This window comes from Citrobacter freundii complex sp. 2025EL-00176 (genome assembly GCF_053309355.1).
In genome coordinates this window covers 57,672-173,014 of the sequence record NZ_JBRYHT010000004.1, presented here as the reverse complement: position 1 = coordinate 173,014, position 115,343 = coordinate 57,672, and the positions used below count along the sequence as shown (strand labels likewise).

The window sequence follows — 115,343 nt, the reverse complement described above, 5'->3', positions numbered from 1 at the left end:
GACGAGAACAACCGGCTGTTTGTCACCTCCAATTTTCATCTCGATCCGTCTGAAATGCAGCTGGCGACCGGTTCACCGTTTCCCCGTAAGCTGAGCGTCACCCGACTCGGGGATATCATGATCCTGCGAACGCCAATTATATCGGAAAGCTATTCGCCGGATGAATCTGCCATAAGCGACGCCAAAAATACGCAAAACATGCTGGGGTATGTGGCGCTTGAGCTGGACCTCAAATCGGTTCGATTGCAGCAATATAAAGAGATCTTTATCTCCAGCGTAATGATGCTGTTTTGTATCGGTATTGCGTTAATTTTTGGCTGGCGTCTGATGCGCGACGTCACCGGCCCGATTCGCAACATGGTGAATACCGTTGACCGTATACGTAGAGGGCAGCTCGACAGCCGCGTGGAAGGTTTCATGCTGGGTGAGCTGGATATGCTCAAGAACGGTATCAACTCGATGGCAATGTCTCTTGCGGCCTACCATGAAGAGATGCAGCACAACATCGATCAGGCGACTTCCGACCTGCGCGAAACGCTGGAGCAGATGGAAATCCAGAACGTCGAACTGGATCTGGCGAAAAAACGCGCCCAGGAGGCGGCCCGTATTAAGTCTGAGTTTCTGGCTAACATGTCGCACGAGCTACGCACACCGCTGAACGGCGTGATTGGCTTTACGCGCCTGACGCTGAAAACCGAACTCAACACCACGCAACGCGATCACCTGAATACGATTGAGCGATCGGCCAACAATCTGCTGGCTATCATCAATGATGTGCTCGACTTCTCGAAGCTGGAAGCGGGCAAGTTAATTCTGGAAAGCATCCCGTTCCCGCTACGCAGCACGCTGGATGACGTCGTCACGCTGTTAGCGCACTCATCCCATGATAAAGGGCTTGAGCTGACGCTGAATATTAAGAATGATGTGCCGGATAACGTCATCGGCGACCCGCTGCGCTTACAGCAGGTCATTACCAATCTGGTCGGCAATGCCATCAAATTTACCGAGGGCGGTAATATCGACATTCTGGTCGAGAAACGCGCCCTCAGTAATACGAAAGTACAAATTGAAGTGCAAATCCGCGATACCGGCATCGGTATCCCTGAGCGCGATCAGTCTCGCCTGTTCCAGGCCTTCCGTCAGGCGGACGCCAGTATTTCCCGCCGCCACGGCGGTACCGGGCTGGGCCTGGTCATTACGCAAAAACTGGTCAACGAAATGGGCGGGGATATCTCCTTCCATAGCCAGCCGAACCGAGGATCCACCTTCTGGTTCCATATCAGTCTCGATCTCAACCCTAATGTTCTCGTCGATCGCTCGACAACCCGGTGCCTTGCGGGTAAACGACTGGCCTATGTCGAACCTAACGCCACTGCCGCGCAATGCACGTTAGATATATTAAGTGAAACGCCGCTGGAGGTGATTTACAGCCCTTCATTCTCCGGGCTGCCGAAGGATCACTACGATATTCTGTTGATTGGCATTCCGGTCACTTTGCGCGAACCGCTCACCATGCAGCATGAGCGGCTGGCAAGTGCAGCGGCGATGACCGATTTCCTGTTATTAGCCCTGCCCTGTCACGCACAGATTAACGCCGAGAAATTGAAGCAAGGCGGCGCGGCGGCGTGTCTATTGAAACCTCTCACCTCAACCCGCCTGTTGCCTGCGCTGACGGAGTATTGCCAGTTGAATTACAGCGGGGATCAGCCGTTGCCAGATGAGAGCAAAATCGCCATGACCGTTATGGCGGTGGACGACAATCCGGCGAATCTCAAGCTGATTGGCGCACTGCTGGAAGATAAGGTACAGCACGTCGTGCTCTGCGACAGTGGACACCAGGCGGTGGATCGCGCCAAACAGATGCAGTTTGATCTGATCCTGATGGATATTCAGATGCCCGACATGGACGGTATTCGCGCCTGTGAGCTGATCCACCAGTTGCCTCATCAACAACAGACGCCGGTTATTGCGGTTACCGCGCATGCCATGGCGGGGCAAAAAGAGAAGCTGCTCAGCGCCGGAATGAACGATTACCTGGCGAAGCCTATCGAAGAAGATAAGCTGCACAATCTGCTGTTACGCTACAAACCCGGCGCGACTACATCGCTTCGGGCGCTCGCGGTTGAACCTGTTGAGCCGGTCGTCAATCTGAATACCACGCTCGACTGGCAACTGGCATTAAGACAAGCCGCAGGGAAAAACGATCTGGCGCGGGATATGCTGCAAATGCTGCTCGATTTTCTACCCGAGGTGCGCAACAAAATTGAAGAACAGCTGGTAGGCGAAAACCCCGAAGGGCTGGTGGATATGATCCATAAGCTGCACGGTAGTTGCGGTTATAGCGGCGTTCCCCGCATGAAAAACCTGTGCCAGCTCATTGAGCAACAATTACGTAGCGGGACCAAAGAAGAAGAGCTGGAGCCTGAGTTTTTAGAGCTTCTGGATGAAATGGATAACGTCGCGCGCGAAGCGAAGAAATTATTGGGCTGATACTCGCCGGATGGCGGCGTGACCGCCTTATCCGGCTTACAACTCAGCGTAACTGTTGCCCCGCTTTCAGCGTCGCAGCCACGTTGCGCGCGGTCATCCGTACGTTTTCACTGGCATTCTTCAGCGCCTCATCCAGCGTGCAAATGGTATAGATGACGCTGAAAACCGCATCCAGCCCATGCTCGTGTACAACACCGACATCCGCCGTCAGGCTACCGGCAATGCCGATCACCGGTTTGTTGTAACGCTTTGCGATCTTCGCCACGCCAACCGGAACCTTTCCGTGAATAGTCTGGCTGTCGATACGCCCTTCACCTGTCACCACTAAGTCTGCATCCGCAACACAGGCATCCAGGCGTAACGCATCCGTCACGATCTCAATACCGCGGCGTAGCTGTGCGCCACAAAACGCATACAGCGCCGCCCCCATACCGCCAGCAGCGCCACCGCCGGCCAGCTCCAGCACATTGACGTCCAGATCGCGCGCGATCAATTGCGCATAGTGGGTAAGCGCCCGATCAAGACGCGGAATCATCTCCGTCGTCGCCCCCTTTTGTGGGCCAAAGACCACTGAGGCCCCCTCTTTACCGGTCAACGGGTTAGTTACATCACAGGCCACTTCGATACGGCATCCGGCAAGACGCGGGTCTAACTGCGAGATATCAATCCGGGTGAGCGATTCCAGGCCCATCGCGCCATGGGCAATATCTTCATCTTGCGCATCCAGCAACCTTGCGCCCAGCGCCTGCACCATACCCGCACCGCCATCATTGGTAGCGCTACCGCCAATCCCGATGATGATATGCTCCACGCCCGCATCCAGCGCATGACGAATTAGCTCCCCGGTTCCCCAGGAGGTGGTTTTCAGCGGATCGCGTAAATTCGCAGGAACCTGCTCCAGCCCGCTGGCGGCTGCCATTTCAATAAACGCCGAACGCTCATCGCCGGATAAACCATAAAACGCCTGAATTGTATTGCCCAACGGGCCGGTAACATCAACATGCACAAGGTGACCTTGCATTGCGGCAACCATCGCTTCGACCGTTCCCTCACCGCCATCTGCAACCGGGATCTTCACGTATTCCGCCTCAGGCCAGATCTCACGGAATCCCAGTTCAATAGCCGTTGCCACTTCAAGCGCACTCAAACTTTCCTTATAGGAATCCGGTGCGATCACTATTTTCATAAAGCATCCTTACGCATGTTGACTGTGTTAAGCATACACCAGGAGGAAAACCGCTCCACTTCATGGGAGCGGTCCCAGTTCGCTTAGCGTACCATGCACGGGCGCTTATTATCAAACGTCCAGTTCGGGATCAGATACTGCATTCCCATCGCATCATCACGTGCACCTAATCCATGTTGCTGATACAGCTCATGCGCTTTCATCACCTGATCCATATCCAGCTCCACGCCCAGGCCCGGTTTCGCCGGAACTTGCACCATACCGCCCTTGATCTCAAAAGGTTCTTTGGTCAGGCGTTGGTTACCTTCCTGCCAGATCCAGTGAGTGTCGATAGCAGTAATTTTGCCTGGAGCCGCCGCCGCGACATGAGTAAACATCGCCAGCGAAATATCAAAGTGGTTGTTAGAGTGCGAGCCCCAGGTCAGCCCGAATTCATGGCACATCTGCGCCACGCGAACAGAACCCTGCATCGTCCAGAAGTGCGGATCCGCCAGCGGAATATCCACGGACTGCAACGACAGCGTATGCCCCATCTGACGCCAGTCGGTGGCGATCATATTGGTGGCGGTCGGCAGACCGGTAGCACGACGGAACTCCGCCATCACTTCACGACCGGAGAAGCCCTGCTCGGCGCCGCACGGATCTTCCGCATAGGCCAGCGATCCTTTCAGGTACTTACCAATTTTAATCGCTTCATTCAGCGACCATGCGCCGTTGGGATCGAGCGTGACGCGCGCCTGTGGAAAGCGTTTCGCCAGCGCGACAATAGACTCCGCTTCTTCTTCCCCGGCCAACACGCCGCCTTTCAGTTTGAAGTCGTTGAAACCATATTTCTCATACGCAGCTTCCGCCAGACGCACTACCGCATCCGGAGTCATCGCCTCTTCATGACGCAGGCGATACCAGTCGCATTTTTCATCCGGTTGGCTTTGATACGGCAGCGGCGTCGCTTTACGGTTGCCAACGAAGAACAGATAACCCAGCATTTCGACTTCGCTACGCTGCTGACCATCACCCAGCAGAGACGCGACGTTGACGCCCAGATGCTGACCTAACAGATCCAACATCGCCGCTTCGATCCCGGTAACTACATGAATAGTGGTACGTAAATCGAAGGTCTGCAAACCACGGCCACCGGCATCACGATCGGCAAATGTATTGCGTACCGCGTTCAGTACGTTTTTGTACTCACCCAGCGTTTTCCCCACCACCAGCGGAATGGCATCTTCCAGGGTCTGACGAATTTTTTCGCCGCCGGGAATTTCCCCAACCCCGGTATGACCAGAGTTATCTTTAATAATCACAATATTACGAGTGAAGAACGGGGCATGTGCGCCGCTCAGGTTCATCAGCATGCTGTCATGGCCCGCAACCGGGATCACCTGCATAGAGGTCACGACAGGGGTAGTAAATTGTGCGCTCATAATTAAATCCTTATTCAAAAATTAGTGGCGGCCGAAAACGGGGCGTTTACGGTCAAAAGTCCATCCGGGAATCAGGTACTGCATTGGGCCTGCGTCATTACGCGCGCCGCCGGGTAGCGCCTTATAAGCCTCATGCGCTTTCTGTATCTGATCCCAGTCCAGCTCCACGCCCAGACCGGGCGCATCGGGTACCGCAATTTTTCCGTTTTTAATCTCCAGCGGATTTTTGGTCAGGCGGCAATCGCCCTCCTGCCAGATCCAGTGGGTGTCGATAGCCGTCGGATTGCCCGGTGCCGCGGCGCCAACGTGGGTAAACATCGCCAACGAAATATCAAAATGGTTGTTGGAATGGCAGCCCCAGGTCAGGCCCCAGTCATCGCATAACTGTGCCACGCGCACCGCGCCGGAAAGGGTCCAGAAGTGCGGATCGGCCAGCGGAATATCTACTGAGTTCAGCATCACCGCATGGCCCATTTCGCGCCAGTTGGTGGCGATCATATTGGTCGCCACCGGCAGACCGGTCGCACGACGGAACTCGGCCATCACTTCGCGACCGGAAAAACCCTGTTCGGCACCGCACGGATCTTCGGCATAAGTCAGAACATCGTTCAGCCCTTTACACAGAGAGATGGCTTCATCCAGCAGCCAGGCGCCGTTGGGATCAACCGTAATACGCGCCTCCGGGAAGCGTTTTTTCAGCGCGCGAGCGGTGTCGATTTCTTGCTCACCGGGCAGTACGCCCCCCTTGAGTTTGAAATCTTTAAAGCCGTAACGATCCTGTGAGGCCTCTGCCAGGCGCACTACCGCTTCACTGTTCATCGCTTGCTGGTGACGAAGGCGATACCACTCATGGTGGCCCGGCGTGCTCTCCAGATACGGCAGATCGGTTTTGCTGCGATCGCCGATATAGAACAAATAGCCGAGCACAGTGACCGCATCGCGCTGCTTGCCAGGCCCTAACAGTTCACAAACCGGAACGTTCAGCGCCTTGCCCAGCAGGTCGAGCAATGCGGCTTCCAGCGCGGCCACCGCATTAACCCGCAGTTCAAAGGTCCAGGCACCTTTGCCGAAAGTGTCAAAATCAGCGGCCTGGTTGCCTTTATGCACCTGCTGAACCACTTTATTCAGACGCGCGATTTCCTGGCCCAACACCTGTGGGATTGCGTCCACCAGCGTCTGATAAATCACTTCGCCGCCCGGCGCTTCACCAACCCCGGTATTGCCGGCGTTATCGGTGAGCACCACGATATTGCGGGTAAAGTATGCGTTATGCGCACCGCCAATATTGAGCAACATGCTGTCATGACCGGCCACCGGGATGACCTTCATATCGGTAATAACGGGACTCGATTGTGTTGTCATCGTCATTGTCCTGCGACAGGTTTCAGTTCGATACGTTTAATATCACCCACCAGCACCAGATAGCTCACGACCGCAATCAGCGCATGTACCCCTACGTAAATCAACGCGCCGTTAAACGAGCCGGTAGTACCCACAATGTAGCCAATGGCAATTGGCGTGACGATGCCGGAAATGTTGCCAAACATATTGAACAGGCCGCCGCTCAGACCGCTGATCTCTTTTGGCGCGGTATCGGCCATCACCGCCCATCCCAACGCGCCGATGCCTTTGCCGAAGAAGGCCAGCGCCATAAAGCCGATGATCATCCACTCGACGTTGACGTAGTTACAGAACACCATCACCATCGATAGCAGCATCCCCATGACGATTGGCGTTTTACGCGCGATATTCAGCGAACCTGTACGGCGCATCAGCCAGTCGGAAATAATGCCGCCGAGCACGCCGCCCGCAAATCCGCAAATGGCCGGGACCGAGGCAACAAAGCCGGCTTTTAGAATCGACATCCCGCGGGCCTGCACCAGATAAACCGGGAACCAGGTGATAAAGAAGTAGGTCAGCGCGTTAATGCAGTATTGGCCGATATAAATACCAATCATCATCCGTGAACCCAGCAGCTGTTTGATCTGCCCCCACTTCACGCTGAACGGTACTTTAGCTTTGGCTGCCGCCTGATCCATATTGATCAGCGCTCCGCCTTCGGCAATGTACTCCAGCTCTTTTTGGTTCACGCCCGGATGCTGGTTCGGTTCATGAATCACCTTCAACCAGATAAAGCTGATAACAATCCCGAGACCGCCCATAAAGAAGAACACGTGTGACCAACCCACTTCATGGGTCAGCCAACCCATGATTGGCGCGAAGATAACGGTGGCAAAGTATTGCGCCGAGTTAAAGATAGCGACCGCCGTGCCCCTTTCCTGCGCCGGAAACCACGCCGCCACAATTCGACTGTTGCCGGGGAAAGAGGGGGCTTCGGCTAACCCTACGAGGAAGCGCAGGGTAAACAGCGCGATGATAATACCGAAGCCGCTAAAGATATCGACGAAGCCCTGCAGCAGGGTAAACATGGACCAGATAAAAATGGACCAGAAATAAACACGTTTGGAGCCGAAGCGATCGAGCAACCAGCCGCCGGGGATCTGGCCGATGACATACGCCCATGAGAAAGCGGAGAATACATACCCCATGCCTACCGCATCCAGGCCAATGTCTTTGGCCATCTCCGAACCGGCAATGGATAAGGTGGCGCGATCGCCGTAGTTGAAGGATGTGACGATAAACAGCATCACCACTATCCAGTAGCGAGCGTTAGTGCGTTTTTCCGCGCTGCTCGCCGCCTGACTTAATGAACTCATTGTTGCACTCCTGAATCCTGGCTTACGCCAGTTCATTCTGTACAGCACCTGTAGGGTGATCAGAATGAGAGGTTAGTGTGTGGCAGTTTTGGTACAGCTCAGGGCCGTTTTATTCTGACTCGCTGCCATTCCGGGAACTGACGGGAAAAGTATATGAAGGAGTGCCACTTTCCCTCACCGTGCATGAACACAACATTAGGGAGGCAGTGAGAAGTTGTTTGGGGCATAAGCCCAAAGCAGTGGAAGTTAGTTCACGTAATTGGGGTTTTATTGCCGGGTGGCGGCTTCGCCTGACCCGGCCTACGGTTCAAAGGGGGATTACATGCCCGTACGGGCGAGGGGTTATTTAAGCAAGGTTCCCCAGTTTTCTACCCAGGGATTAGATTCGCTTTCCGGTTCAGGATTCTCGCTGGCATCAATCAGCAGCATTTCACCTACGCGCTGCGCGCTTTGTTCCTGTAACAGCGCATCGAACTGCTTGCCGCCATTGCAAAAATTAACGTAGCTGCTGTCGCCAAGCGCAATGACGCCGTAACGCAGATTAGGCTGGAAACCGAGATTATCTTTGATTCCCTGAAACAGCGGCACGATGCTATCCGGCAGATCGCCCTGCCCGGTCGTTGAGGTCACCACCAATGCATATTTATCCTGATAAGCCTGCCAGTCGGTAAGCTCCGGGTCTTCAAATACCGTGGCTTTATGGCCCTGCGCAGTTAAAATCGCCTCGGCCTCTTCGGCAACCAGCAGCGCGTTTCCATACATCGTGCCGACAAAAATTCCAATTTCCGCCATAACCTTTATCTCCAGGGACTTAAGAATCTATCTGTTCATCCTGACCTGACAGCCCGCTGAACTCAACCCTTTCATTCTCAGGGAGAAGTCCGCGCCAGCCAAACTGTGATAGCGCCTGCATCCAGACGTCATCCAGCCCGGCGCGAATCACCAGCGGTTCGCCAGTGAAGGGATGAGTCAGCTCAAGCTGACTGGCATGCAGCATCAAGCGCTGACAGCCGAAATGCTCTGCGGCGCTGCGGTTTTGCCGTAAATCACCATGCTTGCTGTCGCCAATAATCGGATGGCGTAAGTGAGCCAAATGGCGTCTGAGCTGGTGCTTACGACCGGTCTGAGGCTCCAGCTCCACCAGCCCGTAACGGGTGGTGGGGTAGCGCCCCGTCGCCACCGGCATTTCTACCGTAGCGAGACCGCGATAATGGGTGACCGCAGGCTGCGGCTCTTTATCCTCACGGGCAAATTTATCGGCTATCTTATCCAGTTCTTCCACCAGCGGGTAATCCAGCACGGCGTCGTCCATCAGCCAGCCACGCACAATCGCATGATAGCGTTTCTGCATTTGATGATGTTCAAACTGCTGAGACAGCAACCGCCCGGCTTCGCTGGACAGCCCCATCAGCAGCACGCCGGAGGTCGGTCTGTCGAGTCGGTGGGCGGTAAACACGTGCTGACCAATCTGGTCGCGAACCGTTTGCATCACCACCACTTTCTCATCGCGGTCGAGCCAACTACGGTGAACCAGCCAACCAGAAGGTTTATTGACCGCAACCAGCCATTCGTCCTGATACAGAATCTCCAGCATCAGGCGTTATCACTTGTAAATAGCGCATCCAGTTCCTGCAATGCCGTCAGGAGAATGTCGCGTTGCGGGTGATCGGCTGTCAGCACCATTTCGTAATACGGTGCGATAGCAAAAGCCTGCGGCAGCGGCTGCGCATTATCAAGCAGCGTATGCATGCGGGGAATCAACACCCACTGCAGCCATTCAACCGGCTCCATGGTATCCATACAAAAAGGCTGCGTGCTGGTAAACAGATGCTCTGCTGGCGCGTCCATCCGCCAGTGATGATGTTCACGCAGTAGCGCTTCAAGCGCGTGTAACTGCTGGCGCACACGGTCATGAGTCGTCATGAAATTAACCTCAATGATGAAAAATCTGGCGCGAAGAATAGCACTAGTGAAGGGGAAATAAAAAAAGGGAGCACTGTAAAAACAGTGCTCCCGGTTCGTTTCGCAGCAATCCAGCTACTTTTGGTGCTCCCTGCTCATCCGTGACAACTTTTCCTGTGGTCTTGCGACCTTGTTCATCCTGAACTTTTGCATCCTGCTCACATCACCCCGATGTGAAAACTTCATCCTGAAGTGTCCTGGCCATCCTGACCCGCCGAACATCCTGACCGGCTCTCATTCTCCATCCTGGAGGTGTCCTTTAACGCATCCCGCGCTTTCCGCTTTGCTCCATCCTGAAGCCTGTCCTTGTAACACCATCCTGGTGTGTCCTGCCGAAGAGCCATCATCCTGATGTTCACTTCGTTGTGCGACTCCTTGTCGACGGATATAGAATCGCCTGTTTCGCTTTGTCTTACAAGATACTTACAGACTTACCCTTAAGATAATTTTCATATGAAAGTTGACAATAAAACATTAACAAATTGAATTATAAATAATTATTAGCTTTTCAATTCATTAAGTCTTCACTTATTACCTGGCAATGTCCTACAGGGTTTGTAAGAGATCTCTCACACGATTGAGGGCAAACTGGATTACAGAACTGGCTTAAGTTGAGTGAGGAATTCCGCAAGCGAGGCCGCCAGCACCGTACGTTGACGGGTGCCCAGCGTTTCTTTGCACACTTCACCGGACAGATTACACACCGAGATGACATCAAGTTCGTTGTCCTGCGTGGCAATAAAAAGCGTCGGCGAGAGCTTGAGTCGCTTTTGCGTAACCAGGTGACCAATCAGGTTTTCCTGGACGCGCCTGAAGTCATCCTCACTCCAGGTTTGCAGCAACGTCAGCTTTTCATTGGCAAACTGCGCGTGCATATCCCCGGCAAACTGGGTGGTGTAAAAAGCGTGAACGGCAGGTTGTATCACAATGTCAAAGGCACGTTCAACCGCATTGACGTTTTTTTCGCCGGCAAAAGGCTGAGGTTGCCAGTACACCGCATCGTTCGTGGAAGAAATGATGCACGGTGAAGGTACGCCATACAGCTCTTCGCTGAGCGGCCAGCTGTTGTTTTTGTCATGCCACGCGTCGCAATAACGCGTCGTAAAGGCTGTCAACGCCTGCGCTGTCAATTCGTCCACTGATTTCTCTCTTCACAAAAGCCAGGATACACTTGTCGCATAGTGTATCTGGTTTATGACGGTGAAACATGTCTTCTTATGAAAATCATCGGGCGCTTGACGGCCTGACGCTCGGTAAATCAACGGATTACCGGGACAATTACGATGCCAGCCTGTTGCAGGGCGTTCCGCGCAGTCTCAACCGCGACCCGCTGGATCTAAAGGCCGATAATCTGCCTTTTCACGGTGCCGATATCTGGACGCTGTATGAACTGTCGTGGCTGAATGCCAACGGCTTACCGCAGGTGGCGGTCGGTCATGTGGAGCTGGATTACACCAGCGTAAATCTGATTGAATCGAAAAGCTTTAAGCTGTACCTGAACAGTTTTAACCAGACGCGTTTTGACTCCTGGGACGCGGTACGCCAGACGCTGGAAAACGATCTGCGTGCCTGCGCTCAGGGCGATGTCAGCGTGGCGCTATACCGCCTTGACGAACTGGAAGGACAGCCGATTGCCCACTTTAACGGTACCTGTATCGACAATCAGGATATCGTCATTGATAACTACCAGTTCAGCACTGAGTATCTGGAAAACGCCGCCAGCGGCGAAAAAGCGGTGGAAGAGACGCTGGTCAGCCATCTGCTGAAATCCAACTGTCTGATCACCCACCAGCCCGACTGGGGCTCCATACAAATTCAGTATCGTGGACGCAAAATCGACAGGGAGAAGCTGCTGCGTTATCTGGTCTCCTTCCGCCACCATAATGAATTTCACGAGCAGTGCGTGGAGCGTATTTTCAATGACATTCTGCGCTTCTGCCAGCCGGAGAAACTGAGCGTCTACGCGCGCTACACGCGACGTGGCGGTCTGGACATTAACCCATGGCGCACCAACACCGATTTCACGCCAGCGACAGGCCGACTGGTACGTCAGTAATCTTTTTTCTCAATTTTGCGTGTCGGATTCCGCGCGCAAGGTTGTGAAAGGCCATCAGCCAGGGCTATTGTAACCACCAGGGAATGACGTTTTGCGTCCCATAAGGAGTCTACTTGATTACACATATTAGCCCACTTGGCTCAATGGACATGTTGTCGCAGTTGGAAGTCGAATTGCTTAAACGCACGGCCAGCAGCGACCTGTATCAACTGTTTCGTAACTGTTCACTTGCCGTTCTGAACTCCGGCAGTCTGACCGACAACAGCAAAGAACTGCTGTCCCGCTTTGAAAGTTTCGACATTAACGTGCTGCGCCGCGAACGAGGCGTGAAGCTGGAACTGATTAATCCGCCTGAAGATGCGTTTGTTGATGGGCGCATCATTCGTGCGCTGCAGGCCAACCTGTTTGCCGTGCTGCGCGACATTCTGTTCGTCAATGGTCAGATCCACAACGCCGGTCGTTTTCAGCATCTGGATCTCGAAAGCTCGGTGCATATTACCAACCTGGTGTTCTCTATCCTGCGTAACGCCCGGGCGCTTCATGTCGGTGAAGCGCCGAACATGGTGGTCTGCTGGGGCGGTCACTCAATCAACGAAAATGAATACCTGTATGCGCGTCGCGTCGGTACCCAGTTGGGCCTGCGTGAGTTGAATATCTGTACCGGCTGCGGTCCGGGAGCGATGGAAGCGCCAATGAAAGGCGCAGCGGTCGGTCACGCCCAGCAACGTTACAAAGACAGCCGCTTTATTGGTATGACCGAACCGTCAATCATCGCCGCTGAGCCGCCTAACCCGCTGGTCAACGAACTGATCATCATGCCGGACATTGAAAAGCGTCTGGAAGCGTTCGTGCGTATCGCCCACGGTATTATCATCTTCCCGGGTGGTGTTGGGACAGCGGAAGAGCTGTTGTATCTGCTGGGGATCCTGATGAACCCGGCTAACAAAGATCAGGTGCTACCGCTGATTTTGACCGGACCAAAAGAGAGCGCCGATTACTTCCGCGTGCTGGACGAATTTATCGTGCACACGCTGGGGGAAGATGCCCGCAGACACTATCGCATTATCATTGACGATGCGGCGGAAGTTGCGCGCTTGATGAAAAAAGCGATGCCGCTGGTAAAAGAGAACCGCCGCGACACCGGAGATGCCTACAGCTTTAACTGGTCGATTCGTATCGCACCTGATTTGCAGATGCCGTTCGAGCCGTCTCATGAAAACATGGCTAACCTGAAACTGTATCCGGATCAACCCGTTGAAGTTCTGGCGGCCGACCTGCGTCGCGCATTCTCGGGTATTGTGGCCGGTAACGTGAAAGAGGTCGGTATTCGCGCCATCGAAGAGTTTGGCCCGTACAAAATCCACGGTGACCGCGAAATGATGCGCCGCATGGACGATCTCCTGCAGGGCTTCGTTGCGCAGCATCGTATGAAGTTACCAGGCTCCGCCTACATCCCTTGCTACGAGATCTGCGCCTGACCTTCAACACCCGTTAGCAGACGCTATCGCGGTGACAGTTTTGTCCATACGAAAGCCGGGTTTGGCGCAGTCGCCTCCCGGCTTTTTTTAGTGATACCAGTCACATAGCTCAGACGATTATATAAATACCAATGATGTATCGTTAAAAATAACGCGCCACGCAAACGATTACCTTTAAAAACCAACCGTGATTTATCTTAGGAAATTATTATTAGTTGCCAAAATCCTCTAAAAACAACAGTTTTTACAGCGCAACGCTCGTATCTTCGCGCCTTCGCTTTCATGAGATATGTCGTTAATGTTAGCCTCTGCGCCCGTAAATTCGCTTTGACTATTTTTTAACAGATTAATGGTCCAAATTTATCCACATAAAAGGTGGATTATTGCATTTGGGATCGCGATCACTGATACATTCATTACTAAAATGTATCTTTCCGCCCGCAAATTATTACGGCGAAAAATTATATAAAAAATCGCTCAACGAATTTCGATTTACAGTCGGGTTCTTTCTCATTGGATTGACCCCAAACCCGACTTTTTAAGCTTCCTCCAGGAGAAATAGATGGAAAACACTCAAACCAGCACTATCGTTACGGGTCAGACCCGCAGCGCATGGCGCAAGACTGACACCATGTGGATGCTGGGCCTTTACGGCACGGCGATTGGCGCGGGTGTATTGTTCCTGCCGATTAACGCAGGCGTAGGCGGTATGATCCCGCTGATCATCATGGCGATCCTTGCCTTCCCGATGACCTTCTTTGCACACCGTGGCCTGACCCGCTTCGTGTTGTCCGGTAAAAATCCGGGTGAAGACATTACTGAAGTTGTAGAAGAACACTTTGGCGTTGGCGCGGGTAAACTGATTACCCTGCTCTACTTCTTCGCTATCTACCCGATTCTGTTGGTTTACAGCGTAGCAATCACCAACACCGTTGAAAGCTTCCTGACTCACCAGTTGGCGATTACACCACCGCCGCGTGCAATCCTGTCTCTGATCCTGATTGTCGGTATGATGACCATCGTGCGCTTCGGTGAGCAGATGATCGTTAAGGCGATGAGCATCCTGGTATTCCCGTTTGTTGCCGCGCTGATGCTGCTGGCGCTGTATCTGATCCCTCAGTGGAGCGGTGCGATTCTGGAAACCATGTCTTTTGACTCTGCGGCAACCACCGGCAACGGCCTGCTGTTGACCCTGTGGCTGGCAATTCCGGTAATGGTGTTCTCCTTCAACCACTCCCCGATCATCTCCTCCTTCGCCGTGGCGAAGCGTGAAGAGTATGGTGATGAAGCTGAGAAGAAATGCTCTAAGATTCTGGCATTCGCTCACATCATGATGGTACTGACCGTCATGTTCTTCGTCTTCAGCTGTGTGTTCAGCCTGACTCCGGCGGACCTGGCAGCAGCGAAAGAGCAGAACATCTCCATTCTGTCTTACCTGGCGAACCACTTTAACGCGCCGATTATTGCCTGGATGGCACCGATCATCGCGATTATCGCTATCACCAAATCCTTCCTCGGCCACTACCTGGGCGCACGTGAAGGCTTCAACGGGATGGTGATTAAGTCTCTGCGCGGCAAAGGCAAAACCATCGAAATCAACAAACTGAACAAGATCACTGCGCTGTTCATGCTGGTAACCACCTGGATTGTGGCAACGCTGAACCCGAGCATCCTCGGAATGATTGAGACCCTGGGTGGCCCGATCATCGCGATGATTCTGTTCCTGATGCCGATGTATGCGATTCAGAAAGTACCGGCAATGCGTAAATACAGCGGCCATATCAGCAACGTCTTCGTTGTGATTATGGGCCTGATCGCTATCTCCGCTATTTTCTACTCTCTGTTCAGTTAATTCCCCTGCGCCGCTCCTCGGGGCGGCGCACCTCGATACACAATGGACGCCTCATGATTAGCGTATTCGATATTTTCAAAATCGGCATTGGCCCTTCCAGCTCCCATACTGTTGGCCCGATGAAAGCAGGCAAACAATTCACGGATGACCTGATTGCACGCGGAATTCTCACTGACGTAACCCGCGTAGTGGTTGATGTTTATGGCTCTTTGTCCCTGACGGGGAAAGGTCACCATACCGACATCGCGATTATTATGGGTCTGGCGGGTAATCTGCCGGATACCGTAGACATTGATGCCATCCCGGCCTTTATCCAGGATGTGAACACTCATGGGCGTTTGCTGTTGGCAGACGGTCAACATGAGGTCGAATTCCCGGTCGACAAGTGCATGAATTTCCATACGGACAATCTGTCCCTGCACGAAAACGGGATGCGTATTACCGCTCTGGCGGGCGAAAAAGCCATTTACAGCCAGACTTACTATTCTATTGGCGGTGGGTTCATCGTTGATGAAGAACACTTTGGTTTACCGAACAACTCTCCAGTAAACGTACCGTATCCGTATAAATCTGCGGCGGATTTGCAACGTCATTGCCAGGAAACCGGCCTGTCGCTTTCCGGTCTGATGATGCAAAACGAACTGGCGCTGCACAGCAAAGAAGAGCTGGAACAGCACTTTGCCAACGTCTGGGAAGTGATGCGTAGCGGGATTGAGCGCGGGATCACCACCGAGGGCGTATTGCCGGGTAAACTGCGTGTTCCGCGTCGTGCGGCGGCGCTACGGCGTATGCTGGTCAGTAGTGACAAAACCACCACTGACCCGATGGCGGTTGTTGACTGGATCAACATGTTCGCGCTGGCCGTGAACGAAGAAAATGCTGCCGGTGGACGTGTGGTTACCGCGCCAACCAACGGCGCATGCGGGATTGTTCCTGCCGTGCTGGCGTACTACGACAAGTTTATCCGTGAAGTGAACGCTAACTCGCTGGCACGCTACATGCTGGTCGCGAGCGCCATCGGTTCACTGTACAAGATGAACGCCTCTATCTCTGGCGCCGAAGTCGGCTGTCAGGGTGAAGTCGGCGTAGCCTGCTCCATGGCAGCGGCTGGTCTGGCTGAACTGCTGGGCGGTAGCCCAACGCAGGTATGCATCGCGGCGGAAATCGGTATGGAACACAACCTGGGTCTGACCTGCGATCCGGTTGCCGGCCAGGTTCAGGTACCGTGCATTGAGCGTAATGCCATTGCTTCGGTTAAAGCGGTCAACGCCGCGCGTATGGCGCTGCGCCGTACCAGCGAACCGCGCGTGTGCCTCGATAAAGTCATTGAGACCATGTACGAAACCGGGAAAGACATGAATGCCAAATACCGCGAAACCTCTCGCGGCGGTCTGGCGATGAAGATTGTCACCTGCGATTAATTCTTAGCACATTTTAGGATCGGTAGGCCGGATAAGGCGCTCGCCGCCATCCGGCTTTTATTGCCTGATGGCGCTTCGCTTATCAGGCCTACGGATAGCCCTATTTCGCAATGCTCGCCTCCCCCCGCCGTGAATGTTACCCTACAGCCTGATTTGTTAGGGAGAACACCGTGGCCGTCCACCTGCTCATTGTCGATGCACTGAATCTTATCCGCCGTATTCACGCCGTACAGGGTTCCCCCTGCGTGGAGACGTGCCAGCACGCGCTCGATCAATTAATTGTGCACAGTCAGCCTACGCACGCCGTGGCGGTATTTGATGATGAAGCGCGCAATAGCGGCTGGCGTCACCAAAGACTGCCTGACTACAAAGCCGGTCGCCCACCGATGCCAGATGACTTGCATCAGGAAATGCCCGCCTTACGCGCCGCTTTTGAACAGCGCGGCGTCTGCTGCTGGGTCTCCAGCGGTAATGAAGCCGACGATTTAGCCGCTACTCTGGCGATTAAAGTCTGCCAGGCAGGACATCAGGCCACCATCGTCTCCACCGATAAAGGCTACTGTCAGTTGCTCTCCCCGACGCTGCGTATTCGCGACTATTTTCAGAAGCGCTGGCTGGACGCGCCGTTCATTGAGAAAGAGTTTGGCGTGCTGCCGCAACAACTGCCCGATTACTGGGGGCTGGCCGGGATAAGCAGTTCAAAGGTTCCTGGCGTGGCAGGTATTGGACCTAAAAGCGCCACACAATTGCTGACGCAGTTTCCAACGCTGGAAAGCATTTACGCGCATCTTGATGAGGTGCCGGAAAAGTGGCGCAAGAAACTTGAGATGCATAAAGAAATGGCGTTTCTGTGTCGGGACATCGCGCGACTGCAAACGGACTTACATATCGACGGAAACCTACAGCAGCTCCGGCTGACGCGGTAGTCTTACCGCAGGATGGCGGTGTAAACACCTTATCCGGCCTACTTATCGTACAACTCTGTAGGCCGGATAAACACCGGGTGATTACCAGGCGGTATGGTACAGCTCAATGATATCGCCCAGGCTCGCTTCACGCGGATTTCCCCCGGTACAGACATCATCAAATGCAGCCTGCGCCAGCGCAGGAATATCCTCTTTGCGCACGCCAACATCGCGCAGGTGAAGCGGGATCCCAACATCCCGGTTAAGGGCAAATACCGCGTCCACTGCCGCTTTCCGTGCTTCTGCCAGCGTCAGTCCTTCAACTTTCACGCCCATCACCCGGGCAATATCGCGGAATTTCTCCCCGGTATATTCGGCGTTATAGTGCATTACATGCGGCAGCAAAATGGCATTCGCGACGCCGTGCGGGGTGTTATAAAACGCGCCCAGCGGGTGCGCCATACCATGCACTAATCCCAGGCCAACGTTGGAAAAACCCATTCCGGCAACGTACTGGCCCAGCGCCATCGCTTCACCCGCCTGGCTGTCGCCCGCGACCGATCCGCGTAAAGCCCCGGCAATAATTTCAATCGCTTTAATGTGCAGCGCATCGGTAAGCGCCCACGCAGCTCGCGTGATATACCCTTCAATGGCATGAGTCAGGGCATCCACACCCGTGGCCGCTTTTAACGCCGCAGGCATGCCGTCCATCATGTCAGCATCGATAAACGCCACCTGCGGAATATCGTGTGGATCGACGCAAACAAACTTACGCCGGTTTTCTTCATCCGTGATCACGTAGTTAATGGTCACTTCCGCCGCCGTCCCTGCTGTGGTTGGGATAGCCATAACCGGCACGCTCGGACAGCGCGTCGGGGATAATCCTTCGAGACTGCGCACATCCGCAAACTCAGGGTTATTGTGGATAATGCCAATCGCTTTACAGGTATCCTGCGGGGAGCCTCCGCCAATGGCTACCAGATAGTCTGCGCCACTTTGCTGAAAGACCCCCAATCCTTCCTGTACCACCGCAATGGTTGGGTTAGGAATAACGCCCGAATAGATTTCCCACGCCAGACCTGCAGCGTCCATCCGGGACGTTACCTTCTCAACAACACCGCACCGTACCAGATTCTCATCGGTCACAATCAGCGCCTTGCGATAACCACGACGGATGACTTCATCGGTTAATGCACCAACAGCTCCCCGGCCAAACCATGCCGTTTCGTTCAGAATCATTCTGTTCGCCATCGTATTTCTCCTTTTCGCTATGCGAAATTACTCTTCAATTCGTAATCCGTAAGATTTGAATTTCTCCAGCACAATCGCGATCTCCTCATCGTCCAACACCGGAACCGGATCAACAATGGCCAGGGTGCTCAGATAAAGGCGCGCCAGAACTTCTACTTCATGCGCCAACCACAGTGCTTTTTCCAAATTTGCTTCACAAGCAATCAGCCCATGGTGCTGTAAAAGCGTTGCCTTACGGTTTTTCAGGGCGACGCTCACATGCTCTGACAGCTCCCGTGTACCAAACGTCGCATAAGGCGCACACGGAATAGAGTTTCCCCCCGCCGCCGCAATCATGTAATGGATTGCCGGGATTGGACGATTGAGAATCGAAACGGCCGTACAGTGCACAGCATGGTTATGGACGACCGCATTCGCGTCCGGACGCGCCTGGTAAGCCGCCAGGTGAAAACGCCATTCGCTGGAGGGTAACTGACCTTTATCATATTTTCCGTCGTTATCTACATACACGATCATGTTTTCAGTAAGTCTTTCATAAGGAATACCGCTGGGCGTGATCAACATCCCATTCTCATATCGCGCACTCACATTCCCCGCCGTCCCCTGATTTAATCCAAGGCTGGTCATTTCAAGACAGGTTTCAATGATTTCTCGTGACAAACGCATTCTTTCCATAATGATTCTCCGGGTACAGTTTCTCCTCGTCTTTAATTGCGAAAAATGTAGCCGCAGAGTAAGACGGGTCAGTTTTTAGATATGGGCAGCCACTGAATATGTTGATTCAGATTCAGTTGGCCGATTTATTTATCGCAACGTATTATTGTTGTCTTACGCGCTTAATAAGTTTCATCGGAACTTTTACAGTTTCTTTAATAGGTTGGTCGTCAATGGCACTCATCATCATATCGAATGCTTTTTCCGCCCAAACATTTTCATCCTGCTGCATTGACCAGACATTATTGGCGAGAAATCCCAGCATCGGATGTTCATCGAATGTGCCAATATTAATATCAGGTGAAATTATGCCGAAACGATGGCGAATCGCGTTAATAGCACCTTCCAGTACGGGTAATGATGAGGCAATAAACGCCTGTGGCCGCCCCTGTTCACCAATCAATCTGTCCATCAGTTGAAAGCCACCTTCAGGGGTGTTGTCAGGACCTTCACGTACCCAGTCACGGTGACAAATACCATTATTCTTCAAAGAATTAAGATAACCTTGCAAACGGTCGCCAATACTGGGTAATCCGGTATCTCCAACTAAAAACCAGATTGGAGCCTTTCCAGCATCAAACAAACTTTGCGTCAACTTTTCGCCGCCTAAAATATTATGACTTTCAACCAGTGCGTTATCGGTATACTTAAAATCACGGTCCAGTAGCACCATCGGTTTTCTGACCTGGCGTAAATGGTGCTGCTGATTTTCTAATGTTGAGGGAACAATAAAAAGGCCATCAACATTGCGAGCGATTAACGCTTTGGTCAATTTGTTTTCGTAATCAACATCATCATAGGTACAGCTAATCATTAACTGATAACCGGAGCGACGACAGCGTTGCTCAAGTTTCTCGGCGAGAGTGGCAAAGAAGACGTTGGAAATATTGGGAACAATCAGTCCCAACGTGTCCGTTTTATTCAATTTCAGGCTGCGGGCTGAATGGTTTATGACGTAACCATAGCGCTCAACATATTCATTAATACGCGTTTGGGTTTTGACACTGATTCGATATTGCTCTGCTTTCCCGTTCAGCACCAGTCGTACGGTCGTAACCGATAAATTCAGATCGCTGGCTATCTGTTCTACTGTTTTAGCCATTTATATGCCCCAGTCCACATCCCAAAACGTCAATCTCCAATCATAAAAGTATTTTAAACTTTTGTCTTACTGCATAAGTTGATTAATCGCCTGCTGCTGATCCCACATCATCAGATAAGCCTGATATTTGCGGTCATAGAAGTCCCGCCGCGCCGGATTAGCCTTAATAACCTCGCCGGAGCGAACCATCGCCTGGCATGCCGATGGAATATTTGCCCACGCGCCGCTTGCTACCGCGCCGGTGATAGCGGCCCCTAACGTCACCGCATCTTCCTCCTGCATAAGATGAATATCGCATCCGGTAGCATCGGCATACTCCCGCATCCACAACGGGTTATGCGTTGCGCCGCCGCACAGCGCCAGCCGAGAAATGGTATGACCGTTTTCGCGCATCACTTCCATAATGTGCCGCGTACCGCAGGCGATCGCCTGTAATGTCGCCAGGTACAGGCGAGCAACCTGCATCTCGCCTCGCTCAAGGGTCAAACCGCAGACGCTGCCCCGGGCATCGGGTCGCGCGCGGGGGGAGCGATTGCCATGGTGATCGGCAAGCACATGCAAATAACGACCAGGCTCAAACTCCTTCCTCTCAAGTTCCGCAACCCATTCGTTGACTAAAACGATCGGATGGCAACCCCGCGCCTCGGCCTTATGAAACAGCTCCGCACTCGCGCCTGATTCCTGGAGCGTCCAGTCGACCAATGCCCCAGCGGCGCTTTGCCCTCCCTCTGTCAACCAGTAGCCAGGCAGCATGGCAGACCAATACGGTCCCCATACGCCCGGTGTATAAATTTCCTGTTCGCTGCACAGCATATGGCAGTTTGACGTTCCGCTAATCAACGCTAGCGTTCCCGCAGGCTCAATGCCAGCAAGCGCCAAACCACCTGCATGGGCATCAATCATCCCACTGGCGACGACTACCGCAGTCGTCAGCCCCAGCGCCTGGGCCGCATCGGCGCTAAGCGTTCCCACGGCAGCACCAGGCGGAAGAATATGCGACGGGATTTTGCCCAACAAATCCGTTAATTCAACGGCGTCGAGCAGGGAGTGGCTGAAGCGTTGTTCATGGGCCAGATAGTTCCATTTGCAGGTTAGCGTGCACAAACCTGCAACATCCGTGGCGGTAGCCTTAGAGACCAGAAAGTCCGCTAAATCGTAAAAACGATGCGCACTGTGCCAGGTCGCAGGAAAGTGTTTTTTTAGCCACAGCACTTTGGGAAGCTCCATTTCGACGCTGACTTCGCCGCCAACGTAACGCAGAGCCGGATCCTGCGTAGCGTTAATATGCTGAGCTTCTTGCACCGCGCGATGATCCATCCACATGATGATGTTATGGTCTGATGGTTCGCCTGGTGAAACCGCCAGGCCCTGCCCCTGCTCGTCGAGAGCCACCAATGAACAAGTGGCATCGAATCCCAGGGAACGGATATCCTCAGTGCGGATCCCGGATGACGATACCGCCCCCTTAACCGCATGGCAAACCTGCTGCCAGATTTCAGCAGATGACTGCTCAACCCGATCGGGTCCGGGTCGAAACTGCGAGACAGGGCGTGTCGCAAAGGCCAGACGTTTGCCGCTGGCATCGAAAACACCCGCCCTGACACTGGCAGAGCCGACATCCACACCGAGGAAATATCCACTGCTCATAGTAACTCCCTGACATTAGCGAATAGTGGGGCGAGTACCTCGCCCCAACGGTCTTATTTTTTACCGAATGGGTGTAACAGCTTGTCAATTTCTGGGGTATCAATGTTCTTCGCACTAACGAATTTCACAGGAATATCAATCTCTTTTGGTACAGACTGACCGGATACCGCCGCATTCAGCGTCTTGATACCCTGATAGCCAATCTGGTAGGCGTCCTGCACAACAAAGCCCTGAATCACCCCGGACTTCAGGAAGGCAATAATGGCCTCGGTGCTATCAAAACCAATCACCTTCACTTTGCCTTTTAGGTTTTGACTATCAATCGCGTTTGCTACGCCGAGTGTTGAGCCCTCATTAGTGCCATAAATCCCTGCAATATCAGGGTTGGCCTGGATCATATCGATGGTTTTATCCATCGCTTTTTGCGGATCGCCATCGCTGTACTGGACCGGTAGCACCTTGATATCCGGATATTTCTCCTTCATGCGGGCAATAAACCCTTCTGAACGCTCAATCGCGGAGGAGGTCCCTGCTACGTGCGCAATAATGCCCACTTTTCCTTTGCTGCCCACTTCCGCTGCCAGCGCGTCTGCCGCTTCAGCCCCGGCTTTACGGTTATTCGTGGCGACAAAACTGACCGGAATATCAGAGTTCACACCGGAGTCAAAGGTCACAACTTTAATGCCGCGTGAATTTGCGGTCTCTACTAATGGCGCAAGCGCATTGGCATCTAACGCCGCCAGCAAGAGTCCATTGGGTTTTTGCGCCATCGCGTTTTCAACTAACTGAATCTGCTCAGCAATCTGAGTTTCATCCGCCGGGCCCACATAGCTGGTTTTATCACCCAACTCTTTTGCTGCCGCTTCCGTCCCCATTTTTACGGTTTGCCAGAATTCATGCTGGAAACCTTTACTGACCACGGGAAGGTTCATATCTTTAGCCAAAACGCTGGATGTCATACAGGCCAGCAGGGATAACGCATAGACAAAATTCCTGGTTCTCATTGTTTTACTCCGTTCTGAGTGAGTCACCCTAAACGTCAGGGTTATGATGTCCCGTGACTTCCGGGAGCGTAAATCAACGAATTTTTTTGCGTAATGTGTCGAGATAAACCGCAGCAATGACCACGACACCCATGGCCACCATTTGCCAGAACTGGGAAACCCCCATCAGGTTCAGACCATTTTTCAACACGCTCATAATGAATGCGCCAATGATAGTGCCGCCGATGGTGCCAATCCCGCCCATCAGGCTGGTACCGCCAATAACGACCGCCGCGATGGCCTCCAGTTCATAGCCCACGCCGACCGTCGGCTGCCCGGAGTTTAAACGAGAGGCGAGAATAACCCCGGCAATCCCGGTCAGCAGACCACAAAAGGCGTAGACGAAAATTTTCACGCGCTGAACTTTAATCCCGGAAAGATGTGCCGCCACCTCATTACTGCCCACCGCGTAAACATAGCGGCCTATCACCGTTTTCTTCAGGATGTACGCGGCGATGAGCGCCACCACCACCAGGTAAAAGACGGGATAGGGCAGCACATCAAACAACCGTCCCTGGGCCAGCATTTTGAAGGTGGGGTAATCAGCGAAGTAAATCGCGCGACCATCGGTCATCACCATATTGATACCTCTGACGGACATCATCAGACCCAGCGTGGCGATAAAAGGTGGAATGGTCATTTTGGTGACCAGCAGGCCATTGATATAGCCGCATAATCCGCCAGCCAGTACACCCGCAAGAATACAGACGGGCAGAGGCAGACCTAGCGTGGCGCAAATACCTACCGCGACACCAGAAAATGCCACGACTGAACCGAGAGAAAGGTCGATCCCTGAAGTGATAATGACGAAGGTAACGCCAATCGCCATAATGCCAATCACCGAGGTTTGCAGGGCAATTGTCATAATGTTTTCAGTGTTAAAGAAAAATGGCGAACCAAAACTAAAAAATATCACCAAAATAATCAGACTTAAAAGCGGCGCCAGGCGCATTAAAAGTTCTTTGTTAATTTTTATTTTCTTATTATTGCTGTCTGAAGAGGTTACAGAGATAGTCATAAGTTAGTCCTCTAACGTCGCATATTGCATGATTTTTTCTTGTGTGGCGTCATCAGAAGCTAGCTCCCCGGTAATACGCCCATTACGCATCACTAAAATGCGATCGCACATACCCAGCACTTCCGGTAATTCAGAGGAGATCATGATAATTGATTTCCCTTTTGCCACCAGCCGATTCATTAATTCATAAATTTCAAGTTTGGCCCCCACATCAATCCCGCGAGTGGGTTCATCAAAGATGAGAATATCGGTGTCTTTACACACCCATCGGGCAATAATAATTTTCTGCTGATTACCACCACTTAAATTCAATGCAGCTTGCTCTAAATGTGGTGTTTTAATGCGTAGGGCTTTAACCTGTTCCGCGCTGGTTTTCTGGCAACGTGTGCTGTCCACATTGCCAAAACGATCGGAATACTCAGGATAATTGCCCAACATAATATTGCGCTCAACGGACAGTCCTAATGCCAGCCCCTCTTTTTTCCTGTCCTCGGTTAAATAGCTGATACCCTGTTGGATAGCATCAGGAATATCTTTAATCACCGTCACTTTACCGTTCAGCTTAAGGGTTCCACCATCAATGGGATCCGCGCCAAAAATCGCCCGCGCCAATTCAGTACGCCCTGCGCCCATCAGGCCGGCGAAGCCCAGGATTTCTCCTTGATACAGCGTGAAATCGATATTGTGCAATACACCATTGCGCGTCAGCCCGCTCACTTCCAACACAGGTTTACGTTGAGCCAAAGGTTCACGGCGAGGATAAATATTACCGAGATCACGCCCAACCATCATGGCAATCAGGTCGCTAATCTTGACCGCATCATAATCCACGGTGGCAATAAACTGCCCATCACGCATTACCGTAGCGCGATCGGCTATCAGCGCCAGTTCCTCCAGTCGGTGCGAAATGTAAACAATGCCAGTCCCCTGTTCTTTCAACAAACGGGTTACCTGAAACAAGCTGTCGATTTCCGTTTCCGTCAGTGCCGCCGTAGGTTCATCCATAATAAGAATCTTGGCATTGACCGATATCGCTTTAGCTATCTCAACCATTTGTTGTTGAGCAACGGTCAAATCGGCAACCAGCGTGTCTGGGGCGATATTCAGGTTTAACTTTTGCAAAATATCGATAGCAGCCTGTCGCTGTTGTTTTTCATCCAGACGCCAGCGATTATTTTTGCAAAACTCCCTGCCAATAAATATATTTTCTTCAACGGTGAGTTCAGGGAAGAGGTTAAATTCCTGATGAATAATCGTGATACCTGCACTTTGTGCACTTAACGGGTTAGCGAAAGTAACCGGCTGCCCCTCAAAAATAATATCCCCTTCATCAGGCTGATAAACTCCGGATAAGATCTTCATCAACGTTGATTTTCCTGCGCCATTCTCACCCAGCAGCGCATGAACCTCACCTTTGTGTAAAGCAAAACCCACATTACTCAACGCTAATACGCCGGGAAAACGTTTCGTAATATGACTCATCTGTAAAAATGTTTCAGACATTGCTGCTTTCCTCAATATACAGAAACTGCAGTCAGTGAATCAGGCGAAAACAAGATTGCCAGAGAGCCATCGTCACCGTTAATGCGAATACTACTTACAAGTTCATATGCGTTTCATCAATCATGCTAACTCGAGTTAGCGAAGTGCCTTTTAAAGCTATTTTAGCTACTCAAATTAGCCAAATCATTTGGTTTAAAACTGTGATGCTGAACAGACAATTTATTACAATCATATGATTTAAAAGATTTTTATTAAAAATCTGCGTATTTGTTTATTTGACGCAGATCGAATTTTAACCACTTCTCGTGAAGCCTCTCACAGTTCCACAACAAAAAAGTTGTGTAAAAAACTCTCCAATACCTAAGCTAACTCGAGTTAGCAAAAATGAGTAATTCAGCCAACTGCGACGGTGGTGTCCAACATCCGCTTTTGCAGCACGGCACAAAGTGAGATGAGGAACCTCGAATGAGAAATAATAGCTTACCGAAGATTGGTATCCGTCCGGTTATTGATGGTCGTCGTATGGGGGTACGTGAGTCGCTTGAAGAGCAAACCATGAATATGGCGAAAGCCACCGCCGCGCTTATTATGGAAAAACTTCGCCATGCCTGTGGCGCACAAATTGAATGTGTCATTGCCGACACCTGTATCGCCGGTCTGGCGGAATCCGCAGCCTGTGAAGAAAAGTTCAGCAGCCAAAATGTTGGCGTAACGATTACCGTTACCCCGTGCTGGTGCTACGGCAGCGAAACCATCGACATGGATCCGATGCGTCCGAAAGCTATCTGGGGCTTTAACGGTACAGAACGCCCTGGCGCCGTCTATCTTGCTGCCGCGCTGGCTGCGCATAATCAAAAAGGTCTTCCCGCGTTCTCCATTTACGGTCACGACGTACAGGATGCCGGCGACACCACCATCCCCGCCGATGTCGAGGAAAAACTGCTGCGTTTCACCCGGGCGGGCTTAGCCGTTGCCAGTATGAAAGGTAAAAGCTATTTATCCGTCGGCGGCGTTTCTATGGGCATCGCCGGTTCTATTGTCGATCATAACTTCTTTGAATCCTGGCTGGGCATGAAGGTTCAACCTGTTGATATGACTGAACTTCGCCGTCGCATTGATCAAAAAATTTATGACGAAGCTGAACTGGATATCGCACTGGCGTGGGCAGACAAGCATTTCCGCTACGGTGAAGATCAGAACGCCCAACAGTATAAGCGTAACGAAGAACAGAGCCGCGCGGTACTGAAAGAAAGCCTGCTGATGGCGATGTGCATCCGCGACATGATGCAAGGCAACCAGAAGTTGGCAGACAAAGGTCGTGTTGAAGAATCACTGGGTTACAACGCGATTGCCGCGGGCTTCCAGGGCCAGCGTCACTGGACGGATCAATATCCAAACGGCGACACTGCCGAAGCACTGCTGAATAGCTCCTTCGACTGGAATGGCGTGCGTGAGCCGTTCGTTGTCGCGACTGAAAACGACAGTCTCAACGGCGTAGCAATGCTGTTTGGTCATCAGCTCACCGGTACAGCACAGGTTTTTGCTGATGTGCGCACCTACTGGTCGCCAGAGGCGGTGGAGCGTGTCACGGGTAAACCGCTGACCGGGCTTGCTGAGCACGGCATTATTCACCTGATCAACTCTGGATCGGCTGCCCTGGATGGTTCCTGCAAACAGCGCGATGGCGCAGGTAAACCAACCATGAAGCCGCACTGGGAAATTTCGCAGAAAGAGGCCGATGATTGTCTGGCGGCGACCGAATGGTGTCCGGCTATCCATGAATACTTCCGCGGCGGCGGTTACTCCTCTCGCTTCCTGACCGAGGGTGGCGTGCCATTCACTATGACTCGTATCAATATTATCAAAGGGTTAGGACCAGTACTACAAATCGCTGAAGGCTGGAGCGTGGAGTTACCAAAAGAGGTGCATGCTCAGCTTGATGCGCGTACCAACTCTACCTGGCCGACCACCTGGTTTGCGCCGCGCTTAACCGGTAAAGGTCCATTCAGCGATGTCTATTCCGTCATGGCTAACTGGGGCGCAAACCACGGTGTGCTGACGATTGGTCACGTCGGCGCAGATTTTATTACGCTTGCCGCTATGCTGCGTATTCCGGTTTGTATGCACAACGTGGAAGACGAAAAAATCTATCGTCCTTCAGCCTGGGCAGCCCACGGTATGGATAGTGAAGGCCAGGATTATCGTGCCTGCCAAAACTATGGCCCACTGTATAAGCGTTAATGCGACTCCGCCCGGTGGCGCAAGCTTACCGGGCCTACAGGAGCACAACGTGTAGGCCGGATAAGGCGCTTACGCCGCCATCCGGCAACGTTTGGGGAGCGATTATGAAACAAGACGTTATTCTGGTCCTCGACTGTGGCGCAACCAACGTGCGGGCCATTGCCGTTGACCAACAGGGAAAAATTATCGCCCGCGCCTCAACGCCCAACGCCAGTGATATTGCCGCGGAGAACAGTACCTGGCATCAGTGGTCGCTGGAGGCCATTTTGCAACGCTTCGCCGCCTGCTGTCAGCGGCTCTCCACGCAACTGGCCAATTGCCGTATCTGTGGGATCGCTGTCACCACCTTCGGCGTAGACGGTGCGCTGGTCGATCAACACGGCAAACAGTTATATCCGGTGATCAGTTGGAAATGCCCGCGCACCGCAGCAGTGATGGAAAATATCCATCGTTACATGTCACCGCAGCAACTGCAGGAAATCTCCGGCGTCGGCGCGTTCTGCTTCAACACGCTGTATAAACTGGTGTGGCTGCAAGAAAACCACCCACAACTGCTCGAACAGGCACACGCCTGGCTGTTTATTTCGTCGCTTATCAACCACCGTTTAACCGGCGAGTTCACCACAGATATCACCATGGCGGGCACCAGCCAGATGCTGAACATCCAGCAGCGCGATTTCAGTGATGACATTTTGCAGGCAACCGGCATACCGCGCCGACTGTTTCCACGTCTGGTGGAAGCAGGCGAACAGATTGGGGTCCTGCAACCCGAGGCCGCCAGCCAGCTCGGACTGCCAGTGGGTATTCCGGTGATATCTGCCGGGCACGACACGCAGTTTGCGCTCTTTGGCGCGGGTGCTCAGCCAGACGAACCGGTGCTCTCTTCCGGTACATGGGAAATTCTGATGGTACGCAGTGCGCAGGTGGACACCTCTCTGCTCAGCCGTTATGCGGGTTCCACTTGTGAATTAGACAGCCATGCCGGACTGTATAATCCCGGCATGCAGTGGCTGGCTTCCGGCGTACTCGAATGGGTGCGTAAGCTGTTTTGGACAGCCGAAACGCCCTGGCAGACGTTGATTGACGAAGCCCACTCCATTCCTGCTGGCGCAGAAGGCGTCAAGATGCACTGCAACCTGCTGGCCTCTCAGGATGCGGGCTGGCAAGGGGTTACGCTCAATACCACCCGCGGGCATTTTTATCGCGCCGCGCTGGAAGGACTGACAGAACAGTTGCAGCGGAATTTACACACGCTGGAAAAAATCGGTCATTTCCAGGCCACTGAATTGTTATTGGTTGGCGGGGGCAGCCGTAACGCATTGTGGAACCAGATAAAAGCTAACGTTCTCGGGATCCCTGTCAAAGTGCTGGATGACGCCGAAACCACCGTGGCAGGTGCCGCGATGTTTGCCTGGTCAGGCATTGGTGAATTTACCTCCCCGGAACAGGCTCGTGCACAGGTGCGCTACCAGTACCGTTACTTCTATCCGCAAACCGAATCCGAACTGACAGGAGTCGAGTAACATGCTCAAAACGATATCACCCTTAATTTCTCCCGATCTGCTGAAAGTGCTGGCTGAGATGGGGCACGGCGATGAGATTATCTTTTCCGATGCCCATTTTCCGGCTCACAGCATGGGGCCGCAGGTGATTCGCGCCGACGGTCTGCTGGTCAGCGACCTACTGCAGGCGATTATTCCGCTTTTTGAACTGGACAGCTACGCCCCGCCGCTGGTGATGATGGCCGCAGTAGAAGGCGACGCTCTCGATCCTGACGTCGAGGCTCGCTATCGTCAGGCGCTTTCCTTGCAGGCCCCTTGCCCAGACATCACGCGTATTGACCGCTATGCCTTTTACGAACGCGCGCAAAAGGCGTTTGCGATCGTTATCACAGGGGAGCGGGCAAAGTACGGGAATATTCTTTTAAAAAAAGGGGTAACGCCGTAATCTCTGGTCAGAATGCCCGTCTGGTACGGGCATTCAGCATATGATGAGGAGCAGAACATGAAAGCGGCGCGCCAGCAGGCAATCGTAGATCTGCTTACCCACCACAAAAGCCTGACAACCGAAGCACTGTCTTTGCAGCTAAACGTCAGCAAAGAGACCATCCGCCGCGATCTCAGTGAATTACAAACTCAGGGCAAAGTGCTACGCAATCACGGGCGGGCCAAGGCCATTCACCGGAAAAATCAGGACAGTGGCGACCCGTTTCATATTCGACTCAAAAGTCACTATGCACACAAAGCGGATATTGCCCGGGAAGCGCTGGCATGGATTGAAGAAGGAATGGTGATCGCCTTAGACGCCAGCTCAACCTGCTGGTATCTGGCACGTCAGCTACCGGACATCGACATTCAGGTTTTTACCAACAGCCAACCCATTTGCCAGGAATTGGCTAAACGCGAACACATTCAGCTCATTAGCTCTGGCGGCCGCCTTGAACGTAAATACGGCTGTTATGTTAATCCCGCGCTTATCTCGCCGCTAAAATCTCTCGATATCGACCTGTTTATTTTTTCCTGCGAAGGGATCGACAGCGATGGCGCACTGTGGGATTCCAATGCCACCAACGCAGACTTCAAATCCATTCTGCTTAAGCGCGCATCGCAATCTTTATTGCTGATCGATAAAAGTAAGTTTAATCGTTCTGGGGAGGCCCGGATTGGGCGTCTGGATGATGTGACGCATATCGTGTCAGATACGCAACTGATTGAAACAACATAGAATTGAAACAACATAGACCGGATAAACGTTTACGCCGCCATCCGGTCTATGTGTAGCGTTATCGCTCGTCCCGGCGACCACCAACGGCCGCCCACAGGCGACGCACGTGTACGGTCACTTCTTCCCGATCATGATACAGCTGACGCGCCTGAATCTGGGCATTTACGCCATGCTCATCAAGCTGTGCCTGGATATAGGCCAGATTCTGCGATACCTCTTCGTATCGTTTTTTCATCGGCAGCTTGAGGTTGAAGATCGTCTCGCGACACCAGCCGTTGACCAGCCACTGCGCCATCAGCGCGGCAACCTTCGCCGGTTTCTCCACCATGTCGCACACCATCCACGAGATGTTGTTACGATTCGGGCGATACTTAAATCCGTCTTCGCGCAGCCAGGTGACCTGTCCAGTATCCATCAGGCTTTGCGCCATCGGACCGTTATCCACGGAATAAACCCACATGTTGCGTTTAACCAATTGATAGGTCCAACCGCCCGGACATGCGCCTAAATCCACTGCATACATGCCGTTGGCCAGACGCTCGTCCCACTCATCTTCTGGAATGAACACATGCAGCGCCTCTTCCAGCTTCAGCGTTGAACGGCTCGGCGCATCGGCCGGGAATTTCAGGCGCGGAATCCCCATGTAGAATGGAGAGTTATTGTCGGGCCAGGAATAACCGGTATAACAACAGCCAGGGGCGATAAAGAAAACATGAACCACCGGACGTTTCGGCGTTTCATATTTTGCCAGTACACCCGCTTCACGCAGCGCCGCGCGCAGTGGTACGGTAAATTTACGGCAGAACTTAACCAGCTCTTTGCTTTCATTGGTGTCGGCGACTTCGACCCGCAGATCGCCGCCTTTTTCCACCACGCCCTGCAACATGCCGACAATTGGCGTAATACGGTCTTCCGGCGGTAAATATTGCAGCAGTTCGCCCACAACAAACATCTGACGGGCAAAAATCAGCGAGCTAAACGGCAGTTCTTTCACTAGCTTTTCGGCATCGTCCTGCTGATAGCATTCGAAGATCACATAGCCCGCATTGTCTTTCACGCGGGCGAATCCGAAGATTTCCCGACGTCCTGCTTTATCCGTAATTTCTGCGGCGCACTCTTTTTCAAAACCCGGGCGACACAACAATACAACCTTATTCATGGCTAACGCCCTTACGTTTCAATCGAATAGCGCCCACTAACATCAGCGCCCAGCCCACAAGGAAGCTGAAACCGCCGACGGGGGTAACAAACGCCCACAGGCGTAAATGGGAGAGCGCGAGGCAATACAGGCTGCCGCTAAACAGCACCGTCCCTAATGCCAGAAACACGCTACTCCAGTAAAACCAAATGCTAATGCGTCGCTGCATGGCGACGGCCAAGCCGAAGATAGCCAGCGTATGAAACGCCTGATACTCAAGGCCGGTCTGGATCCAACCCATTTCAACAACACCCAGGGTTTTACTCAGAACATGTGCCCCAAAGGCGCCCAACGCCACAAAGATAAAACCACTTACGGCGGCAAAAATCAGCATAAAACGGCTGGTCATGTTAATACCCTACGTAATTTATTGTTCATAACGAAAGCGGAATTTTTCTTGTTCCGTGGCCGCTTTCGCCAGTATCCACTGACGGAAGGCGGCTATTTTACCCAGTTCTGCCTGACTGTCATGACAAACCAGATAAAACGCGTTTTTGCTGACCAGAACATCATTAAACGGACAGACCAGACGTCCGGCTTCAATTTCGGACTGCGCCATGACGTTATTCGCCAGCGCAATCCCCTGTCCATGGATGGCAGCCTGTAGCACCATGGCGCTATGGCTGAAGATAGGTCCCTGCTGTACGTTGATATGATTCAGGCCAAGCTGGCGCGTATAGGCTTGCCAGTCACGCCGCGACGCATCGTGCAACAATGTGTGTTTTGCCAGGTCATCCGGCGTCTTCAGTGGTTTATCACCGGTAAGTAGCAGCGGCGAGCAGACCGGCAATAAATATTCTGCGTACAATTTTTCAACGCGCAGACCCGGCCAGTTGCCGCGTCCGTAGAAAATCGCCACATCAACATCGTCAGCCAGTTTGTCTTCCTGACGGTCCACCGCCTGGATCCTGACATCGATTCCCGGATAAGCTGAGTTAAAGCTAGAGAGTCTGGGCACCAGCCATTGGATCGCGAAACTGGGCAATAAACTAACGGTAAGCGCACCTTTTGCACTGCGTGCCTGAAGTTTACGCGTCGCGTCAGTTAATTGCGAAAAAATCTCTTTGATGTCGAGGAAATAGCTTTGACCTTCTTCTGTTAACAGCAAAGATCGATTGCGTCGACGAAACAGCTTCAGCCCCAGGAAATCCTCGAGTGACTTGATTTGGTGACTTACTGCGGCCTGCGTCACAAAAAGCTCTTCCGCTGCGCGGGTAAAGCTCAAATGACGCGCTGCGGCATCAAAAACACGCAATGCATTTAGGGGTGGTAATCGTTTTGACATGACTTTTAGGCTTTGATGTTAAATGAATTTAACAATTATCTAACAGGCTGTAACCTATTAGTTTTTTTTATCTGAGCCATTATAAATTGTCCGTTGAGGTTCTACCAGCAAATACCTATAGTGGCGGCACTTCCTGAAGCCGGAACGAAAAGTTTTATCGGAATGCGTGTTCTGGTGGGCTTTTGGCTTACGGTTGTGATGTTGTGTTGTTGTGTTTGCAATTGGTCTGCGATTCAGACCATGGTAGCAAAGCTACCCTTTTTCACTTCCTGTACATTTACCCTGTCTGTCCATAGTGATTAATGTAGCACCGCCAAATTGCGGTGCTTTTTTTTGTCCGACTTTCTGTCGATGACTGTCCGGTTAGTTATCCAGTTCTACCATCTCTTTCACATCGGTACGGTTAATCTGCTGTTTGTTGCCGTTAGCGTCTTTATACGAAATCATTCCCGTTTCATTGTCGGTCTGTGGCTTGCCATCAGATACGATTGATCGACCATCGTTGGTGTGCATCACGTAATTCGATCCAGAACAGGCGCTCAGGGCAAAAGTCAGCATACAGGCAGAAATAATTGCGGCAGTCTTTTTCATCTTCTTCTCCTTAAAGCGATTTATGCTATTAAAAACACACTCCGTAACAGGCAAAATTGCTCGCCTAACGCTATTTAGCATAAGACACTATGAGGACTTTGCCAGGATATCCAGAGTATTCCGATGGTTAGCACAACCCTTGTGTCAGCGTCTGTTTTGCGCGACGATCGGTTTATTGAACTGAGGATGATCATGAACGCATTTAATCCCGCGCAATTTCGCGCACAATTTCCCGCACTCAACGATGCCGGCGTCTATCTCGACAGCGCTGCTACGGCACTGAAGCCGCAAGCCGTTATTGAGGCGACCCAGCAATTTTATAGCCTGAGCGCCGGGAACGTGCATCGCAGCCAGTTTGCCGAAGCGCAACGCCTGACCGCGCGCTATGAAGCTGCGCGGGAAAAAGCCGCACGCTTGATCAACGCCCCGGATGACAAAACGATAGTCTGGACCCGTGGCACGACGGAAGCTATCAATATGGTTGCCCAAAGCTATGCGCGGCCGCGCTTACGGCCGGGCGATGAGATTATCGTCAGCGTGGCGGAACATCATGCCAATCTCGTTCCCTGGCTGATGGTGGCTCAGCAAACGGGAGCGAAGGTAGTCAAACTCCCGCTCAACGCCCATTTGCTACCGGATGTTGAGCGTCTGGTTGAGCTCATCACGCCGCGCAGTCGTATTCTGGCGCTGGGGCAGATGTCGAACGTCACCGGCGGTTGCCCGGATTTAGCCCGCGCCATTACGCTCGCCCATGCGGCTGGCATGGTGGTAATGGTTGATGGCGCGCAGGGAATTGTGCATTTCCCCGCCGACCTGCAGCAGTTAGATATTGATTTCTATGCGTTCTCTGGCCACAAGTTGTATGGCCCTACCGGTATTGGCGTCCTGTATGGTAAGCCAGAGTTACTGGAAGCCATGTCACCGTGGCTCGGCGGCGGCAAAATGATTAGCGAAGTCAGCTTTGACGGTTTCACCACCCAGGCCGCTCCCTGGAAACTGGAGGCCGGTACGCCTAACGTGGCTGGCGTCATCGGGCTAAGCGCAGCGCTCGAATGGCTGGCGGACATCGATGTTGCGCAGGCCGAAAACTGGAGCCGGGGTCTGGCGACGCTGGCAGAAGACGCCCTGGCAAAACGTCCCGGTTTTCGTTCCTTCCGTTGTCAGGACTCAAGTCTGTTAGCCTTTGATTTCGCTGGCGTTCATCACAGTGATATGGTGACACTGCTGGCCGAATATGGCATTGCGCTGCGCGCAGGGCAACACTGCGCACAACCACTGCTGGCGGAACTGGGCGTATCCGGGACCCTACGCGCCTCTTTTGCGCCCTATAATACGCAAAGTGATGTGGATGCGTTGGTCGCAGCCGTTGACCGCGCGCTGGAAATATTGGTGGATTAATGACAAGCCCTTTATTCGCCGGACACCCGTTTGGCACAACCGTAACTGAAGAGACGTTGCGTACTACGTTTGCCCCACTCACCCAGTGGGAGGATAAATATCGTCAGCTAATTCTGCTGGGTAAACAGCTTCCGGCGCTGCCTGATGCGCTAAGGGCGCAGGCAAAAGAGATTGCGGGATGTGAAAACCGCGTCTGGCTAGGATATACCCTGCACCAGAACGGCACCCTGCATTTCTTCGGCGACAGCGAAGGCCGCATTGTACGCGGGCTGTTGGCGGTATTGCTCACCGCCGTTGAAGGTAAAACCGCAGCGGAGTTACTGGCGCATTCACCGATGGCGTTATTTGACGAGTTAGGGTTAAGCGCGCAGCTCAGCGCCTCGCGGAGCCAGGGCCTGCATGCGTTAAACGAGGCGATTCTTGAGGCGGCCCGGCAAGCCGGATGACGAGCTAATGCGTCTTTTCCGGCCTACAACACCGCTCGAACCGTAGGGCGGATAAGCATAACGCTATCCGACACTATCAACTCTGGCGCGCTGCTTTCGCCATCATCTTCTTCAGCGCATGGGAAACGGCAACAAAGCCAAAGGTAGCCGTCACCATAGTAGCGGCGCCAAACCCTGAGGCGCAATCCATACGCTTCGGCCCTTCCGCCGTCGCCTTCATGGCACACACCGAGCCATCTGCCTGCGGGTAAACCAGCGCCTCGGTCGAGAACACACAGTCCACGCCCAGCTTGCCTTTACTGTTTTTCACCACGCCAAAATCACTCTTCAGCCGCTCACGCAGCTTGGCCGCCAGCGGATCCTGAATGGTTTTTGCCAGATCAACCACCTGAATCTGCGTCGGATCGATCTGCCCGCCCGCACCGCCGGTGGTTACCAGCGGAATTTTATTGCGCCGACAGTACGCAATCAGCGCCGCTTTCGGGCGCACGCTGTCAATGGCATCGATGACATACGAAAATCCCGCATTCATATATTCAGCAACGTTATCCGGTGTGACAAAATCATCGACCACGTTCACCCGGCACTCCGGGTTAATCTGGCGGATACGTTCCGCCATCACCTCAGCTTTTGCTAAACCAACGTTATCGCGCAGCGCATGGATCTGACGGTTAGTATTGGTGACACACACATCATCCATATCGATGAGCGTAATCGCGCCAATGCCGGTACGCGCCAGCGCTTCCGCCGCCCACGAGCCCACACCGCCAATCCCGACCACGCAAACATGCGCTCCAGCAAATAACTGCAGCGCGTTTTCGCCATACAGACGCGCCGTGCCGCCAAAACGCTGACGCCAGGTGTCATTGATAACCACAGACATAGAACCTCAAATATAGAAAACAAAAAGAGCGGACAAATACCGCCCTTGATGACTGCATCACTGCCTGATGGCGGCTACACCTTATCAGGCCTACATTATTGAGTAGGCCGGATAAGCGAAGCGCCATCCGGCAATTAACCGCTAAAAACGTTACCCGCGTTGGCCGCTGTTTTCAGCACCCACACGCGTCCGTAGTGATTATACCACCCTGCACGATGTCCGGCGTCAGCGCCAATGCCCTGATAGATGTCAAAGTGCTGGCCTTTAATCGCACCGCCCACGTCCAGCGCCACCATCAGGCGCAGTTCGTACTGACCGGTGAACTTACCGTTATTGTCCAGCAAGGGGACTTCCGCCAGTAACGTGGTGCCCGCAGGAATGATACTGCGGTCAGAAGCCACGGATGCGCGACCAATCAGCGGTACCGCGCTGGCCCCTTTCACCGGCGCAAAAGATTGCGGCTTAAAGAAGACAAACGATGGGTTCTGCTCCAGCAGCTCACGCACTTCAGCCTCGCTGTGCGTTTCTCCCCAGTGGCGAATGGCCTGCATCGACATATCTTCTTTTTTCACTTCGCCACGGTCGATCAACACCTTCCCGATACTGCGGTAGGCATGGCCATTTTTCCCGGCATAGCTAAAGAAGTTAAGCGGGCTGCCGTCGCCAAAATCGATATAGCCACTGCCCTGAACATCCATAATAAAGTTGTCCATCAGGGAGTTGCTGTACGCCAGAATATAATTATCGCTTAGCGCGCCTGCGTAGATCTCAGCACGAGAGGGTAAACGTCCGCGTTTCGGCGGCATGCGGTAGATAGGATACTGGAACTCACCCTGACGCGTGTGGCGCGCCTGAATAACCGGCGTGTAATAACCAGTAAACTGGACGTTACCGTAGTTGTCCGCCCCTTCCATTTGCCACGCGTCAATACCGAACTGACGCATGCTGCGGGTATCGCCGCCCGCACGTAACCACTGCTGGATGGCATTATAGACATTGCTCTGATTGCCATATAAACGTGGCGATGCGCTACGGATCTGATTAACCTGCTCGGCGAAATCACCGGCATTGATTGGCGCGCCAACCGCATCAGGTTGGTTCACCAGTGAGAAAGGCTGGGTAAATTTCCCGTCTTTATACTGCTGCCCACGATCGGTGGGTTTTGAGGAACACGCGGCGAGCATCGCAACGACTGCTCCCGCCAGAAGATATTTTGCCCAACGTCCTTTCATTGTTCTCGTCTTATGTTGCCTGAATGCGAGACGAAGATAACAAACCCCCGTACCTAATGAAATGCGTATGCATACCCGAACGCAAATTTTGCGCAAAAAACAATCCAGAATGCGTTGTTTTTGTTCATTTTCACCCTAAAAACGTGATCAAGGTGAAAAAAGGGTTGCATGAAAATGCGAGCAGAGTATAGTGCGCATCCACGGACGCGGGGTGGAGCAGCCTGGTAGCTCGTCGGGCTCATAACCCGAAGGTCGTCAGTTCAAATCTGGCCCCCGCAACCAATTAAAATCAGAAGCAGTAACGTTACTCGATGGAAGAGTAATGACGGACGCGGGGTGGAGCAGCCTGGTAGCTCGTCGGGCTCATAACCCGAAGGTCGTCGGTTCAAATCCGGCCCCCGCAACCAATTAAAATCTGATGCAAGTTTACTCGATGAAGAGTAAAGACGGACGCGGGGTGGAGCAGCCTGGTAGCTCGTCGGGCTCATAACCCGAAGGTCGTCGGTTCAAATCCGGCCCCCGCAACCAACACATTAAACACCTTAACGGGTGTTTTTTTGTATCTGTAGTTCGTTAAAAAAAGCGCTTTTCAGCGCTTTTTTGTTATCCCCTTCTCGCCAGCGTCGCACCATCAGCAAAGTAGGCTTTAATCCCTGCCAGAATCGACTCCGCCACTTCCTGCTGGAAGGTCGCCGTCTTCAGCTTACGTTCTTCTTCAACGTTACTGATAAATGCTGTTTCCACGAGGATAGAGGGAATATCCGGCGCTTTCAGCACCGCGAACCCGGCTTGCTCAACCTGATTCTTATGCAGGTTGTTAATTTTCCCGAGCTTGTTCAGCACCGCTTTGCCAAACTTCAGGCTGTCGGCGATGGTCAGTGATTGCACCATATCGAACATGGTGTGGTCGACATAACGGTCACCGCTTTTGCTGACGCCACCGATGAGATCCGAGGCGTTCTGGGTTTGGGCCAGATATTTTGCCGCGGTACTGGTTGCCCCTTTCGTGGAGAGCGCAAACACCGACGATCCGCTGGGTTGCCGGCTAGTAAAGGCATCGGCGTGAATAGAGACAAACAGGTCCGCACGCTGTTTCTGCGCTTTCGCCACACGCACTTTTAGCGGAATGAATATATCTTCATTACGCGTCATAAAGACCTTCATGTTGCCCTCTTTCTCAATAAGGGCTCGCAGGCGACGGGCAATTTGCAGTACCACATCTTTTTCGCGCGTCTTGTATTTCCCCACCGCACCGGAGTCTTCTCCACCGTGCCCGGGATCCAACATAATGACAATCGGACGATCGCGCCCCGCTTTACCCGGCTGCGGACCACTTTGCGCAGGCGGCACCTGTTTATCCAAATCGCCTTTGTTGTAATCTTCAAGCAACGCCAGCAGCGGATCCTGAACATCCTGCGCATTGGCAGGATAAAGATCCATGACCAGACGCTCTTTAAAACCGGCGACAGGAGCCAGGGCAAAGAGTTGCGGCTTCACATTCTGCTTCAGTTCGAACACCATCCGCACAGTCTGCGGGTCAAATTGCCCGACTCTCGCCGACTTAATATAGGGATCGTCAGGACGAATCTGCGCGCCGATGCCCTTAAGCACCGAGTTCAAATTAACGCCTTCAATATCGACAACCACACGCTCAGGATTACTCAGGGCAAACTGTTTGTATTTCAGCAAACGGTTGGATTCCACCGTGACGCGGGTATAACTGGACGCAGGCCAGATACGTACGGCAACGACCTGACTAACGGCAGCCAGACCGACCTGACTGACGCTCAAAAGCCACATAGCACCCGCACCTTGCAGTAAACGACGGCGACTGATTGCTGAATTGGATCCCGACATGCTTCTCCCGAGCAAAAGAAATCTTTATTGAAGTAATACGTAAAACGTCCGAATTGACCGGAAACTTTAGCGAATGACGCATAATCTGTCATCTATAAAAGGGTAAACATTCTTTTTATATTCACGGCATTACTGAAAAAAATCTGCGGCATGGGTAAAAATTACGCTTGCGCACGGCGCCAAAACAGAATAAAAATACATAAATTACGAATAATCATGCAACGAGGGTGTGCCGTGGTGAAGGAGCGTAGAACCGAACTGGTACAGGGATTCCGCCATTCTGTTCCCTATATCAATACCCATCGGGGAAAAACGTTTGTCATTATGCTGGGCGGCGAAGCCATCGAGCATGAAAACTTTTCCAGTATCGTCAATGACATTGGGCTTCTTCATAGCCTCGGCATCCGTCTTGTCGTGGTTTATGGCGCACGACCGCAAATTGATGCCAACCTTGCGGCGCATCATCATGAGCCGGTGTACCACAAAAATACGCGCGTCACCGACGCTAAAACCCTGGAGCTGGTCAAGCAGGCCGCAGGGTTGCTCCAGCTTGATATTACCGCTCGCCTGTCGATGAGCCTGAATAATACGCCATTGCAGGGCGCGCATATCAATGTGGTCAGCGGTAATTTTATTATTTCTCAGCCGCTGGGCGTTGATGACGGCGTGGACTACTGCCATAGCGGGCGTATTCGTCGTATTGATGAAGAGGCCATTCACCGTCAACTGGACAGTGGCGCGATAGTCCTGATGGGACCAGTCGCCGTTTCCGTTACCGGTGAGAGCTTTAATCTGACGTCAGAAGAGGTCGCCACGCAGTTGGCTATCAAACTGAAGGCGGAGAAAATGATTGGCTTTTGCTCCTCCCAGGGGGTCACCAACGATGATGGCGATATTATTTCCGAATTGTTCCCTAACGAAGCCCAGGCGCGCGTCGAGTCACAGGAAGAGAAAGGTGACTACAGCTCAGGCACGGTGCGCTTCCTGCGCGGTGCGGTGAAAGCTTGTCGCAGTGGCGTACGCCGCTGCCACCTGATCAGCTATCAGGAAGATGGCGCATTGCTGCAGGAACTGTTCTCACGCGATGGCATCGGTACGCAAATCGTGATGGAAAGCGCCGAGCAAATTCGCCGCGCCACCATTAACGATATCGGCGGCATTCTGGAGCTCATCCGTCCGTTGGAACAACAAGGCATTCTGGTGCGCCGCTCCCGCGAGCAACTGGAAATGGAAATCGATAAATTCACCATTATTCAGCGCGATAACCTGACTATCGCCTGCGCCGCTCTGTACCCCTTCCCGGAAGAGAGGATTGGCGAAATGGCGTGTGTGGCGGTGCATCCGGACTACCGTAGTTCGTCACGCGGGGAAGTATTGCTGGAGCGGATCGCCGCGCAGGCCCGGCAAATGGGGCTGAGTAAGCTGTTCGTACTGACCACCCGCAGCATCCACTGGTTCCAGGAGCGCGGCTTCACGCCGGTGGATATCGATCTGCTGCCGGAAAGCAAGAAAGAGATGTACAACTATCAGCGGCGTTCAAAAGTGCTGATGGCGGATCTGGGGTAAGCGTGGTTGCCGGAGGCGGCATAACTGCCTTATCCGGCCTACATCTACATCATACCGTCATTAAATAATGCTGATAGCCCGCTGCGGCGTTCGGTACGCATGACAATTGCCCCGCCCAATATTCGTTCATCGGCATACAGCGACAAACGGCGGCGCGCACGGGTTACGGCGGTATAGACCAGCTCGCGGGTAACCACGGGGGAATGCTGGCTGGGTAAAATCAACGCCGCATGGTCAAACTCAGATCCCTGCGATTTATGTACCGTCATCGCCCAGGTGGTTTCATGCTCAGGCAAGCGGCTGGGTTGCACCGACTTAATCGAACCGTCCGGCAGCGCAAACCACACCCGCAGCCCTTGTCCACGATCGAGGGCAATGCCAATATCACCGTTAAATAACCCCAGCGAACTGTCATTACGCGAAATCATTACCGGCCTTCCCTCATACCAACGACTGTGCGTCGAACGGTGAATTTTACGTTTTTGCGCCATCACCTGCTCAATGCGTTCATTCAAACCGCCAACACCAAACGGGCCTTCCCGCAAAGCGCATAGCAGCTGATACTCATTGAAGGCCTGAATGACGGCATCCGGCGCGGCACCCTCGCGTAGTAAATCCAGGTAGTGCCCATAACCTGCCAGCGCCTCATCCAGCATCGCGGCGTAATCTTCACTGCTGTGTAACGTGCGTTTTTCGATATCGCTGAATCCCTGCTGGAAAACCGCTTTTACCGCAGCTTTGTCACCGCGATTAATCGCAGCAGCCAATTGACCGATCCCAGAGTCACTGCCGAAACGATAGCTTTTTTGCAGCAGACACAAGCTGTCACGCAACGCCGCCGCCTGAGTACCCGTTCCCGCCGGAATAGCGCTACCGGTCAGGCGACTAAGCTGCCTGGCACGTTCCGGGGTAAATCCTTCGCTGACAAAAGCACAGATATCCCCGAGCACCGCCCCCGCCTCGACGGAGGCGAGCTGGTCACGATCGCCGAGAAAAATCACCCGCCCGTGCGGCGGCAGGGCATCAATAAGGCGCGACATCATCGGCAAATCAATCATCGACGCTTCATCCACCACCAGCACATCCACATGCAGCGGGTTCCCCGCATGATGACGCAGACGCTGGCTGCCAGGCTGAGCACCTAATAACCGATGCAGCGTACTGGCATCATCGGGAATGCGTTTCTTTTGCTCATCGGTAAGCGGCAGTTCTCGCAGCGCCGCCCCCAGCGAGGCGGTCAGACGTGCAGCCGCTTTTCCCGTTGGCGCCGCCAGACGAATACGGCAGCGTTCACCATCCATCATCTGGATCAACGCCGCCAGAAGCCTCGCGACCGTTGTCGTTTTTCCGGTGCCCGGTCCGCCGGAGATCACTGATATACGGCGGGTCAGCGCCACAGCAGCGGCCACCTTTTGCCAGTTAACGCCTTCCGATGATGGAAACAGCGCCTCCAGCGTATCGGTCAGCCGTTGTTCATCCACCTCAATGGCGTGGTTAACTTCACTGAAAAAACGCGCCACCGCGCGTTCGTTATGCCACATGCGGTTCAGATACAGGCGATCGCCGTACAGCACCAGCGGGGTCGGTTGCTCGCCACGGCTTACTGCCCCGGAGGCCAGCAAACATTCCGCCCAGTCTTCAGGCTCGCCCATCTCAACAAGCCAGGCGCTTAACAGAGGATGAGCATCGTCGCGTAAGGATAATCGCGAAAGCGGTAAGCAGACGTGCCCTTCTCCCGCTTCGCGGCTGAGCAATGCCGCAGCCAGCGCAACCGCAGGATTGTCATTTCCGGCCACTGCCAGCGCAAACTGGGCATCCAGAGGCCGGAGCTGTTTTTGCTCAACGGCTTCCAGTAATCGTTTCTGGATTGTCATGACATCTCCTCCAGCTCCGCACCGGCAAACATCTCATCCATCAAGGCGATCAATTCTCCGTCTGGTCGGGTGGCGTAAATTCCCTGCTGCGGATCTTCGCCATCAACGCCACGCAGGAAAAGATAGATAACCCCGCCAAAATGTCGTTCATAATCATAATCAGCAATGCGATGGCGTAAGTAGCGATGCAGCGCCAGGGTATAAAGTTGATATTGCAGGTCGTAGCGATGCGCCTGCATGGCTGAGGCCATCGCCGGCTGCGTGTAGGCTGCGCTGTCTTCACCCAGCCAGTTAGATTTGTAATCAAGCAGGTAATAACGCCCCTGGTGGCGAAACACCAGGTCAATAAACCCTTTAAGCATGCCGCGTACCTGCATAAAATCCAACGCGGGGCAGCCCGCTGAAAGCGGATCGTATTTACGGATCAACGCATCAAGTCGGCTGGCCATCAGCGGCTGCGAAATCGGCAGATAAAACTCCATCTCCACCTGTTTTTCACGGCCGGAAAGTTGACTCAAACTGACGCCCGTTTCGTTGAGAGGTGCCAGCAAAATGGCGTCCAGCCATGCGGTCAGAACCGACGTCCAATGCGCGTCATAACCGCCAAGGGCCAGTTTTTCCTCGACCCAACGCGGATCTACCGGTTGGGTAAAATCAAGGTCCTCAAACAGGCTATGCAAAAATGTGCCCGGCGAAGCGCCGCGCGGAAACTGATGCGGTGTGAGTCCTGACTCCACAATGACCTCGCCAACGCCTGTGGCATCAACATCCAGGCGCGGGATCAGATCCTGCGCGATTCCATTTCCGCGCTGTTGCAGGCCAGAATAACTGGTCACGCGCCAGCCGTCGCCGGGGGTACGTTGCAGCGTTCTCGCACTCAATGTAGAGCTGATCGGCTGTGCGACCTGCCAGCGCTCACCGTCCGGTTGACCTGGCGTCAGGCAGGCAATGTCGTCGCAACCCAGCGCATCAATCGCGCTACGCAGACCCACTGCATCCATGGGTTCCCCTTTTTGCAACAGGCGACCAAGGGCGCTCTGATGCACATCGGTATCCCCTTTTTTATCGCCCCGACGACGTACCAACGGCGCAACGCCAAGGCTGCAGTGCCATACCGAACGGGTTAGCGCCACGTAGAGCAAGCGCAGGTCTTCCGCCAGGCGTTCAGCCTCTGCCAGCTCAACGCTCTCCCTGGCGTCACTGAGATCCAGTACCGCCTCAAAAGAACTGCGATCGTGGTAGAACGCCTGATCCTGGACGCGGAAATTCGTGATAAACGGCAGCCAGACCAGCGGATATTCCAGCCCTTTCGATTTATGAATGGTGACGATTTGTACCAGATGCTTGTCGCTTTCCAGCCTGAGCTGCTGGCTGGACGCGTTGCTGTCCGGTTCAAGAATATGCTGGGACAACCAGCGCACCAGCGCATGCTCGCTTTCCAGTTGCGATCCCGCTTCCTGCAGCAGCTCGCTGATATGTAAAATATCGGTCAGGCGGCGTTCGCCCCCTGCCGTCGCCAGCAGGTTTTCCGCAATCTGGCGGTTGGTCATCAGCGCACGCAGCATCGGCATGACGCCGCGTTTATGCCAGATTTGACGATAGCCGTCGAATTCTTCAACTACCGCATCCCAGGCATTCTCGTCGTTATTTAATGCTTCAATATCCTGCGCATTCAGCCCCATCATTGAGGTCGCCAGCGCGCTACGTAGCGTGTTTTCCCGTTCCGGCGTCATCACCGCTTGCAGCATCCACAGCAACTCCTGCGCTTCCAGCGTTTCAAATACGCTGTCACGGTTAGAAAGGTAGACGGAGGGAATCGCCAGCTGCGTCAACGCATCGCGGACCAGCGCCGCTTCCTGGCGGCTACGAACCAGAACGCTGATGTCTGAGGCGCGTACCGGCCTGGATGCTTTACCGCTGACCAGTTGCGCATCACCAGAGTGTCCGGCCTTCAGCCAGTCGCGAATTTGCGTCGCGCACACCTGCGCCATGTAGTTCTGGTAGTCGCCAACGCCACAACTTTCCCCTTCCATCAGCCACATACTCATTGCGGGCTGCGTTTCGCCGTGTAAAACAAACCGTAGCGACTGGTTTTTCTCTGCAAATTTTACCGGGCTAAAGGGGATTTCGCGGAACATAAAGGCGTCGTCCATCTGGCTGAAAAGCGTATTCACGCTATTGACCATGCCGGGGGCAGAACGCCAGTTGGTGTCGAGCGTATAGTGTGCGCTGACTTCGCTGCGCGCCTTCATATAGGTGAAGATATCCGCGCCGCGAAACGCATAAATAGCCTGTTTGGGATCGCCAATCAATAGCAGCGCAGTCTCCGGCTGATGCTGCCAGATCCGGCGGAATATGCGGTACTGCTGGGGATCGGTATCCTGAAATTCATCGATCATCGCGACCGGAAAACGGGTACGGATAGCCGTCGCCAACGCATCGCCGCTGTCACTGCGCAACGCCGCATCCAGACGGCTGAGCATATCGTCAAAGCCAAGCTCACCACGTCGGCGTTTCTCTTCGGCAACCGTGGCGCGGATTTCCGCCAGCGCCCGGGTGATCACCAGATCGCGGAGAGTTAACGGTTCGCCAAGCAGTTCATCAATGGAGACGAAAAGCGGGTGCTGAGGCGTTACGCCCCCCGCTTTAGTGCGCTCTTGCAGAAAACGCTGTGAGAATTTCTCCAGAGCGTCAGGAAGCTGGTAACTCTGAGTGTCTTCCTGTGCCCAGGCGCTGATCTTTTCGATCCACTTCCCCTGGTTACCGCGATTAAATTTACGCCGGTCGATACCGGAGGCTTCCAGCAGGCCGTCAAGCTCATCAACGGCATCACGCCATTGCTGCTTAATCTGGTTAATGCGGGCGAGAATTTGTTCGTGTCGGGAGGCCAGCGTTTCGTCATCGGACGGGGGAGCCTTGATCACCGGCGCTTCACCCTGCAGATAGCGATCGATATCCCTCAATAGCGCCTGAGGACCTTTCCACGTTTCAAAAATGACCTGCGCAATGTCGCGGGACAACGGATAGCAATGCCGCCGCCAGAAGTCCGCGCACGCCTGATAACGCAGCAGTGATTCGTCTTCAATCAGTTGCTGTTCAAACAGCATGCCTGACTCAAAGGCGTTGAGGCTCAGCATACGCTGACAAAAACCGTGAATGGTAAACACCGCCGCTTCATCCATCTGTCTTTCAGCCAATAGCAGCCACTGGGCGGCCTGTTTTTTATCGGCTATTTCGTCTAACAAACGGGCATATAGCGGGTTGTCGGTGGTTTCACGTAGGCAGGCAATACGCAGCTCATGAATGTTGCTACGAATTCGGCCACGCAGCTCTTCGGTGGCCGCCTCGGTGAAGGTGACCACTAACAGTTCTTCAACGGTCAGAGGACGTGGGAAGGCGGCAGAGCCGCCCAGTCCAAGCAGTAAACGTAAATACAGGGCGGCGATGGTAAAGGTTTTACCGGTGCCCGCAGAGGCTTCAATCAGGCGCTCGCCCGTCAGGGGCAAGCGCAGTGGATCAAGGGACTCAGCGGCATCATTCATTCTTGTCACTCATCAGGGGTAAGGTTTGCTGCAACGCGCTGACGGTCTGCCACACTTTCCAGCCTTCCGGGCGCACGTATTCTGCTTTCCCGTTCTGACTGCCGGAAACCTGTGACAGTATCGCCATGCCTTGCGGCTCAACCACCGCCTGATGGAAGAAGTCGGCAAGTTTTTGCGGCGTCAGCAGTTTAATCTGAGCCACTATTTTATCACGTGAATCGAAGCGCATATTGCCGCGATCAAAATCTTTGCTTAACTGTGAGGCTTCTTCCCCCAGCGTTTGCGGCGCCTGTAGCATTTGCGCAATGATCGCCTGCTGAATTTGCGCAAACTCTTCAGGTTTCATTGCCCGCAGCTTCGCTTCCGCCGTCGGGAAAAATGCTTTATAACGCTCCCAGAGGTAAGACGGTTGCTTATCACTGCTTTGTAACAGGAATCCCATGCCCCACTGACGACCAACGCTCATCGGGAAAGCAAATACGGCATAGCCTAACTGCTCTTCAGTACGCAGTTGATTGTAGAACCACGGTTGAACAATTTGCCCTAACATGGCGCTGTAGGCTGAGCTGGTGTATTCGTCATAACCGGTTGGCACAAATACCGCCGCCAGCGCAGAATCCGTGCTGCTGCCCGCTTTCTCAAAGATGACGGACTGCTTCTTGTCCACGACCACTTCTTTGTTCCGGCACCACTGCGAGCCATTCGCGCCAAGCTGTTTCTGAATATCCTGCGTCATGGTTGTAGCCTGAGCTTTGCTCATATTACCCACCACCAGGAATTCGGGACGCGCTCCCGCTTTTAAAGCATCGCGGTAAGACATCACCTCTTTCAACGTAATGGATGGCAATAACGCGCGACGTTCATCGCGTGAGAAATAGGGCACCTGAGACAACATTTGCACCGGCATAATCGCCTGGTCATAGGCTTTACCTTTTTCCGCAGAGTCCATCATCTGGGCGTACCAGGATTTCGCCTGTGCCAGTTGTTCGTCCGTTGAGGTGTAGCTGAAATAACCGCTCAATAACGCCTGAAAAAGCTGCGGCAGACGTTGAGTGTAGCCATTAGCGTTAAGCATCAGACCATTGTTAGCGTTGGTCGAAAAACCTATTCCACCTACCGATGCCTGGTTGCTTAACTGATCGAGCGCAATACCCGCCAGATAATCGTTCAGGGCGAATAATACCTGGTTGCGCGCGCTATCCATCGCTTTCGGGTTACGCAGGATCACGCTGACATCAGCCTTCGGCTCGCTGGCAAAATACTGGCTTGGCGCATACACCACGCGCAAATCCGGCTCATCGACGATCAGTTCCGGGTGAGCGTATTTTTTATCCGCTTTGATCAGCGTGAAATCATCCGGAATGTAGGGGTTCAGCTCTGGCAAAGACAGCGCAATGCCTTGCGCTTTTTGCTGCCAGTCAGCAAAAATTTTGTCGCTGATTTTGTCCACCTGATAAGGCGCATCGACAAAATAAGCGGTTTTATTGTGCGGTTCTTTCGCGCTGATATACCAGATACGCGCATTCTGCGGCGTCATCATTGCCAGCCGTTGCGTAATGGCTTGCGCATCGTATTGGTCGGCAATATTCACCGCATCCAGCGTATGCTCGACGGGAACGCGGATCATGGTATCAGCCAGCCATTCCACGTAGTCCATATCACGAGTGATTGAGGGATAACGGAAATCGAGATCCAGCACATGCGCCAGTTCGTCAAAGTAGCGTTTATCGACGCCTTTCTCACGTAACAGATTGAGATAGCTAAAGATGGCCGCGACTACTTCATCGCGGTTCGCCAGCCCTTTGTCGGTTAACGTTGCGGAAATGGCTAACACACCGCTGTTACCATTAACCACCGGATCGGAGTCCGCGCGAATACCCTCGACCAGCCCCTGTTTTTGCAGCCAGTCGGACAGTGTACCAGGACTACGATTGCCAATCAGATAGGTCACCAGCTCATCGGTTTTACTGCGGAACTGTGCGCTGTTGTTATCGATACGAAACTCGACGCGCAGGACTTTACGCGGCATTGCCGGCACATAGTGGATGATGACGCCTTTTTGCGCGTCGGTGACAACCGGCACGGTAATCTCTGGTTTTTCGATATTTCTGTTCGGTACGCGGCCGAAAGTATCAGCGGCTATCCGCGCCAACTCTGGCAGTGGTTTATTGCTATAAATCACCGCCTTCATCAGGTTCGCGGAGTAGTATTTTTCATGAAATTTTTGTAATGCCAGCACCACCGGATTACCCGGTTTATCGCTTAATGTCTCCAGATTTCCACCGGAGAAACGCGAGCCAGGGTGCGCCGGGTTGATGGTCTCAGCGCTGACCTGCGCCATACGCATCCCATCCCGGGTACGCGCCAACGTCAGTTCGGAGTTCACTGCGTTACGCTCGCGATCGGCATATTTTTTATCCAGCAATGGATCGGCGATCGCGTCCGCCAGTCGATCCACCGCCCCCACCAGCGCGTCGTTTTCGACTTCAAGATAGAAAGCGGTACGGTAAGGCGCTGTGCTGGCGTTGTGGCTGCCGCCATGCATTTTCAGGAACTCAGCCAGGCTGTCAGGCTGCGGGTATTTTTTCGACCCCATTAGACACATATGTTCGAGATAATGCGCCAGGCCCTGATGATCGTCCGGATCTTCCAGCGAGCCAACAGGCACCACCAGTGCAGAAAGGGATTTCACGGCCTGCGGATCGGAAACCAGCAACACGACCATGCCGTTATCAAGGCGCACGGCCTGATACTGGCGGGTATCTTTATCGCTTTTACGGATGGTTTCAGCTAAAGGCTGCCAACCGGTATCTGCCTGACTTACGGGAACCCAAAGGGCGACGAACAACAATAATGCGCTGAACCAGGTGCTGCGGGGCATTCACAAACCTCATCATTAACGTATTCACCTGTTCACTGCAAACCACATATCGATACGTGGCCTGAACAGGGCAAGACTTCGTGCTGGACAAGCCAGCATCTTCTCTTTGTAAGAATCAGTCCGTGACAGAATGCGCATCATAGTGGAAGCCATTAAATTGCGCAATTTTTATACAATCATCATGACTGATTAAAGCGAAAAATCGGTAACAGATAGCGCTGTGACTGTAAAACAATGCGTTCCAGCGTCTCGGCATCCAGTTGACGCCACAGGCGTTGATACCAGATATCATCGCCTTCGCCACGAACCATCATGTTGCCTTCATAAGCCTGTAAAAACTTACTGCGCGCTTTTTGCAGCGTATCGTCGTCATCTAACATGGCATCATTTGCCGCGTCATAACAGGTTTTTATCCATGCGCCGCCGCTTTCCGGTAATACCAGCAATGGCGATGACATGCCTTCCCGATATCCCTCAATGAGTTGCGACAAATACAACAGAGCCTGTTCTGCCGCCAGCGGCGGAAAACGCCATTCTCCGTCTTTACGCAGGAACAACCGACTCTCTCCCGTACCGCCACTGGCACAATAGACAAGATGTTCCAGCCAAAGTTGCACTCCCTGCGCAGTGCTTATCAAAGATGGGCGCCAGCGCAACAAACCGTCCTCTTGCACCTGCGGTAGCCAACCGGTGATTTGCACGCCGTTACAGGTGAGATCAATCTCCATGCTCTGACAAGGCTGACGGCAGGCGATGATGCGTTCAGCCAGCAATTGCATCTCCTGACGCTGCGTATCCCACAGAATTTCACCAAATGACCCATAGGGCAGCACACCTGCCGCACGAAAACGGCGAAACAGTCGTTCAGCATCGTTCTCTTCAACCAGCGTGTTAAGCAATTGCTGATTAAGCTGATAGCGAGTTAATCCTTCCAGAACAAAAGGTTCTGTTTCCGGGATCTCACTTTCTTCAGAGCGAAAGTTTACCTGCAAACGCATCTGGAAAAAGGCCCGTACCGGATGAGCCCAAAATCGCTGTAGCGTTTCCAGCGTTAACGTGGCTGGCATTTCAAAGGGGAGAGGCTGCACAAAATCCGTGTGCGCTTTTCCTGACAGGCTCGCCGCAGGCAACCATTCCCGGGCGTAGCTTTGCTGTTCGCCGGGCTGATAGTTTTGTGCGTCAAAAGGCATGCGGGTATGCAGACGGGTAATGTGCGCTTTTACCCGGGCCTCGCTTTGATCGCAGGTCAACGATTCGTCGCCCGGCAGATAGTGGCTTTGTCCGATGTAATCCATCAGTTCCTGCACCAGTACCGACGGGAAGCGTTCGCTGTTATCCTGAATTGAGCGGCCAATGTAGCTGATGTAGAGCGTTTTCTGCGCCGAAATTAACGCTTCGAGGAACAGATAACGGTCATCATCGCGACGGCTGCGATCGCCCCGCATCGGTTTTTGACTCATCAGATCAAAGCCCAGCGGCGCAAGCTGACGCGGATAAACGCCATCGTTCATGCCCAGCAGACACACAACCTTAAAAGGAATAGAGCGCATCGGCATCAGAGTACAAATGTTAACGGGCCCCGCCAGGAAGCGCTGGCTAATACGTTCCTGATCGAGACGCTGCGCCAGCTCATCACGTAGCAAGGAAAGCGGTACAGCATCGCCATACTCAGCCCCCAGTCCTTCAGTAATAATGGCTTGCCACTGCTGTTCAATCAGCGTCATCGCCGCTTCGGTATCCGCATCCGGCAGGAAGAAATCATTAAGCATGTCCCGACAAACAGGCAGCCACTCTTCCAGCGGGCGCTCCTGCGCCAGTCCACGACGCCAGAGATTAAGCTGCATCAGCAACGAGGCCAGATGACCTACCAGCTCGGCAATCAAACCACTCGACTCATCGTAGGGCAATACCGATTGCCATTCGCCCTGGGCGCTTTCCATCGCATAGCCGAGCAGCATGCGCGTTAAACCGAATTGCCAGGTATGCTGACCCGTTGGCGGAAGTTCCAGCTCGCGCACGTTATCGTCGTCAATTCCCCAGCGAATACCTGATTCATTGACCCACAAACGAAGATAGCGCAGACCTTCTTCGTCAATGTTGAAACGCGCCGCCAGCACGGGAACGTCCAGTAATGCCAGCACATCCTCAGAGACAAAACGGCTATCCGGCAGCGACAGCAGACTAATAAAGGCCTGCAAGACGGGATGAGACTGACGCGCCCGACGGTCGGAAATCGCATAGGGTAAGTAACGGTCGGCTGGCGCGCTGCCAAAAACCGCCTGAATGAATGGGCTGTAGCTGTCGATATCCGCCACCATCACGATAATATCGCGCGGCGTCAGCGTCGGGTCCGCTTCCAGCATAGCCAGCAGTCGGTCATGAAGAATTTCCACTTCACGCTGAGGGCTATGGCAGACATGGAAAGTCACGCTGGTGTCGTTCGCATCAAGCAGTCGTTTGTTATCGCTACGGGAATACTCCTCCAGCGTAACGCCCGCCACGGCCCGGCTTTGTAACTCCAGAATATCCGACTGAATATTATGCAAAAGATTGTCTGGGGTAATATCGACAAAGGCATCCAGCTCCTGGCTGTTTTCCAGTTCTGAAAGCAGATAAATATAATCACGTCCCAACTTACCCCACGAGGCCAACATCGGGTTGCCTACATCCTGTTCACCGTCGCTGTTAAACAAGCCTTCGGCATTTTGAGTATCACGAAACAGCGGCAGGTGACGTTCTTCGAAACTGTGCCGACGCTGACGCGCCAACAACTTTGCCAGCCAGGCGGGATCTTTAATGTCGCCCCAATAGTAGCGACAAGGGTTGGTAAACAGCAGATGAATATCAATGTGCTTACCCAACGCCTGCAATGCCTGCAGATAAACCGGCGGTAGCGCCGAGATTCCGCAAATAAAGACGCGAGAAGGCAGCCCCTGCGGACATTCAGACGCATTTTCCAGGGTGTGAATAAATCGCTGATACAAATTGGCGCGATGCCAGCGCGGTTGACCCAGTTCAGCGGTGTATTCCACCAGCGCTTTCCACAACGGGGCCTGCCATGCCTGAGCCTCGCCGAGTCCTTCAATCTGGCGCCCCGCTTCCCACTGCGTTAACCAGTCAGGGCGATAAACTAAATACTGATCGAAAAGGTCCGCCGCGCGTGAGGAGAGCTGGAACAGCTTACGTTTATCGCTGTCGTCCGTCAGATAGTGTCGCAGCAGTGCGAAGTCATCGTTATCCAGCAACTGCGGCAGCAGCGTCATTAACTTCCAGCTCATGCTCTGTTTGCTGAACGCGCTCTCTTTCGGGATATCCGGCAGCACGCGCACAAACATATCCCAGATAAAACTCGCGGGCAGCGGGAAATCGATGTTGGCGGCGATACCAAATTTCTGTGCCAGGGTCATTTGTAGCCACTGCGCCATACCGGTGCTTTGCACCAGGATCATTTCCGGCTCAAAGGGATCGTCCAACCGCTCGCGCTCAACGATAAACTCCATTAACGCTTCCAGCACATCCAGACGATTGGAGTGGTAGACCCTTAACATAGCGGCTCCTGACTACTGACGGTTCGGGCAATGCAGACGTGTCATTTGACCTTGCCTGCCCAGGGGTGAAGAAATTTTAACGCTGATGCTGACACATCCTGCTCCCGTTGTCTGCATTCGGTTAACCTGCCAGTTCACAGGCGATGAAAACGGATACAGCTGGGTTTGCTGCCAGGCGTGACGCCAGAGTTGCTGATACTGACTTCTGACGATAAAACTGTTCATTAACGCCCGCTGGTATCCCGATAGTGCGGTCACAACCATAATCATCAGCACCATTGCCAGCATCACTTCCGGCAGGCTAAAACCACGTTGTCTGTTCAGGGGATCTGGCATAACGCCATCGCCTTTAACGGACAAAAATCGCTCCAGCCATGCGGCGAAAATTCGATATTGCCATCGATAACCGCTCCCTGACGCCATAGCGATACCTCTTCATAATGAGCGATAAGCAGCACGGAAGTCTCAGTAAGTCGTCGCAGGCAAACTGCGACATCCTGCACGGTATAACGCCGACACTGTACCGTCGGTTGTAAGCCCCAGGACTGCATGCGTCCCCATTCGATGGCGGACTGCACTACCGCCTGCCATTGCAAAGCCCGACTTTCCGTTGTCACACGCGATGCGAAGCTCGCTTCTTGTCGGCTAACACCCTGCAGTAACAGGCTGCTGAGCACCAGCAATAGCAGGACCATCGCCAGGGATGAAACGCCTCGCTCACGATTCACAGGTTGAAACCTGTCACGCTGTAAAAAGCTTCAATGGTTTTTTGTGGTTCGACGTTGCTCACTCCACGCAAACGCAACGTAAGGAGTGGGTGAAATCCGCGAATATTCACGCGTTCAACCTGAAATGCCTCAATCTGAATGGTGGCCGGATCGGTCATTTTGTCCCACCCTTTTCCATTACAGCCGGTTGCTCCCCGCTGGGTCTCCAGTACGTTGTCCTGTAAACGAAATCCGATTGTATCGGACTCTTTCGCGGGAACGCTCTCCCAAACGCCGTTACCGTTGGCATCCCAACGGGCAATGACACAGTTACCCTTAGCCGATATCACCAGCCCCTCTCCGACACAGGTTCCCCGACAATACCCTGCCCGCTGAAGATGTTTTGCCACGGTATAGACCCGCTGCCATATTTCATCCTCCAGCGCTAACTGGCGCGTGTTGCGCAGAATCTCTCGCTGCAGAGCGGGTAAGAATCGCGCAGCGCTAAGCAGTAAAATGCTGCTAATCGCCATAGCAATTAACACCTCCAACAGTGAAAAGCCCCGTTCGTTTACTGGCATAACCTGGCCTCATCGCGTTCGCAAAGTCTGATTCGCCCCCAGCCTGACACCACCACGCGCCATTCCCCTGTCGCATTTTTCAGGCGAATATGCCCAGCCCATGCCGTATTGCGCAGTCCAAAAAATGCCAGTGAAGGCGTTATCTCTGCCATTTCGACATCGTCCCATCGCGGTACAAACACCAGGGGTGAGGTCGGTTTACACCCGTTTTGCGAAGCCGCAGAACTGACAAAACACCAGGATGTGCCATCCCGCATCACGTTGATGACGTGATCGCGGTTACGCCAGTTAGCATCTTCACGTAGTTGCAGCAGGTAATCCCGCACCTGACAGGCGGTCTGCCACAGGCGCTGTTGCTGTTGCCAGTACTGCCAACCATACAACCCGGACGCGCCAAGCGCCGCGACAATCAGCATCGCAATCAGGGTTTCGAGAAGCGTGTAGCCTTGTTGTTTTTTCATGCCGCCAGTATGGCGTGAGGAAAATGAATAACGAGCGCGAAATTCGGTTTCTACGGCGCGCTACGGGAAATATTTGTCGCATTGCAGCGCGTTGCAATATTTCAGGAACCCGCGCCGAAGAATGGAATGGCAGACAAAAAAAACCGACGCGCGAAGGCGTCGGTTGTGACAGCTTGAAGCTCGGTTAGATAGCCACCGGCGCTTTAATACCTGGATGCGGATCGTAGCCTTCAATTTCGAAATCGTCGAAACGATAATCAAAAATAGATTCAGGCTTACGTTTGATAACCAGCTTCGGCAACGCGCGCGGTTCGCGGCTAAGCTGCAGATGCGTTTGATCCATATGATTGCTGTACAGGTGCGTATCGCCGCCGGTCCAGACAAAATCGCCCACTTCAAGGTCGCACTGCTGTGCCATCATGTGTACCAGTAAGGCGTAGCTGGCAATGTTGAACGGCAGACCGAGGAACACATCGCATGAACGTTGATACAGCTGGCAGGAGAGCTTGCCATCCGCCACGTAGAACTGGAAGAAAGCATGGCACGGCGCCAGCGCCATCTTATCCAGTTCACCGACGTTCCATGCCGAAACGATGATGCGGCGGGAATCCGGGTCATTTTTCAGTTGGTTTAGCACCGTGGTGATCTGGTCAATATGGCGGCCGTCCGGCGTTGGCCACGCGCGCCACTGTTTGCCATAAACCGGACCTAAATTACCGTTTTCATCCGCCCATTCATCCCAGATTGAGACATTGTTTTCATGCAGGTAGGCAACGTTAGTGTCACCCTGCAAAAACCACAGCAGCTCATGAATGATCGAGCGTAAATGGCAGCGTTTAGTCGTAACCAGCGGGAACCCTTCCTGCAGATTAAAACGCATCTGATGACCAAAAATGGAAAGCGTTCCGGTTCCGGTGCGGTCGTTTTTCTGTGTGCCTTCATCCAGCACTTTTTGCATCAGTTCTAAATACTGTTTCATGGTTCCTCAGGAAACGTGTTGCTGTGGGCTACGACGATACGCCCAAACCATCATAATAATGCCTGCGACAATCATCGGGATAGAGAGGATCTGTCCCATGCTGATGTACTGCACCCAGGTGCCGGTAAACTGTGCGTCCGGCTGGCGGAAGAATTCGACGATAATACGAAACGCGCCATAACCAATCAGGAACAGACCGGACACCGAGCCCATCGGGCGCGGTTTACGGATGTACAGATTAAGAATGATAAACAGCACAACCCCTTCCAGCGCCATTTCATAAAGCTGAGATGCGTGACGCGGCAGCGAGCCGTAGGTATCAAAAATAGACTGCCACTGCGGGTTGGTTTGCAGCAGTAAAATATCTTCGGTACGGGAGCCAGGGAACAGCATGGTATACTTGAAGTTCGGGTCCACGCGTCCCCACAGTTCACCGTTGATAAAGTTGCCCAGACGCCCTGCTCCCAGACCAAACGGGATCAGCGGAGCGATGAAATCAGAAACCTGGAAGAACGAACGCTTGGTGCGTTTGGCGAAGATAATCATCACCAGAATCACGCCGATAAGCCCGCCGTGGAAGGACATACCGCCATCCCAGACGCGGAAAAGATACAGCGGGTTATCGAGGAACAATGGGAAGTTATAGAACAGTACGTAACCAATACGCCCGCCGAGGAAAACCCCGAGGAAGCCTGCATACAGTAAGTTTTCTACTTCATTTTTAGTCCAGCCACTGCCCGGACGATTAGCACGGCGCGTCGCCAGCCACATCGCGAAAATAAAACCCACCAAATACATCAAGCCGTACCAGTGAAGCGCGACGGGTCCGATTGAGAAAATGACCGGATCGAAATCCGGAAAATGCAGATAGCTACTGGTCATCTGTCACCACAAGTTCTTGTTATTTCGCTGAAGTCAGACAGCAATTGATAAGCGCGCCTGCATAATGCAGGCGCTCCAAAGGTGCGAATGATAGCACAAGGGGATCGCAGCGGATGCCGGGAAGATGTAAAAGATCTGTATAGGGAATCTTTACCCCCGGTAATGCCTGATGACGCTACGCTTATCAGGCCTACAATCCCCCGCGAATCAACCCACCCATACCACGGCGCTCCATAAAGGCCGCCACCTGATGGCGTACTTCTGCCGCCATCTGCGCTTCCAGGCTGCGCTGGGCCAGCGTTTGCGCCTCGCCAAAATCGATATGGCGCAGCAGATATTTCACGCGGGCCACGGATCGACCGTTCATTGACAAATGACGGAAACCCAGGCCGATCAGAATGGCCACGCACATCGGGTCGCCCGCCATTTCACCGCATAAGCGCAAATCGATACCGCTTCTTTCGGCTTCCTGCGCAATCATCGCCAGCGCACGTAGCATCCCAGGATGCAGGCTGTCATAAATGCTGGCCACCCGCGTATTGTTACGATCGACGGCCAGAATGTATTGGGTAAGATCGTTGGTTCCGACCGAGATAAAGTCTATCCGGTTAGCCAGATGCGGCAGCATAAACACCATCGACGGAACTTCCAGCATGATGCCGATGCGCGGTTTCGGGATTGCGTAACCGATCATCTCTTCCACTTCGCGTCCGGCGCGTTCAATCAGACGTCGCGCTTCGTCCACTTCATCAATACTGGTCACCATCGGCAGCAAAATGCTCAGGTTACCGGTTGCCGCGTTCGCACGCAGCATGGCTCGGACCTGGATCAAAAAGATCTCCGGCTGATCGAGAGTAATGCGGATCCCACGCCAGCCAAGGCATGGGTTCTCTTCACTGATCGGCATGTAGGGTAGCTGTTTATCGGCCCCGACATCCAGCGTACGCAGAGTCACCGGCTTGTCGTTAAACATTTGCAGCATCCCTTGATACTGCGCAACCTGTTCTTCTTCCGAAGGAAAGCCGCTTTGCAGCATGAAAGGAATTTCTGTGCGATACAGGCCAATGCCATCGATCCGGCTGCCCAGCTTCTCTTCATGCTCCGGGCTGAGACCCGCATTGAGCATCACCTTCACGCGCTCGCCGCTTTTTAACTGCGCCGGCTGGTTAACGTCATCTTCCGCAAGGCGACTCAGCTCGATCTCTTCACTGATAAGACGCTGGTATTCCTGGATCAATACCGGTTCAGGATCGACCAGGAGTTCGCCTCGATAACCATCCACTACCAGCGTTCGACGGTGTAGCACTGACGGCTGGATATCAGCCCCCATGACGGTAGGAATACCCAGCGCACGCACCATAATTGCCGCATGAGAGTTGGCGGCGCCGTCCCGGACAACCACGCCGACTAACCGGTCCTGTGGAAGTTCCGCTAGCGTCGTCGCGGAAAGCTCATCCGCCACCAGCACAAAACGCTCCGGCCAGGCATTCGGTCCCTGGATCGAGTCGTCAAGATGGAACAGCAGACGCTGGCCCAACGCGCGCAAATCTCCGGCCCGCTCTTTGAGGTAGTTATCACTCAGCGCGGCAAACTGTTCGGCAAATTTTTCGATGATCGTTTTAACGGCCCACTCAGCCACCGAGCCGTTATCCACTTCCGCAAACAGTTCACGGCGCAGACGGGTATCGGAAAGCAGGTGCGAGTAGAGATCAAAGATCGCCGCCGTTTCTTTCTGCGCCCCGGCGGTAAACCGCTTGCTGTAACGGCGGAATTCGTTCGCTGCTTCTTCCAGCGCACCGGTCAGTCGCTCGCGTTCAAGCACGGGATCCAGCGTTGAAGCCTGATAAACCTGCTCCATCAGCGGTAGCGTCGCATCCTGCCAGCCTTCGGCAATGGCTACGCCGGGAGCAGCAGGCAATGCACGGATACGCGTTTGCCGGTATTGACCGAATAGCGCGTTTAGCTGCGACTGGGAAAGTATGGCCGCCATTTGCGTGGCGAGCGTCACCAGGAAAGACTCTTCGCTTTCGTCGTACTGACGTAATTCACGCTGCTGCACCACCAGCACACCTAAGAGCTGACGACGCTGAATAATCGGTACGCCTAAGAACGCACGAAAGCGTTCTTCTTTTACCGAAGGAATGTATTTAAAACTGGGATGTTTTTGCGCATCGGCGAGGTTGATAGGTTCCGCCAGCCTGCCAACCAGGCCAACGATACCTTCATCAAACGCGAGTGCGACGGTGCGACCACGTGGTTTTTTCAGACCTCGTGTCGCCATGAGGTAATAACAACGTCGGTCGTGATCGGCCAGATAGACCGAGCAGACCTCTGTATCCATCGCAAGACAGATGTCGGTAACCAGTATATTGAGCGCCTCATTAAGACGCGGCGCACTGGCCACCTTTTCGACTATTTCGCGCAGGCGGGTGAGCATAATTTGCGTAGCTTAACCTCTTTTACGTCTGTACGCAGGTGCGCTTTGCGGTTTAGGAGTGGTCTCCTGAAGCGCCATGACAACACTTGCGAATTCTTTCATCACCCTGCGATAGACATCGCGTTTAAATGACACCACCTGTCGAACCGGATACCAGTAACTCACCCAGCGCCAGCCGTCGAACTCAGGTGTACTGCTGGTTTGCATATTGATTTCAGCATCGCTGCTGACCAATTGCAGAAGAAACCATTTTTGTTTCTGGCCGATACAAACCGGCTTTGTGTCCCAACGCACCAAACGTTTCGGTAACTTGTAACGCAACCAGTTACGAGTAGAAGCAAGGATCCGTACATCTTTACGGCTGAGACCCACTTCTTCAAAGAGTTCCCGGTACATCGCCTGCTCTGCTGTCTCTCCTGCGTTTATCCCACCTTGGGGAAACTGCCAGGAGTGCTGACCAAATCGCCGGGCCCACATGACCTGCCCTTGGCGGTTACAAATTACTATCCCTACATTCGGGCGGTAGCCATCGTCATCAATCACCGGACTACCTCAACATAAACCTTATATACAAACGATTGTTTCACACTCCTGAGAGGCGGTAAACCACTCTGTTAAGGGTGCGATATTCTAATAACAATTGAATAACTCACAGCGAAGGCCCGAGTTATAAACAGAAGAAGGGCATTCAAGGCGATTTTATTCACCTTTTCTGTGGATATAGTTGTGAAGAAGTACGGAATTACTATGGGAAAACCCAGAACAGTCCGAATAAGACATTCGTCACATATAAAAAATTGTCTTCTTTATTCATTAAGTTAAAAACGATCTCCACCAACGAACACGCATAAATGTGATGTGTATCACGCACACGATCTTCAGGCTGATGAAAGATCGACCAGCGTTGGTTTTATCCACAGATTATGCCAATAAGTTAGGCACAATTTGTGTAAAAATTCGATTTTCGTCGCACGTCAAGGCTGTAAATTGAAACAGTAGTGGGGGTTTTTCACAGTTATCCCATCTTTCTGTGGATAACATGGTGTAAGATCCTGTTCATTGTCAGTGACCAGAATTGGAAAACCTGCATCGCTGTTGCGCAACTGCGCGCGTGTGAATATAAAAACCAATATAAATCATATAATTGAATAAAGCATGTGGAAAAAGATAAACTCTGTCCACACGGTATAAAATCATTGCTCATTTTTTCACCTAAGGGTTAACCCGATGCCAGAACTCCATCCGTTACTTTCTCCACCTGACTCTGAAGCCCAATTGCTGGCTCAGGCGCGGCAGCTTGCGGGCTACACGTTGGGAGAATTGGCGACCATGGCGGGACTCGTCACACCCAAGGATCTCAAGCGTGATAAAGGCTGGATTGGCGTCCTGCTGGAGATTTGGCTGGGCGCCAGCGCGGGCAGCAAGCCGGAGCAGGATTTTGCGGCGCTGGGCGTGGAGCTGAAAACGATTCCTGTGGACAGCCTTGGCAGGCCGCTGGAAACCACCTTCGTGTGCGTGGCGCCGTTAACTGGCAATACTGGCGTCACCTGGGAAACCAGCCATGTGCGGCACAAGCTTAAACGCGTACTGTGGATCCCGGTAGAGGGCGAACGCAGCATTCCCCTGGCTGAACGTCGCGTCGGCTCGCCCTTGCTCTGGAGCCCGAACGCCGAAGAAGACCAGCAATTGCGTCTGGACTGGGAAGAGTTAATGGACATGATTGTGTTAGGCCACGTCGAACGCATCACCGCTCGGCATGGGGAAGTGTTACAGCTGCGTCCCAAAGCCGCCAATGCCCGGGCGCTTACCGAAGCTATTGGCGCCCATGGCGAACCCATCCTGACCCTGCCGCGCGGGTTTTATCTGAAAAAGAACTTCACGCGCGCATTGCTTGAGCGGCATTTCTTATTCCAGCAGCAATAGGCACTGCCCGGACTTTCACCCGCCGCGTTACGGGCCTATAATTACCGCTTCTTTTTTTTGGCAGGACTTTGCTCGATGTTATTTGCATGGATAACCGACCCTAACGCCTGGCTTGCGCTCGGTACGCTGACGCTGCTGGAGATCGTTCTTGGGATCGACAATATTATTTTCCTCTCTCTGGTTGTAGCCAAACTCCCGACAGCGCAACGCAATCATGCCCGACGTATTGGGCTGGCGGCAGCAATGATTATGCGTCTGGCGCTGCTGGCCTCTATCGCCTGGGTCACGCGACTGACAAACCCATTGTTCGAGGTGTTTGGCGAGGCGATATCCGCGCGCGATCTCATCCTTCTGCTCGGCGGGTTGTTCCTGATCTGGAAAGCCAGTAAAGAGATCCACGAATCCATTGAAGGTGAGGAAGAGGGACTGAAAACCCGCGTCTCTTCATTCCTGGGCGCGATTGTGCAGATCATGTTGTTAGACATTATCTTCAGTCTGGATTCCGTGATTACAGCGGTAGGCTTATCTGACCATCTGTTTATCATGATGGCGGCGGTGGTGATTGCCGTGGGCGTGATGATGTTTGCTGCTCGCCCAATTGGTGAGTTTGTCGATCGTCACCCTTCAGTGAAAATGCTGGCGCTCTCTTTCCTGATTCTGGTCGGTTTTACGCTGATTCTGGAAAGTTTCGACGTCCACGTTCCGAAAGGATACATCTATTTCGCTATGTTCTTCTCAATCGCAGTAGAGACTCTGAACCTGTGGCGCAATAAAAAAAATCCGCTCTGATGAAATCTGTCGCTCCCTGCAAAGGGAGCGAATACCTCGCCGTACCTACCTCTTCTCACAGTTTAAGATTTTCCTGCTTTCGTCAGGCATAACTTCGCGTTATTACTAAACTATTGTCAGACGCAGGCCATGAGAGGATAAGCAGATGAAAAAATGGGCAGTTTTAATTTCCGCCGTAGGACTGGCTTTTGTAGTTTCTGGATGCAGCAGCGATTATGTAATGGCGACAAAAGATGGTCGAATGATCCTGACCGACGGAAAACCAGAGATTGACGACGATACCGGTCTGGTGAGCTACCACGATCAGCAAGGCAATGCGATGCAGATCAACCGCGACGATGTGTCTCAAATCATTGAACGCTGATGGTTGAGGTCAGCAGCGCGCTGGCCTTAACAATTTTACTTCCCTTTTTCCCTTCCCTCAGCCATTTTTATAATCCTTATGTTGTGATTATAAAAAGGAAACGGCTATGCAATATCACCGTATACCCCACAGCTCGCTGGAAGTCAGTACACTGGGGCTGGGCACAATGACGTTTGGTGAACAAAACAGCGAAGCCGACGCACATGCACAGCTCGATTATGCCGTGGCGCAAGGCATAAATTTGATCGACGTTGCCGAGATGTATCCGGTACCGCCGCGTCCTGAAACCCAGGGGCTCACCGAAACTTACGTAGGCAACTGGCTCGCCAAACACGGTAGCCGCGAAAAGCTAATCGTGGCGTCGAAGGTCAGTGGGCCGTCACGTAACAACGACAGCGGCATTCGACCGAATCAGGCGCTGGACCGTAAAAACATCCGTGAAGCGCTGCACGACAGCCTGAAAAGACTGCAAACCGATTACCTGGATCTGTATCAGGTTCACTGGCCGCAACGCCCCACCAACTGCTTTGGTAAGTTAGGCTACAGCTGGACGGACTCCGCGCCGGTCGTCTCCTTGCTGGATACGCTGGACGCGCTGGCTGAGTTTCAGCGCGCGGGGAAAATTCGCTACATCGGCGTATCTAATGAAACCGCGTTTGGCGTAATGCGTTATCTGCATCTGGCGGACAAACACGATCTGCCGCGCATCGCCACTATCCAGAATCCCTACAGCCTGCTGAACCGTAGCTATGAGGTTGGACTGGCAGAAGTCAGCCAGTACGAAGGGGTTGAACTACTGGCCTATTCTTGCCTGGGCTTCGGTACGCTCACCGGTAAGTATCTGAATGGCGCGAAACCTGCCGGCGCACGTAATACGTTGTTTAGCCGTTTCACGCGCTACAGCGGTGAGCAAACGCAAAAGGCCGTTGCAGCCTATGTGGATATCGCGAAACGCCATAATCTGGATCCTGCGCAGATGGCGCTGGCATTCGTGCGTCGTCAGCCGTTTGTCGCCAGTACCCTGCTGGGAGCAACGACGATGGAGCAGTTAAAAACCAACGTGGAAAGCCTGCATCTGGAGTTGAGCGAAGAGGTTCTGGCCGAGATTGAAGCGGTGCATCAGGTATATACCTATCCTGCGCCATAACGGTTAGTGCCTGATGGCGCCACGCTTATCAGGCCTACAGACAGCATTCCCTGTAGGCCCGATAAGGCAACAACACATAGCAGACTAATGGCGGCGCTGCCAAATCCATAGCGCCGCAATCGCCAATGCGAACAGCGCGCCAAACCCAATCCCAATGGCTACCGCCGGGATCCCCACCAGCACCGCCAGCGAGTAAATACCCAGCATTAGCAGCATCGCGCTGTTTTCACCCAGGTTTTGCACCGCAATCGCATTACCCGCACCCACGCTTTTCTTGCCCCGCTCCTGCAACAACGCATTCAGCGGCACCACAAAGAAGCCACCTGACACACCGATAAGCATCAGCAACGCGTAGGCCGGAAGCAGTGAATGTTGCAGCGAGAAGATCAGCACCACCACGCCGATCAGGATCCCCGCTGGCATACAGCGTGACACGGTTTCCAGCGTGACCAGCTTCGCCGCCGCACCCGCGCCGACCACAATCCCGATTGCTACCATGGCATTCAGGTAAGTCGGCGTGGCGTTATCGGTGATGCCCAACGCCACCGGAACCCACAGCACCAGCAGAAAACGCAGCGTGACGCCAGCGCCCCAAAAGAGGCTGGTTCCCACCAATGAGAAACGCGTTTCACCGTTGCGCCACAGCGAGGTGGCCGCACAGAAAAAACTGCGGGTCATTTTTCCCAAATGCCAGGACTGGCCAGGGCGAGCCGCGGCAAGCTTCGGGATAAACAGGTTAGCGATTACAGCGCCCGCATAGGCCAGCGCACAGGCAGAAAGTGCGGCAATTACGTGCCAGTCTGCCAGCACGCCGCCCGCCACAGAACCGAGCAGAATCGCGGCAATGGTGGAGGCTTCCATCAGGCCGTTGGCCTTCACCAGTTTGTCGCCAGTGGTCAGTTCACCGAGAATGCCATACTTGGCAGGTGAATACGCCGCCGCGCCGATCCCCACCAGCGTATAGCCGAGAAACGGATTGACGCCGAAACAAATACTCGCCGCGCCCAGCAGCTTCATACCGTTAGCGAACATCATCACCCGGCCTTTGGCAAAGCTGTCCGCCACCTGCCCGACAAACGGTGCAAACAGGATGTAAGCGCCCACAAACACCATTTGCAGGATCGGCTGACTCCAGTCCGGATAAAATTGTTCCTTCAGTAAAGCCAGCGTGGCGAACAGCAGGGCGTTATCGCCAAACGCCGACAGAAACTGCGCGGCGATAACGGACATCATCCCTTTGGACCAGATAGAAGTGTTAGCGTGTACTGACTCACTCATGTTGTTTTTCCGGCTCATCGACCCAGCTTTTCAGCGTAACAAAATCCGGCTTACCGCTGCCGAGTAATGGGAGTTGTTTCAGGTGGCGAATATCACGCGGCACGGCAAGTTCAGGCACGCCGTGGGCTCGCGCATACTGCTGCAGTTTTTCGCGCGTCAGTTCGCTGTCGGTAGTGAACAGCACCAGCGCTTCACCTTTGCTGGCATCGCTTTTGATCGCCGTGGCGTGCATTTTGTCTGCAGATACCGCCAGCGCCAGTTGCTCAACCATTTCCAGCGAGACCATCTCTCCGGCAATTTTAGCAAAACGCTTGGCGCGTCCCTGGATCTGTACAAAGCCGTTTTCATCAAAGCGCACGATGTCTCCGGTGTCATACCAGCCGTGCTCAATCTCACCCTGCGCATTTTCTGCCGTCGGCACTTCCAGCACGCCGGGTTTTTCGACGCGCAAATAGCCGCGCATAATATTAGGGCCTTTAAGCTGTAAACGCCCACCGTCCTCAATGCCAGGAACCGCCAACAGTCGGGCATCCATACCGGGTAAGATGCGCCCTACCGTTCCTGATTTCGCCGCCATCGGCACGTTGATCGACACCACTGGCGCACATTCCGTTACGCCATAGCCTTCAAGGACGCGCAGACCAAATTTCTCCTGCCACAGCTGTTTTGTAGTGTCTTGCAGTTTTTCCGCTCCCGCCACCACATAGCGCAAACGGTGAAAATCATAGGGATGCGCGAAACGCGCGTAGTTGCCAAGAAACGTTGACGTACCAAACAGTACGGTGCAGTTCCGGTCGTAGACCAGCTCCGGCACAATGCGGTAATGCAGTGGGCTGGGATAAAGAAAGACTTCTGCGCCGGTCAGCAGCGGCGTGAATAATCCCACCGTCAGACCAAAGGAGTGGAATAGCGGCAACGCAGACATAAAGCGGTCGTCAGCGGTGAAATCGGCGATGGTTTTAATCTGCTCGACATTCGCCAGAATGCTCTTGTGGCTATGTACCACACCTTTTGGATGACCTTCCGAGCCAGAGGTAAAGAGGATCACCGCAGCCTCTTCCGGCTGCTGTTTCACCTGCGCCAGATGCGGCGCCAGCAGGTGTGAGAAAATCCACAGCTTATCACTAAACGTCACATCGGCTTTCAGGTCTTCCAGGTAAACCCAGCGCACCTGGGTGAGCTGTTCCGGTAAATGCCAAAGTTTGCCTTTATCGAGAAACTGTCGGGAAGTGAAAATAGTTTTGATTTCTGATGCAGTAATGGCGCTGGTTAGCCCTTTGACACCTGCCGTATAGTTCATCATCGCCGGAATACGTCGACGCGCAATAGCGCCAAAAATAACCGCCGCGCTGATCCCCGCGTTTGGCAGCATCAGGCCAATTTTTTCACCCTCGGTGGTATATTTTTCCAGAATACGCGCCACAAACAGCGTCTTAGTCAGCAGGTTACGGTAGCTGTCCGGCGTAAAGTTAACATCTTCAATGCAGTTTTTGCCTGCGCCAAAGCGATATTTCGCCGCCAGCAGCGACTCGTAAAGCGTTTCACGCGGGCGTACCGCCATGCGCGCTTCCATCATAATTTGATGCAGCATTTCACCAGCGATTTTGCGGCGATCGCGAGCACGCGGCGCTTCCGGCATCGGCATGTGGGTCGGCGGCAGGATGTGCAATTGGATACGCGGGAAGAATCGCTGTTTAACCAGACCTTTCAGGCGACTAAAGCGTGACAGCTCCGCGCCTTCGATGCGCACAGGGACCACCGTGGCCCGCGACTTTGCCGCGACAAACCCGGCGCCGTCATAGATTTTCATCAATGATCCGGTGGTCGAAATACGCCCTTCCGGGAAGATAACCACCGGACGCCCCTGCTCGACCAGACGAACCAGATGTTTAATCGACATCGGTTTGGTCGGGTCTAACGGCACGAAATCAATCAGCGGGGTCAGCCAGCGCATATACCATTGCTGGCTTATAGAGGTGTAAACAGCGAAAACGGGGCGGATCGGTAAAAAAAGCGCCAGCAGGATGCCATCGATAAATGAGACATGGTTGGGAGTAATTAGAACGCGTTCTCCCTGTAGCGCGCTGACATCGCCCGTGACGCGAATGCGAAAAAGCACGCGAAACAGATTACGAAAAAAGCCAAATAGCATTTCAACTCCCTGTGCCATTAATTACATAAACATTAATGGTGGGAGAGTATACGAGTTGGGGAGTGGGCGCGACAGGTAACTGGTGAATACAATCCGAAAAAAAACCTGCGCATCCGCGCAGGTCGGTGCAAGAGACAGGTACGAAGTGCGTACCGAATAATCTCACCAATCAATACCTCTGGGATCTTGATTGTGGTCGTCAGCAGCCAGATACGCCAGTGCGAAAACGCAAAGGAATGAACCCAAATGCAACGAGTTGTGTAAATTATCGGTTACTGTTACAGATAGGCCGAAGACAAAAAAAAACCTGCGCATCTGCGCAGGCTGGTGTAAATCTAGTGATCAACCCGAAAGTTGATTTCACCTATCAATACCTCTGGGATCCCAACTCTAGCAATCTGCTCAGTGTCCTCACCAGCGAACAATCGCAACAGCACATCGCAAAGTGTAAGTAAAAATTAGCATTTTCTATTTTCTGTCTTACTTCGCTCGTGCGCGCTCACATTTGCGACGTCCTGACAGGCAACCTGCTTGAACAGCCAGCCGTTTTCCGTAACACTGGCACAATGTAAGCGTTTACCCACAACAGGTACTATCATGGCGACCATAAAGGATGTAGCCCGACTAGCTGGTGTATCAGTCGCCACCGTTTCTCGAGTGATTAATGATTCCCCGAAAGCCAGCGAAGCATCGCGTCTGGCTGTAACGAGTGCAATGGAATCACTCAGCTACCACCCCAACGCCAACGCGCGTGCGCTGGCACAACAATCTACCGAAACCGTTGGACTGGTGGTTGGTGATGTGTCCGATCCATTCTTTGGGGCAATGGTTAAAGCTGTCGAGCAGGTGGCCTATAACACCGGTAATTTTTTACTGATCGGCAACGGCTACCATAATGAACAGAAGGAACGTCAGGCGATTGAACAGCTCATTCGCCACCGCTGCGCTGCGCTTGTTGTCCACGCCAAAATCATCCCGGATGCAGATCTGGCTTCATTAATGAAGCAAATCCCCGGCATGGTATTGATCAACCGAATTCTGCCGGGATTCGAACAACGTTGCGTTGCCCTTGATGACCGCTTCGGCGCGTGGTTGGCTACCCGACACCTTATTCAGCAGGGCCATACGCGTATCGGTTATCTGTGCTCCAATCACACCATTTCAGATGCGGAGGATCGCCTGCAAGGCTATTACGATGCGCTGACGGAGAGCAATATACCTATTAACGATCGGCTGGTGACCTTTGGCGAACCGGATGAAAGCGGCGGTGAACAGGCCATGACCGAGTTGCTTGGCCGTGGCAAAAACTTCACGGCAGTAGCCTGCTATAACGACTCAATGGCGGCTGGCGCGATGGGCGTGTTAAATGATAACGGCATTGATGTACCAGGCGAAATTTCCCTGATCGGCTTCGATGATGTGTTGGTTTCCCGCTATGTGCGTCCACGTCTGACCACGGTACGCTATCCGATAGTGACAATGGCAACCCAGGCCGCTGAACTGGCGCTTGCGCTGGCGGAAAAGCGACCCGCGCCTGAAATCACCCACGTATTTAACCCAACTCTGGTGCGCCGCCATTCCGTTTCGACGCTGACAGAGCCGGGCAATTCTTCGTCAAACGATTAACCAGGATAGCGTCATGACCACGATGTTGGACGTTTCACGACATGCTGGCGTCTCAAAAGCGACCGTTTCGCGCGTGCTGAATGGTACGGGTCAGGTAAAAGAGAGCACGCGCCAGAAAGTGTTTAAGGCCATGCAGGCATTAGATTATCGCCCTAATTTTTTGGCGCGCTCTTTGGCGAACCGTACCAGCAACAGCATTGGCCTGGTGGTTTCCACCTTTGACGGATTCTACTTTGGTCGCCTGCTGCAACAGGCTTCGCGCCAGACAGAATCTCACGGTAAACAGTTGATCGTCACCGATGGTCACGACACGCCGGAGCGCGAGCAGGAAGCCGTGCAAATGCTGGCCGACAGGCAGTGCGACGCCATTATTCTCTATACCCGTTATATGAGTGAGCAGGCGATTATGTCACTGATGAACAGCATTGCTATGCCGTTGCTGGTCATTAACCGTGATGTCAGTCAGGCCCGCGATCGCGCGATTTTCTTTGAACAGGAAGAAGCCGCGTTTCAGGCGGTCAATTATCTGATCTCCCAGGGGCATAGCGATATTGCCTGCATTACCGTGCCGGGCCATACCCCTACCGGTAAATCACGTTTGATGGGATATCGTAAGGCGCTGGAAAAAAACGGTATTCCCTGGGATCCCAGCAAGGTTAAATACGGCGATTCAACGATGACGCGTGGCTACGAAGCCTGCCGTGAGCTGCTGGAGGAAGGGGTGACATTTAGCGCCCTGTTCGCCTGTAACGATGACATGGCATTAGGTGCATCAAAAGCCTTGCATCAGGCTGGCCTGAAGATCCCGACGGACGTCTCGCTGTTTGGTTTTGACGATGCGCCCAGCGCCAAATGGCTGGAGCCGGGATTGTCTACCGTCTATCTGCCGATTGACGCCATGATAACAACGGCAATCGACCAGGCTATCCGTCTGGCCAACGGTGAGAGCGTAGAGCCGATCCCACCGTTTACCGGCAAGCTGGTGTTGCGTGATTCAGTGACGATGGGGCCGTATAACAAATAACGTGCCGGATGGCGGCGCAAGCGCCTTATCGGGCCTATATCCCCGTAGGCCCGATAAGCGCAGCGCCATCGGGCATTCTCTCAGATAAGCTCCAGCGCCAGCAGCTCATCAATAGTCTGACGACGACGGATCAGTCGCGCCACGCCATTATCAAACAACACCTCCGGCAGCAGCGGGCGGCTATTGTAGTTTGACGACATTGACGCACCGTACGCTCCGGTATCGTGCAGCACCAGGTAATCACCCGGCACCACCGCTGGCAGCAGACGGGTTTCCACATTTCCGCCTTCCTGCTGGGTAAACACGTCGCCGGACTCACACAGCGGCCCGGCCACGACGGTTTCAATTTGCGCGGCTTGCTCCAGCGAACGACCATCCCCCGCCAGCGCGGAAATATGGTGATAGCTGCCGTACATCGCCGGGCGCATCAGATCGTTAAAACCGGCGTCAATCAGCACAAAGTGACGGCTGCCCATCGCTTTTACGCTGCGTACCTGCGCCACCAGCACGCCAGCTTCCGCCACCAGGAAGCGGCCCGGTTCGATCTCCAATTTAACAGCGTGACCCAGATGACGCGCAATTTGATCGCGCGCGGCGTTCCACAACCCAAAGTAGTGATCGGTATCGATCGCCTCTTCCCCCTCGCGATACGGGATCGACAGCCCGCCGCCCGCGGAGATCGCCTCCAGATCCTGACCAAACTCGACCACCTGACGCACCATCGCGCCGCATACCTGCTCCAGATGACCGTAGTCGACGCCGGATCCGATATGCATATGAATACCCACCAGCTTCAACTGATAGCGCTGGATCACTTCCAGTGCCGCCGACAGATCGCTGTACCAGATACCGTGCTTGCTGTTCTCGCCGCCGGTGTTGGTTTTTTGACTGTGTCCATGACCAAAACCAGGATTCACGCGTAGCCACACGCGGTGGCCTGGCGAAAGCTGGCCCAGTTGTTCCAGCATATCCACTGAACCAGCATTTACCGGAATGCTCAATTCATGCACCCGGGCGAGCGTCGCGTCATCGATCATATCGGCGGTAAAGACTATCTCATCTTTTCCCGGCTCAAAGCCCGCCGCCAGCGCACGTTCAATTTCGCCCAGCGAGACGGAATCCACCTTCACACCCTGCTCACGCATCAGGCGCAGAATATGAATATTCGAGCATGCCTTCTGGGCAAAACGCACCACGTCAAACTGGCTCAGTTTGGCAATCTGCGCGCGGATAATCTGTGCATCGTACACCCACACCGGGCAGCCAAATTCAGCGGGCAGGCGTAGCAGGTTGTCGGCGGTGAGATCGGTATCAGTGCTGTTGAGTGGGCGTGGCATGGTGTGCTCCGGTATTGGCTTTTTTATGATTACGCCACAGCTCAAAAAGAATAAAAAATATCGTTTTATCGTGAGTCTATGCAAAAATGATATGGCTTACATCATTCGAGGATTAGCCATGCCCGCCGTTAACCTGCGCCACATTGAAATTTTTCACGCCATCATGACCGCAGGCAATCTGACGGAAGCCGCGCGGATGCTACATACCTCGCAGCCGACCGTCAGTCGGGAACTGGCCCGATTCGAGAAAGTGCTGGGATTAACGCTGTTCGAACGCTCGCGGGGCAGGCTGCATCCGACCGTGCAAGGGTTACGTCTGTTTGAAGAGGTACAACGTTCCTGGTATGGTCTGGACAGGATCGTGAGCGCCGCCGAAAGCCTGCGCGAATTTCGTCAGGGCGAATTATCGATTGTCTGCCTGCCGGTGTTCTCGCAGTCTTTTTTACCACCGTTGCTGCAGCCATTCCTCACACGCTACCCGCAGGTCAATGTTCAGATAGTGCCGCAGGAGTCACCGTTGCTGGAAGAGTGGCTATCGGCGCAGCGCCACGATCTGGGGATCACCGAAACCCTGCATACTCCCGCTGGTACTAAACGCACAGAATTGCTGGCGCTGGATGAAGTATGCGTGCTGCCACAGGGACATCCGTTGAGCGAGAAAGCGGTATTAACGCCGCAGGATTTTCAGGGCGAAAACTACATTAGCCTGTCGCGGACCGACAGTTACCGTCAGCTTCTGGACACCCTGTTTAATGAGCATCAGGTGAAACGCCGCATGGTCATAGAAACCCATAGCGCCGCTTCAATTTGTGCCATGGTGCGGGCAGGCGTGGGGATCTCGGTGGTCAATCCATTAACGGCGCTGGATTACGCCAGTAGCGGGATCGTTATTCGCCGCTTCAGTATTTCGGTACCGTTTACGGTCAGCCTGATCCACCCGCTTCATCGCCCCGCCTCGGCGCTGGTAGATGCTTTTACCGCGCATCTGCAAACTCATCTGCCGAGGCTTATCGATCCGCTGAACGCTATTTTGCATCCACAGACGAAAGCATAAACGCCACCGCATCTTGCGCATGGATAGCCGCAGTATCGAAAACCGGTAGTGGGCTTAGTTCGGCTGGCACCAGCAGACCAATCTCGGTACAGCCAAAAATTACCCCTTGCGCGCCCTGCTTAGCCAGTTGAGCAATCACACTGAGGTAATAATCGCGGGACGTTTCACTGAATTCGCCGAGGCACAGCTCATCGAAAATAATCTGGTTTATTTTTTGCCGATCGTTAGCCTCAGGAATAAGCGTACCAATGCCAAATTCAGCCTGTAAACGCCCCCGGTAAAAATCCTGCTCCATGGTGTAGCGCGTACCCAATAGCGCCACGTTGCTCATCTGCTGCTTTTGTATGGCGCGGCCAGTGGCATCAGCAATATGCAGGAACGGTACATCACAGGCGGTTGCAATCGCCTCAGCAACTTTGTGCATCGTGTTGGTACACAACACTATGCCCTCAGCCCCCGCTTGCTGTAGCCCTGTGGCTGCCTGCGCGAGGATCTCCCCGGCCCGCTGCCAATCGCCGCTGGACTGACAGGCCTCAATCTCATGAAAATCTACGCTGTGCAACAGAATCTGTGCCGAATGCAGGCCGCCCAGACGCTGTTTTACCCCTTCATTAATGAGTCGATAATAAGGAATGGTGGATTCCCAGCTCATACCGCCTAACAGACCGATCGTTTTCATCGCTTCCCCTCATTCGTTGTTATCTCTCCAGTGAACCAAAGATGTGATCAACTTTCCACATCTGTTGGTGTGCATTTCTTTTTATACTTTGCTGGTATAAATTTAATGAAACATTGTTTCACTAACTTGCAGGAATGCCGGATGTTTATTTTTCATAAAGAGACCACGCTTGAAGATTTGGGCAATGGTGTTACCCGTCGCATTCTGGCTCACGACGGTAAAATGATGGCGGTTGAGGTGAACTTCGAGCAGGGCGCGATTGGTCCGCTGCACAATCATCCGCATGAACAGCTGACTTACGTTTTATCCGGCGAGTTTGAATTTACGATTGGGGAAGAAAAGCATGTCGTTTCCGCAGGCGATACCCTGTATAAACAGCCCAACATTATGCATGGCTGCGTCTGCTTAAAACCGGGAACGTTGCTTGATACGTTCACCCCGGTGCGCGAAGATTTTCTGCACGGGTAATTTCGCTGTTCTCAAACCGTGCGACTGAACGGTTTGAGAACACGCTAAAATGCGTACTCAGTTCCCTAAAAATGAATACGTTACAAGGTGAGGCATTTTCCTTCGATACCAGCTCGCATAAGCATTAATCACCCGATGCTTCTCGCCTTGTGGGCGATTACTGTCACGTTATCTTAATTAACGGTGACGGATCGCCATGACAAAAATGACAACAGCCACTCCACATGACGCAGTCTTCAAACAGTTCTTGTACCATCCCGATACCGCAAGAGATTTTCTGGATATCTATCTTCCATCAACCTTGCGGGAGCTATGTGATCTGCAAACATTAAAACTGGAATCAGGCAGTTTTATTGAGGATAGCCTGCGAGCCAGCTACTCCGACGTGCTGTGGTCATTAAAAACAAACGAAGGCGATGGGTATATCTATGTTGTTATCGAGCATCAGAGTTCACCTGACGCTCACATGGCATTTCGGCTGATGCGCTATGCCATGGCTGCGATGCAACGCCATCTGGATGCAGGTCATAAAACATTACCTTTGGTGATACCGATGCTGTTTTATCATGGCACTCTCAGTCCCTACCCCTTTTCACTCTGCTGGCTGGATGAGTTTGACGATCCCGCATTGGCACGACAGCTTTACTCTGCAACATTTCCGCTGGTGGATATCACCGTAATACCCGATGACGAAATTATGCAACATCGCCGTATAGCACTGCTGGAATTGATGCAAAAACATATCCGCAAGCGTGATTTAATGGGATTAGTGGAACAACTGGTCTCGTTGCTGGCTACGGGATACGCTAATGACAGCCAGCTCAAAACGCTATTTAATTACATGATGCAGTTTGGAAATACGCCGCACGTAGATAAATTTATCCGTGAGGTTGCCCATCGGGTACCACAGCAAAAGGAACGTCTGATGACTATCGCGGAAGTATTGCAACAGGAAGCCAAACAACAAGAGGCATTACGCATTGCCCAGATGATGTTAGCGAATGGTATTAGTCATGAAATTATACTAAAGATAACCGGGCTGTCTGCTAAGGACCTCCTCGCCAGGCAGACGACTCCACATTGAAATAGGTAGCAATGGGAGCCCGATAATCAGTTGATCTATTGGGCTCCCTGCTCACTTACACCCCAATATTTCTTAGCTTCTCACCCGACATCAGCTTGCGCTCGATGTGTTCCAGCGTGACGTTTTTGGTTTCTGGAATGAGCCAGAATGTAATACCGATAAAGACGACGTTCAGTGCGGTATAAAGCCAGAACGTACCTGCCGCGCCAATGCTGTCGAGCAGCGTCAGGAACGTGGCGCCAATGATCATGTTCGACACCCAGTTGGTGGTGGTAGAGCAGGTAATACCAAAATCGCGGCATTTCAACGGCTGAATTTCCGAACACAGGATCCACACCACCGGCGCGGCGCTCATCGCGTAACCTGCAATGCACATCATAGTCATACCGACTGACAGCCAGGATAGACCACTGGAAGCCGTGCCGTTATCAAACTGCATCAGGCAATAGCCGAGTACGAGCGTCCCAATAGCCATCACGCTGAAACCAATTTTAAGCGCCGGTTTACGCCCCGCTTTGTCGACCGTAAAGACGGCAATAAAGGTGGCAAACATGAACGTTAAGCCAACCACCAGCGTGGCAATCATTTGCTGTTCTGTGGTGGTAAAGCCCGCCATTTTAAAAATGCGCGGCGCGTAATACATAATGATATTCATCCCGGTGAACTGCTGCATCGCCTGCAACAACATTCCGAGGAAAACCGCGCGACGGACGTTACGGTTAATTTTAAACAGCGCCCATCCGCCCTGCTTCAGCTTCAGGCTTTCACGGATTTCGTTCAGCTCATCGCGAGCTTTTTCTGACGTATCACGCAGCATACGCAATACTTCTTCGGCTTCGATGTGGCGACCTTTTTCCGCCAGCCAGCGTGGACTGTTTGGCAGGAAAACCACCAGGATAATCAATAACACCGCCGGAAGCGCCAGCACTCCCAACATGGCGCGCCAGTTTCCGCTGTAGCTAAATGCTGTATCAGACAAAAAGGCCAATACAATACCCAGCGTAACCATCAGTTGATACATACTGATCATCTTACCGCGTACGTTCTCGCTGGCCATTTCGGAGAGATAAAGCGGCGCGGTGTAGGACGCGATACCCACCGCAACGCCCAGCACCACGCGGGCAAAAATGAGCATTTCAACGCTGGACGCGAACGCCGATCCCAGAGATCCGACGACAAAAAGGATCGCGCCCGCCATCAGACTGTATTTACGCCCCAGGCGGAATGACAGCCAGCCATTAAACAGCGCGCCAATTGCCGCACCCAGCATCATGCTGCTCACCACCCACTCCTGCAGGCGACTGCTCAGGACAAAGTGATCGGTGATGAAAGGCAATGCGCCAGCTATCACGCCAATATCCAGGCCGAATAACAATCCTGCGACAGCCGCAGAGATAGAGACAAACATATTCATACGTCGCGTATCGCGCACAGGGCGCGGCGCTAAAGCAGCATCATTATTTATTGAGACCATTTTTTCCTGCCAGATACAGAGTAAACCATGTCCCTGAAAGTAAGGGATCCCTTACATGAAGCGTCAGGCGGGAAACGGCAAAAACATGGATGAAATAGCTACACCACATCGTTATGTGATGGATATTCCAATTTTAAAATTTATCCACAATCACTCAATTAAATTTAATCAATTGATATTAAAGACTATTAAATATTACCAATTCATACATATATAATTATGTATGGATTAATTTATAAACAGAATATGGATTAAAATAACTTAAAACCAAAAAAAACCCTGCCAGAGGGCAGGGTTTATCGGTTCTGGAAAGCGGATTAACGTGCCAGCCAGCCGCCGTCTACCGCAACGGTATAGCCGTTAATATAGTCGGATGCGCTGGACGCCAGGAACACGACAGGCCCCATCAGGTCGCTCGGCAGTCCCCAACGTCCTGCCGGGATACGATCGAGGATTTCTGCGCTACGCTGCTCATCAGCACGCAGCTGCTGAGTGTTGTTGGTCGCCATATAACCCGGCGCAATCGCGTTGACGTTGATGTTATGTTTTGCCCACTCGTTCGCCATCAGACGGGTGACGCCCATTACGCCGCTTTTAGACGCGGTGTAAGACGGAACGCGGATACCGCCCTGGAAAGAGAGCATAGAGGCGATATTGATAATTTTGCCGCCGTTACCCTGAGCGATAAAGTGCTTCGCCGCAGCCTGAGACATAAAGAATACGCTCTTAATGTTCAGGTTCATCACATCGTCCCAGTCTTTTTCGCTGAAGTCGATCGCATCGTCACGACGGATAAGGCCCGCATTGTTGACCAGAATATCGATATGGCCAAATTCTGCCACTGCGCGCTCCAGCAGCGCTGGAATACCGTCAATTTGGCGCAGGTCGGCGGTCAGACTTAAAAAACGGCGGCCCAGTGCGGTCACGCGTTCGATGGTTTCCGTCGGTTCAACAATGTTGATACCGACAATATCACAACCCGCTTCCGCCAGACCCAGCGCCATACCCTGACCCAGGCCGGTGTCGCAACCGGTCACAACGGCGACTTTACCTTCAAGAGAGAATGCATTCAAAATCATTGTAAATCCTTAATTTTTTATAATGCCCGCCGCAGGCAGGCACGGCTGTCGCCCGCAACTAGCGCAGATCTTTGACGGCAACATGGTCCATATCATCAAAGACCTGGTTTTCGCCAACCATGCCCCAAATGAACGTATAAGCTTTTGTGCCAACGCCTGAGTGAATAGACCAGCTCGGAGAAATCACCGCCTGCTCGTTGTGCATCACAATATGACGCGTTTCCTGAGGCTGTCCCATCATGTGGAAGACGCAGGTATCTTCTTCCATGTTGAAGTAGAAGTAGACTTCCATACGACGTTCATGGGTATGGCACGGCATGGTGTTCCACAGGTTGCCCGGTGCCAGTTCAGTCAGACCCATGCTCAACTGGCAGGTTTCCAGCACATCCGGCACAAAATATTTGTTGATGGTACGACGGTTACTGGTGAGGTTGTCGCCCAGCGTCACTGGCGCAACGTCTGCTGGCGTAACTTTTTTGGTTGGATAAGTCGTGTGGGCTGGCGCGCAGTTATAGTAAAACTTCGCCGGTTTCGCCGTATCAACGCTGGCAAACACCACTTCTTTTGCCCCTTTGCCGACGTACAGCGCATCACGGTGACCAATTTCATAGCACTGACCATCAACGGTAATCGTGCCCGGACCGCCGATATTAATCACACCCAGCTCACGGCGTTCGAGAAAATAGGTTACGCCCAGTTGTTTACCAACTTCGCCACCCACAGAGACGGTTTTGGCCACAGGCATAATGCCGCCAACAATAATACGGTCGATGTGGCTGTAAGCCATGGTGTATTCATCTGCGACAAATACTTCTTCGACCAAAAACTCATTACGCAGCCCCTGAGTGTCGAGGGTTTTCGCATGCGCACTATGGATGCTTTGTCTTACGTCCACATTTACCTCCAGTGATAAATTGACCGTGAATGCTTTAACGAATAGCAAAACGCTGTTCCGTTTTATCTAATGCGCTCATGATATCCCTCCCGGATAGGGTTTTCAATTACAACTGAAACGTTGTTTCACTTTTTCCGCATCTTATTATCAAAAGTGTAATTGCGATCACGCTCGGGCATATAAATCGAGGGAAGATTTCGAATAAAATCATTTAAAACAATATGATAGACAAAAACACAAAGAAGTAACTCATTCGTGGCAGGGATAAGACATTGAAAACACAGCCGGGCACAGACGATGTTCGCACACCTTTGCTAACAAAGTGCGCAGTCAATCACATGAAATGAAACATCGTTTTGATATGTTGGCAGGGTTTAGAGTGTATGTTTCTGTAACTGGCCTTGCCCTCCTGTTGGAGGGCTTTTTTAGAGATACAGGGGTAACACACAAAAAAGCGTTTAAGAAGGGAAATTTAAGAGCCTTAATCTCGTTCGATAGCGAGCGCCACCCCTTGACCACCGCCGATACACAACGTTGCCAGCCCCTTGTGCGCCCGACGTTTCACCATTTCATGCACCAGCGAAACCAGAATACGACACCCCGATGCGCCAATCGGATGGCCGAGCGCGATAGCGCCGCCGTTCACATTCACCCGTCGTTCATCCCACTCCAGCATTTTCCCAACGGACAATGCCTGCGCAGCGAACGCTTCGTTGGCTTCGATCAGATCAACATCAGCCAGTTGCCAGCCCACACGCTCAAGGCAGCGACGTGTAGCATACACCGGCGCAATCCCCATGAGCGCGGGATCGACCCCAACGCTGGCGAACGCGCGAATGCGGGCCAGCACCGGTAAATTCAGCTCCTGCGCCTTGGCTTCGCTCATCATCATCACCGCGGCGGCGCCATCGTTGATGGATGAGGCGTTCCCCGCGGTGACCGACCCGAGCCGGTCGAAGGTAGGATCCAGACGCGCCAGCCCTTCTGCGCTGGCATCGGTGCGCGGTTGTTCGTCGGTATCCACCACGAATGATTGCCCATTACGCTGGGTCACCACCGGCACGATTTCATCTTTAAAGCGTCCGGCGTCGATGGCCATCCGCGCCTTGTGCTGCGAGTGCAGCGCGTAGGCATCCTGTAATTCACGGCTAATGCCATATTCCCGCGCCAGGTTTTCCGCAGTGACACCCATATGATAATCGTTAAAAGCATCCCACAGACCGTCATGCACCAGGCTGTCGACCAGTTGACTATTGCCTAACTGCGCGCCGGTGCGACTATCGGTCAGAACATGCGGCGCACGGCTCATATTCTCCTGCCCACCGGCAATCACAATGTCGGCTTCACCGCACTGGATAGCCTGGGTCGCCAGATGCAGTGCTTTCAGCCCCGAACCGCAAACATCGTTAATGGTGATGGCGGAAACGGTATTAGGCAGTCCACCATTGATGGCGGACTGACGGGCCGGGTTCTGCCCGGCACCTGCGGTAAGCACCTGCCCGAGGATCACTTCATCCACGGCGTGAACATCTACGCCCGTGCGTTCCAGCAACGCCTTGACCACCATACTGCCTAACTCAACGGCAGAATGGCGCGCCAGCGTCCCCTGGAAGCAGCCGATCGGTGTTCTTAACGCCCCGACTATCACAACCTCTTTCATCACTACCTCAGCGCAAAATAACACCGCAATAGTAGATGATTGTTAAAAGTAGTTATCAAAGTTGTTTAAAAATGGTGATTTTTATCACAAAGGAAATTCGTATCATTTATTGGTCATCTGAACGCCACTCTGCTGTAAATGGTCGCGCAGCCAACTTCCCGCCACGCCAGGCGGTGATTTCTTATTCCACAACAGATCGATAGAGATAGCCTTTGGCCAGCCGGGCACCTGTAGTTGAACCAGCGGTTTTTCCGCTGCAAACTCCTCCACCAGCGCACAAGGGAGCGCGCACCAACCGAATCCCTGAACCGCCATACTCAATAACAGCAAATAGTTAGGCGCCGACCAGACGGGGCCACGTGCCACGTTGCTGCCGCTTTCCAGATAGGTATTCAAACGCAGTTCACGCCAGGTGTGGAGTTGTTCCCATTGTAGTTTTTCCTGACTCGCCAGCGGATGTGAGGCCGCAACGTATAACCCCATCCAGGTTTGCATCGGCAGACGCGTAACACCCATGTCGGTCGGGTAATCCTCTCTCGCTTCGATCAACCCGACCTGCGCGCGCCCCTTTTGCAGCAGATCGATCACGTCTTCATCTTCACCAATCAGACATTCAAACTCGGTATGCGGAAACTTGCGGTCAAACTGCACCATCAATTCTTCCAGCACATCCGGGTGCAGCGTGTCCGAAAGCACGAAGGTCAGGCGCGCTTCCGTTTCACCCGACAGCGAGATTGCCGCCTCATCCAGCCGATCGCTGGCCGTCAAAATTGCCTGCACATAGCCCAACACCCGCTTACCTTCTTCGGTGAGCGTTGGCTGGCGGGATGAGCGGTCAAACAGCGCAAAACCGAGATCGGCCTCCAGATGCGCAATGGCCGTACTGATGGTGGACTGGCTTTTGCGCAGCCGTCGGGCCGCCGCAGAAAATGAGCCGCAGGACACGGTCTCAACAAATGCCGTTAACGCTTCAGGAGAATAACGCATGAACTATCTACTTTATCGATGGATACTATCTTTTAGATATCACATAAAGCGATAAAATTGCCACCATTCCGTTATCCGGGCATCAAAGAAGGTTTTAGGTTATGCAACACGATACAGTCCAGCGCCGCTCGTTAGTGGAGCGCATTTTTCACGCCGTTTGTTTTGAAGGCATTGCCACCGCGATCCTTGCGCCAACCACCGCGTGGCTGATGCAGCGCTCGGTGCTGGAAATGGGCGGACTGACCATTATTCTGGCTACCACAGCGATGATCTGGAATATCATTTATAACGCCCTGTTTGACCGCTTATGGCCGTCGCATCGGGTAAAACGTACGGCTAAAGTTCGCGCCTTTCACGCCTTAGGTTTTGAGAGCGGCTTTATTGTGATCGGGGTGAGCATCGTGGCCTATGTGTTGAACGTCAGCCTGCTTCAGGCATTCACGTTGGAAATAGGTTTCTTCCTGTTCTTCCTGCCGTACACCATGTTCTATAACTGGGCGTATGACACATTACGTGAGCGCGTTATGAAGCGCCGCCAGCAGCGTGTTACTGCCTGATAATTCAATAAATAGTCGGAATTATCTTGATTCCGGCTATTCATCCATTCACCAGCCCACTTGTTCACACTTCCCCCAGCCCCTCTCATTTGTGGTAAATTGCGCTTCTTTTTGTTTATTTTATAGTTGATACGTTCAAATAATGTCGAAAATTTGGTCAAAAGAAGAGACTCTCTGGAGCTTCGCACTATATGGGACTGCCGTCGGCGCAGGAACCCTCTTCCTCCCCATACAGCTGGGTTCTGCAGGCGCGGTGGTGCTGTTTATCACCGCACTCGTGGCCTGGCCTTTAACCTACTGGCCGCACAAGGCGCTGTGCCAGTTTATCCTGTCTTCAAAAACGTCAGCAGGCGAAGGCATCACCGGTGCAGTCACCCATTATTACGGCAAGAAGATCGGTAACCTGATCACCACTCTCTATTTTATTGCCTTCTTTGTCGTCGTGCTGATCTACGCCGTGGCGATAACCAATTCACTCACCGAACAGCTGGCAAAACATATCACCATCGATTTGCGTGTTCGCATGCTAGTCAGTCTCGGCGTGGTGCTGGTGCTGAACCTGATTTTTCTGATGGGCCGACAAGCCACCATTCGGGTCATGGGCTTTCTGGTATTCCCGCTCATCGCATACTTTTTGTTCCTGTCGCTTTACCTGACCGGAAGCTGGCAGCCAACGCTACTCACCGGCCAAATGTCTTTCGATCAGCACACGCTTCATCAGGTTTGGATCTCTATTCCCGTGATGGTTTTTGCTTTTAGCCATACGCCCATTATCTCTACGTTCGCCATTGACCGACGTGAGAAATATGGCGAGCAGGCCATGGGTAAATGCAAAAAAATCATGAAGGTCGCCTACGTCATCATCTGTCTGAGCGTACTGTTTTTCGTCTTCAGCTGTTTGCTTTCGATTCCGACAAACTATATCGAAGACGCGAAAAATGAAGGCGTGACCATCCTGTCAGCGTTATCGATGATGCCAAACGCACCGGCATGGCTGTCGATTTCCGGGATTATCGTCGCCGTTGTGGCGATGTCAAAATCGTTCCTCGGCACCTACTTTGGCGTGATTGAAGGGGCAACGGAAGTAGTAAAAACGTCGCTGCATCAGGTGGGCGTAAAGAAAAGCCGGGCCTTTAACCGCGCCCTGTCCATTATGTTAGTGTCGGCCATTACGTTTATCATCTGCTGCATTAATCCTAATGCGATTTCAATGATTTACGCGATAAGCGGGCCATTGATTGCCATGATTTTGTTTATCATGCCGACTCTCTCCACTTATCTGATACCGGCGTTAAAGCCGTACCGTTCAGTGGGTAATTTAATCACCCTGATTGTCGGTCTGCTGTGTGTATCTGTGATGTTTTTTGGCTAGAACGTGTAGTTAACGGCTCACTCTCCTGAAATTGGGTGCGATGTCGTTCAGTTAACGACTCAGTTTCAGAAAGTATCAACCTGTGTTGGCGGAAGTAATGAACATGCTATATCAGAGAAAGGGTTCCGTTCACCTCATGTTCATTGTTTCTCTGAAGCACCGATTCCTGTGAACGTGCAAGGGAGGCTCACCACCTCCTCCCTTGCATCCCAGGCTCCCGGCGGGAAAATTGCCGACGTGTTTCCGTAAGGCCGGGAGAGCCAGCATGGATGCTGGCTCAGGGCGCGCTTTGCAAGGACGCTACCTCGCGCCCGGCCCGGTAGCCTGGAGGAATAAGCGGAGGGGACCGCGGAGCGGCAATTTTCCCGCCGGGAGCCGGGATTGTAAAGGGCGTGGCGAAGAACGCCCTTTACACGTTCACGGGTATCGATGCTTCAGATAAATGACACTGCTGAGGTGAACGGAACCCTGAGCAAGAATCACATGTTCACCCTACATGCTTAACTTGACAGTATTGAACGTGGATGAGCCGTTAAACTAACTTATTTGATGTACGAATCCAGTACCTTCAACACCACGTCCAAATCTTCTTCGCGCTTTATTTCATCGCCCTGATGAACGATGTGCTCGGTCAGATGACCTTTAATCACCTCACGCATTAACCCGTTTACCGCACCGCGGATCGCCGCTATTTGCTGCAATACCGCCGCGCATTCATGCGGTTCATCCAGCATGGTTTTCAACGCCGCTACCTGCCCCTGAATCTTGCTGGTTCGGGCTTTTAGCTTTTGTTTGTCGCGGATCGTATGTGACATAGCTTTACCTATTTAACGTCTGGCTGTAGCGACAATACCATCCACATTCTACTGGGGGGTAGTATTTAATACTGGGGGGGAGTAGAATCGGGCGAAATTAAACAACTAAGAATCATTCTCATGGGTGAGTTTTCTTCGCTTCTTCAGCAAGGCAATGCCTGGTTTTTCATTCCCAGCGCGATTTTATTGGGTGTGTTACACGGTCTGGAACCGGGACATTCCAAAACGATGATGGCGGCCTTTATTATTGCCATTAAGGGCACCATCAAACAGGCGGTGATGCTGGGGTTGGCGGCAACGCTGTCGCATACCGCTGTGGTGTGGTTGATCGCGCTCGGCGGGATGTATATCAGCAAAGCGTTTACCGCCCAGGCCGTTGAGCCGTGGCTGCAGTTTGTCTCGGCGATTATTATTCTCGGCACCGCATTCTGGATGTTCTGGCGAACCTGGCAGGGAGAGCAGAACTGGCTGACCCAGACGCATCACGATCATGGTCATGAACACCACCATCATGATCATCACCACCACGATCATCATCACGATCACGACGGCGAGCACCACCATCATCATGACCACGATCATGACCATGCCGCGCTGGCAGGATTCACTGAAGGTTCGAAAGAATATCAGGATGCCCACGAACGGGCGCATGCCACCGATATTCAGCGCCGTTTTGCCGGCAAAGAGGTCACCAATGGACAAATTTTACTGTTTGGCCTGACCGGCGGGTTAATCCCTTGCCCTGCCGCCATTACGGTGCTGCTGATTTGCATCCAGCTCAAAGCCTTCACGCTGGGCGCGACTATGGTGCTGTGCTTCAGCCTCGGACTGGCGTTGACGTTGGTGACGGTGGGAGTAGGTGCAGCAATCAGCGTACAGCAGGCGGCCAAACGCTGGAGTGGATTTAATACGCTGGCACGCAAAGCGCCTTATTTTTCCAGTGCGCTCATCGCCATGGTCGGCTTATATATGGGGATTCACGGCTATATGGGGATCGTCGGTTAACGAGAGGAGCGCGCAGCAGCAATTGCCGCTGCGCGTTAATCCAGATTAGCTGGCGACATTCCCCCACACCAGTAGCCCTTTATGGAAGGTCGCGGTGCGGGGGGAGATGCGGGCAACCGCTTCCGCCGAACAGGAGGCATCCACCAGCACAAAGCTGGCTTCATCCTGCGCTTTCGGCCATACGCGTTCGCCTTTATCGTTTAGCGGCAGCACATCGCCGGTGGCAAGAAACAGCGCGCGCGACAGGTTAAGCTCGTTGGGGCGAATATAGAGCTGCGCGTACAGATTCGCCTTCTCCAGCATGTCTCCCAGCCCGTACGGCGACCAGTGGTCAATCACGCTGTCGGTCCCGGTAATCACCTCCACGCCTTTGTCTCGCAGCTGTTTGAGCGGCATATGCAATGTGCCAATCGGCACCGTCGAGGCAATGGTAATCTGCTGCGCCGCCATACGGGTCGCCAGCGCGTCAACCTGCTGTTCGTTCAGCGTTGCCAGCGCGAAAGCGTGGCTGATGGTCAGTTTTCCCTTCAACTGCGGCGTTTTCTCTACCGTTTCGACCATGTAATTCACCGCCGCCACGCCCGCCGGGCTGGTTTCGTGCAGATGAATATCCACGCCTTTATCGTAATCCAGCGCAATCTGGAACATGGTGTCGAGGGATTTTTCCATCGCTCCGTCTACGCTGGTTGGGTCCAGACCGCCAACGTAATGCGCCCCCGCCTGCATCGCTTCGCGCATCAGCGGTTCAGATTTTGATAACAGCAGGCCATGCTGTGGAAACGCCACAATTTCACAGGCAAAACCCGGCTGGCGACGCGCCAACACCGCCTGCAGGTTTTCCAGGTTTTTCAACCCGGAAACCGGTTCAATATTGCAGTGACTGCGGGCAATCGAGGTACCTTTAGATTGCAGCAAATCGATAAGCTTTTCCGCGCGCTCCTGGGTGTATGGCTGGAGTTCAGGCAGCAGCTTTTGTTCCAGGCGGATCATATCCTGAATAGTGGTGCCAGCCGGACGGTTCAGCGAACGCCACGGACCACCATAAAAGGTTTTATCCAGGTGGATATGCATGTCGCGCATAGCGGGCAGCATCAGTTTTCCACCCGCATCGTAGTGCGGCAGCGTCGCATCCGGATGCTGCTTATTCTCACGCAGCGCAACAATTTTCCCGTCCTGGATTTCAACGGTTTGCAGTGCGGTACGGGTATGTACCACCACCGCGTTTTCGTAATCAAACCCCGCTTCCAGCAGAACGTTGTCCAGGTAATAGTGTTTATCGTTAATTGTCATCGTGCTCTTCGTGTCACAGGTATTCCCGACAGGATTAGCAGCATACGCGACCGGAGCCACTGCGCCAAACAGCGCGGCAGCGGTCACCATTTTTCCGCTCTGGCTTAAAAATTCGCGGCGGCTGTTACTTTCTTTCATTCGCATCTCCTCTCAGGAATGGACAATGTGGGTACCCGTTTCGCCGCGTAGTGCGGCAGGCAGACATTCCGGCGTGGTGATGATCACCCGCTTACCGCCGCGCGCCAGGAACGCCAGACTGGCAACGATCTTGGGTAGCATGCTGCCCGGCGGAAAGTGTCCTTCCTGCATGTAGCGGGTCATCGTGGCAACATCCACCGTATCCAGCGCCTGCTGGTTGGGTTTACCGAAGTGAATACACACCCGCTCAACGCCGGTGGTGATCACCAGAATGTCGGCGCGGATCTCCTGAGCCAGCAGCGCGGTGGAAAGATCTTTATCAATCACCGCGTCCACGCTCTGGTAATCCCCCTGATCGCTACGCACCACCGGGATCCCACCGCCGCCCGCGCCAATCACCACAAAGCCTTGCTGGGTCAGGGCCTTAATCGCCTCGGCTTCGACGATGCGCCTCGGCTCTGGCGAAGCGACCACCCGACGGTAGCCGCGCCCGGAATCCTCAACAAAACGCCAGCCTGGATTAACCCGCAACAGTTCATCGCGCTGGGCTGCGCTAAAGAACGCGCCGATAGGCTTGGTTGGGTTAGCAAAACCCGGATCGTTTTTATCGACCTCCACCTGGGTCACCACGGTGACCGCTTTCTGCTCGCCGCGCCGCGCCAGACGATTGTTCAGCGCTTGTTGGATCAAATAACCGATGCCGCCCTGGGTATCGGCGACGCAGTTTGCCAACGGGGTCAGCGGCAAACCCTCGCGCTCATGCGCGATTTCCGCCCGCCGCAGATCCAACCCAACCTGCGGTCCGTTACCGTGCGTCAGCACAATGTTGTAGTCCGATGCCAACATTTCCAGCACCGTGTCCGCAACCGCTTTCACCGCTTCAGCCTGGTGCTCAATCGACTGGCTGGCGTTATCTTTGATAATGCTGTTGCCGCCAATGGCAACGACCACAAGTTCTTTCATAGTGTTATCTTCCGCTTGCAGACGATTCAGGTAGATTTTGTCGGTTGTTGCTCAGGCGCAGTCACCGCTTCACGACTGTCGAGCACGTGCTTGAGGACAAACATGCCGCTCATCATCAGGTAGGCCAGCACAAACATCATCGAACCGCCCTCCGCAAAGCCAACCGCCGGGGAGTGGATCACGCCAAACAGCGACAGCAGTGCGCCAAAGGCGGCGGCAATCGCCCCACGCAGCGGCTTATTCATAATGGCGAAGATCGCGACGCAGCCCCACAGCATGCTGGCCAGCGGCGCGCCGCTTCCCAGATGCACCAGCCCGTCGTAATAGACGCCTTTGCTGTGCAGCAGGTCGCTACCGAGCTTACCGGCTGACGTACCGGCCGCGCCCATCACGCTATTAACGATGGTTAGCGCCCAGTTAGCGATCCACGGGAACAGGCAGATGAAGATAACGGGAACCTCGACTTTGGGCGTTTCTCGCACCACCTGGTTGGCGGTCACCACGCCAATAAACACCAGAATCGGCACTATCGCGGTCATCGGAATAATGGCGAGCATAAACGCCCCCAGACCAAACAGCGGCACCAGGAACATGGTGATGCCTGAAGCGAGGGTATAGCCGATGCTGGCGCCCATCGCTTTCCAGCCCGCATGGCCAACATACACGGTCACCGGGAACGGATTGCCCAGCATGCAGCCGAGCATGGAGGCAAAACCATTCGCCATCATGACCTTACGGGTGTTGTACTCATCGCCCGCAGCATGCGCACTTTCTATGTTTTCGAGGTCAAAAATATAGTTCGCCAGACCCAGCGGAACCGCAGACGCCAGATACGGCAGCGCGTGCGGCAACCCTTGCAGGAAGCTATCGACATGAATTTCCGGCGGGTTAAAACCAAAAGAAGACATCGACGCTTTAATCGCTTCCGGGCTTTGCAAACCCGAGATCCACGCCAGGGCCGTACCGGCAATCAGCAGCAGCAATCCGGTAGGAATACGAGCAAAAATCGGCTTCTTACCGAACCAGTTAATGAAGATCAGCAACAGGACGATGAAAGAAACGGTTGGCGCTTCAAATGCCTGCAGCATGGGGTTCATCGCCAACAGCAGCAGGCCCAGGCCGGACAAACACGAGAGCAGTACCGTTCGAGGGATCATCTTGCGGATGGTCTCGCCAAGGAAGGAGCCGCCCACCAGGATTAACGCTTCCACAAAGCACCATACCAGCGCTATCTGGATCGCAAAGTTGGCATCTTTGGTTTGCTGATAAACCGGCATCAGCACCAGGAACGTGACGGTAAAGATTGACGGTGCGCTGGGACCGGACGGCAATGCCGTTACGTCATTACGCCCGGTGTGTTTTGCCATCTGCAGGCCAAACCAGGCGTAGCAGACGCTGGCCACCAGCACCGCCAGACCAAAGGCAGGCGCAATGCGGCCATAGACAATTTCGGTTGGGATCCCGACGACAAAAATGAGCAGCCCCATCATTGTCAGCAGGTTCGTCAGGTTGTTGGTCATCAGCCCAAAGTAAGCCGCCCAGTCACCACGTTTCCATTCTAGTTTTATGCTGTTCATGGAATATCCTTAACAGGTTAAGCATCGTTTGCGATCGCGGAGATCGCCCAGCCCTGCAGGTAAGCAACGTTTTTCGCTTCGCTACCGTGGGGCTAACGCCGTTAGCCCCGGTTATTGTTATTAGCAGTAGCGGTCACGCCAGTTGAGGATCGCCTTTTCAAAACAGGCGAACGGCGGGTGAACGATTCCGGCGCCGATCATGCCGATCCCCGCATCTTTGTGCGCAATGGCGGTGTTTATCACTGGCAAAATGCCGGTGCTGCCCACGCGCGTAATGTCGATAGCAGTCGGTACGCCCATAAAACCGAGCAGCGGAATGGTGACATTGGGGTTTTCACCGAGGGTGATTTCGCGCATCTGGCGAGAGAAATCAACCGCCTCCTCGACCGTACCACCGACCAGCGCCACAATGGCAGGTGCCGTCGCCATGGCAAAACCACCAATGCCATAGGTTTCGGTAATCGCGCTATCGCCGATATCGCGCCCGGAATCTTCCGGCTTATAGCCCGCGAACATCGGGCCAATCACCTGCTGCGCCGGACCGGTAAACCATTGCCCCGGCAGCCCGCTAACGCGCAGACCGAACTCGACGCCGTTACGCGCCATCGTCGTCACCACGGTGCTGTATTCAATGCCGTGTGCGGCGTCCATCGCGGCTTTACACATCGCCATCCAGGTCGGGCCGGAGAAGTAATCGCTGCTAAGGACGAACTCGAATACTTCACGCTGCTGCTCAACCGGATAACCGGTCTGGATGATCCACGGCGTTAGCGCCTGAATCAGTAGCGCCGTCCCGGCGTTGTTACGGTTATGGCACTCATCGCCCATGTGCAACGCCTGCGCCAGCATCAGACGCAGATCGATTTCACCCGCCAACTTCATGGCATCACGCAGCATCGGTCCCATCACATCGCGCATCCAGTTCAGGCGATCGATAACGCTCTGATCGTTCGCCCCCATGCGCAGGATCTTCGCCATCTGCTCGCTCATATTGGTATATGCGCGGTTGCCGTAGGTTTTATTCTCCACGATGTGCATAAACATCGACGCCGACGTCACCCCCGCCATCGAGCCGACACAGTCATGCTCGTGGCACGGTGAGAAGATGATTTCACCCGAGGCGGCCAGTTCGGCGGCTTCATCCAGATCTTTCGCCAGCCCTTCAAACACTAGCGCCCCGGTTACCGCGCCCTTCATCGCGCCGCACATTTTTTCCCAGCGGATCGGCGGCCCAGCGTGCAAAATGGTGTTGCGGGTCATCCCCGGCACCACGTTGATGGCCTGGTCGTAACCAATCAGCACCGGATGTGACTGGATGATGCGCTCCAGCGCCTGCTGGTTAGCGGCAGCGATTTTGTCCGCCAGCGGCGAATCAGCAATGTCATCCAGCGCGGCCACGACCTGCATATTGCCCTGGCCCGGCGGCGTCCAGTCGAGTTGAGTCACGGGCACATTCTGTTTTTTCAGGTCATCGCTGAACATCGCGATGCCGACGTTAATCACGTTCAGCGGCTGGTTAAACAGTGTCTGGCTCATCAGGCTTCCTCCCCTTTACAGATAAATTCACGCGCCAGCAATCCGGTGTTGGTACTACTGCTCGCCCAGATAACCCCGGCATCGGTCAGCATCTGGCACTGTTTTTCCAGCGACGGCGTATCGAGATCGGTTCCCAGCACATAGCCGAGGATTTCCAGAGGACGTCCCTCTGCGGCGGCGATCGCTTTGGCTTCAACGATCGCGTCCAGCATCACCCCGACCGGATCTTCATGCGATCCAAATCCAAGCACGAAATCCATCACGATCACGCCCACTTCAGGATCGCGTGCCTCCTGCAACAAACGACTAATACGGTTGGTGGGATCGATCATCGGGTGTGGTTTACCGTTGGTAAAATCGTCATCACCGAAATCAAGGAAGGTATGCGCTACGCTGCGGTTGAGATCTTTCAGACGGAACGCCGGATCCGGATGAATGTTGCTGTAAACCTGCGCGTGTTTTTCCATGGCGGCAAACATCGCCTCATCACACAACGTGCCGCCGCAGAACAAGCCACGGATATACTTTTGCTGCGGGGTCAGACGGGCGCGGACCTCTTCAATCAGCGGCCAATTGAGCGGGTGCAGATCCAGGCTCTCTTTTTTCACGCCGGTCAGCAGCACCGCTTTCAGCGCTGCTTCTTTGGTACCGCGTGCAAACTGCAGACCTTTTTCATCCGCAGGCGCGGCTTCGCGTCCGAGGAAGCACACCACGACGGGCTTATGGCAGGCGCGCGCGCGTTCCAGCACCTTACGCGCCACCGCTGGGGCAGGAGGTTTCGAGATAAGCGCGATGATCTCAGTTTGCGGATCGGCTTCCAGCATGCCAATCGCGTCAAGCATCATCAGGCCGCCAATCTTCTCGCTCAGATCGCGACCACCGGTGCCAATCAACTGGGAAATCCCGCCGCCAAACTCATGAATGCGCACGCTCAGTTCCTGGCTACCGGTGCCGGATGCGCCGACAATCCCAATGTTGCCGCGACGTACCGCGTTGCCAAAGCACAGCGCCGCGCCGTTAATAATGGCGGTCCCGCAGTCTGGCCCCATCATCAACAGCCCTTTTTCGTGCGCCAGCTGTTTTAGCGCCAGTTCATCCTCAAGAGAAACGTTGTCAGAGAACAGCATCACGTTGAGGTTATTTTGCAGCGCCTGGCGCGCTTCGCGTGCGGCAAACAGGCCGTTAACCGAGATCACCGCCAGGTTGCTGTCAGGCACATGCTTCTTCGCACTAGCAAGCGTGGCATAGCGCGCTTCATGCTGGCCGCCCTGCTCTTTATGCGTAAACAGATCTTCAATTGCCACCAGCGTCTGGTCGTTCGCCGCCTCGCTGGCACCTTTAATGACAATCATCAGGTCGCCACTTTTCGCCTCTTCCAGTTCAGGCGTCAGCAGGCCGAGATTCTTCAGTACGCCCTTATTCATTTCTGTCGCCATAGCCACGAACGCCTGCTCAACGCCATCGAGCTTATTGGCGCGTGTGGAGATAGACATCAGTGAGACAGAATCAAAATACGTGTTCTTTTTAACAACTATCCTGATCGACATAATTCCCTCCGGACCTGTGGCTCAGGGCGCAGGCGTCCGCCATGCCATACAGCATGTCGCAGCCAGAACTTGAGCCGATATTTTTAATGTCAGTAATATATTGCGTAGAAACGGGTTGTTGCTCAGTAATAATATGCTGCAGCAGCCGCACGACGCTTTCCCGATAACGTTGATGCAAAGCTTCTTCGAGCGTTATTTTGCTAAGTAGCGTCGTATTATTTCCGGCGCGTTGTAAGGCCGCTAAAAAATCCCTACGATATTTCTCCAGCGGATGTCCAGGGATGAATAAAATGGCGCTTAAGCCCACTAAATAATCGTCGGATGATGGCGTCAGGCCAATTCCCAGACCAATTAAATGGCTGGCCGCTGTAGAAATATTTACTCCCGTATATAGCGCCGTTATTAATGTTTGTCGGCGCTTGAGTAATTGACGGGCGATTTCCTGATAAAACGGGTTGTCTCCCTGATACAAAAATAATGTGTCGTCGCTGCTTAACTGTTGGCGGATAACCTCTTCCCAGCGCTGCCAGCGGACTGCGGCGAGGGTTACTACATCTGGCGTCCACTGTGGTATGCGCCACGGCATGCAACCAGAGGTCTCTATCCATTTATCTTTGCCAACGGCTATCCCCGACTCGGTAAATCTGACCTGCTCACCGGGGAGAAACAGGTCTGCACAATGCGTCAGCGCCAGCCGACAGCTGTTAGGCGCGTTATCACAACCTTCACTCAGCAGCGTCAACAGTCGCTGCTGGTCAGGTATCAACAGGTTCACCGCGCGGGAAAAAACCTGTTCAACTTGCCCCGTCCCCCGGAAAGCGAGAAACGCGCTATCTGCGGTTAGCGCCTGTACGCATCGCCGTGATGGCGTAGCGATAGCGGCGCTCCTCTGTCAGGCTCCGGCGGCAATCAGCAGCTCGGCAATTTCGTGATACCCTTTCTCCCGCGCCAGTTCCAGCGGGGTTTTACCATATTTATCCGTCATATGCGGGTTAGCGCCATGGTCGAGCAGCAGCTTGACGATCTCCTGCTGCTTCGCGCCGCCGTCATTAAGCACAATGGCTTCCAGAAGCGGCGTCCAGCCAACAAAGTTGGTATGGTTAACATTGATATCAGTACGCAGCAGCAGTTCGCGCACGATCTCCACATGACCTTTTTCACTGGCTGGCGTAATGCCTACGCCGCCAAAACGACTCAGGCAGTTAAGGTCGGGGTTAGCAGGTAATACGGTACGCAACAGCGTTAAATCGTTAGTCAGGCAGCTAATCAGAAAAGGATTAAAACAGGTTTGGTCCTGTTTATTAATATCGGCACCAGCGGCAATCAATAAAGAAACACAGTCATAATGCTTATTCAGGCTGGCAATAATAATGGCGGTACGTCCCTGGCGGTTCGTGGCATTAATATCCACATTTTTTGCCAGACAGGATTTTAATCCATCGGTATTACCTTGCTCTGCCGCCAGCAGAAATTCAGTAATGAGTTCTTTCTCTGACATAATTGCTCTCCTGCAGTTTTTTAGACTTTTTAAATATCCGATAAGCTGAGAATAGCAACAGAGTGTAGAGAATAACATCCGCTTAAATTTCATTCATCGTAAGCGTGTCAATTATTGAATAAAATTTAACAATGAGAGCAAACCGTGCTGTAGTGCAATCTTTCCCTTATGGCTGGGGCGTTTTTTGCCACTCATTACTAGTCCGGCAAATCAGGCGGTATGCTGCACAGATAGCGGCCTGCAATTAATATGCAGAAGTGTGATTGCCTTCAAATCAAATGTAAAACTAGTGTTAAATTCTGTTCAAAACTGATTGCTCTGTATAAGGATTACAAATACATTCAACAATCATTATGTGGCGGGGCTTGTTGGTAGCCTGAGGGGAGAAAAGATGAATTCCATTTTTACCGAGGAAAATCTGCTGGCATTTACCATGGCTGCCCGCTACAGCAGCTTCAGCAAGGCTGCGGAGGAGCTGGGCTTAACCACATCGGCAATTAGTTACACCATTAAGCGCATGGAGATGGGGCTCGATGTAGTGCTGTTTACGCGTAGCACCCGTAGCATTGAGTTGACCGAGTCTGGTCGCTATCTGTTTCGCAAGGCCACCGACCTGCTCAACGATTTCCACGCAATAAAGCGCAGCATTGATACCATCGCTCAGGGCATTGAAGCCCGGGTGCGCATCTGTATTAACCAGTTGTTGTACACTCCACAGCATACGGCCCGACTGCTGCAGGTACTCAAGAAACAGTTCCCTACCTGCCAGATAACCGTTACCACCGAGGTGTATAACGGCGTCTGGGATTCGATCATCAACAACCTTGCCAATATCGCCATTGGCGCGCCCGATACGTTGCTGGACGGCGGCGGGATTGACTATACCGAGATCGGCGCTATTCGCTGGTCGTTTGCCATTGCCCCAGATCATCCGTTGGCTTTTATGCCTGAACCGATTTCTGAGAGCCAGCTGCGTTTGTATCCGAATATTATGGTGGAAGACACCGCCCACACCATTAACAAAAAGGTCGGGTGGCTGTTACACGGACAGGAGTCGATTCTGGTTCCCGATTTTAATACCAAATGTCAGTGCCAAATTCTGGGCGAAGGCATCGGTTTTTTACCGGACTATATGGTGCGCGAAGCGATGGAACAATCGCTGCTGGTCACGCGCCAGATCCACAACCCACGTCAGGATTCACGGATGCTGCTGGCGACCCAGCATTCGGCAACCGGTCGAGTCACTCAGTGGATTAAAAAAGAGTTTGGCCCGCAAGGGGTACTGACGGGCATTTATCAGGATTTGCTGCATCGGGAGTGATATGCCGGATAAGACTATCCGGCGGAAATCAGACTTCAGGCGCGAATATCGTCGTACTCGCGAGTTTTATCAAATTCATGTTTGGCAAACGGACACAGCGGAATAACTTTGCGATTTTCAGCCCGCATTTTCTCCACCACCTTCGCCACCAGCTGTTTGCCGACGCCCTGACCTTTCAGACTGGGGTCAACATCGGTATGTTCAATGATGCTCAGATGCTCGCCCGTCGGCACAAAGACAATCTCGGCAACCTGATTGCCTTCGGCATCGTTGACATAAAATTTGTTGTGGCCTGCAAGAATTTCCATGGTTCCCTCACTTATTTCTGGCGATATTTCAGCGCACCGCTTGGACAGGTATCGATGACCTTAATCACCGTCGCGACATCCACTTCATCGGGGATTATCCAGGGTTTGCGTTTCAGATTGAAAAGCTTCGCGCTTCCCCGCACGCAGTTCCCTGAATGCTGACATATCGCCGTGTTGAAGTAGACGTCAATCTTCTCGCCGGTATAGGCCCGGTAACCTGCTTCCAGTAGTTCCTTTTCCACGACATTGCCTCGCATTTTTTATTGTCTGAGTCTAATCATAGACCGATGCGAAGCTGAAGGAAGTGGTGGGTAGCAGAAATATCACTCAGTCCCTTTCTGTAACGATGGCTCCCGCTCCGGCGGCAAATATTCCAGCATTGCAGGCGTCGGCGGCGGCAGGCGGTTATCGGCGATGTGCTTGTCCACATCGATATGACTGATTTCGCCATTCTCATGATGATGGACCGTCAGCACCCTCGCTTTGTTCAACTCCGTAACCAGTTCACGGGTAATGCGTAAACTTTCTGCCAGCTCATGGTGTTCCAGTCCTGGTCTGCGGCTGCGACGCTCCACCCGAAAACGAAACTGGTTGTATTTCGCCCAGCCGATCAGCACCAGTCCGTTGAGCAGCGCGACAAGGATATAAAACGTGACCGTATCCAGCGTGGTGAAAAAGGGACGCACGCCCATATACGGTGAATGCGCCAGGGCCGTGATCAGCCCTTTATAGATCAGGTATAAAAAACCAACCCAGGCGATGACCGTCAACAGCACGTCGATGATGCGCGGCAGTAGACGCCGTTCCGTAAAGATCAGTGGCTGGCTCATGATTCGATCCTCCCAATTCCACGGTCAGGACTCACCCAGCGCACCCTGCCGCGTTTGCGTTTAAGCATTACTTTCGGGAAAGCCACCAGCGTAGTGAACAGGCTTAGCATCCAGTACACCACCGGGAACCAGATAATCCAGAACAACGAAGCGCCAATACCTTTTTCATAGCGTCGTTCAATCATCAGGCTCACCGCAAACTGCAATAAGCAAACCACACCGAGAATAAGTCCGGTAAAGGCTGGCGGGAACAGATGCTGTACATACAGCGAGTCCGGCATCGGGATCATCAGTCCCAACAGGAACAGCACGATACTGATCGCATAGGCAAACGACCAGGCGGTAGAAAAACAGAATTCGAGAAACAGCGGCCACATGCGGCGGAACTCCCACGACCACAGACGACGCATGTTAACGATAAACACCTCCGCCCCTCCTTGCGCCCAGCGCAGGCGCTGCTTCCACAGCCCTTTTAAGGTTTCAGGCATCAGGATCCAGCACAGTGCGCGCGGCTCAAAGAATACCGACCAGTGGCGCAACTGCAGCTTCCAACTGATATCGATATCTTCGGTGATCATATCCGGGCTCCAGTAACCCACCTCGGCCAGCGCGCGACGACGAAACGCCGCAACCACACCGGAGACGGTAAAGATCTGACCATAGACTCGTTGAGTACGCTTAATCAAGCCGATAATGGAAGAGAACTCCCCGACCTGCACACGACCAATTAGCGTGGAACGGGTACGAATACGCGGGTTGCCGGTTACCGCACCAACGCGTGGGAACTGGATCAGCGGGGCCACAATATAGGCCACGGCATCACGATCCAGTAACGCATCACCATCAATACACACCAGGTAATCGCTGCGCGCAGCGGCTGCACCGGTCTTGAGCGCCAATGCTTTGCCCTGATTTTCAGCCAGATGAATGACGCGCAGGCTGGGGTATTCAATCGCCAGTTGTTCCAGAACGTCGTGCGTGTCGTCCGTTGAACCGTCGTTGATGGCAATCACTTCGATGTTCTTATAGCGCTGCGACAGTGCGGCCTCAATGGTTTCGCGCGCGTTGATCCCTTCGTTAAAGCAGGGAATCAAAATGGAAACCAGCGGATTTCCCTCCAGCGTCGGTGGCGGTGTATCGTCTCCCCATTTCCAGTGACGCTCACGATAAAACCAGAAATAGACCCCGCCGCTTATCCATAATGCAGACATGAATAAAGGCCAGAAGAAGACGAAGTTCAACATGACTTCACCTGTAAAGATGACAGCCACGCCAAACGGCAGGCTGAACATCAGGCAAAGTATCAGGAAAGCAATAATGCGATCGGTCATTTTTGCGGGTACCAGTATGAGGAGAACGTCGAGCGAATCTCTGACATCTCAGGTTTGTCGCTGATGAAATCATCCGGATAATAGCCATAGTTACCTGCACCACTAAGTTTCAGCTGGCGCATCCATTCGGCTATTTGTTTTCCGCTGATTTCTGCTTCGTCCCCGGATTTACGCCAGTCTCGTGCCTGCAGTTCAAACACGGTTTTGTCCAGCGCGCCGGGCGTTTGTGCAACGGCATTCACTAATCTGTCGAGCCAGGCGTTGGCATCATTAGCCGGGATCTGCTCCATGAATGGCATCGCCATGGGTGCCGTCCAGTCATAGGTATTGAGGAAATCATTCAGGTTTTGCGCAAACCAGGCTTCACTTTCAGGCTCCAGTACCGGCATGGCGTATATATTGCGGGCAGTTTGCACCTGCGGACCGCGAATATTGCGCACTGAGCGGGTCAGCTGTTTGGTGAAGTCGATCAGCATCTTACTTTTCAGGCGCGTCCAGCGCTCAAAGGTCTGCGGGTTGCTACGGATTTGCTCAATACTTCCCGGAAGACCTGCGGCGCGGTAGGCGGCTAACGCCTCCGGTGACGCATCTTCAAAGTCCGTCAGGAAAGCATCGTCGTGGAACAAAATCCCTTTAAAGCTGGCATGCTTCGCCAGGTCTTCATAGATTTCAGTGATGCGCTTACGTGCTTCGCTGTCCCAGGGAGACAGACGCACATAGTTCTCGCGGTTGATCGCAGTGCGTCCTGTTTTCGGATCCCATGCCGTCACGCGTGGAATGGAAGCGTCGAGGTCGAAAGCCAGTACCGGCATCCAGGCATACACCGTCACCCCGGCCCGCGTTTGTAACTGCCAGGAGATATAGTTAAAGAGATCGGCACGCATCGGCAGCCAGCGGTTAGGGAAATAGAGTTCGCGAATATTCCCGTCGCCTTTAGGGTCGGCGTACGCCTGCAGGAAAACATGAGAAATGCGCATGTCATACACACGCTGGATCAGCTTGTCGATGTTTCGCTTCTGCTGAGCAGGATCTTTGTCATATACGTAATCCAGATCGACGTGCATGACGCGCATCGTTTGCGGTTCACGTACCTGAGCGACCTGGCTGGCAAAGCGCTTGAGGGACGGGTTATCAGAGATCAGTACGCGCGGGATATCATCCAGAAACGCGGCGTTCGCCAGCCCTTCATTGAGCGTAAAGGCCATCTTATAGCCATGTTCTTTGGCCAGGTTTAAAGTGGTGCCGTTAGCCGCACCGTAAGGCCACACCCACGCGCGCGGCGACTTCCCGGTTACCGATTTAATCTTATTGGTGATCAGCGAGATATCCGTATTAATGCGACGATTGTACTGTTCGTCGGTTTCGTAAGTGCCGGTTTTCTTATCGAACAGGCGATTCGCCACCGCGGGCTCTTTACTTCCTTGCGGGTTCGCCTCAGCGCCGAAATGCGAGTTCCAGGTGTGCGCTCCCACTTCCACCAACGGCGATTTGCCCATTTCCTCGACCATCTTCCAGGTGGCAAATTTATCTCGCGCCGTCATCAAGCCACCAAAATCGACTTTTTTATTGGCTGGAGAATCAACCCAACTGCCCACTGGAGCCCAGAGCGCAGGCCAGTTGTAGGCTTTCAGCAGCGGCCAGACGCGGGTATAAAAACTGCTATATCCATCGTCAAAGGTGAGTAAGACCGCTTTTTCCGGCAACACAATTTTACCGTCATGGGCGTCCAGAATTTGCTGTACGCTGATCGGGTTATAGCCATTATCACGCAGCCAGGCCATTTGGTCGCTCAACGCGCTGGTGCGCACGGAGAGATAGCGCTGGTCTGCTGCGCCATCCTCAACATCATGGTAGCCGAGCACCAGGAAGCTGTTTTTCGGCCATGGATGATCTGCCGTCAACGGCGTTCTCTCTGCGGGAGGAACATAGCGAGGCGTTGTATTGTGCGCGCTACTGCACGCGGTAATCATCAACCAGCCAGCGATTAATGCGCTAAGCCACAGGCATCTTTTCAGCATGAACAATCCTTAAAACCTGACATTTAAATCGAAAGCGAGGGAGATATTCCGCTCACGTTTACCGTCATAGGGGCGTTTATCCCAAACCAGCATCACCCCGCCATCTACGACGTTGTTCCATTTGAGCCGTTGTCCATATCCCACCTGGACGATAGCGCCTACATCTTCACCTTGCTGCCAGTAGCCACCCACTCCGGCGATGCCTTGCTGTGTCCACACGGTGTCATAGTGGCGGTAAAGAACCTGCTCCGCACTCAGGCCTGGTACAACGGAAAAATCACTCTTCGGGTTGTAATACGGCACATTTTCTTTGGTGTTGGTGCTTCCGCCGATACCCGGGGTAAAGTCCAGCGTAAAGCGCGGCGTGGTCCACATGCGCTCTTTTCCGCTCAGCCCATATTCGATGCGATCGTTACCATCCGAGAAATGTGATGCGGCAAACGACAATTGGTATTCACGTCGTTCGTTTTGATACCAGCGAACAAACATATCGCCGCCGTTGGCATACACGCCGCTACGCAGCGCACGCAGTGGCGTGTTGCGCGAAAGACGCTCGGCCGAACCGCCAACGCGCCAGTTATCGTTGAAGTCATGCCAGCCGGATAGACGCCCACCGATCTTCTGACCATCACCATAATTTCGGCCAGACACTTCCATTTCGGCCCAGTAATCACGGGAGGTCCATTCCGCACCTGCCGCCAGATCGCGGCTGATCCCCTTCCCTTCCTCAAACTCGCCGGTCGCGAAGTTGAATCCGGTAAACAGTCGCCAGTTGTCGTCAATTGGCGGGCTGTAAATCGCCGTGTTGATGTTGAAATCATTCTTACCGCTGACCGGGCTATCGGACGAGATCCCCTGCGTGCCGCTAATACGCACTTCCGACATTTTATGCACATCACGAATGCGTGCGAGGCGCAGCGTCGCTTCATCATCCGGGCTGCGAGCAATAACGTCATCCGTCAGTTCATCGGCCTGCTTCCACTCCTGGAGATCCAGCGCCACATAGGCCTGCTGACGCTCCAGCTCCAGGTTACTCGGCTCAATCACTTCCGCCAGCTTAAGCTCTTTCTCCGCCGCATGCGGCAGTCCCCGCGCTTCCAATACAGAAGCATAGGATATGCGCAGCCCTTGGTTACCCGAGCCTGTTCGCGCCAGATGCTCTGCGAGTTTTTCTGCCTCCGGCAGTTCATTGGCTGCGATATGATATTGCGTCAGCAGCGACTGTCCGAGCAGCCAGTTGTCGTTTGGCTGCGGCGTTGGCGAACCATAGATACGTCGCAGGTACGGACTGTCTTTGATTAATGCATCGACCTGTTTTTTCGCCGCATCAAAGTTTTCATTATCGATATGCGCATAGAACAGATCCTGTTGATCCTCAGGACCGAGCGGCGTAACCGGAATCGGTCCGTTCGGATAGTAGATGCTCATCAGCATCGCTTCGGTTTTTTCCGGCTGACGTTCGCTTAACCATGCTGATGCTACCCAGCGTTTTGCGTAGTTTGGCACCTCGCCGCTCGCAGACAGCGATTCGTATTCTTTAATCACTTCAGAAGTGCGTTTACGGACCAGTAAGGCGCCCATGCGGTCAATTCTGGCCCGACGGACATCATTCTGCGCAGTAGGCTCATCTTTCCAGGCAGCCAGCAACTGGTCATAGCGGGCCAGCGCTTTATCGGCCACGATAAAACGCTCTTCTTCATTACGCGCAGAGGTATAAGAGGAACGTACCATTTCAGCAGCCGCATCAAGCTCAAGGCGACGCTTCACCGGGTCTGCCGTTGGTACCACCTCTGCCATATTTAAGGCGGGCCCGGAAACGCGGTTTGCTGACAGCGCAGACAGCAATGTGGATTTTGCATTTTTATTGCCCGGATCGACGTCATCCGCCTGGCTGGCGACTAACAATGCATCCCAGTTTTTCCCCTGCGAATGATAGACATAGGCAAGTAACGCATCAGAATCAGCCCCGGGATGCGCCTGCGCCCATTTATTCGCTTCAGTAAGGGCTTGCTGATTGTAGCGAGCATCCGCCAACGTCATTATCCAGCCGGTACGTACATCAACGTTATCAGGTTCTTCCTGTAAAACACTTTCCCAAACGGCTAAAGAATCATTCCAGTTCTTCTGATTGCGATACGCTCGTGCAGCGGCGACTTTGCCCCGGGCAGGTACATTCATCTGTCCACGATACTGCTGCCAGATTGCAATTGTGGTTTTATCGTTGTTATCGACCCAACTGGAAACCTGCAACCAGTCGGCAACCTGATTTGGCGTTAGCGCACTTTTCTTTCCCTGATCCTCAAGGAAACGTAATAGCGGTGCACTATTACCTCCCCGTGCTTCAATAACCAAAGCATCATAATCTGATACCGCCGCAGAGATTGGCATAGGGAAAAGAACGCTTGCCGTAAATAAACAGCTTACAGACTTAAAACGTTTAATGAAGTTGGCATGTCGACGCATACTTAACATATCTGCCCTTATATCTTACATCAGAGTAAAAATAAGCGTTTTCAATAAGTTACAGTCAGTCCCTGACGATTGCCGACCATGTAAGACGCACTACCGCTTATTTCGTAATAGGGTTATGAAGCAATTAATTCTTTTGTCTTATTGACTACCCATGCCTCATCCTCTAATCCTTGGAAAGGAGGCATAAACTCGAGAATTTTATCACCCAACGTAGTTCGTGGCTATGTGATAAGATAATACTTAGGCAAAAAAAGTATTTTAAACCAAATTATCCTAATACTCTTGGGATTGCATTCTGAATTGAGATTAATTTTCCGTGACGAAGCCATATGACGATGCAACTATTGTTGGGTAACATAGCTACCCTCCGCAACTGTTTGCACGGTAACTATTTGGTATGAATAGAGAAAGTTCTGATAACGTCCGCTCTGATAAACATAGAAATAACGAGAAAAACACTATAACGTAATTTCAGGTTCCAGGCAGTGTTGATGAAATAAAATTAAGAGTACAGCCACAATAAGAATTAGGTACAATTATAACGCAATGAAATCAAAGTGTTTTATCAATTCACAATTGAGTAGTAGTATTTTTTCATCCGGCCATATCGATGTGGACAATTATCAACTTCTCTATTTACGCCCCTGACTTGCTATTGATAGCATCAACCACAATCAATTCTTTAGCCTTATAATTAACAAGCCTACTTTCATTGTGAACTCCAGATTGAAACATAACTTTTTGCGCTTACCTTCCCTCCGGACTTTCAGGTAATCTGAAAAAAGACGCCAACCGGAGCTGGTCAATGAAAATCGTTAATGCAGAAGAAAAACACATCCCCGCCATACGCGATATTTACGCACATCATGTTCTTCACGGTACCGGCAGCTTTGAAACTGACCCACCGGATACCCATGAAATGCTGGCTCGTCTGGAAAAAATCCGCAGCCTGGGGCTGCCGTGGGTTGTCGCTCTGCAGGAAGACAAGGTCATCGGGTATTGTTATCTCTCCCGCTACCGCGAACGTTATGCCTACCGCTATACCCTCGAAGATTCAATTTACATTGACCCAACGGCACAGCGTCAGGGGGCGGGGAAAGCATTACTGCGCCATGTTATTGACTGGGCCGAAACGCAGGGTTATCGACAGTTGATCGCCATCGTCGGCGACAGCAATAATCAGGGGTCGCTGAAAGTCCATCAGCAGGTCGGATTTACAGAAATAGGCACGCTGAAAGATATTGGCTTCAAGCATGGCCGCTGGCTTGACACAGTTTTACTGCAACGAACCCTGGGCGAAGGAAATAGAAGTATTGAAGATGACCGACCAATAACCCTTTGATAATAAGGCTCAAAGAAAGGCAGTCATTAGGACTACCTCTTGGTCATACGCGGACGGAGGGCAGGAAATATTCCTCAGGGTGACCACAGAACAATAGGCTTTAACGATCTGGCCCCCTCGTCCTTTAATCTCAAGGGGGTAGTTGGATAAAACTCAGTGTTTTTTTGGGAAATGTAACCGCTTTAGGGATGACAATTAATTCAAAGACTATTCGGTACCCTTTTTGTTCTTAATACACTGATATGTTACAGAATCTATCCCTTCAATTGCCCCACCACTATTCATATATGAGCTATCATCTAAAGGTCTTGCCGAGTCAAATTCCCACCCTTGGCATATTACGGTGGCGCGATTCTGGGCCTCCTCACCAAATGCTGGGCTCCACCACATTGGAGTGGATGAAGTGTAATGGTAGGCCATAGTAACAGTACCCTCTGATTTATTCGCGTTGGCCGTATACATCGAAGGGTTCATGTTACATCCTGATAATGCAAACAAAGATGTTACAATAAAAGCAATTTTAATATTCATTTCATCACCATTAACATTTAATTTATTAAAGCTTGTTTTAATATCTGGAGCAAAATTTACACCTCTACATCCTTAGCACCTTTGATAGCTGGCTTTACGAGCAACTGCCGCTTTACGTGACGATGCATTGGGATTAAGGCCCTCAATAGATACTGTTTCGCGAGTAAAGATAAAGATTTGTCGAATGAATAGTATTGCTTTGAATCATGCTTATAAGCTAATAAGGGTTACACAATATGTTGCCGTCAACTGCAGCCGGGAAGCATTAAGCCGTTTCTTAGAGGGATTCAATGAACCAGGTAATGAAAGCAGGGTTATGGAGCGGGCGAAGGGAATCGAACCCTCGTATAGAGCTTGGGAAGCTCTCGTTCTACCATTGAACTACGCCCGCATTGAAGTGCGTAAGGGATTATAAACCTTACGCTCTTCTTGGCAAGGGACTAACCGACTGACTGGCGATTAATTCACCGTCAGCATTTGGGCTTACTGCCCTGCGGGGGTAAATAACGCAGCGGATCGATAGCCGTTGCGCGATAACGGATCTGGAAATGCAGCCGCACCGTCGTCGCATCCGTGCTGCCCATCGTGGCGATCTTCTGCCCGGCTTTCACGTTTTGACCGTTGTTCACCAGCATGGTGTCATTATGCGCATAGGCAGTGATGTAGTCCTCACTGTGCTTGATCATGATGAGGTTGCCGTAGCCCCGCAGCTGATTGCCAACATAGACCACCTTCCCTGCTCCGGCCGCGTAAATCGGCGTACCGCGCGCAGCTGAGATATCAATGCCCTTGTTACCACCGTCCGCCGTGGAGTAAGGCAGGATCACCTTACCGCTGGCAGGCCATTGCCAGCAGCGTTGTCCTACCGGCGGCCATGACGACTGAGGCACGGAAGAAGACGGTCTGACTGCCGCCGTTTTGGTAGAGGATTTCGAGCTTGTTTTACCTGAGGAAGTCGTGGATTTCGCGCCGCCGCTAACCTTTAGCTTTTGCCCCACTTCAATGGTATAGGGTGGAGAAATGTTGTTCAGGCGAGCGATCTCTTTCACGCTGGTGCCAGTGGCGCGTGAAATACGGTATAGCGTATCTCCCCGCTTCACGGTATACACGGAGCCGGAATAACTTCCTGCGTCAGACGACTTACTCCCGGAACAGCCAGATAGCAGCAGACCGACACACAGCAGCATCGCGACACTCAGGCCATTTTTCTTCAGGCGTCCTGCACTCAAAACAATACCTCGCAACATTTTCAGACGCTTTATCATAGCAGCCAGAAACCGGATGCCAAATCATATCGCGTAACGAACCCTCGGCGCTGGCATTTCACACCCACGGTTAATCAAACTGTCTTAATTAAGCATATAATGTGGGTGCTTAAGATTGATGGTGGACGCTATGCGACAGGAACATGTCATTTTATTGAATGAGCAGGGTCAGCCCTGTGGGACGCTGGAAAAGTATGCGGCGCATACCGCCACAACGCCTCTGCACGCGGCTTTTTCATGCTGGATATTTAACGAGCAGGGCCAACTGCTGGTTACCCGCCGCTCACTGCACAAAAAAGCGTGGCCAGGCGTCTGGACCAACTCTGTCTGCGGCCACCCACAATTGGGTGAATCCACCGAAGCCGCTATTGTCCGCCGCGCTAGTTTCGAACTGGGTGCAGACATTGACTCGCTCAGCTCCGTGTATGCTGATTTTCGTTATTGTGCCACGGACCCGAGCGGAATCGTGGAAAACGAAGTATGCCCGGTGTACGCCGCACATATCATGAGTCCGCTACAGCTAAACGCAGATGAAGTAATGGATTACCAGTGGAGCGATCTGGAGGATGTGTTAAGCGGGATCGACGCGACGCCGTGGGCATTTAGTCCGTGGATGGTAATGCAGGTTTCAAACGATAAGGCGCGAGAATTACTGCGCAAGTTTGCCAACGGGAATTAATTGCCTGATGGCGCTATGCTTACCTGGCCTACATAACGAATCGTAGGCCGGATAAGGCATCAGCCGCCATCCGGCATTTCACATCTTACTTAACCGGGCGCATCGCCGGGAACAGGATCACGTCGCGGATGGTGTGGCTGTTGGTGAACAGCATAACCATACGGTCGATACCAATACCCAGACCCGCAGTCGGCGGCAGACCGTGTTCCAGAGCGGTAACGTAGTCTTCGTCGTAGAACATCGCTTCGTCATCACCCGCATCTTTGGCGTTAACCTGATCCTGGAAACGCTGCGCCTGATCTTCTGCATCGTTCAGCTCACTGAAACCGTTACCGATTTCACGTCCACCGATGAAGAATTCGAAGCGATCGGTGATTTCCGGGTTTACGTCATTACGGCGTGCCAGCGGAGAAACTTCTGCCGGGTACTCGGTAATGAAGGTCGGTTGAATCAGGTGCGCTTCCGCGACTTCTTCGAAGATCTCGGTCACGATACGGCCCAGACCCCAGCTCTTCTCAACTTTGATGCCGATAGATTCAGCGATCGCTTTAGCAGAGTCGAAGTTATCCAGATCGGCCATGTTGGTTTCCGGACGGTATTTCTGAATCGCTTCGCGCATGGTCAGTTTTTCGAACGGCTTACCGAAGTCGAAGACTTCTTCGCCGTAAGGCACTTCGGTGGTTCCCAGAACGTTCTGCGCCAGCGTACGGAACAGTGATTCGGTCAGTTCGATCAGATCTTTGTAGTCCGCATACGCCATGTAGAGTTCCATCATGGTGAACTCTGGGTTATGACGAACTGAGATGCCTTCGTTACGGAAGTTACGGTTAATTTCGAACACGCGTTCGAAGCCGCCAACCACCAGACGCTTGAGGTACAGTTCCGGCGCGATACGCAGGTACATATCCAGATCCAGCGCGTTATGATGGGTGATGAACGGACGCGCAGCGGCACCGCCAGGGATCACCTGCATCATCGGGGTTTCCACTTCCATAAAGCCGCGACCCACCATAAACTGACGGATGCCAGCCATAATCTGTGAACGCACTTTAAAGGTATTGCGGGATTCATCGTTAGAGATGAGATCCAGATAGCGCTGACGATAACGCGCTTCCTGGTCCTGCAGCCCGTGGAATTTATCCGGCAGCGGGCGCAGCGCTTTCGTCAGCAGACGCAACTCGGTGCAATGGATGGACAGCTCACCGGTCTTGGTCTTGAACAACTTACCTTTCGCGCCGAGGATATCGCCCAGATCCCATTTTTTGAACTGCTCGTTGTAAACGCCTTCCGGCAGATCGTCACGAGCAACGTACAGCTGAATACGGCCGCCAACATCCTGCAGCGTAACGAATGATGCTTTACCCATAATACGGCGGGTCATCATACGGCCAGCAACGGATACCTCAATGTTCAGCGCTTCCAGCTCTTCGTTTTCTTTCGCGTCGAAGTCAGCATGCAGTTGGTCTGAGGTATGATCGCGACGGAAATCGTTCGGGAACGGGATCCCCTGCTCACGCAGGCTCGCCAGCTTCTCACGGCGCGTTTTCAGTTCATTGTTAAGGTCGGCTACCGCGTCAGCGCCCTGTACGTGTTGTTCAGACATGTTGGTTCCTCATAATCCTGCTTTCAAACTTGCTTCGATAAATTGATCCAGGCTGCCATCCAGCACCGCCTGCGTGTTACGGGTTTCAACCCCGGTACGCAGATCTTTAATGCGGGAGTCATCAAGGACATAAGAACGAATCTGGCTACCCCAGCCGATATCTGACTTATTGTCTTCCATCGCCTGTTTCTCGGCATTCTTCTTCTGCATTTCCAGTTCATAAAGCTTCGCTTTCATCTGCTTCATGGCCTGGTCTTTGTTTTTGTGCTGGGAACGGTCGTTCTGACACTGCGTCACAATCCCGGTCGGGATGTGGGTGATACGCACCGCCGATTCCGTACGGTTAACGTGCTGACCGCCCGCACCAGAGGCGCGATAAACGTCAATGCGCAGATCCGCCGGGTTGATGTCGATGTCGATATCATCATCAACTTCCGGATAGACAAACGCGGAGCTAAACGACGTATGGCGGCGACCGCCGGAGTCAAACGGGCTCTTACGTACCAGACGGTGTACGCCGGTTTCAGTGCGCAGCCAACCGTAAGCATATTCGCCAGCAATTCTGATGGTCACGGATTTAATACCCGCCACTTCACCTTCAGATTCTTCAATAATTTCAGTCTTAAAGCCGCGAGCTTCAGCCCAACGCAGATACATACGCATCAGCATGCTTGCCCAGTCCTGCGCTTCCGTACCGCCGGAGCCAGCCTGAATATCGAGATAGCAATCTGCGCTGTCATACTCGCCGGAGAACATACGACGGAATTCCAGCTGCGCCAGCTTATCTTCCAGGGTATCGAGTTCTGCTACGGCTTCGTTAAAGGTTTCTTCGTCGTCGGCTTCTACAGCCAGTTCCAGCAGGCCGGAGACATCTTCCAGGCCCTGGCTCATTTGGTCGAGTGTATCGACGATAGCCTCAAGGGAGGAACGCTCTTTACCCAGCGCCTGCGCGCGTTCGGGTTCGTTCCATACGTCCGGCTGTTCCAGCTCGGCGTTTACTTCTTCCAGACGCTCTTTCTTGGCATCATAGTCAAAGATACCCCCTAAGAACGTCAGAGCGCTCCGTGAGGTCCTGAATGCGGTTATTTACCGGATTAATTTCAAACATTGTCTGATTTCTTTTATTGGACTAGTCAAAATGCGGTTATAAGAGCGGGATTGTAACTAATCCACGCCCTTTTTTATAGCGATTAGTGACGCTAAAGTGGCCAGATATTATCGATTATTAGCTGCAAACTGCGGTTGCCGCGAAACTCATTAATATCCAGTTTGTAGGCCAACTGAACATCGCGCACGCCGTTGTCCGGCCAGCAACTGGTATCAACGTTGAAGGCAATTCCGTCCAGCAGAGGTCCGCCGCCAACCGGCTCCACCATCACCTTCAGATGACGCTCACCCACCAAACGCTGCTGAAGCAGACGGAAATGCCCATCAAACAGCGGTTCCGGGAACATTTGCCCCCACGGCCCAGCATCGCGCAGCATTTGCGCAACCTCCATGGTCATCTCCGCGGCGCTTAGCGGACCATCTGACACCACTTCACCCTGCAGCAAGGCGGGATCCAGCCACTCGGTTACCAGCTCGCCAAAGCACTGCTGGAAACGCTCAAACTGAGCCTCTTCCAGCGACAAGCCCGCCGCCATAGCGTGACCGCCAAACTTGAGGATCATGCCGGGATAAAGGGTATCCAGGCGCTCCAGCGCATCGCGCATGTGCAGCCCCTGAATCGAGCGGCCGGAGCCTTTGAGCGTACCGTCGCCGGCAGGAGCAAACGCAATCACCGGACGATGAAAACGCTCTTTAATGCGTGATGCCAGAATCCCGACTACCCCCTGATGCCACTCAGGATGGTACATCGCCAGGCCGCCCGGTAGCGTTTCGCTACTGCGCTCCAACTTTTCACACAGGGTCAGCGCTTCCGCCTGCATCCCCTGCTCAATTTCTTTGCGAGTCTGATTGAGCGCGTCCAGTTCATTAGCCAGCACGCGTGCCTCACCAATGTTGTCGCACAGCAACAGCGCCACGCCGACGGACATATCATCCAGACGGCCAGCGGCATTCAGCCGTGGCCCGAGCGCAAAACCTAAATCGCTGGCCACCAGCTTAGCCGGTTCGCGGTTGGCGATTTCCAGAAGCGCCTTGATACCCGGACGGCAGACGCCCGCACGAATACGGGACAAGCCCTGCCAGGTCAGGATACGGTTGTTAGCATCCAGCGGAACAACGTCCGCCACGGTCCCCAGCGCGACCAGATCGAGATATTCCACAATCTTCGGTACCGCGATACCACGCGCGTCAAACCAGCCCTTACTCTTCAGGTGATTACACAGCACCAGCATCAGGTAGAACGCCACGCCCACTCCCGCCAGCGATTTTGACGGGAAAGGACAGTCCGCAAGGTTTGGGTTCACAATGGCGTCGGCATTGGGCAGTATTTCCCCCGGCAGATGGTGATCGGTAACCAGAACGCGGATACCCAGCGCATGCGCATGATCGACCCCGGCGTGGGAGGAGATCCCATTATCCACCGTCATGATCATTTGTGCGCCGCGTGCATGGGCCTGATCGACCACTTCAGGGCTTAAGCCGTAGCCGTCCTCAAAACGGTTGGGAACCAGATATTCCACGGTATTACAGCCCATCGCCCGCAGCGAAAGAACACTTAATGCAGTGCTGGTCGCGCCATCTGCATCAAAATCGCCGACCACCATGATGCGTAGGTTTTTCTCAAACGCGTCATGCAGCATCTCAACCGCTTTTTCCACACCCGTCAGCGTCTGCCAGTGCAACATCCCTTTCAGGCTTCGCTCCAGATCGTTAGCCGTTCTCACGCCGCGGCTGGCGTATAAACGACGCAGCAATGGCGGCAGGTCGGCAGGCAGCTCGGTTGTCTCGTCGGCTTCACGCCGACGAAGTTGTATCTTTTGTTTCACGCGAATTATTTACCGCTGGTTTGTTTTGCATGTGCGTCGAGGAACTCTTTCATCTCTTTCGGGCCCTGATAGCCAGGCACGACATAGCCGTTGCTCAGCACAATCGCCGGCGTGCCGCTAACGCCAAACTGCACGCCCAGCGCGTAGTGGTTAGCGATGTCCACATCACAGGTCGCTGGTTTCACGTCCTTGCCCGCCATCGCGTCATCAAAGGCTTTGTTTTTATCCTTCGCGCACCAGATAGACTTCATGTCCTGCTCGGCCTGGCTTTCCAGACCCTGACGCGGGAAGGCCAGATAACGAACGGTGATCCCCAACGCATTATAGTCTTTCATCTCTTCATGCAGCTTGTGGCAGTAACCACAGGTGATGTCGGTGAAAACGGTAATGACGTGTTTTTCCTGCGGCGCTTTGTAGACGATCATCTCGTTTTCCAGCGCGTTCAAATGCTTCATCAGCAGCTGGTTGGTGACATTCACCGGGCTTGCGCCACTCACGTCGTACATCGGTCCCTGAATAATGTGTTTACCGTCTTCGGTCACGTACAGCACGCCGCTATTAGTCAGTACGGTTTTCATGCCCGCCACAGGAGCAGATTGAATCTCGGTGCTCTGGACGCCCAGCTTCGCCAATGACTGGCGAATCGCCGCATCGTCTGCATGTACCATGCCGGAAAACGCCGTTGCCAGCAGGGTGAACATCATAAAACGTTTTTTCATAACCTATCCTATCCTGTCAGCACTCACGCTCGCGGGTGATGCTGTTGATGAAGTTGACGCAAGCGCTCCGTTGCGACATGAGTATAAATCTGTGTTGTCGAGAGGTCGCTATGCCCCAGTAGCATCTGCACCACGCGCAGGTCAGCGCCATGATTGAGCAAATGCGTGGCAAAAGCATGCCGCAGGACGTGCGGTGACAGCTTTTCGCTGTCGATTCCCGCCAACACAGCATAGTGTTTAATACGATGCCAGAAGGTCTGACGGGTCATCTGTTGCGCCCGCTGGCTGGGAAACAGCACATCAATCGATACACCGTTGAGCAACCATGGACGCCCATGTTCCAGATACGTTTCCAGCCAGTACACCGCCTCTTCACCCAACGGCACCAGGCGTTCTTTGTTACCTTTACCGATCACCCGAACCACGCCCTGACGTAGGCTGACGTCACTCATCGTCAGTCCCACCAGCTCAGATACGCGCAGACCTGTTGCATACAATACTTCCAGCATCGCTTTGTCGCGGAGCTCCAGCGGTTGCTCAATCAGCGGCGCCTGCAACAGTCGCTCAACCTGCGCTTCACTGAGATCTTTGGGCAGACGCTGCGGAAGCTTCGGTGATGCAAGCGAGGCGCTGGGATCGTCTTCACGAAATTTTTCGCGGTACAGATGCTGAAAAAAGCGCCGTGTGGCACTGAGCAAGCGAGCGGAACTGGTGGCTTTATATCCCCCATCCATCCGCTCGGCCAGCAATGCCTGCAGATCATCGCTCTGCGCCGTCGCCAGCGAGACGCCACGGTGATGTAACCATTCGACAAGCATGGTCAGATCGCGACGATACGCACTTAATGTGTTTTCCGCCAGATTTCGTTCCAGCCACAGGGCATCAAGAAACTGCTCGATGCGCGCCAGATCCTGTTCCACTCGCGCCCCTTATTCCACTCTCATTTTTGATGCATTATGCCTCATTGTGCCGGGATTGCGGCGATTCTGTTACACTACCCGCAACGCTACAGCAGAATTGAGATGTTTACGTCATGAACATGGGTCTTTTTTACGGTTCCAGTACCTGCTACACCGAAATGGCAGCAGAAAAAATCCGCGATATCCTGGGTCCCGAACTGGTGACACTGCACAACCTCAAAGACGATTCCCCGACCTTAATGGAGCAGTATGATGTGCTCATTTTGGGCATCCCGACCTGGGATTTCGGTGAAATTCAGGAGGATTGGGAAGCGGTCTGGGAGCAACTGGACGACCTCAACCTGGAAGGCAAAATTGTCGCGCTTTACGGGATGGGCGATCAGTTAGGATATGGCGAATGGTTCCTGGATGCGCTGGGTATGCTGCACGATAAACTGGTCACCAAAGGCGTCAAGTTTGTCGGTTACTGGCCAACTGAAGGCTATGAATTTACCAGCGATAAACCCGTCATTGCTGATGGACAGCTGTTTGTTGGTTTGGCGCTGGATGAAACGAACCAGTACGATCTCAGCGATGAACGCATCCAGAACTGGTGCGAGCAAATTCTTGGGGAAATGGCCGAACACTGGTCCTGATAATCGAGTTGCCGGATGGCGGCGTGAACGCCTTATCCGGCCTACCTGGCGCATCAAACCGAAGGCCTTACCGCTGCACGCCATCAGGCATTCGTTGGCATTATCCCTGCTGCAGCATTAACCGCCGTAAATCTCGCCACTCAGCCTCATCCATACTGTCTGCCGCCAGCCACAAATGCTGGCGTTTCCCGGTATCTGAACGCAAACGCAGCATCATGCCCGTTTTGACCATCCAGGGCGCGCTAACGATAGACCACTCTTGCCCTTGCCAGCGCAGACGACCGTCCATCAACAGCCTAATCTCGCCCTGACAGGCGTTAATTCTACGTTGGCTGCGTACGCTATCGAACACCACCAGAGAGAGCAGAACCATCCATAATGGGGTGTAGCTCAAAGGCCAGGGCATCAATAAAATAAATACCGCGACCAGCCCATGAACGAGCAACGAAAGCCACTGCGCGCGCCACGAAACGCGTAAATCAGATTGCCACTGGACCACGTTCCCGATTCCGTGTCTGGATAAGTCGCACCATCTGCTCCAACTGAGCATCAGCTGGTTTCCCATGATTCATCAACCAGTTAAATAAATCTGGATCGTCACATTCTAGCAGACGGATAAAGATACGTTTTTCTTCGTCACTTAAGCTGTCATATTCATGTTCGAAAAACGGCATGATAGAGATGTCCAGCTCACGCATACCGCGGCGGCATGCCCAATGAATACGTGCTTTGTTATTAATATCCATGTTCTTCTTCCTGTCTCGCGAAAACGAAGTATCCGGCTATTGTAACGTGTTTTTCACGCGCTTTTGCGGGAATATCAGTTAACGGAAGCGCGTTCGCTAAATAAAACCGCATTAAGTCAAAGGATTCATCATTTTTGGATGTCTCCTCGCAAAGCTTACTATATGGCACAAATAGCCTGTTTAAACCGCTTGCAATGGGCCATAGCTCTTTTACCATTAGTCATTATCACGGCGTTAAGCAAATCAGGACATTATTATGGCTTTTACATCTTTTCCTCCCCGCCAGCCTTTTGCGTCAACGCGTTTACCTCTGACGCTAATGACGCTCGATGACTGGGCGCTCGCCACCATTACCGGTGTCGACAGTGAGAAATATATTCAGGGTCAGGTCACGGCTGATGTCAGCCAGATGACCGAGCATCAGCACGTGCTGGCAGCCCATTGTGATGCCAAAGGTAAAATGTGGAGCAATCTGCGCCTGTTCCGTAACAGTGACGGTTTTGCATGGCTTGAACGCCGCAGCTTGCGCGATGCGCAGCTTACAGAACTGAAGAAATATGCGGTCTTCTCAAAGGTGGTGATTGCGCCGGACGACGAGCGAGTTCTGTTGGGCGTAGCGGGATTCCAGGCGCGAGCGGCGCTGGCCAATCTCTTTAGCGAATTACCGAACAGCGATAAACAGGTCATTACCGAAGGGGCTTCCACAATACTGTGGTTCGAACACCCTGCCGAGCGTTTCCTGCTGATTGTTGATGTTGCAACGGCGGAAAGCCTGGTTGAGAAACTGCGCGGTGAAGCGGAGTTAAATAACAGTCAACAGTGGCTGGCGCTGGATATCGAAGCGGGTATTCCGGTCATTGATACTGCCAACAGCGGACAGTTTATTCCCCAGGCGACCAATATTCAGGCGCTGGGCGGGATCAGCTTCAAAAAAGGCTGCTATACCGGTCAGGAAATGGTGGCGCGCGCCAAATTCCGCGGCGCCAACAAACGCGCCATGTGGACTCTGGCAGGTACGGCCAGCCGGGTGCCGGATGCAGGCGAAGACCTGGAACTGAAAATGGGTGAGAACTGGCGTCGTACCGGTACCGTACTTGCCGCAGTACAGCTCGCTGATGGCCAGATACTGGTGCAGGTCGTGATGAATAATGACATGGAAGCCGACAGCGTGTTCCGCGTTCGCGATGACGCAAAAACGCTGCATATCGTACCGCTGCCGTATTCGCTGGAAGAGTAAAAGCTTAACGCCGGATGGCGCTACGCTTATCCGGCCTACAGGCACATTTTGTAGGCCGGATAAGGCGTTAGCCGCCATCCGGAATCAAGGGTTACGCCTGTCCAACATACAAATAAATCGCCAGGAAGTGGCAAACGCTGCCGCCCAGTACAAAGCCGTGCCAGATCGCGTGATTATATGGAATGCGCTTACAGACGTAGAAAATAACGCCCAGCGAATACACCACACCACCAACGGCCAGCAACGTCACGCCTCCCGCCGCCAGCTTAACCGCCAGTTGATACACCACAATCAGCGATAGCCAGCCCATTGTCAGGTAGGTCACCAGCGACAGAACCTTAAAGCGGTGCGCAATAGTCAGTTTGAATAAAATACCGAGCAGCGCCAGGCTCCAGATAACAATCATCAGTCCACGTGCCAGCGGTGAATCAAGCCCCACCAGCAGAAATGGCGTGTAGGTCCCGGCAATCAGCAGATAGATCGCGCAGTGGTCGAATTTTTTCAGCCAGACCTTCGCTCTCTGATGGGGGATTGCATGATACAAAGTTGAGGCGAGGAACAGCAGGATCATGCTGCCGCCGTACAGGCTATAACTGGTAATCGCCATAGCGCTGGCGTTGGTATCCACTGCCTGGACCAGCAACAACACCAGCCCGACAATCCCAAACACCAGCCCGATACCGTGACTGATGCTGTTGGCTATTTCCTCTGCCAGCGAATATCCCTGCGCGATTAATGGTTTCTGAACCATAGCTTACTCCCGAGAAACGAACACTTTCGTGATTGCTCCTCTAGCGTAACTGAGAATGGTTCCAGTGAACACATGTTAGCTGTATTATTTATCTGAAAATAAATAATCCATAAAAATCATATAATTAATTTTACCTTTTCAGCTAACAAGCGTACGCATTAAATCAAATGCATTTAAAATCAATAACATAAAACTGCGTTTGATCCGGGTAAATCTCGGCGATCACGTGTTTCAGTTCTTCAAGCGACATGTTTTCCTGTTGGGCATGTTTTTCGGTCAGCGTATCCAGCGTGACGGTTGACGTGCCAACAACTTCAATCGTGCAGAAGTATCCCTCATCTTCAAAGCGTCCAACCCGTAGAATGTCACCGGTTTTGAAGTGTGATTCGGACTCGTCACGAATGGTGATGGTTTTGCGTCCCGCCAGAATGTCATCCTGGAAACGCTGAAAAAAAGTGATGTCATTTGGCTGCATGTTATTATTCCCTGTAGATGAAGTCTGATGAGTGAGTTTTGCCATTGTGAGTATGTTCTCCCACGCTGCCATCGCCAGTCTCAACAATCTTGAGATGCTGATCTACAACTATGTCATCAAAAATCGTGACAAAGTCATGTACATGACCATTCGCGAACTCGCCGAGGCCGTGGGCGTTTCCACTACTACCGTACTGCGTTTTTGCCGCAAGCTTAAGTGTGAGGGTTACTCAGAATTTCGCCTGCGTTTTAAATTATATTTAGAGCAGAATGAACCGCAACAGGCTAATTTCGGCGCCAGCGAAATTATCAGCTTTTTTAAAAGCGTCAATAACGACGAGTTCGATAATCTGCTCGATCAGGCTGTTGATATTATATTATCTTCGGAACGTATTATATTCGTCGGAGCAGGAACATCAGGTGCGCTTGCGAAATACGGCGCGCGTTTTTTCTCAAACGTCGGGAAATTCAGTAATCATATTGACGACCCTTATTTTCCGGTAACCAATGACATGGCCAGAAACGCGCTGGCAATCGTGCTTTCCGTCTCCGGTGAAACAGAAGAGATCCTGCGCTTTGCCAGTCAATTCAGCCTGCACAACTGTAAAGTGCTCTCTGTAACCAGCCATGAACACTCTCGTCTGGCGAAAATGGCCGACTTTAATCTCTCCTGGCACGTTCCACAAACGCGCATTGCCGGAGTATACGATATTACCACGCAAATCCCCGTTATTTATATTCTGGAATCACTTGGTCGCAAGCTGGCGAAAAGAATAGCGTAAAAAAACGATCTGTTTTTTTGATGTAACAAATCACATTAACGCTATT

The 115,343-nt window shown here is 53.0% G+C and carries 99 protein-coding genes and 4 tRNA genes (1 of these 103 only partly in view); 34 read left to right on the top strand and 69 right to left on the bottom strand.

What is annotated here, in order from left to right; translation table 11 throughout:
- On the top strand, positions 1-2,490 hold the 3' portion of the coding sequence (barA, locus tag ACVXHP_RS11445) for a two-component sensor histidine kinase BarA (RefSeq protein WP_447571489.1). The gene continues 267 nt to the left of window position 1, outside the view; 2,490 of the gene's 2,757 nt are visible here — the last part of the coding sequence; its start codon lies beyond the left edge, outside the window; the stop codon is at positions 2,488-2,490.
- Between the two features lie 43 nt (positions 2,491-2,533).
- Here the strand turns inward: barA and ACVXHP_RS11440 are convergent, their stop codons facing one another.
- The 8 genes from ACVXHP_RS11440 to syd form a co-directional block, all read right to left on the bottom strand.
- The gene (locus ACVXHP_RS11440) at positions 2,534-3,676 is read right to left on the bottom strand and encodes a glycerate kinase (protein ID WP_165407056.1); all 1,143 of its coding nucleotides are present in this window, start codon (positions 3,674-3,676) and stop codon (positions 2,534-2,536) included.
- An 83-nt stretch (positions 3,677-3,759) separates the two neighbouring features.
- Entirely contained in the window at positions 3,760-5,100 is a 1,341-nt protein-coding gene (gudD, locus tag ACVXHP_RS11435) for a glucarate dehydratase (RefSeq protein WP_200009329.1), read from the bottom strand.
- Positions 5,101-5,121: 21 nt separating this feature from the next.
- The gene (locus ACVXHP_RS11430; protein WP_447571488.1) at positions 5,122-6,462 is read right to left on the bottom strand and encodes an enolase C-terminal domain-like protein; all 1,341 of its coding nucleotides are present in this window, start codon (positions 6,460-6,462) and stop codon (positions 5,122-5,124) included.
- A 2-nt stretch (positions 6,463-6,464) separates the two neighbouring features.
- A complete protein-coding gene (gudP, locus tag ACVXHP_RS11425; protein ID WP_200009331.1) occupies positions 6,465-7,817 on the bottom strand; it encodes a galactarate/glucarate/glycerate transporter GudP in 1,353 nt (450 codons plus the stop codon).
- 342 nt (positions 7,818-8,159) lie between these two features.
- A complete protein-coding gene (locus ACVXHP_RS11420; RefSeq protein ID WP_200009332.1) occupies positions 8,160-8,609 on the bottom strand; it encodes a flavodoxin in 450 nt (149 codons plus the stop codon).
- Between the two features lie 19 nt (positions 8,610-8,628).
- Positions 8,629-9,411 (bottom strand): tRNA pseudouridine(65) synthase TruC, encoded by a 783-nt coding sequence (gene truC, locus ACVXHP_RS11415; protein ID WP_200009333.1) that lies wholly within the window; start codon positions 9,409-9,411, stop codon positions 8,629-8,631.
- On the bottom strand, positions 9,411-9,740 hold the full coding sequence (locus ACVXHP_RS11410; RefSeq protein ID WP_447571487.1) for a YqcC family protein: 330 nt from the start codon (positions 9,738-9,740) through the stop codon (positions 9,411-9,413). Before ACVXHP_RS11410 ends, truC begins: the two co-directional genes overlap by 1 nt.
- A gap of 632 nt (positions 9,741-10,372) precedes the next feature.
- The gene (gene syd, locus ACVXHP_RS11405; protein ID WP_447571486.1) at positions 10,373-10,918 is read right to left on the bottom strand and encodes a SecY-interacting protein; all 546 of its coding nucleotides are present in this window, start codon (positions 10,916-10,918) and stop codon (positions 10,373-10,375) included.
- Between the two features lie 68 nt (positions 10,919-10,986).
- Between syd and queF the strand changes: the two genes are divergently transcribed.
- The 5 genes from queF (at position 10,987) to xni (ending at position 17,512) form a co-directional block, all read left to right on the top strand.
- Entirely contained in the window at positions 10,987-11,835 is an 849-nt protein-coding gene (gene queF / locus ACVXHP_RS11400) for an NADPH-dependent 7-cyano-7-deazaguanine reductase QueF (protein ID WP_304701977.1), read from the top strand.
- A 113-nt stretch (positions 11,836-11,948) separates the two neighbouring features.
- On the top strand, positions 11,949-13,313 hold the full coding sequence (gene ppnN, locus ACVXHP_RS11395) for a nucleotide 5'-monophosphate nucleosidase PpnN (RefSeq protein WP_165407050.1): 1,365 nt from the start codon (positions 11,949-11,951) through the stop codon (positions 13,311-13,313).
- Positions 13,314-13,875: 562 nt separating this feature from the next.
- Complete coding sequence (locus ACVXHP_RS11390) at positions 13,876-15,165, top strand: HAAAP family serine/threonine permease (RefSeq protein ID WP_103769123.1); 1,290 nt, start codon at positions 13,876-13,878, stop codon at positions 15,163-15,165.
- 53 nt (positions 15,166-15,218) lie between these two features.
- Complete coding sequence (locus ACVXHP_RS11385; protein WP_042310732.1) at positions 15,219-16,586, top strand: L-serine ammonia-lyase; 1,368 nt, start codon at positions 15,219-15,221, stop codon at positions 16,584-16,586.
- A 170-nt stretch (positions 16,587-16,756) separates the two neighbouring features.
- The gene (gene xni / locus ACVXHP_RS11380; RefSeq protein ID WP_200009337.1) at positions 16,757-17,512 is read left to right on the top strand and encodes a flap endonuclease Xni; all 756 of its coding nucleotides are present in this window, start codon (positions 16,757-16,759) and stop codon (positions 17,510-17,512) included.
- Positions 17,513-17,593: 81 nt separating this feature from the next.
- On the opposite strand, the gene fucO is transcribed toward xni, so the two are convergent.
- From fucO to ACVXHP_RS11345, 7 genes are all read right to left on the bottom strand, one after another.
- Complete coding sequence (fucO, locus tag ACVXHP_RS11375; protein WP_316129608.1) at positions 17,594-18,742, bottom strand: lactaldehyde reductase; 1,149 nt, start codon at positions 18,740-18,742, stop codon at positions 17,594-17,596.
- A gap of 27 nt (positions 18,743-18,769) precedes the next feature.
- Positions 18,770-19,417 carry an L-fuculose-phosphate aldolase gene (fucA, locus tag ACVXHP_RS11370; protein ID WP_447571485.1) on the bottom strand — a complete coding sequence of 216 codons (648 nt, stop codon included), beginning with the start codon at positions 19,415-19,417 and terminating at the stop codon, positions 18,770-18,772.
- Positions 19,418-19,559: 142 nt separating this feature from the next.
- On the bottom strand, positions 19,560-20,558 hold the full coding sequence (locus tag ACVXHP_RS11365) for a LacI family DNA-binding transcriptional regulator (RefSeq protein ID WP_200009339.1): 999 nt from the start codon (positions 20,556-20,558) through the stop codon (positions 19,560-19,562).
- A gap of 66 nt (positions 20,559-20,624) precedes the next feature.
- Positions 20,625-22,205, bottom strand: coding sequence for an FGGY-family carbohydrate kinase (locus tag ACVXHP_RS11360; protein WP_447571484.1), 1,581 nt, complete (start codon positions 22,203-22,205; stop codon positions 20,625-20,627).
- Positions 22,206-22,258: 53 nt separating this feature from the next.
- Complete coding sequence (locus tag ACVXHP_RS11355) at positions 22,259-23,209, bottom strand: ABC transporter substrate-binding protein (protein ID WP_316129610.1); 951 nt, start codon at positions 23,207-23,209, stop codon at positions 22,259-22,261.
- A 73-nt stretch (positions 23,210-23,282) separates the two neighbouring features.
- A complete protein-coding gene (locus ACVXHP_RS11350; protein ID WP_087856949.1) occupies positions 23,283-24,266 on the bottom strand; it encodes an ABC transporter permease in 984 nt (327 codons plus the stop codon).
- A 3-nt stretch (positions 24,267-24,269) separates the two neighbouring features.
- Positions 24,270-25,769 carry a sugar ABC transporter ATP-binding protein gene (locus ACVXHP_RS11345; RefSeq protein ID WP_447571483.1) on the bottom strand — a complete coding sequence of 500 codons (1,500 nt, stop codon included), beginning with the start codon at positions 25,767-25,769 and terminating at the stop codon, positions 24,270-24,272.
- Between the two features lie 465 nt (positions 25,770-26,234).
- Here ACVXHP_RS11345 and fucI point away from each other — a divergent pair, with 465 nt between their 5' ends.
- The 4 genes from fucI to fucR all read left to right on the top strand — a co-directional run bounded on the left by fucI (position 26,235) and on the right by fucR (position 30,734).
- Positions 26,235-28,010 carry an L-fucose isomerase gene (gene fucI, locus ACVXHP_RS11340; RefSeq protein ID WP_447571482.1) on the top strand — a complete coding sequence of 592 codons (1,776 nt, stop codon included), beginning with the start codon at positions 26,235-26,237 and terminating at the stop codon, positions 28,008-28,010.
- 104 nt (positions 28,011-28,114) lie between these two features.
- Positions 28,115-29,533 (top strand): L-fuculokinase, encoded by a 1,419-nt coding sequence (fucK, locus tag ACVXHP_RS11335; RefSeq protein ID WP_447571481.1) that lies wholly within the window; start codon positions 28,115-28,117, stop codon positions 29,531-29,533.
- Position 29,534: 1 nt separating this feature from the next.
- Positions 29,535-29,957, top strand: coding sequence for an L-fucose mutarotase (fucU, locus tag ACVXHP_RS11330; protein WP_003840383.1), 423 nt, complete (start codon positions 29,535-29,537; stop codon positions 29,955-29,957).
- A 57-nt stretch (positions 29,958-30,014) separates the two neighbouring features.
- Positions 30,015-30,734: an L-fucose operon activator gene (gene fucR, locus ACVXHP_RS11325; protein WP_447571480.1), complete on the top strand. Its 720-nt coding sequence runs from the start codon at positions 30,015-30,017 to the stop codon at positions 30,732-30,734.
- A gap of 58 nt (positions 30,735-30,792) precedes the next feature.
- On the opposite strand, the gene rlmM is transcribed toward fucR, so the two are convergent.
- The 4 genes from rlmM to ACVXHP_RS11305 form a co-directional block, all read right to left on the bottom strand.
- The gene (gene rlmM, locus ACVXHP_RS11320) at positions 30,793-31,893 is read right to left on the bottom strand and encodes a 23S rRNA (cytidine(2498)-2'-O)-methyltransferase RlmM (RefSeq protein ID WP_042310750.1); all 1,101 of its coding nucleotides are present in this window, start codon (positions 31,891-31,893) and stop codon (positions 30,793-30,795) included.
- Positions 31,886-32,281 carry a DUF423 domain-containing protein gene (locus ACVXHP_RS11315; protein ID WP_003034037.1) on the bottom strand — a complete coding sequence of 132 codons (396 nt, stop codon included), beginning with the start codon at positions 32,279-32,281 and terminating at the stop codon, positions 31,886-31,888. Before ACVXHP_RS11315 ends, rlmM begins: the two co-directional genes overlap by 8 nt.
- Before the next feature lie 18 nt (positions 32,282-32,299).
- Positions 32,300-33,217, bottom strand: a complete 918-nt coding sequence (gcvA, locus tag ACVXHP_RS11310) for a glycine cleavage system transcriptional regulator GcvA (protein ID WP_003034035.1) — start codon at positions 33,215-33,217, stop codon at positions 32,300-32,302.
- Positions 33,218-33,580: 363 nt separating this feature from the next.
- Positions 33,581-33,808, bottom strand: a complete 228-nt coding sequence (locus tag ACVXHP_RS11305) for a YgdI/YgdR family lipoprotein (RefSeq protein ID WP_016154261.1) — start codon at positions 33,806-33,808, stop codon at positions 33,581-33,583.
- Positions 33,809-34,000: 192 nt separating this feature from the next.
- Here ACVXHP_RS11305 and csdA point away from each other — a divergent pair, with 192 nt between their 5' ends.
- Together csdA and csdE are read left to right on the top strand one after the other, a co-directional pair.
- Entirely contained in the window at positions 34,001-35,206 is a 1,206-nt protein-coding gene (gene csdA, locus ACVXHP_RS11300) for a cysteine desulfurase CsdA (RefSeq protein ID WP_447571479.1), read from the top strand.
- Positions 35,206-35,652 carry a cysteine desulfurase sulfur acceptor subunit CsdE gene (gene csdE / locus ACVXHP_RS11295; protein ID WP_200009347.1) on the top strand — a complete coding sequence of 149 codons (447 nt, stop codon included), beginning with the start codon at positions 35,206-35,208 and terminating at the stop codon, positions 35,650-35,652. Before csdA ends, csdE begins: the two co-directional genes overlap by 1 nt.
- Before the next feature lie 76 nt (positions 35,653-35,728).
- On the opposite strand, the gene tcdA is transcribed toward csdE, so the two are convergent.
- Entirely contained in the window at positions 35,729-36,535 is an 807-nt protein-coding gene (gene tcdA, locus ACVXHP_RS11290; protein WP_447571478.1) for a tRNA cyclic N6-threonylcarbamoyladenosine(37) synthase TcdA, read from the bottom strand.
- Positions 36,536-36,669: 134 nt separating this feature from the next.
- Positions 36,670-37,767: a murein transglycosylase A gene (gene mltA / locus ACVXHP_RS11285; protein ID WP_042310759.1), complete on the bottom strand. Its 1,098-nt coding sequence runs from the start codon at positions 37,765-37,767 to the stop codon at positions 36,670-36,672.
- A gap of 205 nt (positions 37,768-37,972) precedes the next feature.
- On the opposite strand from mltA, the gene ACVXHP_RS11280 reads away from it, so the two are divergent.
- The 3 genes from ACVXHP_RS11280 to ACVXHP_RS11270 all read left to right on the top strand — a co-directional run bounded on the left by ACVXHP_RS11280 (position 37,973) and on the right by ACVXHP_RS11270 (position 38,295).
- A tRNA-Met gene (locus tag ACVXHP_RS11280) sits at positions 37,973-38,049 on the top strand.
- Between the two features lie 48 nt (positions 38,050-38,097).
- Positions 38,098-38,174 (top strand) — tRNA-Met (locus tag ACVXHP_RS11275).
- Between the two features lie 44 nt (positions 38,175-38,218).
- Positions 38,219-38,295 (top strand) — tRNA-Met (locus tag ACVXHP_RS11270).
- A 75-nt stretch (positions 38,296-38,370) separates the two neighbouring features.
- On the opposite strand, the gene amiC is transcribed toward ACVXHP_RS11270, so the two are convergent.
- Entirely contained in the window at positions 38,371-39,624 is a 1,254-nt protein-coding gene (gene amiC / locus ACVXHP_RS11265; RefSeq protein ID WP_042310761.1) for an N-acetylmuramoyl-L-alanine amidase AmiC, read from the bottom strand.
- Positions 39,625-39,858: 234 nt separating this feature from the next.
- Here amiC and argA point away from each other — a divergent pair, with 234 nt between their 5' ends.
- A complete protein-coding gene (gene argA, locus ACVXHP_RS11260) occupies positions 39,859-41,190 on the top strand; it encodes an amino-acid N-acetyltransferase (protein WP_061382378.1) in 1,332 nt (443 codons plus the stop codon).
- Positions 41,191-41,234: 44 nt separating this feature from the next.
- Here argA and recD read toward each other — a convergent pair whose 3' ends face one another.
- From recD to rppH, 12 genes are all read right to left on the bottom strand, one after another.
- Positions 41,235-43,064 carry an exodeoxyribonuclease V subunit alpha gene (gene recD / locus ACVXHP_RS11255; RefSeq protein ID WP_447571477.1) on the bottom strand — a complete coding sequence of 610 codons (1,830 nt, stop codon included), beginning with the start codon at positions 43,062-43,064 and terminating at the stop codon, positions 41,235-41,237.
- Positions 43,061-46,606 carry an exodeoxyribonuclease V subunit beta gene (gene recB / locus ACVXHP_RS11250; protein ID WP_447571476.1) on the bottom strand — a complete coding sequence of 1,182 codons (3,546 nt, stop codon included), beginning with the start codon at positions 46,604-46,606 and terminating at the stop codon, positions 43,061-43,063. The genes recD and recB overlap by 4 nt, the downstream gene beginning before the upstream one ends.
- Positions 46,599-49,487, bottom strand: a complete 2,889-nt coding sequence (ptrA, locus tag ACVXHP_RS11245) for a pitrilysin (protein WP_447571475.1) — start codon at positions 49,485-49,487, stop codon at positions 46,599-46,601. The genes recB and ptrA overlap by 8 nt, the downstream gene beginning before the upstream one ends.
- A gap of 179 nt (positions 49,488-49,666) precedes the next feature.
- Positions 49,667-53,035 carry an exodeoxyribonuclease V subunit gamma gene (recC, locus tag ACVXHP_RS11240; protein WP_447571474.1) on the bottom strand — a complete coding sequence of 1,123 codons (3,369 nt, stop codon included), beginning with the start codon at positions 53,033-53,035 and terminating at the stop codon, positions 49,667-49,669.
- Between the two features lie 12 nt (positions 53,036-53,047).
- Positions 53,048-53,371 (bottom strand): prepilin-type N-terminal cleavage/methylation domain-containing protein, encoded by a 324-nt coding sequence (locus ACVXHP_RS11235; protein ID WP_200008944.1) that lies wholly within the window; start codon positions 53,369-53,371, stop codon positions 53,048-53,050.
- Positions 53,356-53,763 carry a DUF2509 family protein gene (locus tag ACVXHP_RS11230; protein WP_447571473.1) on the bottom strand — a complete coding sequence of 136 codons (408 nt, stop codon included), beginning with the start codon at positions 53,761-53,763 and terminating at the stop codon, positions 53,356-53,358. Before ACVXHP_RS11230 ends, ACVXHP_RS11235 begins: the two co-directional genes overlap by 16 nt.
- Positions 53,760-54,323, bottom strand: a complete 564-nt coding sequence (locus ACVXHP_RS11225; RefSeq protein WP_447571472.1) for a prepilin peptidase-dependent protein — start codon at positions 54,321-54,323, stop codon at positions 53,760-53,762. Before ACVXHP_RS11225 ends, ACVXHP_RS11230 begins: the two co-directional genes overlap by 4 nt.
- The gene (locus tag ACVXHP_RS11220) at positions 54,314-54,784 is read right to left on the bottom strand and encodes a prepilin peptidase-dependent protein (RefSeq protein ID WP_447571471.1); all 471 of its coding nucleotides are present in this window, start codon (positions 54,782-54,784) and stop codon (positions 54,314-54,316) included. Before ACVXHP_RS11220 ends, ACVXHP_RS11225 begins: the two co-directional genes overlap by 10 nt.
- 184 nt (positions 54,785-54,968) lie before the next feature.
- The gene (gene thyA, locus ACVXHP_RS11215) at positions 54,969-55,763 is read right to left on the bottom strand and encodes a thymidylate synthase (protein WP_149281278.1); all 795 of its coding nucleotides are present in this window, start codon (positions 55,761-55,763) and stop codon (positions 54,969-54,971) included.
- 6 nt (positions 55,764-55,769) lie between these two features.
- Positions 55,770-56,645, bottom strand: a complete 876-nt coding sequence (lgt, locus tag ACVXHP_RS11210) for a prolipoprotein diacylglyceryl transferase (RefSeq protein WP_016157378.1) — start codon at positions 56,643-56,645, stop codon at positions 55,770-55,772.
- Positions 56,646-56,835: 190 nt separating this feature from the next.
- A complete protein-coding gene (gene ptsP, locus ACVXHP_RS11205) occupies positions 56,836-59,082 on the bottom strand; it encodes a phosphoenolpyruvate--protein phosphotransferase (protein ID WP_200008948.1) in 2,247 nt (748 codons plus the stop codon).
- A 12-nt stretch (positions 59,083-59,094) separates the two neighbouring features.
- On the bottom strand, positions 59,095-59,625 hold the full coding sequence (gene rppH, locus ACVXHP_RS11200; RefSeq protein WP_200008949.1) for an RNA pyrophosphohydrolase: 531 nt from the start codon (positions 59,623-59,625) through the stop codon (positions 59,095-59,097).
- A gap of 684 nt (positions 59,626-60,309) precedes the next feature.
- On the opposite strand from rppH, the gene mutH reads away from it, so the two are divergent.
- The 4 genes from mutH to ACVXHP_RS11180 all read left to right on the top strand — a co-directional run bounded on the left by mutH (position 60,310) and on the right by ACVXHP_RS11180 (position 63,305).
- Positions 60,310-61,005 carry a DNA mismatch repair endonuclease MutH gene (gene mutH / locus ACVXHP_RS11195; RefSeq protein WP_447571470.1) on the top strand — a complete coding sequence of 232 codons (696 nt, stop codon included), beginning with the start codon at positions 60,310-60,312 and terminating at the stop codon, positions 61,003-61,005.
- Between the two features lie 75 nt (positions 61,006-61,080).
- On the top strand, positions 61,081-61,794 hold the full coding sequence (locus tag ACVXHP_RS11190) for a TerC family protein (protein WP_038633330.1): 714 nt from the start codon (positions 61,081-61,083) through the stop codon (positions 61,792-61,794).
- Positions 61,795-61,939: 145 nt separating this feature from the next.
- Entirely contained in the window at positions 61,940-62,158 is a 219-nt protein-coding gene (gene ygdR, locus ACVXHP_RS11185; RefSeq protein ID WP_038633333.1) for a lipoprotein YgdR, read from the top strand.
- Positions 62,159-62,264: 106 nt separating this feature from the next.
- Positions 62,265-63,305 (top strand): NADP(H)-dependent aldo-keto reductase, encoded by a 1,041-nt coding sequence (locus tag ACVXHP_RS11180; protein ID WP_042310789.1) that lies wholly within the window; start codon positions 62,265-62,267, stop codon positions 63,303-63,305.
- A gap of 84 nt (positions 63,306-63,389) precedes the next feature.
- Here the strand turns inward: ACVXHP_RS11180 and lplT are convergent, their stop codons facing one another.
- Together lplT and aas are read right to left on the bottom strand one after the other, a co-directional pair.
- Positions 63,390-64,583: a lysophospholipid transporter LplT gene (gene lplT / locus ACVXHP_RS11175; protein WP_447571469.1), complete on the bottom strand. Its 1,194-nt coding sequence runs from the start codon at positions 64,581-64,583 to the stop codon at positions 63,390-63,392.
- Positions 64,576-66,735 carry a bifunctional acyl-ACP--phospholipid O-acyltransferase/long-chain-fatty-acid--ACP ligase gene (gene aas / locus ACVXHP_RS11170; protein WP_447571468.1) on the bottom strand — a complete coding sequence of 720 codons (2,160 nt, stop codon included), beginning with the start codon at positions 66,733-66,735 and terminating at the stop codon, positions 64,576-64,578. The genes lplT and aas overlap by 8 nt, the downstream gene beginning before the upstream one ends.
- A gap of 597 nt (positions 66,736-67,332) precedes the next feature.
- Here aas and galR point away from each other — a divergent pair.
- Together galR and ACVXHP_RS11160 are read left to right on the top strand one after the other, a co-directional pair.
- On the top strand, positions 67,333-68,361 hold the full coding sequence (galR, locus tag ACVXHP_RS11165) for an HTH-type transcriptional regulator GalR (RefSeq protein WP_038633343.1): 1,029 nt from the start codon (positions 67,333-67,335) through the stop codon (positions 68,359-68,361).
- 13 nt (positions 68,362-68,374) lie between these two features.
- The gene (locus tag ACVXHP_RS11160; protein WP_447571467.1) at positions 68,375-69,385 is read left to right on the top strand and encodes a LacI family DNA-binding transcriptional regulator; all 1,011 of its coding nucleotides are present in this window, start codon (positions 68,375-68,377) and stop codon (positions 69,383-69,385) included.
- 80 nt (positions 69,386-69,465) lie between these two features.
- On the opposite strand, the gene lysA is transcribed toward ACVXHP_RS11160, so the two are convergent.
- Positions 69,466-70,722, bottom strand: coding sequence for a diaminopimelate decarboxylase (gene lysA, locus ACVXHP_RS11155; protein ID WP_447571466.1), 1,257 nt, complete (start codon positions 70,720-70,722; stop codon positions 69,466-69,468).
- A 118-nt stretch (positions 70,723-70,840) separates the two neighbouring features.
- Between lysA and ACVXHP_RS11150 the strand changes: the two genes are divergently transcribed.
- Positions 70,841-71,776, top strand: coding sequence for a LysR family transcriptional regulator (locus tag ACVXHP_RS11150; protein WP_447571465.1), 936 nt, complete (start codon positions 70,841-70,843; stop codon positions 71,774-71,776).
- Here ACVXHP_RS11150 and ACVXHP_RS11145 read toward each other — a convergent pair.
- Positions 71,748-72,455, bottom strand: coding sequence for an aspartate/glutamate racemase (locus ACVXHP_RS11145; RefSeq protein ID WP_447571464.1), 708 nt, complete (start codon positions 72,453-72,455; stop codon positions 71,748-71,750). The genes ACVXHP_RS11150 and ACVXHP_RS11145 overlap by 29 nt on opposite strands.
- A 141-nt stretch (positions 72,456-72,596) precedes the next feature.
- Here ACVXHP_RS11145 and ACVXHP_RS11140 point away from each other — a divergent pair, with 141 nt between their 5' ends.
- Positions 72,597-72,923: a cupin domain-containing protein gene (locus tag ACVXHP_RS11140; RefSeq protein ID WP_042310801.1), complete on the top strand. Its 327-nt coding sequence runs from the start codon at positions 72,597-72,599 to the stop codon at positions 72,921-72,923.
- A gap of 196 nt (positions 72,924-73,119) precedes the next feature.
- Positions 73,120-74,007 carry an Rpn family recombination-promoting nuclease/putative transposase gene (locus ACVXHP_RS11135; RefSeq protein WP_447571463.1) on the top strand — a complete coding sequence of 296 codons (888 nt, stop codon included), beginning with the start codon at positions 73,120-73,122 and terminating at the stop codon, positions 74,005-74,007.
- Between the two features lie 55 nt (positions 74,008-74,062).
- On the opposite strand, the gene araE is transcribed toward ACVXHP_RS11135, so the two are convergent.
- The 5 genes from araE to ACVXHP_RS11110 all read right to left on the bottom strand — a co-directional run bounded on the left by araE (position 74,063) and on the right by ACVXHP_RS11110 (position 80,102).
- Positions 74,063-75,481, bottom strand: a complete 1,419-nt coding sequence (gene araE, locus ACVXHP_RS11130) for an arabinose-proton symporter AraE (RefSeq protein ID WP_447571462.1) — start codon at positions 75,479-75,481, stop codon at positions 74,063-74,065.
- 317 nt (positions 75,482-75,798) lie between these two features.
- Positions 75,799-76,560 (bottom strand): 2-dehydro-3-deoxy-D-gluconate 5-dehydrogenase KduD, encoded by a 762-nt coding sequence (gene kduD, locus ACVXHP_RS11125; RefSeq protein ID WP_003033923.1) that lies wholly within the window; start codon positions 76,558-76,560, stop codon positions 75,799-75,801.
- 58 nt (positions 76,561-76,618) lie between these two features.
- On the bottom strand, positions 76,619-77,455 hold the full coding sequence (gene kduI / locus ACVXHP_RS11120; protein WP_447571461.1) for a 5-dehydro-4-deoxy-D-glucuronate isomerase: 837 nt from the start codon (positions 77,453-77,455) through the stop codon (positions 76,619-76,621).
- A 481-nt stretch (positions 77,456-77,936) separates the two neighbouring features.
- Entirely contained in the window at positions 77,937-79,115 is a 1,179-nt protein-coding gene (locus tag ACVXHP_RS11115; protein WP_032944867.1) for an acetyl-CoA C-acetyltransferase, read from the bottom strand.
- Between the two features lie 102 nt (positions 79,116-79,217).
- Complete coding sequence (locus ACVXHP_RS11110; protein ID WP_447571460.1) at positions 79,218-80,102, bottom strand: LysR family transcriptional regulator; 885 nt, start codon at positions 80,100-80,102, stop codon at positions 79,218-79,220.
- 101 nt (positions 80,103-80,203) lie between these two features.
- Here ACVXHP_RS11110 and ACVXHP_RS11105 point away from each other — a divergent pair, with 101 nt between their 5' ends.
- Both ACVXHP_RS11105 and ACVXHP_RS11100 read left to right on the top strand, forming a co-directional pair.
- Positions 80,204-80,659 (top strand): multidrug/biocide efflux PACE transporter, encoded by a 456-nt coding sequence (locus ACVXHP_RS11105; protein WP_006686934.1) that lies wholly within the window; start codon positions 80,204-80,206, stop codon positions 80,657-80,659.
- A 142-nt stretch (positions 80,660-80,801) separates the two neighbouring features.
- On the top strand, positions 80,802-82,031 hold the full coding sequence (locus ACVXHP_RS11100; RefSeq protein WP_447571459.1) for an amino acid permease: 1,230 nt from the start codon (positions 80,802-80,804) through the stop codon (positions 82,029-82,031).
- A gap of 542 nt (positions 82,032-82,573) precedes the next feature.
- Here the strand turns inward: ACVXHP_RS11100 and rcnR are convergent.
- Positions 82,574-82,846, bottom strand: a complete 273-nt coding sequence (rcnR, locus tag ACVXHP_RS11095; RefSeq protein WP_003825567.1) for a Ni(II)/Co(II)-binding transcriptional repressor RcnR — start codon at positions 82,844-82,846, stop codon at positions 82,574-82,576.
- 120 nt (positions 82,847-82,966) lie between these two features.
- On the opposite strand from rcnR, the gene ACVXHP_RS11090 reads away from it, so the two are divergent.
- Entirely contained in the window at positions 82,967-83,851 is an 885-nt protein-coding gene (locus ACVXHP_RS11090) for a nickel/cobalt efflux protein RcnA (RefSeq protein ID WP_447571458.1), read from the top strand.
- 45 nt (positions 83,852-83,896) lie between these two features.
- Here the strand turns inward: ACVXHP_RS11090 and ACVXHP_RS11085 are convergent, their stop codons facing one another.
- From ACVXHP_RS11085 to ACVXHP_RS11055, 7 genes are all read right to left on the bottom strand, one after another.
- Positions 83,897-85,279, bottom strand: a complete 1,383-nt coding sequence (locus tag ACVXHP_RS11085) for an amidohydrolase family protein (protein WP_447571457.1) — start codon at positions 85,277-85,279, stop codon at positions 83,897-83,899.
- 12 nt (positions 85,280-85,291) lie between these two features.
- Entirely contained in the window at positions 85,292-86,242 is a 951-nt protein-coding gene (locus ACVXHP_RS11080) for a carbamate kinase family protein (RefSeq protein WP_447571456.1), read from the bottom strand.
- 26 nt (positions 86,243-86,268) lie between these two features.
- Positions 86,269-87,819 (bottom strand): xanthine permease, encoded by a 1,551-nt coding sequence (locus ACVXHP_RS11075; protein ID WP_316130318.1) that lies wholly within the window; start codon positions 87,817-87,819, stop codon positions 86,269-86,271.
- A 120-nt stretch (positions 87,820-87,939) separates the two neighbouring features.
- Positions 87,940-89,355 carry a YlbE family protein gene (locus ACVXHP_RS11070; protein WP_038633386.1) on the bottom strand — a complete coding sequence of 472 codons (1,416 nt, stop codon included), beginning with the start codon at positions 89,353-89,355 and terminating at the stop codon, positions 87,940-87,942.
- Positions 89,355-90,902: an acyl-CoA synthetase FdrA gene (fdrA, locus tag ACVXHP_RS11065; RefSeq protein WP_316130316.1), complete on the bottom strand. Its 1,548-nt coding sequence runs from the start codon at positions 90,900-90,902 to the stop codon at positions 89,355-89,357. The genes ACVXHP_RS11070 and fdrA overlap by 1 nt, the downstream gene beginning before the upstream one ends.
- The gene (locus tag ACVXHP_RS11060; protein WP_447571522.1) at positions 90,880-91,668 is read right to left on the bottom strand and encodes a DUF2877 domain-containing protein; all 789 of its coding nucleotides are present in this window, start codon (positions 91,666-91,668) and stop codon (positions 90,880-90,882) included. Before ACVXHP_RS11060 ends, fdrA begins: the two co-directional genes overlap by 23 nt.
- Positions 91,669-91,794: 126 nt before the next feature.
- Positions 91,795-92,400, bottom strand: coding sequence for an ankyrin repeat domain-containing protein (locus ACVXHP_RS11055; protein ID WP_085048781.1), 606 nt, complete (start codon positions 92,398-92,400; stop codon positions 91,795-91,797).
- Positions 92,401-92,791: 391 nt separating this feature from the next.
- On the opposite strand from ACVXHP_RS11055, the gene ACVXHP_RS11050 reads away from it, so the two are divergent.
- The gene (locus tag ACVXHP_RS11050) at positions 92,792-93,721 is read left to right on the top strand and encodes a LysR substrate-binding domain-containing protein (protein ID WP_447571455.1); all 930 of its coding nucleotides are present in this window, start codon (positions 92,792-92,794) and stop codon (positions 93,719-93,721) included.
- A 35-nt stretch (positions 93,722-93,756) separates the two neighbouring features.
- Here the strand turns inward: ACVXHP_RS11050 and ACVXHP_RS11045 are convergent, their stop codons facing one another.
- The 6 genes from ACVXHP_RS11045 to pgaA all read right to left on the bottom strand — a co-directional run bounded on the left by ACVXHP_RS11045 (position 93,757) and on the right by pgaA (position 100,680).
- On the bottom strand, positions 93,757-94,029 hold the full coding sequence (locus tag ACVXHP_RS11045) for a GNAT family N-acetyltransferase (RefSeq protein ID WP_003033869.1): 273 nt from the start codon (positions 94,027-94,029) through the stop codon (positions 93,757-93,759).
- 11 nt (positions 94,030-94,040) lie between these two features.
- Positions 94,041-94,286 (bottom strand): 4Fe-4S mono-cluster protein YjdI, encoded by a 246-nt coding sequence (gene yjdI / locus ACVXHP_RS11040; protein WP_160955400.1) that lies wholly within the window; start codon positions 94,284-94,286, stop codon positions 94,041-94,043.
- Positions 94,287-94,352: 66 nt separating this feature from the next.
- Positions 94,353-94,859, bottom strand: coding sequence for a poly-beta-1,6-N-acetyl-D-glucosamine biosynthesis protein PgaD (pgaD, locus tag ACVXHP_RS11035; protein ID WP_447571454.1), 507 nt, complete (start codon positions 94,857-94,859; stop codon positions 94,353-94,355).
- Positions 94,856-96,190, bottom strand: coding sequence for a poly-beta-1,6-N-acetyl-D-glucosamine synthase (gene pgaC / locus ACVXHP_RS11030; RefSeq protein ID WP_447571453.1), 1,335 nt, complete (start codon positions 96,188-96,190; stop codon positions 94,856-94,858). The genes pgaD and pgaC overlap by 4 nt, the downstream gene beginning before the upstream one ends.
- Positions 96,187-98,208, bottom strand: a complete 2,022-nt coding sequence (gene pgaB / locus ACVXHP_RS11025; RefSeq protein ID WP_447571452.1) for a poly-beta-1,6-N-acetyl-D-glucosamine N-deacetylase PgaB — start codon at positions 98,206-98,208, stop codon at positions 96,187-96,189. The genes pgaC and pgaB overlap by 4 nt, the downstream gene beginning before the upstream one ends.
- Positions 98,209-98,217: 9 nt before the next feature.
- Positions 98,218-100,680 carry a poly-beta-1,6 N-acetyl-D-glucosamine export porin PgaA gene (gene pgaA, locus ACVXHP_RS11020; RefSeq protein ID WP_447571451.1) on the bottom strand — a complete coding sequence of 821 codons (2,463 nt, stop codon included), beginning with the start codon at positions 100,678-100,680 and terminating at the stop codon, positions 98,218-98,220.
- An 805-nt stretch (positions 100,681-101,485) separates the two neighbouring features.
- Between pgaA and ACVXHP_RS11015 the strand changes: the two genes are divergently transcribed.
- A complete protein-coding gene (locus ACVXHP_RS11015; RefSeq protein WP_447571450.1) occupies positions 101,486-102,022 on the top strand; it encodes an N-acetyltransferase family protein in 537 nt (178 codons plus the stop codon).
- Positions 102,023-102,229: 207 nt separating this feature from the next.
- Here ACVXHP_RS11015 and ACVXHP_RS11010 read toward each other — a convergent pair whose 3' ends face one another.
- The 3 genes from ACVXHP_RS11010 to actS form a co-directional block, all read right to left on the bottom strand.
- Positions 102,230-102,553 carry a hypothetical protein gene (locus ACVXHP_RS11010; protein WP_137361290.1) on the bottom strand — a complete coding sequence of 108 codons (324 nt, stop codon included), beginning with the start codon at positions 102,551-102,553 and terminating at the stop codon, positions 102,230-102,232.
- 317 nt (positions 102,554-102,870) lie between these two features.
- Positions 102,871-102,944, bottom strand: a tRNA-Gly gene (locus ACVXHP_RS11005).
- A gap of 79 nt (positions 102,945-103,023) precedes the next feature.
- A complete protein-coding gene (actS, locus tag ACVXHP_RS11000) occupies positions 103,024-103,782 on the bottom strand; it encodes an amidase activator ActS (RefSeq protein ID WP_447571449.1) in 759 nt (252 codons plus the stop codon).
- Positions 103,783-103,948: 166 nt separating this feature from the next.
- Here actS and idi point away from each other — a divergent pair, with 166 nt between their 5' ends.
- The gene (gene idi, locus ACVXHP_RS10995; protein WP_447571448.1) at positions 103,949-104,497 is read left to right on the top strand and encodes an isopentenyl-diphosphate Delta-isomerase; all 549 of its coding nucleotides are present in this window, start codon (positions 103,949-103,951) and stop codon (positions 104,495-104,497) included.
- Positions 104,498-104,582: 85 nt separating this feature from the next.
- Here idi and lysS read toward each other — a convergent pair whose 3' ends face one another.
- From lysS to xerD, 5 genes are all read right to left on the bottom strand, one after another.
- A complete protein-coding gene (gene lysS, locus ACVXHP_RS10990; protein WP_006686909.1) occupies positions 104,583-106,100 on the bottom strand; it encodes a lysine--tRNA ligase in 1,518 nt (505 codons plus the stop codon).
- A gap of 9 nt (positions 106,101-106,109) precedes the next feature.
- A protein-coding gene (prfB, locus tag ACVXHP_RS10985) for a peptide chain release factor 2 (protein ID WP_100194817.1) occupies positions 106,110-107,208 on the bottom strand; the annotation gives its coding sequence in 2 pieces (ribosomal slippage) (positions 106,110-107,132 and positions 107,134-107,208; 1,098 coding nt in all).
- Positions 107,209-107,299: 91 nt separating this feature from the next.
- Positions 107,300-109,033, bottom strand: coding sequence for a single-stranded-DNA-specific exonuclease RecJ (gene recJ / locus ACVXHP_RS10980; RefSeq protein ID WP_200008971.1), 1,734 nt, complete (start codon positions 109,031-109,033; stop codon positions 107,300-107,302).
- Positions 109,034-109,038: 5 nt separating this feature from the next.
- On the bottom strand, positions 109,039-109,752 hold the full coding sequence (gene dsbC, locus ACVXHP_RS10975) for a bifunctional protein-disulfide isomerase/oxidoreductase DsbC (protein ID WP_316129875.1): 714 nt from the start codon (positions 109,750-109,752) through the stop codon (positions 109,039-109,041).
- Positions 109,753-109,775: 23 nt separating this feature from the next.
- Entirely contained in the window at positions 109,776-110,672 is an 897-nt protein-coding gene (gene xerD / locus ACVXHP_RS10970) for a site-specific tyrosine recombinase XerD (protein WP_038633475.1), read from the bottom strand.
- Positions 110,673-110,785: 113 nt separating this feature from the next.
- On the opposite strand from xerD, the gene fldB reads away from it, so the two are divergent.
- The gene (gene fldB / locus ACVXHP_RS10965; protein WP_038633478.1) at positions 110,786-111,307 is read left to right on the top strand and encodes a flavodoxin FldB; all 522 of its coding nucleotides are present in this window, start codon (positions 110,786-110,788) and stop codon (positions 111,305-111,307) included.
- A gap of 100 nt (positions 111,308-111,407) precedes the next feature.
- Here fldB and ACVXHP_RS10960 read toward each other — a convergent pair whose 3' ends face one another.
- The gene (locus tag ACVXHP_RS10960) at positions 111,408-111,806 is read right to left on the bottom strand and encodes a protein YgfX (protein ID WP_200008972.1); all 399 of its coding nucleotides are present in this window, start codon (positions 111,804-111,806) and stop codon (positions 111,408-111,410) included.
- Positions 111,787-112,053: an FAD assembly factor SdhE gene (sdhE, locus tag ACVXHP_RS10955; RefSeq protein WP_016154349.1), complete on the bottom strand. Its 267-nt coding sequence runs from the start codon at positions 112,051-112,053 to the stop codon at positions 111,787-111,789. Before sdhE ends, ACVXHP_RS10960 begins: the two co-directional genes overlap by 20 nt.
- 256 nt (positions 112,054-112,309) lie before the next feature.
- Between sdhE and ygfZ the strand changes: the two genes are divergently transcribed.
- Entirely contained in the window at positions 112,310-113,290 is a 981-nt protein-coding gene (gene ygfZ / locus ACVXHP_RS10950; RefSeq protein WP_447571447.1) for a tRNA-modifying protein YgfZ, read from the top strand.
- A gap of 91 nt (positions 113,291-113,381) precedes the next feature.
- On the opposite strand, the gene trhA is transcribed toward ygfZ, so the two are convergent.
- Both trhA and yqfB read right to left on the bottom strand, forming a co-directional pair.
- Positions 113,382-114,041, bottom strand: a complete 660-nt coding sequence (gene trhA / locus ACVXHP_RS10945; RefSeq protein ID WP_038633489.1) for a PAQR family membrane homeostasis protein TrhA — start codon at positions 114,039-114,041, stop codon at positions 113,382-113,384.
- Between the two features lie 163 nt (positions 114,042-114,204).
- Positions 114,205-114,516, bottom strand: coding sequence for a N(4)-acetylcytidine aminohydrolase (yqfB, locus tag ACVXHP_RS10940; protein ID WP_042310876.1), 312 nt, complete (start codon positions 114,514-114,516; stop codon positions 114,205-114,207).
- A 52-nt stretch (positions 114,517-114,568) separates the two neighbouring features.
- Here yqfB and ACVXHP_RS10935 point away from each other — a divergent pair, with 52 nt between their 5' ends.
- Positions 114,569-115,297, top strand: a complete 729-nt coding sequence (locus tag ACVXHP_RS10935; protein WP_447571521.1) for a MurR/RpiR family transcriptional regulator — start codon at positions 114,569-114,571, stop codon at positions 115,295-115,297.
- Positions 115,298-115,343 lie beyond the last annotated feature (46 nt).

Excerpts from the sequence above, each read along its gene's own strand:
- ACVXHP_RS11440 (WP_165407056.1), bottom strand. The coding sequence starts at position 3,676 with ATGAAAATAGTGATCGCACCGGATTCCTATAAGGAAAGTTTGAGTGCG.
- gudD (WP_200009329.1), bottom strand. The coding sequence starts at position 5,100 with ATGAGCGCACAATTTACTACCCCTGTCGTGACCTCTATGCAGGTGATC.
- ACVXHP_RS11430 (WP_447571488.1), bottom strand. The coding sequence starts at position 6,462 with ATGACAACACAATCGAGTCCCGTTATTACCGATATGAAGGTCATCCCG.
- gudP (WP_200009331.1), bottom strand. The coding sequence starts at position 7,817 with ATGAGTTCATTAAGTCAGGCGGCGAGCAGCGCGGAAAAACGCACTAAC.
- ACVXHP_RS11420 (WP_200009332.1), bottom strand. The coding sequence starts at position 8,609 with ATGGCGGAAATTGGAATTTTTGTCGGCACGATGTATGGAAACGCGCTG.
- truC (WP_200009333.1), bottom strand. The coding sequence starts at position 9,411 with ATGCTGGAGATTCTGTATCAGGACGAATGGCTGGTTGCGGTCAATAAA.
- ACVXHP_RS11410 (WP_447571487.1), bottom strand. The coding sequence starts at position 9,740 with ATGACGACTCATGACCGTGTGCGCCAGCAGTTACACGCGCTTGAAGCG.
- queF (WP_304701977.1), top strand. The coding sequence starts at position 10,987 with ATGTCTTCTTATGAAAATCATCGGGCGCTTGACGGCCTGACGCTCGGT.
- ACVXHP_RS11390 (WP_103769123.1), top strand. The coding sequence starts at position 13,876 with ATGGAAAACACTCAAACCAGCACTATCGTTACGGGTCAGACCCGCAGC.
- ACVXHP_RS11385 (WP_042310732.1), top strand. The coding sequence starts at position 15,219 with ATGATTAGCGTATTCGATATTTTCAAAATCGGCATTGGCCCTTCCAGC.
- fucO (WP_316129608.1), bottom strand. The coding sequence starts at position 18,742 with ATGGCGAACAGAATGATTCTGAACGAAACGGCATGGTTTGGCCGGGGA.
- fucA (WP_447571485.1), bottom strand. The coding sequence starts at position 19,417 with ATGGAAAGAATGCGTTTGTCACGAGAAATCATTGAAACCTGTCTTGAA.
- ACVXHP_RS11365 (WP_200009339.1), bottom strand. The coding sequence starts at position 20,558 with ATGGCTAAAACAGTAGAACAGATAGCCAGCGATCTGAATTTATCGGTT.
- ACVXHP_RS11360 (WP_447571484.1), bottom strand. The coding sequence starts at position 22,205 with ATGAGCAGTGGATATTTCCTCGGTGTGGATGTCGGCTCTGCCAGTGTC.
- ACVXHP_RS11355 (WP_316129610.1), bottom strand. The coding sequence starts at position 23,209 with ATGAGAACCAGGAATTTTGTCTATGCGTTATCCCTGCTGGCCTGTATG.
- ACVXHP_RS11350 (WP_087856949.1), bottom strand. The coding sequence starts at position 24,266 with ATGACTATCTCTGTAACCTCTTCAGACAGCAATAATAAGAAAATAAAA.
- ACVXHP_RS11345 (WP_447571483.1), bottom strand. The coding sequence starts at position 25,769 with ATGTCTGAAACATTTTTACAGATGAGTCATATTACGAAACGTTTTCCC.
- fucI (WP_447571482.1), top strand. The coding sequence starts at position 26,235 with ATGAGAAATAATAGCTTACCGAAGATTGGTATCCGTCCGGTTATTGAT.
- fucK (WP_447571481.1), top strand. The coding sequence starts at position 28,115 with ATGAAACAAGACGTTATTCTGGTCCTCGACTGTGGCGCAACCAACGTG.
- fucU (WP_003840383.1), top strand. The coding sequence starts at position 29,535 with ATGCTCAAAACGATATCACCCTTAATTTCTCCCGATCTGCTGAAAGTG.
- fucR (WP_447571480.1), top strand. The coding sequence starts at position 30,015 with ATGAAAGCGGCGCGCCAGCAGGCAATCGTAGATCTGCTTACCCACCAC.
- rlmM (WP_042310750.1), bottom strand. The coding sequence starts at position 31,893 with ATGAATAAGGTTGTATTGTTGTGTCGCCCGGGTTTTGAAAAAGAGTGC.
- ACVXHP_RS11315 (WP_003034037.1), bottom strand. The coding sequence starts at position 32,281 with ATGACCAGCCGTTTTATGCTGATTTTTGCCGCCGTAAGTGGTTTTATC.
- gcvA (WP_003034035.1), bottom strand. The coding sequence starts at position 33,217 with ATGTCAAAACGATTACCACCCCTAAATGCATTGCGTGTTTTTGATGCC.
- ACVXHP_RS11305 (WP_016154261.1), bottom strand. The coding sequence starts at position 33,808 with ATGAAAAAGACTGCCGCAATTATTTCTGCCTGTATGCTGACTTTTGCC.
- csdA (WP_447571479.1), top strand. The coding sequence starts at position 34,001 with ATGAACGCATTTAATCCCGCGCAATTTCGCGCACAATTTCCCGCACTC.
- csdE (WP_200009347.1), top strand. The coding sequence starts at position 35,206 with ATGACAAGCCCTTTATTCGCCGGACACCCGTTTGGCACAACCGTAACT.
- tcdA (WP_447571478.1), bottom strand. The coding sequence starts at position 36,535 with ATGTCTGTGGTTATCAATGACACCTGGCGTCAGCGTTTTGGCGGCACG.
- mltA (WP_042310759.1), bottom strand. The coding sequence starts at position 37,767 with ATGAAAGGACGTTGGGCAAAATATCTTCTGGCGGGAGCAGTCGTTGCG.
- amiC (WP_042310761.1), bottom strand. The coding sequence starts at position 39,624 with ATGTCGGGATCCAATTCAGCAATCAGTCGCCGTCGTTTACTGCAAGGT.
- recD (WP_447571477.1), bottom strand. The coding sequence starts at position 43,064 with ATGACAATCCAGAAACGATTACTGGAAGCCGTTGAGCAAAAACAGCTC.
- recB (WP_447571476.1), bottom strand. The coding sequence starts at position 46,606 with ATGAATGATGCCGCTGAGTCCCTTGATCCACTGCGCTTGCCCCTGACG.
- ptrA (WP_447571475.1), bottom strand. The coding sequence starts at position 49,487 with ATGCCCCGCAGCACCTGGTTCAGCGCATTATTGTTGTTCGTCGCCCTT.
- recC (WP_447571474.1), bottom strand. The coding sequence starts at position 53,035 with ATGTTAAGGGTCTACCACTCCAATCGTCTGGATGTGCTGGAAGCGTTA.
- ACVXHP_RS11235 (WP_200008944.1), bottom strand. The coding sequence starts at position 53,371 with ATGCCAGATCCCCTGAACAGACAACGTGGTTTTAGCCTGCCGGAAGTG.
- ACVXHP_RS11225 (WP_447571472.1), bottom strand. The coding sequence starts at position 54,323 with ATGCCAGTAAACGAACGGGGCTTTTCACTGTTGGAGGTGTTAATTGCT.
- ACVXHP_RS11220 (WP_447571471.1), bottom strand. The coding sequence starts at position 54,784 with ATGAAAAAACAACAAGGCTACACGCTTCTCGAAACCCTGATTGCGATG.
- thyA (WP_149281278.1), bottom strand. The coding sequence starts at position 55,763 with ATGAAACAGTATTTAGAACTGATGCAAAAAGTGCTGGATGAAGGCACA.
- lgt (WP_016157378.1), bottom strand. The coding sequence starts at position 56,645 with ATGACCAGTAGCTATCTGCATTTTCCGGATTTCGATCCGGTCATTTTC.
- ptsP (WP_200008948.1), bottom strand. The coding sequence starts at position 59,082 with ATGCTCACCCGCCTGCGCGAAATAGTCGAAAAGGTGGCCAGTGCGCCG.
- mutH (WP_447571470.1), top strand. The coding sequence starts at position 60,310 with ATGCCAGAACTCCATCCGTTACTTTCTCCACCTGACTCTGAAGCCCAA.
- ACVXHP_RS11190 (WP_038633330.1), top strand. The coding sequence starts at position 61,081 with ATGTTATTTGCATGGATAACCGACCCTAACGCCTGGCTTGCGCTCGGT.
- ygdR (WP_038633333.1), top strand. The coding sequence starts at position 61,940 with ATGAAAAAATGGGCAGTTTTAATTTCCGCCGTAGGACTGGCTTTTGTA.
- ACVXHP_RS11180 (WP_042310789.1), top strand. The coding sequence starts at position 62,265 with ATGCAATATCACCGTATACCCCACAGCTCGCTGGAAGTCAGTACACTG.
- lplT (WP_447571469.1), bottom strand. The coding sequence starts at position 64,583 with ATGAGTGAGTCAGTACACGCTAACACTTCTATCTGGTCCAAAGGGATG.
- aas (WP_447571468.1), bottom strand. The coding sequence starts at position 66,735 with ATGCTATTTGGCTTTTTTCGTAATCTGTTTCGCGTGCTTTTTCGCATT.
- galR (WP_038633343.1), top strand. The coding sequence starts at position 67,333 with ATGGCGACCATAAAGGATGTAGCCCGACTAGCTGGTGTATCAGTCGCC.
- ACVXHP_RS11160 (WP_447571467.1), top strand. The coding sequence starts at position 68,375 with ATGACCACGATGTTGGACGTTTCACGACATGCTGGCGTCTCAAAAGCG.
- lysA (WP_447571466.1), bottom strand. The coding sequence starts at position 70,722 with ATGCCACGCCCACTCAACAGCACTGATACCGATCTCACCGCCGACAAC.
- ACVXHP_RS11150 (WP_447571465.1), top strand. The coding sequence starts at position 70,841 with ATGCCCGCCGTTAACCTGCGCCACATTGAAATTTTTCACGCCATCATG.
- ACVXHP_RS11145 (WP_447571464.1), bottom strand. The coding sequence starts at position 72,455 with ATGAAAACGATCGGTCTGTTAGGCGGTATGAGCTGGGAATCCACCATT.
- ACVXHP_RS11140 (WP_042310801.1), top strand. The coding sequence starts at position 72,597 with ATGTTTATTTTTCATAAAGAGACCACGCTTGAAGATTTGGGCAATGGT.
- ACVXHP_RS11135 (WP_447571463.1), top strand. The coding sequence starts at position 73,120 with ATGACAAAAATGACAACAGCCACTCCACATGACGCAGTCTTCAAACAG.
- araE (WP_447571462.1), bottom strand. The coding sequence starts at position 75,481 with ATGGTCTCAATAAATAATGATGCTGCTTTAGCGCCGCGCCCTGTGCGC.
- kduD (WP_003033923.1), bottom strand. The coding sequence starts at position 76,560 with ATGATTTTGAATGCATTCTCTCTTGAAGGTAAAGTCGCCGTTGTGACC.
- ACVXHP_RS11115 (WP_032944867.1), bottom strand. The coding sequence starts at position 79,115 with ATGAAAGAGGTTGTGATAGTCGGGGCGTTAAGAACACCGATCGGCTGC.
- ACVXHP_RS11110 (WP_447571460.1), bottom strand. The coding sequence starts at position 80,102 with ATGCGTTATTCTCCTGAAGCGTTAACGGCATTTGTTGAGACCGTGTCC.
- ACVXHP_RS11105 (WP_006686934.1), top strand. The coding sequence starts at position 80,204 with ATGCAACACGATACAGTCCAGCGCCGCTCGTTAGTGGAGCGCATTTTT.
- ACVXHP_RS11100 (WP_447571459.1), top strand. The coding sequence starts at position 80,802 with ATGTCGAAAATTTGGTCAAAAGAAGAGACTCTCTGGAGCTTCGCACTA.
- rcnR (WP_003825567.1), bottom strand. The coding sequence starts at position 82,846 with ATGTCACATACGATCCGCGACAAACAAAAGCTAAAAGCCCGAACCAGC.
- ACVXHP_RS11090 (WP_447571458.1), top strand. The coding sequence starts at position 82,967 with ATGGGTGAGTTTTCTTCGCTTCTTCAGCAAGGCAATGCCTGGTTTTTC.
- ACVXHP_RS11085 (WP_447571457.1), bottom strand. The coding sequence starts at position 85,279 with ATGAAAGAAAGTAACAGCCGCCGCGAATTTTTAAGCCAGAGCGGAAAA.
- ACVXHP_RS11080 (WP_447571456.1), bottom strand. The coding sequence starts at position 86,242 with ATGAAAGAACTTGTGGTCGTTGCCATTGGCGGCAACAGCATTATCAAA.
- ACVXHP_RS11075 (WP_316130318.1), bottom strand. The coding sequence starts at position 87,819 with ATGAACAGCATAAAACTAGAATGGAAACGTGGTGACTGGGCGGCTTAC.
- ACVXHP_RS11070 (WP_038633386.1), bottom strand. The coding sequence starts at position 89,355 with ATGAGCCAGACACTGTTTAACCAGCCGCTGAACGTGATTAACGTCGGC.
- fdrA (WP_316130316.1), bottom strand. The coding sequence starts at position 90,902 with ATGTCGATCAGGATAGTTGTTAAAAAGAACACGTATTTTGATTCTGTC.
- ACVXHP_RS11055 (WP_085048781.1), bottom strand. The coding sequence starts at position 92,400 with ATGTCAGAGAAAGAACTCATTACTGAATTTCTGCTGGCGGCAGAGCAA.
- ACVXHP_RS11050 (WP_447571455.1), top strand. The coding sequence starts at position 92,792 with ATGAATTCCATTTTTACCGAGGAAAATCTGCTGGCATTTACCATGGCT.
- ACVXHP_RS11045 (WP_003033869.1), bottom strand. The coding sequence starts at position 94,029 with ATGGAAATTCTTGCAGGCCACAACAAATTTTATGTCAACGATGCCGAA.
- yjdI (WP_160955400.1), bottom strand. The coding sequence starts at position 94,286 with ATGCGAGGCAATGTCGTGGAAAAGGAACTACTGGAAGCAGGTTACCGG.
- pgaD (WP_447571454.1), bottom strand. The coding sequence starts at position 94,859 with ATGAGCCAGCCACTGATCTTTACGGAACGGCGTCTACTGCCGCGCATC.
- pgaC (WP_447571453.1), bottom strand. The coding sequence starts at position 96,190 with ATGACCGATCGCATTATTGCTTTCCTGATACTTTGCCTGATGTTCAGC.
- pgaB (WP_447571452.1), bottom strand. The coding sequence starts at position 98,208 with ATGCTGAAAAGATGCCTGTGGCTTAGCGCATTAATCGCTGGCTGGTTG.
- pgaA (WP_447571451.1), bottom strand. The coding sequence starts at position 100,680 with ATGTTAAGTATGCGTCGACATGCCAACTTCATTAAACGTTTTAAGTCT.
- ACVXHP_RS11015 (WP_447571450.1), top strand. The coding sequence starts at position 101,486 with ATGAAAATCGTTAATGCAGAAGAAAAACACATCCCCGCCATACGCGAT.
- ACVXHP_RS11010 (WP_137361290.1), bottom strand. The coding sequence starts at position 102,553 with ATGAATATTAAAATTGCTTTTATTGTAACATCTTTGTTTGCATTATCA.
- idi (WP_447571448.1), top strand. The coding sequence starts at position 103,949 with ATGCGACAGGAACATGTCATTTTATTGAATGAGCAGGGTCAGCCCTGT.
- lysS (WP_006686909.1), bottom strand. The coding sequence starts at position 106,100 with ATGTCTGAACAACACGTACAGGGCGCTGACGCGGTAGCCGACCTTAAC.
- dsbC (WP_316129875.1), bottom strand. The coding sequence starts at position 109,752 with ATGAAAAAACGTTTTATGATGTTCACCCTGCTGGCAACGGCGTTTTCC.
- fldB (WP_038633478.1), top strand. The coding sequence starts at position 110,786 with ATGAACATGGGTCTTTTTTACGGTTCCAGTACCTGCTACACCGAAATG.
- sdhE (WP_016154349.1), bottom strand. The coding sequence starts at position 112,053 with ATGGATATTAATAACAAAGCACGTATTCATTGGGCATGCCGCCGCGGT.
- ygfZ (WP_447571447.1), top strand. The coding sequence starts at position 112,310 with ATGGCTTTTACATCTTTTCCTCCCCGCCAGCCTTTTGCGTCAACGCGT.
- trhA (WP_038633489.1), bottom strand. The coding sequence starts at position 114,041 with ATGGTTCAGAAACCATTAATCGCGCAGGGATATTCGCTGGCAGAGGAA.
- yqfB (WP_042310876.1), bottom strand. The coding sequence starts at position 114,516 with ATGCAGCCAAATGACATCACTTTTTTTCAGCGTTTCCAGGATGACATT.
- ACVXHP_RS10935 (WP_447571521.1), top strand. The coding sequence starts at position 114,569 with ATGTTCTCCCACGCTGCCATCGCCAGTCTCAACAATCTTGAGATGCTG.